72 protein-coding genes, 3 tRNA genes, 2 rRNA genes and 15 pseudogenes (1 of these 92 running past the window's edge) are annotated in these 96,571 nt (G+C 57.8%); 46 read left to right on the top strand and 46 right to left on the bottom strand.

Annotation, left to right across the window (positions count from 1 at the left end):
• Nucleotides 1-121: 121 nt before the first annotated feature.
• The 6 genes and pseudogenes from AC0L7L_RS14660 (at nucleotide 122) to istB (ending at nucleotide 6,861) form a co-directional block, all read left to right on the top strand.
• Nucleotides 122-2,920: ribosomal RNA gene (locus AC0L7L_RS14660) — 23S ribosomal RNA — on the top strand.
• 375 nt (nucleotides 2,921-3,295) lie between these two features.
• A 5S ribosomal RNA gene (gene rrf / locus AC0L7L_RS14655) occupies nucleotides 3,296-3,411 on the top strand.
• 230 nt (nucleotides 3,412-3,641) lie between these two features.
• Nucleotides 3,642-3,718: transfer RNA gene (locus tag AC0L7L_RS14650), tRNA-Met, on the top strand.
• A 398-nt stretch (nucleotides 3,719-4,116) separates the two neighbouring features.
• Nucleotides 4,117-4,395 (top strand): annotated as a pseudogene (locus AC0L7L_RS14645) (DDE-type integrase/transposase/recombinase); the annotation flags it as partial.
• Nucleotides 4,396-4,509: 114 nt separating this feature from the next.
• Nucleotides 4,510-6,104, top strand: a pseudogene (gene istA, locus AC0L7L_RS14640) (IS21 family transposase).
• Nucleotides 6,101-6,861 (top strand): annotated as a pseudogene (gene istB, locus AC0L7L_RS14635) (IS21-like element helper ATPase IstB). Before istA ends, istB begins: the two co-directional pseudogenes overlap by 4 nt.
• Before the next feature lie 313 nt (nucleotides 6,862-7,174).
• On the opposite strand, the gene AC0L7L_RS14630 reads toward istB, so the two are convergent.
• The 8 genes and pseudogenes from AC0L7L_RS14630 to AC0L7L_RS14595 all read right to left on the bottom strand — a co-directional run bounded on the left by AC0L7L_RS14630 (nucleotide 7,175) and on the right by AC0L7L_RS14595 (nucleotide 14,161).
• Entirely contained in the window at nucleotides 7,175-7,879 is a 705-nt protein-coding gene (locus AC0L7L_RS14630; protein WP_272212752.1) for a ThuA domain-containing protein, read from the bottom strand.
• Nucleotides 7,876-8,745 carry an NAD(P)-dependent oxidoreductase gene (locus AC0L7L_RS14625; RefSeq protein WP_272212751.1) on the bottom strand — a complete coding sequence of 290 codons (870 nt, stop codon included), beginning with the start codon at nucleotides 8,743-8,745 and terminating at the stop codon, nucleotides 7,876-7,878. Before AC0L7L_RS14625 ends, AC0L7L_RS14630 begins: the two co-directional genes overlap by 4 nt.
• Nucleotides 8,745-9,428 (bottom strand): annotated as a pseudogene (locus tag AC0L7L_RS14620) (ATP-binding cassette domain-containing protein); the annotation flags it as partial. The gene AC0L7L_RS14625 and the pseudogene AC0L7L_RS14620, both read right to left, overlap by 1 nt.
• Before the next feature lie 321 nt (nucleotides 9,429-9,749).
• Nucleotides 9,750-10,178, bottom strand: a pseudogene (locus AC0L7L_RS14615) (ATP-binding cassette domain-containing protein); the annotation flags it as partial.
• Nucleotides 10,179-10,252: 74 nt separating this feature from the next.
• Nucleotides 10,253-11,257, bottom strand: coding sequence for an ABC transporter permease (locus AC0L7L_RS14610; protein ID WP_272212748.1), 1,005 nt, complete (start codon nucleotides 11,255-11,257; stop codon nucleotides 10,253-10,255).
• Between the two features lie 10 nt (nucleotides 11,258-11,267).
• Complete coding sequence (locus tag AC0L7L_RS14605) at nucleotides 11,268-12,242, bottom strand: ABC transporter permease (protein WP_272212747.1); 975 nt, start codon at nucleotides 12,240-12,242, stop codon at nucleotides 11,268-11,270.
• A gap of 70 nt (nucleotides 12,243-12,312) precedes the next feature.
• The gene (locus AC0L7L_RS14600; protein ID WP_473509754.1) at nucleotides 12,313-13,110 is read right to left on the bottom strand and encodes an SDR family oxidoreductase; all 798 of its coding nucleotides are present in this window, start codon (nucleotides 13,108-13,110) and stop codon (nucleotides 12,313-12,315) included.
• An 88-nt stretch (nucleotides 13,111-13,198) separates the two neighbouring features.
• Entirely contained in the window at nucleotides 13,199-14,161 is a 963-nt protein-coding gene (locus tag AC0L7L_RS14595; protein ID WP_473509752.1) for a sugar ABC transporter substrate-binding protein, read from the bottom strand.
• A 210-nt stretch (nucleotides 14,162-14,371) separates the two neighbouring features.
• Between AC0L7L_RS14595 and AC0L7L_RS14590 the strand changes: the two genes are divergently transcribed.
• The 8 genes from AC0L7L_RS14590 (at nucleotide 14,372) to AC0L7L_RS14555 (ending at nucleotide 24,141) form a co-directional block, all read left to right on the top strand.
• Nucleotides 14,372-16,198, top strand: a complete 1,827-nt coding sequence (locus AC0L7L_RS14590) for an ABC transporter substrate-binding protein (protein ID WP_473509749.1) — start codon at nucleotides 14,372-14,374, stop codon at nucleotides 16,196-16,198.
• A gap of 45 nt (nucleotides 16,199-16,243) precedes the next feature.
• Nucleotides 16,244-17,050: an SDR family NAD(P)-dependent oxidoreductase gene (locus AC0L7L_RS14585; protein WP_272212745.1), complete on the top strand. Its 807-nt coding sequence runs from the start codon at nucleotides 16,244-16,246 to the stop codon at nucleotides 17,048-17,050.
• Nucleotides 17,051-17,129: 79 nt separating this feature from the next.
• Nucleotides 17,130-18,428 (top strand): M24 family metallopeptidase, encoded by a 1,299-nt coding sequence (locus AC0L7L_RS14580; protein WP_272212744.1) that lies wholly within the window; start codon nucleotides 17,130-17,132, stop codon nucleotides 18,426-18,428.
• Between the two features lie 13 nt (nucleotides 18,429-18,441).
• Nucleotides 18,442-19,425 (top strand): thiamine pyrophosphate-dependent dehydrogenase E1 component subunit alpha, encoded by a 984-nt coding sequence (locus AC0L7L_RS14575; RefSeq protein ID WP_272212743.1) that lies wholly within the window; start codon nucleotides 18,442-18,444, stop codon nucleotides 19,423-19,425.
• Nucleotides 19,426-19,437: 12 nt separating this feature from the next.
• Nucleotides 19,438-20,433 (top strand): alpha-ketoacid dehydrogenase subunit beta, encoded by a 996-nt coding sequence (locus tag AC0L7L_RS14570; RefSeq protein ID WP_272212742.1) that lies wholly within the window; start codon nucleotides 19,438-19,440, stop codon nucleotides 20,431-20,433.
• Nucleotides 20,423-21,784 (top strand): biotin/lipoyl-containing protein, encoded by a 1,362-nt coding sequence (locus AC0L7L_RS14565; RefSeq protein WP_473509748.1) that lies wholly within the window; start codon nucleotides 20,423-20,425, stop codon nucleotides 21,782-21,784. The genes AC0L7L_RS14570 and AC0L7L_RS14565 overlap by 11 nt, the downstream gene beginning before the upstream one ends.
• Nucleotides 21,785-21,800: 16 nt before the next feature.
• Nucleotides 21,801-23,231: an NAD-dependent succinate-semialdehyde dehydrogenase gene (locus AC0L7L_RS14560; protein ID WP_272212739.1), complete on the top strand. Its 1,431-nt coding sequence runs from the start codon at nucleotides 21,801-21,803 to the stop codon at nucleotides 23,229-23,231.
• Nucleotide 23,232: 1 nt separating this feature from the next.
• A complete protein-coding gene (locus AC0L7L_RS14555) occupies nucleotides 23,233-24,141 on the top strand; it encodes a 2-oxo acid dehydrogenase subunit E2 (protein WP_272212738.1) in 909 nt (302 codons plus the stop codon).
• A gap of 322 nt (nucleotides 24,142-24,463) precedes the next feature.
• Here the strand turns inward: AC0L7L_RS14555 and AC0L7L_RS14550 are convergent.
• Together AC0L7L_RS14550 and AC0L7L_RS14545 are read right to left on the bottom strand one after the other, a co-directional pair.
• A pseudogene (locus tag AC0L7L_RS14550) lies at nucleotides 24,464-24,706 on the bottom strand (integrase core domain-containing protein); the annotation flags it as partial.
• Nucleotides 24,707-24,732: 26 nt separating this feature from the next.
• Nucleotides 24,733-24,978: pseudogene (locus AC0L7L_RS14545) on the bottom strand (transposase); the annotation flags it as partial.
• A gap of 86 nt (nucleotides 24,979-25,064) precedes the next feature.
• Between AC0L7L_RS14545 and AC0L7L_RS14540 the strand changes: the two are divergent.
• Together AC0L7L_RS14540 and AC0L7L_RS14535 are read left to right on the top strand one after the other, a co-directional pair.
• Nucleotides 25,065-25,379, top strand: a pseudogene (locus AC0L7L_RS14540) (transposase); the annotation flags it as partial.
• A 139-nt stretch (nucleotides 25,380-25,518) separates the two neighbouring features.
• The gene (locus AC0L7L_RS14535; RefSeq protein ID WP_473509746.1) at nucleotides 25,519-26,076 is read left to right on the top strand and encodes a hypothetical protein; all 558 of its coding nucleotides are present in this window, start codon (nucleotides 25,519-25,521) and stop codon (nucleotides 26,074-26,076) included.
• 57 nt (nucleotides 26,077-26,133) lie between these two features.
• Here AC0L7L_RS14535 and AC0L7L_RS14530 read toward each other — a convergent pair.
• A tRNA-Val gene (locus AC0L7L_RS14530) sits at nucleotides 26,134-26,208 on the bottom strand.
• Between the two features lie 91 nt (nucleotides 26,209-26,299).
• Nucleotides 26,300-26,662, bottom strand: a complete 363-nt coding sequence (gene cpdR / locus AC0L7L_RS14525; protein ID WP_473509744.1) for a cell cycle two-component system response regulator CpdR — start codon at nucleotides 26,660-26,662, stop codon at nucleotides 26,300-26,302.
• 163 nt (nucleotides 26,663-26,825) lie between these two features.
• Between cpdR and AC0L7L_RS14520 the strand changes: the two are divergent.
• Together AC0L7L_RS14520 and hisN are read left to right on the top strand one after the other, a co-directional pair.
• Nucleotides 26,826-27,730: pseudogene (locus AC0L7L_RS14520) on the top strand (N-formylglutamate amidohydrolase).
• 303 nt (nucleotides 27,731-28,033) lie between these two features.
• Nucleotides 28,034-28,810: a histidinol-phosphatase gene (gene hisN / locus AC0L7L_RS14515; RefSeq protein ID WP_473509742.1), complete on the top strand. Its 777-nt coding sequence runs from the start codon at nucleotides 28,034-28,036 to the stop codon at nucleotides 28,808-28,810.
• A gap of 6 nt (nucleotides 28,811-28,816) precedes the next feature.
• On the opposite strand, the gene AC0L7L_RS14510 is transcribed toward hisN, so the two are convergent.
• Together AC0L7L_RS14510 and AC0L7L_RS14505 are read right to left on the bottom strand one after the other, a co-directional pair.
• On the bottom strand, nucleotides 28,817-29,137 hold the full coding sequence (locus AC0L7L_RS14510) for an alpha/beta hydrolase (RefSeq protein WP_272212733.1): 321 nt from the start codon (nucleotides 29,135-29,137) through the stop codon (nucleotides 28,817-28,819).
• The gene (locus AC0L7L_RS14505; RefSeq protein ID WP_473509740.1) at nucleotides 29,056-29,736 is read right to left on the bottom strand and encodes an alpha/beta hydrolase; all 681 of its coding nucleotides are present in this window, start codon (nucleotides 29,734-29,736) and stop codon (nucleotides 29,056-29,058) included. The genes AC0L7L_RS14510 and AC0L7L_RS14505 overlap by 82 nt, the downstream gene beginning before the upstream one ends.
• Nucleotides 29,737-30,244: 508 nt before the next feature.
• Between AC0L7L_RS14505 and AC0L7L_RS14500 the strand changes: the two genes are divergently transcribed.
• Nucleotides 30,245-30,727 (top strand): Hsp20 family protein, encoded by a 483-nt coding sequence (locus tag AC0L7L_RS14500; protein WP_272212731.1) that lies wholly within the window; start codon nucleotides 30,245-30,247, stop codon nucleotides 30,725-30,727.
• Between the two features lie 636 nt (nucleotides 30,728-31,363).
• On the opposite strand, the gene AC0L7L_RS14495 is transcribed toward AC0L7L_RS14500, so the two are convergent.
• The 4 genes from AC0L7L_RS14495 to AC0L7L_RS14480 form a co-directional block, all read right to left on the bottom strand.
• A complete protein-coding gene (locus AC0L7L_RS14495; RefSeq protein WP_473509738.1) occupies nucleotides 31,364-32,149 on the bottom strand; it encodes an HvfC/BufC family peptide modification chaperone in 786 nt (261 codons plus the stop codon).
• Nucleotides 32,142-33,035, bottom strand: coding sequence for an MNIO family bufferin maturase (gene bufB, locus AC0L7L_RS14490; RefSeq protein ID WP_272212730.1), 894 nt, complete (start codon nucleotides 33,033-33,035; stop codon nucleotides 32,142-32,144). Before bufB ends, AC0L7L_RS14495 begins: the two co-directional genes overlap by 8 nt.
• A 70-nt stretch (nucleotides 33,036-33,105) precedes the next feature.
• Nucleotides 33,106-33,405, bottom strand: coding sequence for a BufA1 family periplasmic bufferin-type metallophore (locus tag AC0L7L_RS14485; RefSeq protein WP_272212729.1), 300 nt, complete (start codon nucleotides 33,403-33,405; stop codon nucleotides 33,106-33,108).
• A gap of 146 nt (nucleotides 33,406-33,551) precedes the next feature.
• Nucleotides 33,552-34,622 carry a threonine aldolase family protein gene (locus AC0L7L_RS14480; RefSeq protein WP_473509735.1) on the bottom strand — a complete coding sequence of 357 codons (1,071 nt, stop codon included), beginning with the start codon at nucleotides 34,620-34,622 and terminating at the stop codon, nucleotides 33,552-33,554.
• Nucleotides 34,623-35,271: 649 nt separating this feature from the next.
• Here AC0L7L_RS14480 and gltB point away from each other — a divergent pair.
• From gltB to AC0L7L_RS14455, 5 genes and pseudogenes are all read left to right on the top strand, one after another.
• Nucleotides 35,272-39,949 (top strand): annotated as a pseudogene (gltB, locus tag AC0L7L_RS14475) (glutamate synthase large subunit).
• 102 nt (nucleotides 39,950-40,051) lie between these two features.
• Nucleotides 40,052-41,506, top strand: a complete 1,455-nt coding sequence (locus tag AC0L7L_RS14470) for a glutamate synthase subunit beta (RefSeq protein ID WP_473509733.1) — start codon at nucleotides 40,052-40,054, stop codon at nucleotides 41,504-41,506.
• Between the two features lie 165 nt (nucleotides 41,507-41,671).
• Nucleotides 41,672-42,559: a UTP--glucose-1-phosphate uridylyltransferase GalU gene (galU, locus tag AC0L7L_RS14465; protein WP_272212727.1), complete on the top strand. Its 888-nt coding sequence runs from the start codon at nucleotides 41,672-41,674 to the stop codon at nucleotides 42,557-42,559.
• A gap of 94 nt (nucleotides 42,560-42,653) precedes the next feature.
• Nucleotides 42,654-43,481 carry an alpha/beta hydrolase gene (locus AC0L7L_RS14460; RefSeq protein ID WP_272212726.1) on the top strand — a complete coding sequence of 276 codons (828 nt, stop codon included), beginning with the start codon at nucleotides 42,654-42,656 and terminating at the stop codon, nucleotides 43,479-43,481.
• Nucleotides 43,482-43,555: 74 nt separating this feature from the next.
• The gene (locus AC0L7L_RS14455) at nucleotides 43,556-44,551 is read left to right on the top strand and encodes a KpsF/GutQ family sugar-phosphate isomerase (RefSeq protein WP_473509730.1); all 996 of its coding nucleotides are present in this window, start codon (nucleotides 43,556-43,558) and stop codon (nucleotides 44,549-44,551) included.
• 11 nt (nucleotides 44,552-44,562) lie between these two features.
• Here AC0L7L_RS14455 and AC0L7L_RS14450 read toward each other — a convergent pair whose 3' ends face one another.
• From AC0L7L_RS14450 to omp10, 5 genes and pseudogenes are all read right to left on the bottom strand, one after another.
• The gene (locus tag AC0L7L_RS14450) at nucleotides 44,563-45,027 is read right to left on the bottom strand and encodes an NfeD family protein (RefSeq protein ID WP_473509728.1); all 465 of its coding nucleotides are present in this window, start codon (nucleotides 45,025-45,027) and stop codon (nucleotides 44,563-44,565) included.
• Nucleotides 44,931-46,043 (bottom strand): SPFH domain-containing protein, encoded by a 1,113-nt coding sequence (locus AC0L7L_RS14445; protein ID WP_473509726.1) that lies wholly within the window; start codon nucleotides 46,041-46,043, stop codon nucleotides 44,931-44,933. Before AC0L7L_RS14445 ends, AC0L7L_RS14450 begins: the two co-directional genes overlap by 97 nt.
• A 106-nt stretch (nucleotides 46,044-46,149) precedes the next feature.
• Nucleotides 46,150-47,187, bottom strand: a complete 1,038-nt coding sequence (gene hemH / locus AC0L7L_RS14440) for a ferrochelatase (protein WP_473509724.1) — start codon at nucleotides 47,185-47,187, stop codon at nucleotides 46,150-46,152.
• A gap of 185 nt (nucleotides 47,188-47,372) precedes the next feature.
• Nucleotides 47,373-48,983, bottom strand: a pseudogene (locus AC0L7L_RS14435) (bifunctional metallophosphatase/5'-nucleotidase); the annotation flags it as partial.
• A 131-nt stretch (nucleotides 48,984-49,114) separates the two neighbouring features.
• The gene (gene omp10, locus AC0L7L_RS14430) at nucleotides 49,115-49,741 is read right to left on the bottom strand and encodes an outer membrane lipoprotein Omp10 (RefSeq protein WP_272212722.1); all 627 of its coding nucleotides are present in this window, start codon (nucleotides 49,739-49,741) and stop codon (nucleotides 49,115-49,117) included.
• Nucleotides 49,742-50,024: 283 nt separating this feature from the next.
• Between omp10 and AC0L7L_RS14425 the strand changes: the two genes are divergently transcribed.
• The 5 genes from AC0L7L_RS14425 to AC0L7L_RS14405 all read left to right on the top strand — a co-directional run bounded on the left by AC0L7L_RS14425 (nucleotide 50,025) and on the right by AC0L7L_RS14405 (nucleotide 58,898).
• Nucleotides 50,025-50,327, top strand: coding sequence for an Rdx family protein (locus AC0L7L_RS14425; protein ID WP_272212721.1), 303 nt, complete (start codon nucleotides 50,025-50,027; stop codon nucleotides 50,325-50,327).
• A 99-nt stretch (nucleotides 50,328-50,426) separates the two neighbouring features.
• Nucleotides 50,427-50,513, top strand: a tRNA-Leu gene (locus AC0L7L_RS14420).
• A 184-nt stretch (nucleotides 50,514-50,697) separates the two neighbouring features.
• The gene (locus AC0L7L_RS14415; RefSeq protein ID WP_473509721.1) at nucleotides 50,698-51,894 is read left to right on the top strand and encodes a tyrosine-type recombinase/integrase; all 1,197 of its coding nucleotides are present in this window, start codon (nucleotides 50,698-50,700) and stop codon (nucleotides 51,892-51,894) included.
• A 441-nt stretch (nucleotides 51,895-52,335) separates the two neighbouring features.
• On the top strand, nucleotides 52,336-55,254 hold the full coding sequence (locus AC0L7L_RS14410; protein WP_473509719.1) for a helicase-related protein: 2,919 nt from the start codon (nucleotides 52,336-52,338) through the stop codon (nucleotides 55,252-55,254).
• Nucleotides 55,255-55,268: 14 nt separating this feature from the next.
• Nucleotides 55,269-58,898, top strand: coding sequence for a type ISP restriction/modification enzyme (locus AC0L7L_RS14405; RefSeq protein WP_473509717.1), 3,630 nt, complete (start codon nucleotides 55,269-55,271; stop codon nucleotides 58,896-58,898).
• A 240-nt stretch (nucleotides 58,899-59,138) separates the two neighbouring features.
• Here the strand turns inward: AC0L7L_RS14405 and AC0L7L_RS14400 are convergent, their stop codons facing one another.
• Complete coding sequence (locus AC0L7L_RS14400; RefSeq protein WP_272210312.1) at nucleotides 59,139-59,975, bottom strand: IS5 family transposase; 837 nt, start codon at nucleotides 59,973-59,975, stop codon at nucleotides 59,139-59,141.
• Between the two features lie 104 nt (nucleotides 59,976-60,079).
• On the opposite strand from AC0L7L_RS14400, the gene AC0L7L_RS14395 reads away from it, so the two are divergent.
• Genes AC0L7L_RS14395 through AC0L7L_RS14385 form a run of 3 tightly spaced genes read left to right on the top strand, consistent with a single transcriptional unit; the run spans nucleotide 60,080 to nucleotide 62,815 of the window.
• On the top strand, nucleotides 60,080-61,045 hold the full coding sequence (locus AC0L7L_RS14395; RefSeq protein WP_272212715.1) for an MBL fold metallo-hydrolase: 966 nt from the start codon (nucleotides 60,080-60,082) through the stop codon (nucleotides 61,043-61,045).
• Nucleotides 61,042-61,554, top strand: coding sequence for a hypothetical protein (locus tag AC0L7L_RS14390; RefSeq protein ID WP_272212714.1), 513 nt, complete (start codon nucleotides 61,042-61,044; stop codon nucleotides 61,552-61,554). Before AC0L7L_RS14395 ends, AC0L7L_RS14390 begins: the two co-directional genes overlap by 4 nt.
• Before the next feature lies 1 nt (nucleotide 61,555).
• Entirely contained in the window at nucleotides 61,556-62,815 is a 1,260-nt protein-coding gene (locus AC0L7L_RS14385; RefSeq protein WP_473509714.1) for a hypothetical protein, read from the top strand.
• Nucleotides 62,816-62,865: 50 nt separating this feature from the next.
• Here AC0L7L_RS14385 and AC0L7L_RS14380 read toward each other — a convergent pair whose 3' ends face one another.
• The 4 genes from AC0L7L_RS14380 to AC0L7L_RS14365 all read right to left on the bottom strand — a co-directional run bounded on the left by AC0L7L_RS14380 (nucleotide 62,866) and on the right by AC0L7L_RS14365 (nucleotide 66,109).
• Nucleotides 62,866-64,443, bottom strand: a complete 1,578-nt coding sequence (locus AC0L7L_RS14380; RefSeq protein ID WP_473509712.1) for a tyrosine-type recombinase/integrase — start codon at nucleotides 64,441-64,443, stop codon at nucleotides 62,866-62,868.
• A 65-nt stretch (nucleotides 64,444-64,508) separates the two neighbouring features.
• Nucleotides 64,509-65,078: a helix-turn-helix transcriptional regulator gene (locus AC0L7L_RS14375; protein ID WP_473509710.1), complete on the bottom strand. Its 570-nt coding sequence runs from the start codon at nucleotides 65,076-65,078 to the stop codon at nucleotides 64,509-64,511.
• A gap of 17 nt (nucleotides 65,079-65,095) precedes the next feature.
• On the bottom strand, nucleotides 65,096-65,287 hold the full coding sequence (locus AC0L7L_RS14370; RefSeq protein WP_272212710.1) for a helix-turn-helix domain-containing protein: 192 nt from the start codon (nucleotides 65,285-65,287) through the stop codon (nucleotides 65,096-65,098).
• A gap of 72 nt (nucleotides 65,288-65,359) precedes the next feature.
• Nucleotides 65,360-66,109 (bottom strand): hypothetical protein, encoded by a 750-nt coding sequence (locus AC0L7L_RS14365; protein ID WP_272212709.1) that lies wholly within the window; start codon nucleotides 66,107-66,109, stop codon nucleotides 65,360-65,362.
• A gap of 298 nt (nucleotides 66,110-66,407) precedes the next feature.
• On the opposite strand from AC0L7L_RS14365, the pseudogene AC0L7L_RS14360 reads away from it, so the two are divergent.
• Nucleotides 66,408-66,539: pseudogene (locus tag AC0L7L_RS14360) on the top strand (integrase core domain-containing protein); the annotation flags it as partial.
• 32 nt (nucleotides 66,540-66,571) lie between these two features.
• Here AC0L7L_RS14360 and AC0L7L_RS14355 read toward each other — a convergent pair.
• Nucleotides 66,572-66,778 (bottom strand): integrase core domain-containing protein, encoded by a 207-nt coding sequence (locus tag AC0L7L_RS14355; protein ID WP_473509708.1) that lies wholly within the window; start codon nucleotides 66,776-66,778, stop codon nucleotides 66,572-66,574.
• Nucleotides 66,779-66,812: 34 nt separating this feature from the next.
• Complete coding sequence (locus AC0L7L_RS14350) at nucleotides 66,813-67,649, bottom strand: IS5 family transposase (protein WP_473509706.1); 837 nt, start codon at nucleotides 67,647-67,649, stop codon at nucleotides 66,813-66,815.
• Nucleotides 67,650-67,845: 196 nt separating this feature from the next.
• Between AC0L7L_RS14350 and AC0L7L_RS14345 the strand changes: the two genes are divergently transcribed.
• A protein-coding gene (locus AC0L7L_RS14345; RefSeq protein WP_272211146.1) for an IS3 family transposase occupies nucleotides 67,846-68,932 on the top strand; the annotation gives its coding sequence in 2 pieces (ribosomal slippage) (nucleotides 67,846-68,102 and nucleotides 68,101-68,932; 1,089 coding nt in all).
• Nucleotides 68,933-68,961: 29 nt separating this feature from the next.
• On the opposite strand, the pseudogene AC0L7L_RS14340 reads toward AC0L7L_RS14345, so the two are convergent.
• From AC0L7L_RS14340 to AC0L7L_RS14315, 6 genes and pseudogenes are all read right to left on the bottom strand, one after another.
• Nucleotides 68,962-69,203 (bottom strand): annotated as a pseudogene (locus AC0L7L_RS14340) (transposase); the annotation flags it as partial.
• Nucleotides 69,204-69,277: 74 nt separating this feature from the next.
• A complete protein-coding gene (ptsP, locus tag AC0L7L_RS14335; RefSeq protein ID WP_473513946.1) occupies nucleotides 69,278-70,858 on the bottom strand; it encodes a phosphoenolpyruvate--protein phosphotransferase in 1,581 nt (526 codons plus the stop codon).
• Between the two features lie 35 nt (nucleotides 70,859-70,893).
• Nucleotides 70,894-71,292, bottom strand: a complete 399-nt coding sequence (locus AC0L7L_RS14330) for an HPr family phosphocarrier protein (protein WP_272212705.1) — start codon at nucleotides 71,290-71,292, stop codon at nucleotides 70,894-70,896.
• 3 nt (nucleotides 71,293-71,295) lie between these two features.
• Nucleotides 71,296-71,601 (bottom strand): PTS sugar transporter subunit IIB, encoded by a 306-nt coding sequence (locus tag AC0L7L_RS14325; RefSeq protein WP_272212704.1) that lies wholly within the window; start codon nucleotides 71,599-71,601, stop codon nucleotides 71,296-71,298.
• Nucleotides 71,602-71,616: 15 nt separating this feature from the next.
• Nucleotides 71,617-72,087: a PTS sugar transporter subunit IIA gene (locus tag AC0L7L_RS14320; RefSeq protein WP_272212703.1), complete on the bottom strand. Its 471-nt coding sequence runs from the start codon at nucleotides 72,085-72,087 to the stop codon at nucleotides 71,617-71,619.
• A 16-nt stretch (nucleotides 72,088-72,103) separates the two neighbouring features.
• Nucleotides 72,104-73,501: a PTS galactitol transporter subunit IIC gene (locus AC0L7L_RS14315; protein WP_272212702.1), complete on the bottom strand. Its 1,398-nt coding sequence runs from the start codon at nucleotides 73,499-73,501 to the stop codon at nucleotides 72,104-72,106.
• Nucleotides 73,502-73,735: 234 nt separating this feature from the next.
• On the opposite strand from AC0L7L_RS14315, the gene AC0L7L_RS14310 reads away from it, so the two are divergent.
• The 3 genes from AC0L7L_RS14310 to AC0L7L_RS14300 are packed head-to-tail and all read left to right on the top strand — an operon-like array spanning nucleotide 73,736 to nucleotide 76,092.
• Complete coding sequence (locus tag AC0L7L_RS14310) at nucleotides 73,736-74,707, top strand: sugar-binding transcriptional regulator (RefSeq protein ID WP_473509702.1); 972 nt, start codon at nucleotides 73,736-73,738, stop codon at nucleotides 74,705-74,707.
• 19 nt (nucleotides 74,708-74,726) lie between these two features.
• Entirely contained in the window at nucleotides 74,727-75,473 is a 747-nt protein-coding gene (locus AC0L7L_RS14305; protein ID WP_473509700.1) for a hypothetical protein, read from the top strand.
• Nucleotides 75,421-76,092: a hypothetical protein gene (locus AC0L7L_RS14300; protein WP_473509698.1), complete on the top strand. Its 672-nt coding sequence runs from the start codon at nucleotides 75,421-75,423 to the stop codon at nucleotides 76,090-76,092. Before AC0L7L_RS14305 ends, AC0L7L_RS14300 begins: the two co-directional genes overlap by 53 nt.
• Here AC0L7L_RS14300 and AC0L7L_RS14295 read toward each other — a convergent pair.
• From AC0L7L_RS14295 to AC0L7L_RS14275, 5 genes are read right to left on the bottom strand one after another with little or no spacing between them, the layout of a single operon-like run.
• On the bottom strand, nucleotides 76,078-77,055 hold the full coding sequence (locus AC0L7L_RS14295) for a carbohydrate kinase family protein (protein WP_272212698.1): 978 nt from the start codon (nucleotides 77,053-77,055) through the stop codon (nucleotides 76,078-76,080). The two genes, AC0L7L_RS14300 and AC0L7L_RS14295, sit on opposite strands and share 15 nt — an antisense overlap.
• Nucleotides 77,056-77,064: 9 nt before the next feature.
• Nucleotides 77,065-78,114: an ABC transporter ATP-binding protein gene (locus tag AC0L7L_RS14290; RefSeq protein WP_473509696.1), complete on the bottom strand. Its 1,050-nt coding sequence runs from the start codon at nucleotides 78,112-78,114 to the stop codon at nucleotides 77,065-77,067.
• Nucleotides 78,115-78,119: 5 nt separating this feature from the next.
• Entirely contained in the window at nucleotides 78,120-78,962 is an 843-nt protein-coding gene (locus AC0L7L_RS14285; RefSeq protein ID WP_272212695.1) for a carbohydrate ABC transporter permease, read from the bottom strand.
• 3 nt (nucleotides 78,963-78,965) lie between these two features.
• Complete coding sequence (locus tag AC0L7L_RS14280) at nucleotides 78,966-79,907, bottom strand: carbohydrate ABC transporter permease (RefSeq protein ID WP_272212694.1); 942 nt, start codon at nucleotides 79,905-79,907, stop codon at nucleotides 78,966-78,968.
• 9 nt (nucleotides 79,908-79,916) lie between these two features.
• Nucleotides 79,917-81,473, bottom strand: coding sequence for an ABC transporter substrate-binding protein (locus tag AC0L7L_RS14275; RefSeq protein WP_473509693.1), 1,557 nt, complete (start codon nucleotides 81,471-81,473; stop codon nucleotides 79,917-79,919).
• 315 nt (nucleotides 81,474-81,788) lie between these two features.
• Here AC0L7L_RS14275 and AC0L7L_RS14270 point away from each other — a divergent pair, with 315 nt between their 5' ends.
• The 5 genes from AC0L7L_RS14270 to AC0L7L_RS14250 are packed head-to-tail and all read left to right on the top strand — an operon-like array spanning nucleotide 81,789 to nucleotide 87,451.
• A complete protein-coding gene (locus AC0L7L_RS14270; protein ID WP_272212691.1) occupies nucleotides 81,789-83,123 on the top strand; it encodes an NAD(P)H-dependent oxidoreductase in 1,335 nt (444 codons plus the stop codon).
• Entirely contained in the window at nucleotides 83,116-84,120 is a 1,005-nt protein-coding gene (locus AC0L7L_RS14265) for a thiamine pyrophosphate-dependent dehydrogenase E1 component subunit alpha (protein ID WP_473509691.1), read from the top strand. Before AC0L7L_RS14270 ends, AC0L7L_RS14265 begins: the two co-directional genes overlap by 8 nt.
• A complete protein-coding gene (locus tag AC0L7L_RS14260; protein WP_473509689.1) occupies nucleotides 84,117-85,127 on the top strand; it encodes an alpha-ketoacid dehydrogenase subunit beta in 1,011 nt (336 codons plus the stop codon). The genes AC0L7L_RS14265 and AC0L7L_RS14260 overlap by 4 nt, the downstream gene beginning before the upstream one ends.
• On the top strand, nucleotides 85,127-86,437 hold the full coding sequence (locus AC0L7L_RS14255; RefSeq protein WP_272212687.1) for an acetoin dehydrogenase dihydrolipoyllysine-residue acetyltransferase subunit: 1,311 nt from the start codon (nucleotides 85,127-85,129) through the stop codon (nucleotides 86,435-86,437). Before AC0L7L_RS14260 ends, AC0L7L_RS14255 begins: the two co-directional genes overlap by 1 nt.
• A gap of 24 nt (nucleotides 86,438-86,461) precedes the next feature.
• Nucleotides 86,462-87,451, top strand: coding sequence for a sugar-binding transcriptional regulator (locus AC0L7L_RS14250; RefSeq protein WP_473509687.1), 990 nt, complete (start codon nucleotides 86,462-86,464; stop codon nucleotides 87,449-87,451).
• 311 nt (nucleotides 87,452-87,762) lie between these two features.
• On the opposite strand, the pseudogene AC0L7L_RS14245 reads toward AC0L7L_RS14250, so the two are convergent.
• Nucleotides 87,763-88,413: pseudogene (locus AC0L7L_RS14245) on the bottom strand (FadR/GntR family transcriptional regulator); the annotation flags it as partial.
• Nucleotides 88,414-88,523: 110 nt separating this feature from the next.
• On the opposite strand from AC0L7L_RS14245, the gene AC0L7L_RS14240 reads away from it, so the two are divergent.
• The 4 genes from AC0L7L_RS14240 to dgoD are packed head-to-tail and all read left to right on the top strand — an operon-like array spanning nucleotide 88,524 to nucleotide 92,575.
• The gene (locus AC0L7L_RS14240) at nucleotides 88,524-89,546 is read left to right on the top strand and encodes a TRAP transporter substrate-binding protein (protein WP_473509685.1); all 1,023 of its coding nucleotides are present in this window, start codon (nucleotides 88,524-88,526) and stop codon (nucleotides 89,544-89,546) included.
• A gap of 55 nt (nucleotides 89,547-89,601) precedes the next feature.
• Nucleotides 89,602-90,111 (top strand): TRAP transporter small permease, encoded by a 510-nt coding sequence (locus AC0L7L_RS14235; RefSeq protein WP_473509683.1) that lies wholly within the window; start codon nucleotides 89,602-89,604, stop codon nucleotides 90,109-90,111.
• Complete coding sequence (locus AC0L7L_RS14230) at nucleotides 90,108-91,382, top strand: TRAP transporter large permease (RefSeq protein WP_473509681.1); 1,275 nt, start codon at nucleotides 90,108-90,110, stop codon at nucleotides 91,380-91,382. Before AC0L7L_RS14235 ends, AC0L7L_RS14230 begins: the two co-directional genes overlap by 4 nt.
• Nucleotides 91,383-91,399: 17 nt before the next feature.
• Nucleotides 91,400-92,575 (top strand): galactonate dehydratase, encoded by a 1,176-nt coding sequence (gene dgoD / locus AC0L7L_RS14225; protein WP_334312965.1) that lies wholly within the window; start codon nucleotides 91,400-91,402, stop codon nucleotides 92,573-92,575.
• Nucleotides 92,576-92,687: 112 nt separating this feature from the next.
• On the opposite strand, the gene AC0L7L_RS14220 is transcribed toward dgoD, so the two are convergent.
• The 4 genes and pseudogenes from AC0L7L_RS14220 to AC0L7L_RS14205 all read right to left on the bottom strand — a co-directional run.
• Complete coding sequence (locus tag AC0L7L_RS14220) at nucleotides 92,688-93,527, bottom strand: alpha/beta hydrolase (RefSeq protein ID WP_272212674.1); 840 nt, start codon at nucleotides 93,525-93,527, stop codon at nucleotides 92,688-92,690.
• A gap of 17 nt (nucleotides 93,528-93,544) precedes the next feature.
• Nucleotides 93,545-95,011, bottom strand: a complete 1,467-nt coding sequence (locus AC0L7L_RS14215; RefSeq protein WP_473513944.1) for an NAD-dependent succinate-semialdehyde dehydrogenase — start codon at nucleotides 95,009-95,011, stop codon at nucleotides 93,545-93,547.
• Nucleotides 95,012-95,047: 36 nt separating this feature from the next.
• Nucleotides 95,048-96,229: pseudogene (locus AC0L7L_RS14210) on the bottom strand (iron-containing alcohol dehydrogenase); the annotation flags it as partial.
• A 21-nt stretch (nucleotides 96,230-96,250) separates the two neighbouring features.
• On the bottom strand, nucleotides 96,251-96,571 hold the final stretch of the coding sequence (locus tag AC0L7L_RS14205; RefSeq protein ID WP_473509679.1) for an Ldh family oxidoreductase. 684 nt of this gene lie beyond the right edge of the window; the window shows 321 of its 1,005 coding nt (coding positions 685-1,005); its start codon lies beyond the right edge, outside the window; the stop codon is at nucleotides 96,251-96,253.

Here is a 96,571-nt window from a genome sequence, read left to right as displayed (position 1 = left end):
GAGGAACTTCCCGTAGGGCGCAAGCCCGTCGGCGACCGTTCGCCGCCCCGTCCGGAGCGAAGCAAACCGCAAGGTTTGTGGCAGCGTGAGGACATAAAAGATGGACATCAGCAATGAGAACGATCAAGTGAATTAAGGGCATTTGGTGGATGCCTTGGCATGCACAGGCGATGAAGGACGTGATACGCTGCGAAAAGCCGTGGGGAGCTGCGAATAAGCTTTGATCCATGGATATCCGAATGGGGAAACCCACCTTAGATATCTAGAAAATTTAAGGTGTTCTTTGGAACATCTTATCTTTCTAGATATCGTTACAAGGTATCTTACCCTGAATACATAGGGGTAAGAAGCGAACGCGGGGAACTGAAACATCTAAGTACCCGTAGGAAAGGACATCAATTGAGACTCCGCAAGTAGTGGCGAGCGAACGCGGATGAGGCCAGTGGCAATGATGAATAAAGCAGAACAGGTTGGGAAGCCTGGCATTATGGGTGATAGCCCCGTATGCGTATAACAATCATTGTCCTTGAGTAGGGCGGGACACGTGAAATCCTGTTTGAACATGGGGCGACCACGCTCCAAGCCTAAGTACTCGTGCATGACCGATAGCGAACAAGTACCGTGAGGGAAAGGTGAAAAGCACCCCGACAAGGGGAGTGAAACAGATCCTGAAACCGGATGCCTACAAGCAGTCGAAGCCCGCAAGGGTGACGGCGTACCTTTTGTATAATGGGTCAACGACTTAGTGTAACTAGCAAGCTTAAGCCGATAGGTGTAGGCGCAGCGAAAGCGAGTCTTAATAGGGCGTTTTAGTTAGTTGCATTAGACCCGAAACCGAGTGATCTAGCCATGAGCAGGTTGAAGGTTGGGTAACACCAACTGGAGGACCGAACCCATATCTGTTGCAATAGATCGGGATGACTTGTGGCTAGGGGTGAAAGGCCAATCAAACTCGGAGATAGCTGGTTCTCTGCGAAAACTATTTAGGTAGTGCGTTGAATTTATACCTTCGGGGGTAGAGCACTGGATGGGCTATGGGGACTCACCGTCTTACTGATCCTAACCAAACTGCGAATACCGAAGAGTACTGTTCAGCAGACACACGGCGGGTGCTAACGTCCGTCGTGGAAAGGGCAACAACCCTGACCTCCAGCTAAGGTCCCCAAGTCATGGCTAAGTGGGAAAGGATGTGAGGATCCCAAAACAACCAGGATGTTGGCTTAGAAGCAGCCATCATTTAAAGAAAGCGTAACAGCTCACTGGTCTAAATAAGGGTCTTTGCGCCGAAAATGTACCGGGGCTCAAGCCATGCACCGAAGCTGAGGATGTACACGCAAGTGTACGTGGTAGCAGAGCGTTCCGTAGGCTGATGAAGGGAGACCCGTGAGGGCTCCTGGAGGTATCGGAAGTGCGAATGTTGACATGAGTAACGATAAAGGGAGTGAGAGACTCCCTCGCCGAAAGACCAAGGGTTCCTGCTTAAAGTTAATCTGAGCAGGGTTAGCCGGCCCCTAAGACGAGGCGGAAACGCGTAGTCGATGGGAACCACGTTAATATTCGTGGGCCAGGTGGTAGTGACGGATTGCACAAATTGTAAGGTCTTATTGGATTGATCTTGCAGTGGAGCGGTTCCAGGAAATAGCTCCACCATGAGACCGTACCCGAAACCGACACAGGTGGTCAGGTAGAGTATACCAAGGCGCTTGAGAGAACTGCGTTGAAGGAACTCGGCAAATTGCACGCGTAACTTCGGAAGAAGCGTGACCTCTTGGTACGCAAGTATTAAGAGGTGGCACAGACCAGGGGGTAGCGACTGTTTATCAAAAACACAGGGCTCTGCGAAGTCTTTAAGACGACGTATAGGGTCTGACGCCTGCCCGGTGCTGGAAGGTTAAAAGGAGATGTGCAAGCATTGAATTGAAGCCCCAGTAAACGGCGGCCGTAACTATAACGGTCCTAAGGTAGCGAAATTCCTTGTCGGGTAAGTTCCGACCTGCACGAATGGCGTAACGACTTCCCCGCTGTCTCCAACGCAGACTCAGTGAAATTGAATTCCCCGTGAAGATGCGGGGTTCCTGCGGTCAGACGGAAAGACCCCGTGCACCTTTACTATAGCTTTACACTGGCATTTACCAAGACATGTGTAGGATAGGTGGTAGGCTTTGAAGCAGGGACGCCAGTTCTTGTGGAGCCATCCTTGAAATACCACCCTTATCTTCGTGGATGTCTAACCGCGGTCCGTTATCCGGACCCGGGACAGTGTATGGTGGGTAGTTTGACTGGGGCGGTCGCCTCCTAAAGAGTAACGGAGGCGCGCGATGGTGGGCTCAGACCGGTCGGAAATCGGTCGTCGAGTGCAATGGCATAAGCCCGCCTGACTGCGAGACTGACAAGTCGAGCAGAGACGAAAGTCGGTCATAGTGATCCGGTGGTCCCGCGTGGAAGGGCCATCGCTCAACGGATAAAAGGTACGCCGGGGATAACAGGCTGATGACCCCCAAGAGTCCATATCGACGGGGTTGTTTGGCACCTCGATGTCGGCTCATCGCATCCTGGGGCTGGAGCAGGTCCCAAGGGTTTGGCTGTTCGCCAATTAAAGCGGTACGTGAGCTGGGTTCAGAACGTCGTGAGACAGTTCGGTCCCTATCTGCCGTGGGTGTAGGAATATTGACAGGATCTGTCCCTAGTACGAGAGGACCGGGATGGACGTATCTCTGGTGGACCTGTTGTGGCGCCAGCCGCATAGCAGGGTAGCTATATACGGAATGGATAACCGCTGAAGGCATCTAAGCGGGAAACCAACCTGAAAACGAGTGTTCCCTATCAGAGCCGTTGTAGACGACAACGTTGATAGGCCGGGTGTGGAAGTGCGGCAACGCATGAAGCTTACCGGTACTAATCGCTCGATCGACTTGATCGTTCTCATTGTTCATGTTCATCGACAACGTCGATGAACACGATCTTTATCGCTCGCGGGTCGCACCGCGCATCTGACGATGCGCTGACCCTGCGCGGGCGCGCTGAGCGACGCACTAGCGTGCTACGGGGAAGTCCCTCGATAGTCACTGCTACGCTGCTGTCCTGAAGCGCAACACAATAACAGACCTCACGACCTTGTACCCCAACCTCTGCTTCGCGGCGGATGGGACACGAAGCCCAAAAGGCTTCGCAAGGCCGACCGGCCGCCGGCGCTGATGCGCCGCCCCGTCCGGAGCGAAGCGATCAAAGATCGCGACAGCGTGAGGGCACATATAAAAAGCCCAGCTTCTCGACACAATATGCTGCACTTCGCTGACCTGGTGGTTATGGCGGGGCCCTTAACACCCGTTCCCATTCCGAACACGGCCGTGAAATGCCCCTGCGCTGATGGTACTTTGTCTTAAGGCACGGGAGAGTAAGTCGCTGCCAGGTCTGCAAAATGCACCATATTGATCTTCTCAAAACAGCAAACGGCGACTGCCGATATCAAGCCGCCGTAAAGGGCGGCTTTTTTTGTGGCCGCTGAAAACATGAAATAACGAAAGGGCAGAGCAGCCCCGTCGAACCGCAGAAGGCACAAGCCTTCGAGCACCGACAAAAAATAATCCCGGTAGGGAAAGACCGCAAAGTCTTCCACCATAAAACCGGTAGCTCAGAGATAACGCGGGGTGGAGCAGCCCGGTAGCTCGTCAGGCTCATAACCTGAAGGCCGCAGGTTCAAATCCTGCCCCCGCAACCAAATCCGTTTTATAAATTATATCAAAGGCCTCGCCGGGTAACAGCGAGGCCTTTTGGCCGTTTTATCCGAAACACCCGTCGCAAGATGCAGCAACCCCACAATCGCACCATAGAGATCAATATCCAGCCCCGTTCGTCTGCCGATGGCCTCACAACAATCCTCTCGATCAGACCACGCAGCGCTTCCTTCGTCCCCAGCATCGCTCAGCCTCGCTCAAGCCAGCGATGAGTTCCGGGGAGCGTGTCGCATAATTTCTCTGTTGATGCGGATGTGAGATTTAGATGATGAAACAGCGCTCCGATTTGTTGGAGCGCCGGATGACGACCCTCAATACCATCGCCGAAAAGCTGAAACGCCAGCCCAAGGATGATTTCAAGGGACGGCAGTTTGAAGCTTGCCTGCTCACTGCAAAGCGCGATCTCGACGCCGGGAAGCGTTTCTTTCGCAAGATTCTGATGCATGAGTCTTTGCTTTCGCCCGGCAAGATTGGCACAGATGGTATCGATACCTTTCCTTGCCCGATCAAAACATGGGTTGATGAGAGGCTACTTCATCCCGATCCTGTCCATTATGTCACCAAGCATCTCCAGCAAGGCATCGAAAACCACCATTTCTGGGTCAAGAAGAACATGCCCGAGACCGGAGGGTTTCGGTCATTCAGCGCCGCCGTGAGAACGGCGGTGCAAAAGTCGGCCACGAAAGCGGCGGAATAATTCGTCCGCGGGCGGAGTAAAATCCGGCCACCTATCTTCCTTCTGCAATGAGCGCAGGAGGGACAGAGGATTTACACCGTGGATCTTTATCTGAAGGTTCGTCTGGCCGTCTCGGAAGGGATGAGCCGGCGTCAGGCAGCCAAACACTTCAACATATCCCGCGACAGCGTAGCGAAGATGCTGTCGTATTCGACGCCACCTGGCTATCAGCGACAATCACCAGTCCGGCGGCCGAAGCTGGACGCGTTCGTTTCGACGATCGACCACTGGTTGGATGAAGACAGACACGTGCCGCGCAAACAGCGCCATACGGCCAAGCGTGTTTTCGACCGGCTTTGTGATGAGTGCGGGTTCACCGGCGGCTATACGATTATCAAGGACTATATCCGGGAGCGGGAACAGCGCCGTCAGGAAGTGTTCGTGCCGCTTTCTCATCCGCCCGGCCATGCGCAGGCGGATTTCGGTGAGGCGACGGTGGTGATCGGCGGTGTCGAGCAGAAAGCCCGGTTTTTCGTGCTCGACCTTCCGCATAGCGACGGCTGCTACGTGCGGGCTTATCCGGCGGCGGTGGCCGAGGCCTGGATTGATGGCCACGTCCATGCGTTCGCCTTCTTCGGGGCCGTGCCGCAATCGATCGTCTATGACAATGATCGCTGCCTTGTGGCGAGGATCCTGCCTGACGGCACGCGTAAGCGGGCAACACTGTTCAGCGGGTTCCTGTCCCACTACCTGATCCGGGATCGCTATGGCCGGCCCGGAAAGGGCAATGACAAGGGTAACGTCGAGGGCCTTGTCGGTTATGCCCGGCGTAACTTCATGGTCCCCATCCCGCAGTTTGCGACCTGGGATGCGTTCAATGCCTTTCTGGAAGAACAGTGCCGGAAGCGCCAATGTGACAGGCTGCGCGGTGAGAGCGAGACGATCGGTGAACGGCTGCAGCGCGATCTGGCTGCCATGCAGTCCTTGCCAGCGTCGCCATTTGACGCCTGCGACCAAGCCAGCGCCAGGGTGACGGCCCAGTCTCTCGTTCGCTACAAAACCCGCGCATCGGCCAGGAGATCGGGAACGATTTCCGTTCGGAACGATGCGCATATTCAAAGTGCCGGATCGTCGCGTGCGCAAAGAGCGCACGGCGATCCGGTGACTATTCCGTGCCTGTCGCCTACGGTCATCAGGACGTTTGGGTTCGAGGCTATGTCGACAAGGTGGTGATTGGTTGCCGCGGCGAGATCATCGCCCGCCATCCCAGGAGCTGGGATCGGGAAGATGTCATCTTCGACCCTGTTCATTACCTGCCGCTGATCGAACAGAAGATCAATGCGCTGGATCAGGCGGCCCCTCTGCAGGGCTGGGCTCTGCCGGAGGAGTTTGCGACACTGTGCCGGCTGATGGAAGGCCGCATGGCAAAGCATGGCCGGCGAGAATACGTGCAGGTTCTTCGTCTGCTGGAAAGCTTCGATATGGCTGACCTGCATGCGGCGATCAAGCAAGCCCTGCAACTCGGCGCGATTGGCTTCGACGCCGTCAAACATCTGATTCTTTGCCGGGTGGAGCGCCGGCCGCCGCGACTGGATCTGTCGATCTATCCCTACCTGCCGAGAGCAACCGTCGAGACGACATCGGCGAAGGCGTACATGGGCCTCTTGTCATCGGGGAAGGGAGAAGCGGCATGAGCACCGAAGCACCCGAGATTCTGCTTGCCCACGACCTCAAGACCCTGAAGCTGCCGACCTTCCAGCGGGAGTATCAGAAACTGGCCCGGCTTTGCGCCACCGAGGGCGTCGACCACATCGGGTACCTCAGCCGGCTTGCCGAGCGGGAAATGGTCGAACGGGATCGTCGTAAGGTCGAGCGGCGTATCAAGGCAGCCAAATTCCCGGTCGTCAAAAGCCTCGACAGTTTCGACTTTGCCGCCATCCCGAAGCTCAACAAGATGCAGGTGCTGGAGCTGGCCCGCTGCGAATGGATCGAGCGTCGCGAGAACGTCATCGCTCTCGGCCCCAGCGGAACCGGGAAGACGCACATAGCGCTCGCCCTCGGCCTTTCAGCCTGCCAGAAGGGCCTGTCCGTTGGCTTCACCACAGCCGCAGCCATGGTCTCAGCGAGATGATGGAAGCCCGTGACGAGCGGCGCCTCTTGCGTTTCCAGAAGCAGATGGCAGGGTACAAGTTGCTGATCATCGACGAACTCGGCTTCGTGCCGCTCTCCAAGACTGGCGCGGAACTGCTGTTCGAGTTGATCTCGCAACGTTATGAGCGGGGCGCCACCCTGATCACCAGCAATTTGCCCTTTGATGAATGGACCGAAATCATGGGATCCGAGCGCCTGACCGGCGCTCTGCTCGACCGCGTCACGCACCATGTCAACATTCTCGAAATGAATGGCGACAGCTATCGTCTCGCCCAAAGCCGTGCCCGAAAGGCCAGCTGAAACCCTTCAGAAAATCGCAACGCAGGTATGAGGCCCCCGCTCGGGCTACGCCCTCCCGCGGGCCTCATACCTGCGCCCGAGGTGGCCGACTTTTGCTCCGCCCCGTGGCCGGTTTTTACACCGCCGTTGACAGTCCAGACGGGACGTTGTTCACAAGCTGCGTATTTTCAAATATGCTGAGGAAATTGGCAGTATGTTATTTCGGGGCTGGCAGGGCTGGTTTTTTATCGCTGGAAAGCGGCTTATGAAAAATCAGGGGAAGCCGGTCTCGTGGATCGACCTTCTTCTCCACTATGACCAAGGTGCCTGCTGTCTAAGAGGCGTTTGCAGCCCATAGTGCGCCGCGGCGGATGATTTCGGTGACCTGTGGCACCTTGAGGTCCGCCAGTTCGTGGCCGATCGAGCAGTAGAAGACGCGGCCCTTGTCCCAGCGGCGCTTCCACACGACAGGGATCACGGTGCCTTCGATCCACCATAGATGGTCACCGGAAAAGGTGGTGGTCGCCAGAACCTCGTTCGAAGGGTCGGTCAGCATGTAATATTGCTCCGAGCGCAGCCGGAAGCTCTTGATGCCTTCAACAATCGGGTCGGATGGACGGCAGATCGTAACGTCGTAATCGATATAATCCTCGCGCGGCTGCAGGTTGTCTGGCCAGCCGGGCGGGTGGGCGACGAACTGGCCGCCGATGAGAAAATGATAGGTCGGGCGGTCGCGGAAGGCATCCCCCATATGGCCGTGCCATCCCGCTATGCCGCAGCCATCGCCGATCAGTCTCAGAAGTCCGTCCTCCTGCGGCTTGGTCATCGTGCCGAATTCTTCGCGGTGGCCAGAGCGCGCCGACGACCAGATCGGGGTGATGAGATCGACGCCGGTGAGGTCGTTCGGCCGTTCGAGCGGCTCCATCGTGTCATAGACATCGACGCTGAAGCCGTTATCCTTCAAAAGGTCGGCATACCAGTCCGCAAAATCGCTTGGCGCATGGCCCTCCCAGCCGCCGACAAACAGAACAGCCTTCATGTCTTCTCCTCTCGCATGAAATTCAGGATCGAGGCCATGTCGCGCGCGCCGTAACCGACGCTTTCGGCCTCTTTCAGTTTCTCCAGTGTCACCAACCCCTGCGGCATGGCGGTTCCAAGCGTTTGCGCCAGCGCAGCCGTGACCTCCATATCCTTGCGGGCAAGGGCGACCGTAAACGTCACGGCATGGGCGGCTTCGTCGAGATAGAGAGGCCGGCGATATTTCAGCATCGGGGCCGCTGCCGCAGAGGCCTCGATCACATCGAAGGCCGTTTCCGCTTCAATGCCGGCGGCTTCCGCCAGCGTCATGGCTTCGGCAAGCGTCTGGTTGATGCCGTGGATGAGTGCGTTGATCGCAAGCTTCATCACAGCGCCGCGCCCGGTTTGCCCGAGAAAAATGGTCTTTCGACCAAGCGTATCGAAGACCGGGACAAGCTCAGCACCGGTCGCCTCGTCACACCCGGCCATGATCAGCAGTGCGGCATTTTCGGCTGCCTGGGTTGCGCCTGAGACGGGTGCATCGATCACCCTTGCGCCGTCGGGTGCGACCTTGGCCAGACTGACGATATGGTTGGGGCTCATCGTACCCATTTCGATGAACCAGCGCGCCGCGCTGCCCGCAAAAAGCCCGTCATCGCCGAGATGCACCGCTTCGGATGCGGCATCATCCGCCAGCATGGTGATGATGATGTCGGTGGCGTCCGCCAGTTCCCGCGGCGTTGCTGCTGCGCTTGCTCCGGTCTCAGCCGCAAAGCGCGTTGCCTTGCCAGGGGACCGGTTCCATACCGTGACGTCATACCCGGCGCGCACCAGATTGCGCGCCATGGCGACGCCCATGCGGCCAAGTCCTGCAAATCCGATCCGCATCAGCCCGCCTTTTCGACTTCAATGCCGGATATCGCCTGGATCAGCTTGTCTTCGGAAACCTCCTCGGCGGTGAATACTTCCGTGATGCGGCCGCTATACATGGCGATGATCCGGTCGGAGACATGCAGCACTTCCGGCATTTCCGAACTGATCACGATTACCGCATAGCCCTGGCGGGCCAGTGCCCGGATCAGATTGTGGATTTCTGATTTTGAGCCGACATCAATGCCGCGCGTCGGTTCATCGACGATCAGGATATCGGGGTGCATGGAAAGCCACTTGCCGATAACGATCTTCTGCTGATTGCCGCCGGAAAGATTGCCCGCCAACTGGCGCCAGCCGGGGGTGCGGATATCAAGCTTGTCGCGATACTGGTCGAAGATGGCGACCTCAGCGCCGTCCGAAACAAAAGGGCCTGCCGTGAGGTCGCCCACTTGCGGCAGTGTCATGTTGTCCCGGCAGTTCATACCCAGCACCAGACCCTGGCCCTTGCGGTCCTCGGGCACCAGTGAGATGCCGTTCCTGATCGCATCAATCGGCGAATGCAGCTTTACGGGCTTGCCCTGCAGCAGAATGCGTCCGCCGCTCGGTTCTCTCAGACCAAAAAGTGTTTCGGCGATCTCTGTGCGACCCGCGCCGACAAGGCCGTAAAAGCCGACGACTTCGCCCCTTCGGACATCGAAACTGATGTCTCGGAAAAGCCCGTTACAGGACAGGTTTTCGACAGCAAGTGCGACTTCTCCAAGTTTCGCATGCTCATGATTGCGGGTCAGATCGAGCGAGCGGCCGATCATCAACTGGGTGATCTCGTCCTCGTTCGTCTCCGTCGTTACCAGCGTGCCCCGGCATTCGCCGTCGCGCAGGACGGTAATGCGATCGGTAATGTTGAAAATCTCCTCCATGCGGTGGGAGATATAGATGATGCCGGCGCCCTCGGCTTTCAGATCGGCGATCACATCAAACAGCACAACCTTTTCCGCATCCGTCAGCGATGCTGTCGGCTCGTCGAAGATCACGGCCTTTGCGTCGACCGTGAGCGCGCGGGCGATTTCAACCATTTGCTGGTTTGCAATAGAAAGCTCGCCGACCTTTGTGTCGGGCGTGAAGCCGGTCTTGAGCCTGTCGAGAATACGCTGTGTATTGTCGTTGAGCATCTTCCAATCGACCAGACCGAAGCGCTTCAGCGGCAATTCGCCCAGGAAGATGTTTTCTGCCACCGTGAGCTCTGTTGCGAGACTGAGCTCCTGGTGGATGAAGACGACGCCCTTTGATTTTGCCTGCAGCGGCGAGGTCATCACCGCCGGTGTCTCGTCGATCAGGATGCGGCCACTATCGGGCTGGTGAATGCCGCCGAGCACTTTCATCAGCGTTGATTTGCCCGCGCCGTTCTCGCCGACAAGCGCGTGAACTTCGCCCGGGCGGATATCGAGCGAGACGCCGTCAAGCGCGCGCACGCCGGGAAAGGTCTTGACGATATTGTCGAGCCTCAGCGCCGGTTTGATATCACTCATATCCTGAGCTCCCCTCTGCCCTTGCGGTTCAATTGACGATCCAGAAACAGGACGGCGATGAGAATGAGGCCGATAACCAGATTGACGGTTTCTGTGTCCGCGCCGATATAGCCGAGGCCCTTGCGCAGAAGCTGGATGGCAATGACGCCGCCGAAGGTGGACAGGATCGAACCCGAGCCGCCCGCAAGCTTTGTTCCGCCGAGAACCACCGCCGTGATCGCCCACAATTCGTAAAGCTCGCCATCATTGGGATTGACCGAGCCGCTCTCGGAATAAAACACCACGGCGCTCAGCGCTGCGAGAAAACCGATCAGGATGAAATTGCGCAGGAAATGCGGGCCGACGCGGATGCCGGCATTGATCGCCGCCTCGCGGTTGTCGCCGATTGCATAGGCGTTGCGGCCGTGCACGGTTCTGGTCATCACCAGCCAGATGATGGCGGTGACGGCGAGGAAGAACCAGCTTGCGGTGTGGATGCCGAGAAACTGGGCTTCGGCGAAATCAACCAGCGTCCAGTTAAGATGCGATGTCGGGTTCTCGCCATTATACATGAAGACGAGGCCGCGATAGCCAAGCATGGCGCCAAGCGTGACGATGAAGGCATCGACGCCGGTTTTCCAGACGATCAGCCCGTTTAGCCCGCCGAGGATGGCGCCGGTTAAAAGCGCCAGGAGCCAGGAAACCGGGATCACCCAGTTCCCGAGCCCGGCAAAGATCGGCCAGGTCATCGAATCCAGCATCACGATACCGGCGAGTGCGAAGGTCGCGCCGACGGAGAGGTCGATATTGCCGTTGATCATGATCACCGTCATACCGATGGCGATGATGCCGATCGGGGCGGACTGCTTCAAAAGCAGAAGCATGTTGTCGAAATCCATAAAGGCGGTATCCGACAGAGACAGGAAGTGGCCCGCGACGGAGAAGAAGATCAGTTCGACGAGGATGAAGCCCCAGATCGCGCCCTGCTTGATATATTTGGTGTAGTTCTTCTGGCTGGTCATGATCATCCCCTCACGCTATCGGCGACCAGAGGCGGCCGCGCTTGGCGGCAATGTCGAGCCAGACCGCAAGGATGATGATGATCCAGGTGACGACATACTGGACGTAGAACTGAAGCCCGGCGAGCAGTAGTCCATTCTGGATGAAGCCGAGGATCAGGACGCCAATAACGGTCTTGAACACGGTGCCCGAACCGCCGAGAAGCGATGCGCCGCCAAGGATCACGGCCGCAAGAACCTCAAGCTCCATACCCTGGCCGACCGTGTTCTGGCTGCCGAGCGAGCGGCTGGCCTGGATGAGGCCGGCGGTCGCCACGCAGAAGGAGGAAATCAGATAGGTCAGGAAAACGATGCGGGCGCGCGGAATGCCCGAGAAGGTTGCCGCAACGCCGTTACCACCGACGGCGTAGACCTTGCGCCCGAAAGGGGTTTTGGCAAGCAGCACTGCAAGAGCAATGGCTAAACCCGCGAAGATGACGATTGGTGAGGGGACGCCGAGAATGTGCCCTTGTCCAAAAACGGAAAACCAGGTGTGTTCCTTATCGGCAATATCCATGTTCTTGCCGCCCGAATAGGTGAGCGTCAGGCCATAGATTGCAGACAGCATGCCGAGTGTGACGATCAGTGAGTTCAGGCGGAGGTAACCGATCAGGAGCCCGTTGAACGCACCGAGCGCCAGTGTCATGGCATACATTGCCGGAATACCGAGCACGGGGCCGATCTTGTCATGCAGGTCGAGCACAACGATGGTGGAAAACGACATCATAGAGCCGACCGACAGGTCGAGATTGCCGCCGATGACGACGAAGGTGACGCCGAGTGCGATGACGCCCAGAATGGCCGAAGAGCGGATCACGCCCAAAATATTGTCCGGCGCGACAAAGCGCTGGTTGACCAGGGCAAAGCCGATCATGAACACCACGAAGGCGATCAGGATCCCCTGACGAGCCAGCAATACGCCGATGTCTTTTCGCGTAAAATTCGCCACAAGCTCCTCCCAAAGCTCCAGTTTTCAGACAGTGGCGGGGCGATCTTAGCCTCGCCTTGCTGAGCCTGTCTCAGACAAGCGTCATGCCGCCGTCAATCATGACCACCTGTCCGGTCATGTAGTCGCTCTCGCTTGAGGCGAGAAACGTGGTTGTGCCGGTGATATCGGCCGGTCGCGCGACTTTCCCGCGCAGGATTTCTGAGGAAAACTCGGCCATGGCCTGGCCGGGGCGCTCGGCAGCGCCGATCTCCATCAGGTCGCGGTCGACCTGTTCCCACATTTCCGTTGCCACCACGCCGGGTGCAAAACCGGTCACCGTGATGTTGTGTTTGGCAAGATCGCGCGCCCCGGACTGGATCAGCGATATCACACCAGCCTTCGATGCGCAGTAGGGGGCTACATTATCGAAGCCTTGCCTGCCGGCAATCGAGGTGGTGTTGATGATCTTGCCGCCGGTCTTCTGGCTGATCATCTGCTTTGCCGCCTCCTGCATGCCGATCAGGCAACCGAGACCGTTGACCGACATGATGAAGTTCCAGTTTTCCTCGGTGACATCGAGAAAATTCATCGGCCGGTTGACGCCGGCATTGTTGAACTTGACGTCAAGTTTTCCGAAGACAGAGACGGTATGGGCGATCATGGTGCGCACCTGGTCGCGTTTCGTCACATCGACCACGGCATGTGTCACCCGACCGCCGTTTCGGTCGGCGCGGTCCCGGTTGTGTTCCTCGACAGCCATGAGGCTCTCGCCATTGATGTCGGCAAAGCAGACATCGGCGCCTTCATCCAGCAATGCTTCGCCAATCGCGCGGCCGATACCGCGCGCCGCACCCGTCACGATACAGGAACGTCCAGAGACACGACCCACTGAGCCTCTCCCATCATTTCAATTGTGATTTCAGGAATAGGGCGGGGCGCCGGCTTGCGCCTGGCCCCGCCTATCAAGACGAAGGGGATCAAAACACCGGCTTGGTGAACTGGTCCATGTTGTCCTGGGTGATCTTCGGCGTGTCGAAATAGTTGAGGAACGGCACGTCCTTGCCGTCAAGCACGTCGATTGCGGTCTGAAGCGCAGCCTCGGCGTCATCGACAGGCGACTGATAGATCGAGCCCCAGTAGTCGCCGTTTTCCATGGCTTCGTAGCCAACAGCGAAGTTGGTTGCCCCAACAAAGATGATACCGTCGCGCCCGGCGGCCTTGGCGGCATTGAGCGCGCCGACGCCCATATTGTCGTCACCGGCATAGACGCCGTCGATATCGTCATATTTGACCAGGAAGGCTTCCATCACCTTCTGAGACTTTTCACGGTTCCAGTCGCCGGGTTGCGTTTCCACCAACGTCACGTCAGGGCAAACCTCCGGCAGGCGGTCCTCAAAGCCCTTCGCGCGTTCAATCGCGGTCGTATAACCCGGCTGGCCGGAAATCTGCACGATTTTCGCTGTGTCGGCGATCCCCATATCCTTGAACTTGTCGCACATGATCTCCGCCGAGCGCGAGCCTTGCGTGATGTTGTCCGGGCCGGAGAATGAGGCGACGAAATCGAAGCCCGGTTCGGCGATGTTGGAATTGGTGACGATCACCGGAATACCGGCCTTTTGGGCCTTGCGCACGGCCGGAATGACGGCCTCGCCATTGGTCGGCCAGATGATGATGGCATCGACCTGCTGCTGGATCAGGTCTTCCACCTGGGCGATCTGGCGGGCGACATCGCCGCCAGCGTCGAGCACGACGGCTTCGACGTTATCGTCAGCATCGGCTGCGTTGATGAAGGCCTGCTCATAGGTCGTCTGATAGCTGTCGACGCCGACATTGTTCTGCGTGATGCCGATTTTGTAGGTCTCGGCCGATGCGGCGCCGGCAAGCGCAAGCCCTGCAAGCGCTGTCGTTGCGGCCAAGGTGAGCCTAGCTGAAAATCTCATGATCCGTTCCTCCCAAACGATAGATTTGATCGATTGCCACAGCTCTCCGTGACCGGATGAGCCTCTCCCGGGCAACCGGTTCTCATACACCATTAATCCAGCGAAAATGGACCTGCCTAAAATATCCAAAATGGACTTTATGATATTCAGAATGGATTTTTAAGCGATATTTCGTTGTCGTTGTTTTGGACAAATAGGGAGGAGACAAACATGGCATTTCCAAAAGGACGCAGATTTGAAAATGATCTGCTGGGGCGAATGAACCAGAATACCGCACAAAATATTCAAAATGGATATGGCGCTGCCGTTGCCGGTGTGGCGGATGGGACACCATCGGTTTCTGCCGAGTTGGAAGCCGTCGTGCGGTTTATGGAAGATGTTCTGGTCGAAGTTGATGACGCGACCACGCCCAATGCCCCTAACCCTTATCTGAACATGAGCCTCCATCTTCTGCGCCGTCATCTGGAAGGGCGGATGGTGATCCCCTCATCCATCATTGCGGCCTCTGGCGTGCCTTATGCAACAGCGACCCGCAAGCTTTCGGAGCTGCTTGAAAGCGGAGCCATTGAGCAGCGCGCGCGATCGAAATCGGGAAAGAGCGTTTCGCTGCATCCAAGTCCGGAAATGCTGGACAATTGGTGCCAGCTAGCGCGGCGCATTCATCGACTGGCGGCGGTTCGCTTCGGCGCTGACGGCTTTACCCAGGAAAGCTCAGACTATTATTTCGGTGGCTCCTACCAGCCGGGCAAGATGCTGATCGGTCCGCCGCAGGCGCTGCCGACCCCGATGAAACTGTCCGGCGGTCTGCGCATTCTCGTTCATGGCGATCCGACCTTTATGGTGATGAGCAATCTGAAGCGTCAGTTCGAGCATCTGGTTGGCTGCAATATCCACCAGCGCGCCTTTTCGATTGATCGTCTGCGCGGAGAGGCGCTGCGCAATGCCGAACGCGCCGTCAGCCGATATGACGTGATCGCCGTCGATCTGCCCTGGCTCGGAGAGTTCGTCAAGAAAGGGGTTCTGCGCCCGCTGTCGTCGATCATGGATATTGACCGGCTCGATCCCGGCGATTTTCACACCGCCGGCTGGCGCGCGGCCCACTGGAACGGCGAGGCCTACGGTGTGCCGAGCCAGACAACTCCGGAACTGTTTTTCTACCGTCGCGACCTCTTTGCTGATGCAGCACTCGAACCACCGGAAACGACGGAAGCCGTGCTTGAGGCTGCTGCCCGTCTGCATGACCCGCGCATGGGCGTTTACGGCATTGCCTGGAATGCGGCCCGTGGTACCGCTCTGGGTCACACCTTCATGATGGCCTGTGCAGATTTTGGTCAGCCTATCATCAACCTCGACGAGATCGCAGGCGGCTTTGATGCCGATCATCTGGAGCGCGGCGATCTTCACCCGACGATCGACACCCCGAAAGCGCTCGAAGCCGCGGAATATCTGCTGGCGCTGATGGAGTTCTCGCCGCCTGATATCCTTTCCATGTCCTGGTATGAGCGCGTCCGGCCCTATGCGGAAGGCAAGGTGGCGATGGCTTACGGATATACGCTGCTTGCGCCCTATTTTGAGCTCGATCCGCAATCGCCCGCCTTCGCCAATACCGGTTACCTGCCGCATCCGCACGGACCGGGCGGCACGCCGATCGCGCCGGTTGGCGGCTATGTTTTCGGTGTTCCAGCCAACCTGCCTGAGGAGCGGATTGATGAGGCGGTCGAGGCGCTTGTCGCCTTCACCTCGCCGGAAGCACAGAAGCTTTTTATCCAGAATGGCAGCCGCACCGCACCGCGTTATTCCGTCGGTTCCGATCCAGAAGTGCGCCGACTGTCCCCGATCTTCGAAAGCGTCGACCAGATGTCCTGGCGCGACGAGCTACAGTTCTGGCCGCGCCCGCCGATCCCGGAAATTTCCGACATCATCCAGATCTGCGGTTATGAGCTGCACGACATGCTGCGCGGCATTGTCAGTCCGAAACAGGCTCTTTCGCGGGCTCAGTCACGCGCGGAAGAGGTCATGCGAAAACACGTCACATAGGCTCTTTGCAAAGACAAAGGGCCGGTCAATACGGGAGGAGAGACCATGGACACCAATCGCCTCAAAGGCAAAAACATTCTGATCACCGGCGGCGCCCAAGGCATGGGCGCGACCAATGCCGAACATTTCGCCGAGCAGGGCGCCAATGTCTGCATCGGCGACCTTGATCTGGAAATGGGCAAGGCGCTCGCCGACAAGATCAACGCTGCCGGAAACGGGCGGGCGATAGCGGTGAAGATGGATGTCACCAGCCGTGATGACAATGACGCCGCAGTTCAAGCCACCGTCGAGGCGTTCGGCATGATCAATATCGGTCTGTTCAACGCCGGGGTCAACAAGCCGAAATTCTTCATGGACATCGATGAGGACAATTGGGACTTCATCATGAACGTGAATACCAAGGGCATGTGGCTCGGGATGCAGGCCGTCGCCCGGCAGATGATCAAGCAGGGCAAGCAGGAACACGTCTACAAGCTGATCAATGTCGGCTCGGTCGCATCGCGCAAGCCGCTCTATGATGTGACGGTCTACTGCACCTCGAAATATGGTTGCCTTGCGCTCACCCATTGCGGTGCGGTCACGCTCGCCGAGCACAATATCACCGTTAACGGCTATGCGCCTGGTGTGGTCAAGACGCCGCTTTGGGCGCAGCTCGACAAGGATCTGGTCGAGATGGGCTTCAAGCAGAAGGCAGGCCAGGCCTTCGATGATCTGGCTGAGAACGATCTGGCGCTGAAGAAAGTCTCTTATCCCGACGATGTAAAGGGCACGGCCGCATTCCTTGCGAGCCACGACAGCGACTACATGACCGGCCAGATGATCCATATTGATGGCGGCTGGGTGATCCAGTAGCGGGCTTCGAAAGCCAGAATTTCTGACCATTCATTTTAAACGTTCAGGCAGGCTTGAGCCCTGCCTCAGGGAGGATTTCATGAACCGTGCACTGACACCCAATGTTTTGACCCCGCAGGACCTTCTGCCCCAGTGGAACTGGGAAGGACGGCTGCCGGCCTTGGGCCATACGTCCGTCGATTTTGAACGCCGCGTCGATCACGACCGGCTGCGCCGCTACCGTCTTTCGCGAACCCGTCAGGCGCTGAAGAACAGTGATGCAGGCTCGCTGCTGCTCTTCGACGTCAACAACATCCGCTACGTTTCCGCCACCAAGATTGGTGAGTGGGAACGCGACAAGATGTGCCGTTTCTGCCTGCTGACGGGGGACGACGCGCCCTATGTCTGGGATTTCGGTTCAGCGGCCGTCCATCATCGTAAGTTTTCCGACTGGCTGATCCCGGATCATTGCCGGGCAGGCGTCGTCGGCATGCGTGGCACCATTCCGCCATCCTTCGGGCTGATGAAAAAATATGCCGAGGAGATTGCAGGCCTGATCCGCGATGCCGGCATGGCCGACATGCCGGTTGGTGTCGATTATGCCGAAACTGCCATGTTCCATGCGCTGAAGGCAGCGGGCCTCAATGTCGTCGACGGCCAGCAGATCATGCTGTCTGCCCGCGAGATCAAGAACTGGGACGAGATCCAGCTTCTGACCCAGGCTGCCAGCATGGTCGATGGCGTCTATCACATGATCTACGAGGAGCTGAAACCGGGCGTGCGCGAGAACGAGATCGTCGCGCTGTCCAACAAGATGCTCTACGAAATGGGCTCCGATGATGTCGAGGCGATCAACGCCATCTCCGGCGAGCGCTGTAATCCGCACCCGCATAATTTCACCGACAGGCTGTTTAGGCCCGGCGATCAGGCCTTCTTCGATATCCTGCAGAGCTATCAGGGCTACCGCACCTGCTACTACCGGACCTTCAATATCGGCCGATCAACGCCCGCACAGGTCGACGCCTATGTGAAGGCGCGCGAATGGATCGATGCCTCGATCGCGCTGATCAAGCCGGGTGTGACCACCGACGTGGTGGCCAAGGCATGGCCAAAGGCCGAGGAATTCGGCTTTCCTGATGAACTTTCCGCCTTCGGCCTGCAGTTCGGCCACGGTCTGGGCCTGGCGTTGCACGAGCGTCCGATCATTTCGCGGGCGGTCTCGCTCGACAATCCGATGGAAATCCAGACCGGTATGGTGTTCGCGCTGGAAACCTACTGCCCGGCTGCCGACGGCTACTCTGCCGCCCGCATCGAGGAGGAGGTCGTCGTCACTGACAAGGGGTGTGAGGTCATTTCGCTGTTTCCGGCAGAAGAACTGCCGATTGCCAACAGATATTGAGGCGGAAAACGTCATGAGCGCTTCAGACAACAAACATAATCGCGAGGACTATTTGCGCATGTACCGGCAGATGGTTCGCATTCGCACCTTCGAGGATAATGCCAACCAGCTCTATCTCTCGGCCAAGATGCCGGGGCTGACGCATATGTATTCCGGCGAGGAGGCGGTCGCGGTCGGCATTTGCGAGGCATTGACCGACAGTGACCGGATCACTTCGACCCATCGCGGCCACGGCCATTGCGTGGCCAAGGGCGCCGATTTCCAGGCAATGTTCTGCGAGCTTCTTGGCAAGGAGGAGGGCTATTGCCGGGGCAAGGGCGGGTCGATGCATATCGCCGACCAGAGCCACGGTAATCTCGGCGCAAATGCCATTGTCGGCGGTTCCATGGGTATTGCCACCGGTTCCGCACTGCGTGCGAAATTGCAGAAATCCGATGATGTGACCGTCTGCTTCTTCGGCGACGGGGCGACCGCGCAGGGGCTGTTGTACGAGGTCATGAATATGGCAGCCCTCTGGAACCTGCCGGTCATCTATGCCTGCGAGAACAATGGCTATTCGGAATATACGGCGACGGCTGAAATCGCCGCCGGCTCGATCACCGACCGGGCACGGGCCTTCGGCATCGAGGCTTTCGAGGTTGACGGGCAGGATGTTCTGGCCGTCAACGAGCTGACGCGCGAGTTGACAGGACGCTGCCGTCGCGGCGAGGGACCGTTCTTCATCGAGCTTCAAACCTACCGCTATCACGGCCACCATGTTGGCGACATCAACCGCGAATATTACCGCCCCAAGGCCGAGGAAAAGGACTGGAAGGAAAGTCGCGATCCGATCGAGAAATTCACCCAGTGGCTGACCGGTGAGGGGATTGCCTCGACGGATGAGCTTGAGGCCATGAAGGCCGAGATCAGCGACGATGCGGCTTCCGCCGTGGACTATGCGTTGAAGGCCAAATATCCGGAAACGCATGAAGTCGACATGCACGTTTTTGCGGACTGAGGAGAACATTCCATGCGAAAGATTACGCTATCCCAGGCCGTGAACGAGGCGTTGGCCGAAGAGCTGCGCCGTGACCCCACGACCTTCATTATCGGCGAGGACGTCGCCGAGGCCGGCACGCCGTTCAAGGTGCTGTCGGGTCTCGTCGAGGAGTTCGGAACCGAGCGGGTCATCGATACGCCGATTGCCGAGCCGGGCTTCATGGGCATTGCCGTTGGCGCGGCGATGACCGGTTCGCGGCCGATCGTTGACCTGATGTTCGGCGACTTCCTGTTCCTGATCATGGACCAGCTCTGCAATCAGGCGGCCAAGATCCATTACATGTCCGGCGGCAAGCTCAATGTGCCGCTGGTGGTGCGCACCAATCTGGGTGCGACACGGCGGTCTGCCGCGCAGCATTCCCAGTCGCTGCATGCGCTTGTCGCCCATATTCCGGGTCTGAAGGTGGCGTTGCCATCGTCTGCCTATGAGGCCAAGGGGCTGATGAAGACGGCGATCCGCGACAATAATCCGGTCGTCATCTTTGAAGACAAGCTGATGTATAACGACAAGGCCGAGGTCCCGGAGGAGGAATATCTGATCCCCTTCGGCGAGGCCGCGATCCTGCGCGAGGGCCGGGATATCACGCTGGTTGCCACCTCCTCCATGGTGCAGGTAGCGCTGGCCGCCGCCGACCTTCTGGCAAAGGACGGCATTTCCGCTGAGGTTATCGATCCGCGTACCATTGTGCCGCTGGATGAGGAAACCATCCTCAAATCGGTCCAGAAGACATCGCGCGCCATGGTGATCGATGAGGGCCATCAAAGCTACGGCATCACCGGCGAGATCGCCAGCCGCATCTCGGAAAAAGCTTTCTACCATCTCGATGCGCCGGTGCTGCGCATGGGCGCGATGGATGTGCCGGTGCCGTTCTCGCCGGCGCTTGAGGATATCACCGTGCCGACGCCGGAACGCGTGGCTGAAAAGGCGCGGCTTTCGGTGCGCGGGGAGCTTTTCAATGCCGCATGATGTGATAATGCCCGCACTCGGCATGGCGCAGGACACCGGCAAGATCGTTCGGTGGCTGAAGACGAGCGGGGAGCCTGTCTCCTCCGGCGAGGCGATCATGGAAGTCGAGACCGACAAGGCGGTGATGGAGGTCGAGGCTGCTGCCGATGGTTTCCTAAGCGCCGTTTCGGCGGGTGACGGCGACGACGTGCCGGTCGGCTCGGTCGTGGCCGTGATCGTCGATAGTGAGAACGATGTTGAAAGCGCAAAGCCCGATGAAGACGCGGGCGGCGAGCGTGTCCCAAGCGCAAGTGAAGCAGATGAAGAGTCCCTGCCGGATGGCGCGGAGATCATTATGCCCGCGCTTGGTATGGCGCAGGATACCGGTCTGATCGTCAACTGGTGCAAGGAGCCGGGCGACAAGGTTTCCGCAAGTGATATTCTGCTGGAGGTCGAGACCGACAAATCAGTAATGGAGGTCGAGGCCGGGCATGACGGTTACATTGCCGCCATTCTGGCCGACGCCGATGAGGCGGTTCCCGTCGGCTCGGTGATCGCCGTGATTTCGGCCGAAAAACCGGAAAAACCCGTGCGGCGCAGCGCCAAAACGGCCAAAGCGGCGCCCGAACTGCAGTCTGCCTCTGATGACGAGGTCAAAAAAGCGGTTTCGGAACCGGACAGCGCTCCGTCGAAACCCAAAACCCCGGCACGGCCCGTCGCGCCGGTCGAAGGTCGCATCCTTGCCTCGCCAAAGGCGCGACGGCTTGCCCATGAACAAGGCCTTGATCTGGCACGGCTTGCCGAAGAGGGCGTGGCCCAGCCCTATCATGTGTCCGACCTCGAAACCTTGCGCACATTGGGTGAGCGTGCGGATGCTTCACCGGTGGCGGCCCCGGCAAGTGTGCCGTTGCGTATCGAGGCGCAGGTTCCGGCTTCCGGCTTTTCGTCCCTGCTCGATTGGCTGCAAGCAGAAACGGGCGATGCGCCTTCGCCTTCCCGGATCTGGCTTAACTTTGCCACAGCGTCCTTGCGTGGTACGTTGACGGGTGCAAACGCCATCATCGGCTGCATCGAGGAGCCGGGCGCCAGACTTTCGCACTTTGCCGATGCCGACCGCAATCGCCTTGGCGCGACGAAAGAGGAAGCCGAGGACTGCGTCCCGGATATCATCCTGCGCGATCTGACGCGCTTTTCGGTTATCCGAGCGACGGCACTCACCGAAACCGCACCGGTTCTGGCCATCGCTCGTGACCGGGACAATTTTGTGATCGGGTTCGATTACCAGGTGAGCCAGTTGAGCGAGGCGGCGGCGCTCGACTTCATGACTGCGTTTGCCGGTCGTCTCGAACAGCCACTGCGTCATCTTCTTTGAAATTCGGAGCCATGTGATGGATCATACCAATCTCTATATCGATGGAAACTGGCGTGAGGCCGCAAGCGGCGAGCGCTTTGACGTCATTAACCCGGCGACCGAAGAGGTTCTCGCCTCCGTCGCCTCCGCCGATACCCCGGATGCCGACGCGGCCCTTGATGCCGCCGAAAATGCGATGGCAGAATGGCAGGCGAAGACGCCGCGCGAACGCTCCGAAATTCTGCGCAGGGCGTGGGAGTTGATGACCGCGCGGCTGGAGGAATTCGCCCGCCTCATCACGCTGGAAAACGGCAAGGCGCGGGGCGATGCCATGGGCGAGGCGACTTACGCGGCCGAATTTTTCCGCTGGTTTGCCGAGGAGGCCGTCAGGGCCGATGGGTTGATCACCCATGCCCCGGCCTCGGGTGCGCGCATTGTCGTGCAGCACAAGCCGGCCGGCATTTCGGTTCTGGTCACGCCGTGGAACTATCCGGCTGCCATGGGCACGCGCAAGATTGCGCCCGCCCTTGCTGCCGGTTGCGCGGTGATCATCAAGCCTGCGACGGAAACGCCGCTCACCATGCTGGCGCTGATGCCGCTTCTGGAAGAGGCCGGTGTGCCGAAAGGGCTCGTCAACGTCCTGCCGTCGAAACATTCCGGCCGTCTGGTCGATCATATGCTGCATGATCCGCGTGTGCGTGTGGTCTCCTTTACCGGCTCCACCGGGGTCGGGCGCAAACTGTTGAAATCGGCTGCCGACCAGGTGATCAAGCCGGCGATGGAGCTTGGCGGAAACGCGCCGCTGATCGTGTTCGAGGATGCCGATCTCGACAAGGCGGTGGCGGGGGCCATGCTGGCGAAAATGCGCAATCTCGGCGAGGCCTGCACGGCGGCCAACCGATTTTACATCCATGAGAAAGTCAGCGCCGAATTTACGGAAAAGTTCACCGCCGCCATGGCCGCACTCAAGGTTGGCAACGGTCTGGAGGATGGCATCGATGTCGGGCCACTGGTCAACGCGGCCACGCGTGACAAGGTCGCGGGCTTTGTCGAAGATGCCGTGTCGAAGGGTGCGAAGATCGAACTCGGCGGTACGCAGCCAAACGGCAAGGGCTTCTTCTATCCACCGACCGTCATGTCAAATGTGCCGGAGACCGCCGAATGTGTGCATGATGAGATTTTCGGCCCCGTGGCGGCACTGCAGACCTTCAGCGACGAGGAAGACGTGATCCGTCGCGCCAATGACACCGAATACGGCCTGGTCGCTTATGTGTTCTCCGAGGACATGAAGCGCGCCATGCGGGTCTGCGAGCGGCTGGAATACGGCATGGTCGGCCTCAACCGGGGCCTCGTCTCCGATCCTGCAGCGCCCTTCGGTGGGGTCAAGCAATCCGGTCTTGGTCGCGAAGGCGGGCATGAAGGCATGCTCGAATTCATGGAAACCCAGTATATTTCGGCGGAGTGGTGACATGAGCGCGCAGGATTTCATCGCAAGCCCCGCCGTGGTGGCCTATGCCGGGCGCAAGGGCGTCGACCTTTCCGACGTTGCGCGGAAATCAGGTCGCACCAATCTGGCGCGCGAGGATGTCGACCAGCATATGGACGGATCCACGCCGGTGATCGGGGAAACCGTCAGCGCAGATGACCAAAGGTACTGGGATATCGATCACGCAGCCTACGGGCCTGTCTCGGAAGAACCGGTGACGCGGATCTCAAGCCTTGCCGCCGACAATCTTTCGGCCGCCAACCGGATGATCCCGCAGGTCACCCATCACGACCGCGCCGATATGCGCGCCGTCGAGAGTTTTCGCAAAAGCCTGAAGGCGGAGGCGGCAGCAAAGGGCCTGCGGCTGACCGCGCTCGCCTTTCACATCAAGGCATTGACGTGCACGCTGGCGGCCTTTCCGCTGTTCAACGCATCGCTTTCGGCGGATGGAGAGACTTTGATCCGAAAGAACTATTTCCATATCGGTATCGCCGTCGACACCCCTCACGGACTGATGGTACCGGTGATCCGCGATGCGGACAGCAAGGGTCTGTGGCAGATGTCCGCCGAGATCGCGGACCTCGCAAAACGGGCAGGCGAGCGCAAGCTCCGGCCTGATGAAATGGGCGGCGCCTCCATGTCGATCTCCAATCTCGGCGGCATTGGCGGCACGGCATTTACGCCGCTCGTCAATCCGCCCGAAGTGGCCATTCTCGGCATCACGCGGGCAGAGACCGTTCCGGTCTGGGAGAGTGAGGCCTGGCAACCGGTGCTGATGGCGCCGCTTGATCTCTCCTATGATCACCGGGTTATCAATGGCGCCGAGGCCGCACGCTTTCTCGCCCACTATGCCAGCCTTCTCGCCGAGCCTCGTCGAATGCTGATTTCGTAAGCGCGCCCGTTCGATGATGCGGCGAAAGCACAAAACGACAACGCGATCTCACCCGACTTTTCCGCCGTGTCCGGTTTTCAATGCAAAACTCTGTCCAAATTCTGCCCCCGCAACCAAATCCGTTTTATCAAATATATCAAAGGCCTCGCTGGGTAACAGCGAAGCCTTTTGGCCGTTTTTACCCGAAACACTCGTCGCGAGGTGTGACCTGCTCCCCTGAGACGTCCGCGATTTGGGGCTAGTCTGTGCCTATCGAACAACTGAAGTGGCCCGGTTTGTCTGAACAGTTTCGGGCGTTTCGTTAAGTGGATCTCCGCCTCGATTATGCGGCCACCATCATTGGTTCCAGCGCGTTGAAATAAGCTCGATCCGGCGTCTGCCGGTCAAGGGATGAATGTGGGCGTCGACTGTTGTAGAAATTCAGATATCTGCCGATGCCAGCGCGGGCCTCGGACACGGTCTTGTAGGCGTGGAGGTAGACTTCCTCGTATTTGATCGACCGCCAGAGCCGTTCGACGAAGACATTGTCCCGCCACGCCCCCTTGCCATCCATCGAGATGCGGATCTCGCCTTGCCGAGCGCTCCGGCTAAAAAATCACTCTCCAGTGTCAGCTCCCCGATCTTGGCGTGCGGTGTTTTGACATCTTCCGTCTTCGCTTCATCGCCGAAAACGCCTGTCGCCCCCTCAAGAAGCTGGTCTTTCCACTTTTTGATCTGGTTGGCGTGCACGTCAAATTGCTGGGATAATTCCGCCAGCGTCTGCTCTCCCCGGTTGGCGACAAGCACCGCTTTCGCCTTGAAAGCCGGGCTATGGTTCCGGCGCGGTCGTCTCGTCATGGTATCTCCTGCTCCCGGCATCTAAGCCGAAATCAGGCAGAAATTCCACTGATCCCCGATGTGCAGATTTCCCCGGCCAGCTCTCCAGCCAGGCGGTGGGGCCGCATCTGGGGCTGACGCCGGCGAGCTACCAGTCAGGCGAGACCGATATTCAGGGCAAGATCAGCCGATGCGGCGACGAACTCGCCCGCACCGCGCTCTACGATGCGGCGTATTCGCCGCTCATGCGCTCAAAGAAATGGTCGAGCCTCAGGGCGTGAGGCATGAACATCGCCAAACGCCGCGGCATGGCGCGGGCCCGCGTGGCGGTGGCCCGCAAACTGGCGGTCATCCTGCATCGCATGTGGGTTGATGCAACCGACTTCCGCTTTGGAAAGCAGCCTGCCGCACTGGCGGCGTGACCCGAGGCAGATCAAAGGAGCAAGTAACACGAACAAAGCTTTCGCTCGAAAGGGCGAGGCCCGGATCGTTCCGTGGGGACGATCGGCGAGGCGATCTCGTTGAGAGTCCCGAACCTGCCGAACCAAGGTTTGCAAGGTCGTGAAACAGATTGAGACGCCTCGCTCTCCTGACCCCATCATGCGGCGGCCCCGAGCAAATCACCGATGCGCCGACCGCGAAGAGAAGCGAGTAGCCTGCGGAACGGTCCCAGAAAAAGTGCAGGAGAACCTTGACCACCGCGCCCCCAATCAGAGAGGGCTCTCAGGCTTTGAATTGAAGCTTTCGCCAACCGGTCATTCAGCCTCTTGCATCAGCTTTTTGGCGGCATCCTCACGCGAGTTACATTCGCCGCCTGTTTCTATCCACGACAATCTTGTCGCCCATGTCAGCCGCTGGAAAGGAAACACCATTCACCGTCAATTGATCGCGAAAGAGAAGCAGGCTTTGGCTTTGCTCGAACTGGCAGATATTGACGGCAGTGTAACTTCACACATGCGGCCCCAGCCTCTCCAAAGCGGCGCTCCAGCATGGGAAGTCGCAGGTTTTCTCGGTGTGTCCGGGAAGCTCATTCGCGAAACTTACGGTCACCACTCGCCCAAACGTCTGAAGACCGCAAAAATGAGGTTCTACGGGCAAAAATATGCAGCAATAAAATGAAGGAGAAAACGCAATGAGCGATGAAGCCCTAAGTCCTTGCGATAAAAGGAGAACGGATGGTGGGCGTGACAGGGATTGAACCTGTGACCCCTACGATGTCAACGTAGTGCTCTCCCGCTGAGCTACACGCCCATCCGTGGCGCGGTGTATTCCAAACTTTGGCGACGGCGTCAACTGATTTTTGATGCTTTTTGTCGCTTTCCGCTTTGCCTTGTGGCGTCGTTCAGGCGCCGATAACTTTTTCCACCTCGTCGACGAGATCACGAAGGTGAAACGGCTTGGAGAGAACCTTCGCATCCTTCGGCGCGGCCGAATCGGCGGTCAGGGCCACAGCTGCGAATCCGGTTATGAAAATGACCTTGAGATCCGGGTCGAGCTCGGTAGCACGCCGGGCAAGTTCGATCCCGTCCATTTCGGGCATGACGATGTCTGTCAGAAGCAGCGAGAATGGCTCCTCGCGCAGTCGGTCATATGCGCTTGCACCATTGTCAAATGCCGCAACCTGGTAGCCGGCCTTTTCCAGGGCCTTCACCAGAAAACGGCGCATATCGTCGTCGTCTTCCGCCAGGAGAATTTTCAATACCATCGGTTCAACCATCTCGGCGTAACAGGCTTTTCTTCTTAACCGGTCTGATAGCCCCTATGATCTAAACAAGCAATGAAGACGCTTTCAAAGTTTCGTTTGCATAGCAAAACGATCTTGGCAGCACCGCCCCGAGCGCGTAAATCTCGGTGGGAAAGGAGTTCTGGTGACTGGCATCGGCAGACAGGAGCGACATGATTATGCGCAGGAAGCGTTGTTCGAGGTGATCCGCCCCGAGACGCAGTCTGTGCCGTTGATCTTCAATTCTCCCCATTCCGGGCGCGTTTATTCCGAGGCGTTTCTTGCTGTAACCCGGCTCAGCCACCACGATATCCGGCGCTCCGAGGATCTTTATGTCGATGAACTGTTTTCGATGGCACCGGCGTTCGGGGCTCCATTGCAGCGCGCCTTTTTCCGCGCGCCTTTCTCGATGTCAATCGTGAGCCTTTCGAGCTCGACCCGCGCATGTTTTCCGGCCCATTGCCAGCCCACGTGAACATGACCTCCATGCGCGTCGCCGGCGGCCTGGGGACGATACCGCGGATCGTCGCCGAGCACATGCCGATCTATGACGCCCAGATCGACGTCGATGAGGGGCTTGCGCGCATCGAGAGTATCTACCGCCCGTATCACCGCAGCCTCAAACAGCTGATGCAGGAGACCAGACGTCGTTTCGGTCGTGCTGTTCTGATCGATTGTCATTCAATGCCGGGCACCGTCTCGGTTGCAGGCCACAGGCGCAAACCGGATTTTGTCATTGGTGATCGCTATGGCACGAGCGCTTCAGGCGATCTGGTCTGCGCCGCGATCTCGATCCTGGAGAAAATGGGCTTCACTGCAGCTTATAACAAACCGTATGCTGGCGGGTTCATCACCGAGCATTATGGTCGTCCGGCCAACGATTGCCACACCATACAGATCGAAGTCTCGCGCAGGCTATATGCGGATGAGGCGAGCTTTGCGAAGAAGCCGGAATTTGTCGCGCTGAAACAGGCGCTGTCCCTGTTTGTCGGCGAGCTTGCGGCGTTCGTTGGCAATGAGGCGGGGGTCTCGGGACTTGCAGCCGAGTAGCGACCGGTGCCGGCCCAAAAAAACCGCGCTCTTGGCGCGGCTAAGTCTAGGGAGGAAACACCCAAGGAGGGTATTCACAGTCAAAAGACTGTGTAAATCAGACTAGATGACAACCTTGTGACTGTCAAGCGACTTTGCCTTGTATTTGCGCACTTGCGTTTTGTGCCTATTTTTTAAGCTAGATGCTTCTGGGGTGGCTATTTCTGCCTTTTGTATGAGCGCACGGAAAACGATTTCGATTTTTCGGCATTGGAATTAGAAGTGCGGCGCGTTACCGCTTTTTCTGACAACACAGGATATCTCATGCTTCCCGACCGCAATTTCTTCGATCAACTGGCCCGTGTCGCGGCCGCAGAAACCCTGCCGCGATTTCGGACCGCCGTGCACGTTGATAACAAGCTGCATGCGGGGTTCGACCCGGTGACGGAGGGCGACAGGGCGGCGGAGGTTGCCATCCGCAACCTGATCACATCGCATTTTCCGGAACACGGCATACTGGGCGAAGAACACGGCGGTACCGGCCTCGATCGGGAATATGTCTGGGTAATCGACCCGATTGATGGGACGCGAGCCTTTATCTCCGGCGTACCGGTCTGGGGTACGTTGGTCGGGCTTTATCGTGCGGGACGGGCGGTTATGGGGCTGATGGACCAGCCTTTTACCGGGGAGCGTTTTTTTGCGGGCGCCGAAAGCGCGTGTTTTACCGGACCCGGCGGGCCGAGGTCGCTGAAAACACGTGACTGTCGAAACCTCGCAGAGGCCGTACTGTTTACGACCTCGCCGCGGATCATGGCCCCTGAAGCGCAGGCCCGCTATGACCGGCTTGAGGCCCGAGTGCGCCTCGCCCGGTATGGCATTGATTGTTACGCCTATTGCCTGCTTGCTTCCGGCTTTGCTGATCTCGTCGTGGAAAGCGACCTCAAACCCTACGATATCGGTGCGCTGATTCCGATTATCGAAAGGGCGGGAGGCGTCATCACGACCTGGACGGGCGAGCGGCCTGAAAACGGAGGCGACATTGTCGCGGCGGCGACGCCGGATCTTCACCGGGCAGCACTTCAGGTCTTGAATGGCAATTGAGTGCGGTCAGGCCGGCTTGGCGTATTCATCGAAAAAGCCGATAATCGCTTCAAGGGCACGGTCGCGCACGGTGTTGACCTCTTGAAGGATTTCGTGTCCCGCTTCAGGAAGAACCAGGTGATCGGCGCCAAGGACTGCAGCCACATGACGCTGGGCGGTGAGTGGAATGAGGCTGTCCCGTCCGCCTGAAAGGACAAGCGCCGGGCAGGCCACGCGTGCGAGGCTCCCGGGTTTTGTTGCACGTGCTATTTCCCCAAGGCAGGCTGAGAGCCAACCGAGTGTTGGCGGGCCGAGCAGATACGGCGGATCGGTTTTGGCCGCTTGCATGTTGCGGTCATAGCGTATCCGGTCGGCCGTATGGGACTGTTCCTCAAAACGCGGCGGCGCGGCGCGCAAGGTGCGCTCCGGCTGCGGGTGAAGCCAGTAAGGCTGGCTGTCCTGGCTATGACGCGGATCAGCCATTCCGGGTAACGATCGTGTTTCAGGCCGACAAAAGGCGCGGTCAGCACCAGTCCGGCAAAACTGTCGGAAGCCTCCTCTGCGACGGAAAGCGCGATCAGCCCGCCAAGCGAATGGCCGAGAAGAAAGTAAGGACCCGGCAATGCGGGCCGTACGCGGCTTTCGAAAAAATCGACAATGTCACGGCGGTAATGGGAAAACCGGTCGATATGGCCGGCATGGTCGTTTTGCGGCCGCCGTTCGGAACGTCCCTGACCGCGCAGGTCTGTGATTGCGGCGGCATAGCCCGCGCGATGGAGGTCGGATATGGTCTCGGTATATTTCTCGATGAATTCTGACCGTCCGGCCGCGATTACCACCGTGCCACGCGCGTTTTCGCATGCAAACAGCGCATACCGTAAGGCGACGCCGTCAAAGGCACGCATCATGCCCGTTCTGGTTTCCTCCGCGGATGTAATCTGGTGCATTGAATGACGGCCACCTGCTGAAATCACTGCCTTTGTGATGATCGGCAAAGGCGACAATGGCAATGGTGGATGTGTCGTTTGCGCAAAAAAAGGACCGAATCCGGGCGCCTGAACAGGGGTAAAGGCGACACGGATCCGGCCAAGGATACCGCTGTCACTGGGTCAAAAGCGACTGCGGTGCCGGGACGGGTGCGCCGTATTTCCCGGCACGCGCTCAATGGCGCATTGATCATGAACGAGAGTTCAATAGCGCGTTCATCTGACATTCATGGATGTGGCGCGTGTCGAGATACAGCCCCCGTGACATCGCTGGCTTTGACCGAGCCAGTTCCCGTGCAGAATGTTGGGGCGGGCTATCGTGGGTAACTCTTGAAACCCGTGTGTTTTGATCCCAGATAGCCAACGAGGACGCCAGCTATTGGGTCCCAAACCGTTTTTCGTGATTGCCGGTGTTTCGGGGTCAACGGAAAATGTCATCGCAACGATACGTCGCTCAAAGGAGGACACAATGCGTAACGTCGATTTTTCGCCGCTCTATCGTTCCACCGTCGGTTTTGACCGACTTTTCAGCCTGCTCGACACCATGGGCCAGCCCGAACAGGCCTCTGCCTATCCGCCCTACAATATCGAGCGTACCGGAGAGAACAGCTACCGCATTTCCATGGCTGTTGCCGGATTCAGCGAAGGTGAGCTTTCTATCGAGGCTCATGCCAATGTGCTGGCCGTGAAAGGAGAAAAGGCTGAGGACGATGAAAATGCCGGCAGCGAATATCTCTATCGCGGTATCGCCAAACGTGCTTTCGAACGCCGGTTCCAGCTCGCCGACCATATGGAAGTGCGTGGTGCAACGCTGAAGAACGGCTTGCTTCATGTCGAACTGCTTCGCAATATTCCTGAAGCCATGAAGCCACGCCGGATCGAAATCGAGACCCGCAGCAGCGAGCCGAAGACGATTGCCGCGCAGAAGAGTGTGGAGATGGATGCCGCCTGACGGCAGCCCCCCACGCAAGTATTGATGGCGGTGCCTGAAAGGGCGCCGCCTTTTTTATGGATGCCAGCGTTTCGAAAGGCGTCCGGCCAGGTGATCGAGCGATATCTCGTCCCGGACCATAAATGACCAGCATGACAAGCGGAAGCGACCAGAAGAGCCGCTGGTCGAGGATCACGCTGTCGGGGAAGCGGTCGAACAGCGCGCCGATGGTTTCGCTGCCAACCTGATGCACTGTGATGTCGACGAATGTCTGCACTGCGATGAAGGCCAGCATACCAAGCGCGCTCAGTCGGGTGGCCAGACCGAAGACGATCAGCAGCGGCAACGCGAATTCGGTATAGGTGCCCAGGTGGACGATCAGCCCCCAGGGCAGAAACGGAACAGCAGAAACGTCACCGCCGGCCGCCTCCACAGCGGGCAGGGCAATCTGGTAATAGGCGGAACTGCGGACCACGAAGAAACCGGCAAGGCCCGGTTCGACCTTGGTGAGCGCGGAATTCAGGAAATAGAGCCATAGGGTTGCGGCAAAGGCCAGGCGGGCGAACATACCTGGAAACCAGGGGGCGAGAAATGCTTCGACCCTCTGAAAAACGCTGTTGTAAACGCGCACGGCAGAACAGATGAAGTGCATGTCGGTTACTCCCTTGCCATGGCGGGCCGGAAGAAGGCGCCTGTGGTTATCAGTGCTGAAAATGCGGTTCCAAGGTCAAAGTCGGGGTCGGCTGCCATGGCAGTTTCGGCTGCATCACCGATTGTGCCGTTGCCTACAAGAACATCGAAGAACCGCGCCAAACCGCGATCAAGTGAAACAACAGCGACATCGAATTGCGGCCGGGTCACAAGCACTGTCTCTGGCTGCGTGGGATCAAAGTCTTTCAAACCTGAACCGTTGCGCACCCGCGAAAATATACCTGCTGCCGCCGAACTGAAATGAAGTAGGTGCGTTGCCGGGTGCGGGGAGAGGGCAAGCGCCATCAGTTCTTCCGGCGGCAGAGCGTCCAGCATTCCCGGAGATAGCGGTGCTGCGTCGCGGGCATGATAGGCATCAAGCCACGCGCGCTCGAGCCGGGCGACATCGGGCAGGAAAAACAGTTTCGAGGCCGGTTCGAATGAAGCGATGAAATCGGCAAAACCGTGACCGTATTCGGAAAGGACCGGAGAATGGGGTGGGGCCCGGTCGATATACTCGCCAGACATGGCTGCGAAGAATCGCTCGCCGACCAGATCACGCGTGACCGGGAATATATCGGCAAGCGCCGCCTTCAAGCCCACAGCCACATTGTTGCGATAGACTCCGAAACGTTTGATCGCCGGGCCGCCGAGCGGATTTGCAACACCGTCAGGCGCTGTTTCGAGCGGGCGCGCACTCAGTGCAGCAGCAAAAAGCTCGAGTGTCGCAGCCGCGGATCTGGTCTCAGTCATGACGGCTGCCGAGCAGGAAACGCTCGTCCTCCCGGTCAATGATCCCGTCGGCAAGCCGCGCCTCTCGTTTCAGGATCGGCCAGTCCGGCACATCATTGTCCCATTCGATCAGCGTGGGCAGCGGTCCCGTCACGCGGATGACGAAGGCATAGAGCTCCCAGACCACGTCATCGACCGGCCGGTCATGGGTATCGATCAGAAGTGGTGCGCCGATATCATCTTTATCCTCGGCATGGCCGGCCAGATGGATTTCACTGACCCGTTCCAGCGGAAAGCTCTTGAGATAGGAGATGGCGTCAAAGTCGTTGTTGACCGCCGAGACATGGACATTGTTGACGTCGAGCAGCAGTCCGCAGCCGGTTTTGCGTGCGATTTCGTCGAGGAAAATCGTCTCGGGAATCGTGCTCTCGGAAAACGCCACATAGGTGGAGGGATTTTCCAGAAGGATCGTCTGCTTCAGCCTGTTCTGCACCCGGTCAATATGGTCGGCGATATGGGACAGCGTTTCTTCGGTGTAGGGCAGTGGCAGAAGGTCATTGTAATAGGCGTCATCATGGGTCGACCAGGCCAGATGTTCGGAGACGAGGCCGGGTTCATAGCGATCGACAACCGCCTTCAACCTTTCCAGGTGTTCGGGGTTAATGCCGCGCGGCGAACCAATCGACATGCCGACACCGTGGACGGAAAGCGGAAAGTTCTCGCGCATCCGCGTCAGGATACGGTGCGGGTGGCCGCCTGCGCCCATGTAGTTTTCGGCGTGCACCTCGAGGAAGGCGGTCTTGTAGGTGTCGGCCAGAATCGCGTCGGCATGCGCGGTCTTGAAACCCGCGCCGGCCCGCGACGGTATCGGTTGCGGCACAAACGATGCAGGTTGCTCGCTGGACATTCGGAACTCTCCCATTGTTCCCAATAACAGAGCGCCGCCGGTGCAGAGTGCAGCGGCGGCGGGAAGAAAATCACATTTCGGGAAGGTCGCGGTCGAGCGGCGAAAGCGAGCCGGAGCGGTCGTTCGGCAGCATCATGTCCGAGCAGGAGCCCTCGGCGACATATTTCCAGGCATTGCCCTGATAATCAACCTTGGACGTGCCCGCGCAGGTGGTGCCCGGGCCGGCAGCGCAGTCATTCTGGCCGGCCATGGCGACACCGTAGCACTTCACGTCTGCGGCCTGTGCGGGAGCGGTGGCCGCAAGGCTGCCGACAGCCACGGCGAGGGCACCGGCGAGTGTTGCTGCGCTGATCTTGTTGGTGTTAGACATGCTATTCTCCTCATTGATCGATACGGATTCGATTGTTGTGCAAGTCTTGTCCTTGCACGCAGGAGCTTTGCAAAATCGGCCTTCACTTGGAAATCAATGGAGCGTCACTCAGCCATCACGCCGCGTCACCGGCTTGTGAGGCCCTGTTACTCTTGTGTGAGAGTTTCGGCTTCGAGGAAAGAGATGAAGCGGTCGATCTCGGCCTCGGTGGTTGCAAAACTGGTGACGCAGCGTGCCAGCAACTCTCCGTCCGCCACCATGCCCGGCTGGTCAGCCGGCGTCAGCCAGTCGTAGAATTGCGCGCCGGCTTTGCGCGCGGCGTCGGCTGCTGTGCGGGGCAAGATGATGAAGACTTCGTTCGACTGGGTTTCCCATGCAAGCCGCGCTCTGGCGGATTTGCGGAAGGCGGCGCGCATGCGCTCGGCCATGGCGTTGGCGTGGCTGGCGAGGTTCAGCCAGAGATCATCGGTCAGGTATGCATCGAGCTGGGCGGAGATGAAACGGGTCTTGGAAAACAGGTGTGCGGCGCGCTTGCGGATATAGGGCATTTCGCGGGCCTGGTCCGGGTTCATGAACACGATCGCCTCCGCGCACCAGCATCCATTCTTGGTGCCGCCGAAGGACAGAATGTCGACGCCGCGTTTCCATGTCATTTCGGCGGGCGTGGTATCAAGGGCCACCAGTGCGTTGGCAAAGCGGGCACCGTCCATATGGACCGGAAGGCCGTCCTGTCTTGCAATCGCGGTCAGTGCATCGATTTCGTCGAGCGAGTAGATCGTGCCGACCTCGGTCGACTGGGTGAGCGAAACCGCCATTGGCTGACCATGGTGGATAAAGTCAGCGGGATAACGCGCTGCGATCCGCTTCAGTTCGTCAGGCGCCATCTTGCCGTTCGTCCCCGAGACGGTGGCAAGCCTGCCGCCGCCGGTGAAATACTCCGGTGCACCGCCCTCGTCATTGGCGATGTGGGCGTCGTTGTGACAGAACACCACGCCACCCGGCCGCCCGACGGACGAAAGCGCAAGCGAGTTGGCTGCGGTGCCGGTGCCGACGAAGAATACCGCCACCTCGCGTTCGAAAATCTCGTTGAAGCGGGCCTCGATCTTGCGGTCCAGCGCGCTTGTTCCGTAGGCATTCGCATAACCAGACTGTTCGCGGATCAACGCCTCTCCGATTGCGGGGTGGGCGCCGGACCAGTTGTCGGAAGCAAAAAACATGGATAAAGACCTCGAATATGTTCGCGCATTTGGTTCCCCGGATATCAGGGAAAAGGCCATCATGTGTAAAGGGTCTTTCCTGATCGTCTGATGCGACCGTGTGGCTCGTGGCCGATTTCGCAGGAGTTTGCGCATGCTTGCCGGTACGGCGTGGAATCTGCCTACAAAATGCCGTTTTCTTTCAGGTGTTTCGAAAGAATGGAGCTGGATGTAACTTTGTTGCGCGCGCGGGCTTCCCGGCGTAATAATCTCTCGTCTACGTCCGCGCAAAGTCATTATTTGCTTGCCACTTTCTTTTGTTTCTGGCATGAACTGCAGATAGGACAGTTATGCTGTCCTATTTTTATGTCCGGCTGTGTTGCGCGCCGACAGCAAGGGGCTGACGTCACGACGCTTTTTGGTCTATAATGATCAGGTAAGCGGAAGGCCTCGCTCCGGCACGCTCACGCAGGACCATCGACCGGAGCGTCCGTTGATATGGTCGTCCCGGTTTTAAATGAGAGATGATTGCAGGCAGCAGGGTGCTTCAGCGCCTTTATATGCCTGCCTGCACCACGATCCGGTTTCGCCTGCATTCCGGCAGGTTTTTAGGAGATCTTGAATGACGAAGATGACGCCCTCCGCGCTTAGTGCTGCCCCGCTCACGCAAATGAACGTGACGCCTGCCGCCAAAACAGCTGCCGACGGCCGTCGTAACAAACGTCAGGGGCTCTACGATCCGAGGAACGAGCATGACGCCTGCGGCGTTGGTTTCATCGCCCATATGAAGGGTGAGAAGTCGCACCAGATCGTCAAGGATGGCCTGTTCATCCTCGAAAATCTTACCCACCGCGGCGCGGTTGGCGCAGATCCGCTGATGGGCGACGGCGCCGGCATGCTGATGCAGATCCCGGACCGGTTCTTCCGCGAGGAGATGGCTGCCGAAGGTATCGTTCTGCCGAAGGTCGGCGAATATGCCGTCGGTTATTTCTTCATGCCGCGTGATCCCGAGCGCATTGCCCATTGCAAGGACATCATCCAGAAGGTGATTGCCGACGAGGGCCAGCGTTTCCTCGGCTTCCGCGAAGTGCCGGTCGACAATTCCTCGCTGTCGAAGGCAGAGGATATTGCCGCGACCGAGCCCTATCACCTCCAGGTTTTCATCGGTGCCGGACAGCGCGCCGATACCCAGGCCGATTTCGAACGTCGCCTGTTCATCCTGCGCAAGGTCATCTCGAACACAATCTTCTCCGAATCGGATGGTGCGACCGAGGACTTCTATATCGTGTCGATGTCGTCCTCGACGATCGTCTACAAGGGCATGTTCCTCGCTTATCAGGTCGGCGCTTACTACAAGGATCTTTCCGATCCGCGCTTCGAATCGGCTGTGGCCCTTGTGCATCAGCGGTTTTCGACCAATACCTTCCCGTCGTGGAAGCTGTCGCATCCCTATCGCATGGTTGCCCACAACGGTGAGATCAACACACTCAGGGGCAATGTCAACTGGATGGCTGCGCGCCAGGCTTCGGTCTCCTCACCGCTTTTCGGCGAAGATATCTCCAAGCTCTGGCCGATTTCCTACGAGGGCCAGTCCGATACGGCCTGTTTCGACAATGCGCTCGAATTCCTGGTGCAGGGTGGCTACTCCATGGCCCATGCCGTGATGATGCTGATCCCGGAAGCCTGGGCCGGCAATATGTCGATGGGCCCGCAGACCAAAGCGTTTTACGAGTATCACGCAGCTCTGATGGAGCCGTGGGACGGCCCGGCAGCCGTTGCCTTTACCGATGGCCGCCAGATCGGCGCGACGCTTGACCGTAACGGCCTGCGCCCGGCACGTTATATGATCACCAAGGATGACCGGATCATCATGGCGTCCGAAGCCGGAGTGCTGCCGGTCGAGGAAGAAAACATCGTCGCCAAGTGGCGCCTGCAACCGGGCCGCATGCTCCTGATCGACATGGAGAAGGGGCGGATTGTCTCCGATGACGAGATCAAGTCCGAACTAGCCGGCATGCATCCCTATCAGGAGTGGCTCGACCGGACCCAGCTCATTCTGGAAGATCTGAACCCGGTGGAACCGCGGGCGCTTCGCCGCGACGTGTCGCTGCTCGATCGCCAGCAGGCCTTTGGCTACACCCAGGAAGACACCAAGATCCTGATGTCGCCGATGGCAACCACCGGCCAGGAAGCGATAGGCTCGATGGGCACCGATACGCCGATTTCGGCGATGTCGGACAAGTCGAAGCTGCTCTACACCTATTTCAAGCAGAACTTTGCGCAGGTCACCAATCCGCCGATCGACCCGATCCGCGAAGAGCTGGTCATGAGCCTTGTCTCCTTTATCGGCCCGCGCCCGAACCTGCTCGACCACGAGGGGGCTTCGCGCGAGAAGCGTCTGGAAGTCCGCCAGCCGATCCTGACCAATGGCGACCTGGAAAAGATCTCGTTCGATCGGGCACACTGAGGATCGGTTCGACACCAAGACCCTGGATGTCACCTATAGCGCCGATCAGGGCGAAGACGGCATGCCGGAGATGATTGACCGGCTGTGTGAGCGTGCCGAAGCGGCCGTTCGAGGCGGTTACAACATCATCGTTCTCTCCGACCGCCAGATCGGCCCGGATCGGATTGCAATCCCCGCGCTTCTGGCAACGGCTGCCGTGCACCATCACCTGATCCGCAAGGGGCTGAGAACCTCGGTCGGTCTCGTGGTTGAATCGGGTGAGCCGCGCGAAGTTCATCATTTCTGCTGTCTCGCCGGCTATGGCGCGGAGGCCATCAACCCTTACCTCGCTTTCGATACGCTGGCCGACATGCATGCCAAGGGGCTGTTCCCCAAGGAGGTCGACGCCGGCGAAGTGATCTATCGCTACATCAAGGCGATCGGCAAGGGCATGCTGAAGGTGATGTCCAAGATGGGCATCTCGACCTATCAGTCCTATTGCGGCGCGCAGATTTTCGATGCGATCGGCCTGTCGTCGGAATTTGTGGAGCGTTTCTTCTTCGGTACGGCTTCGATGATCGAGGGCGTTGGCCTGACGGAAGTGGCCGAAGAGACGGCTGCGCGCCATCGCGCTGCCTTCGGCAAGGATCCGGTGCTTGATTCGACGCTCGATATCGGCGGCGAATATGCCTACCGTCTGCGTGGCGAAGCCCATGCCTGGACACCGGATGCGGTTGCCGAACTTCAGCATGCCGTGCGTGGCAATGCCCGTGACCGGTACGACGCGTTTGCGAAGTTGGAAAACACCTCCGCGCTGAGGATGAACACCATTCGTGGCCTGTTCCGCATCAAGAAAGCCGCCGAGATCGGGCGCAAGCCCGTACCGATCGAAAATGTCGAACCGGCCACCGAGATCGTCAAGCGGTTTTCGACCGGTGCGATGTCCTTCGGTTCGATCTCGCGCGAGGCGCACACCACGCTCGCCATCGCCATGAACCAGATTGGCGGCAAGTCGAACACCGGCGAGGGCGGTGAGGAATCTGACCGTTATCTGAAGCTGCCCGATGGCAAGACGCCGAAGGAGCGTTCGGCGATCAAGCAGATCGCTTCTGGCCGCTTCGGCGTGACGGCTGAATATCTGGTCAATGCCGATATGCTGCAGATCAAGGTCGCCCAGGGTGCCAAGCCAGGCGAAGGTGGTCAGCTGCCCGGCCACAAGGTGGATGCGACAATCGCCAAAACCCGCCACTCGACGCCGGGTGTGGGCCTGATTTCGCCGCCGCCGCATCACGATATCTATTCGATCGAGGATCTGGCGCAGCTGATCTACGATCTGAAGAATGTGAACCCGACGGCCGATGTCTCGGTCAAGCTGGTCTCTGAAGTCGGCGTCGGAACGGTTGCCGCTGGCGTTGCCAAGGCGCGCGCCGATCACATTACCATCTCCGGTTTTGACGGTGGCACCGGCGCCTCGCCGCTGACTTCGCTGAAGCATGCCGGCAGCCCGTGGGAAATCGGTCTTGCCGAAACGCAGCAAACTTTGGTGCTGAACGGGCTTCGCTCGCGCATTGCGCTGCAGGTGGATGGCGGTCTGAAGACCGGCCGCGACGTGCTGATCGGTGCCATGCTCGGCGCCGACGAGTTCGGTTTCTCGACCGCGCCGCTGATCGCAGCAGGCTGCATCATGATGCGCAAGTGTCATCTGAATACCTGCCCGGTCGGTGTCGCTACTCAGGATCCGGTTCTGCGCAAGCGCTTCAAGGGCCTGCCCGAACATGTGGTCAACTACTTCTTCTTCGTCGCCGAGGAACTGCGCGAGATGCTGGCCGAGCTTGGCTTTACCAGCCTCAACGATGTCATCGGCTCCGTCGAACTGCTCGACAAGGACGAAGCAATCGCACACTGGAAGTCGAAGGGGCTCGATTTCTCGAAGATCTTCCACAAGATCGACGCACCCAAGGAGGCAACCTTCTGGACCGAGCGGCAGAAACACCCGATCGACGATATTCTCGACCGCACGCTGATCGAGAAGGCGATGCCGGCACTGGAGAACAAGGAAAAGGTTGCCTTCGACGTCGATATCAAGAATGTCGACCGTTCGGCCGGTGCCATGCTTTCCGGCGAAGTTGCGAAGCGCTGGAACCAGAAGGGTCTGAAGGAAGACACGATCTCGGTCACGCTGCACGGAACGGCGGGCCAGTCTTTCGGGGCTTTTCTGGCAAGCGGCGTGACATTCGACCTGATCGGTGACGGTAACGACTATGTCGGCAAGGGGCTTTCAGGCGGCAAGATCATTATTCGTCCGCCGGAAAATTCACCGATCGTGCCGGAAGAATCGATCATTGTCGGCAATACCGTGCTTTACGGTGCGACCGCCGGTGAATGCTATTTCCACGGGGTCGCAGGCGAGCGCTTTGCGGTCAGAAATTCCGGGGCCATCGCCGTCGTCGAGGGTGTCGGCGACCACGGTTGCGAATACATGACCGGTGGCCTTGTCGTCGTGCTCGGCTCCACGGGACGCAACTTCGCGGCCGGCATGTCCGGCGGTGTGGCCTACGTTCTCGATGAGGATGGCGGCTTTGCCGACCGCTGCAACATGGCCATGGTCATGCTGGAGCCGGTTCCGGAAGAAGACGACATGTTGGAGAAGCTTCACCATCATGGCGGAGATCTCATGCACAAGGGCCGTGTCGACGTTTCCGGCGACATGACAAGGCATGACGAGGAGCGTCTGGTGCGCCTGATCAACAACCATCTGCTCTATACCGGCTCGGCGCGTGCCAAGGAGATCCTGGACGACTGGGCGCATTACCGTCCGATGTTCCGCAAGGTCATGCCGGTGGAGTATCGCCGTGCGCTCGAGGAAATGGAGCGCATGCGCATGGGTGTTGCCGCCGAATAAGAGACATAGGATAACTGTCGGCGTCCCGGCGCAATGTGCGGGGCGCTTTCTTGCGCGCGCTACGGGCGTGAAACTTCAGCTTGAAGCAGTCAGGATTACGAAATGGGCAAGGTTACTGGGTTTATGGAAATCGACCGGCAGGTGGCGAAGTATCAGCCGGCCTCCGATCGCATTCGCCACTTCCGCGAATTCACCATTCCGATGTCGGACCCGGAGGTGCAGAAACAGGCCGCCCGCTGCATGGATTGCGGTATTCCTTATTGCCATGGCCCGACGGGCTGTCCGGTCCACAACCAGATCCCCGACTGGAACGATCTGGTTTACAACGGCAACTGGAAAGAGGCGATTGCCAACCTGCATTCGACCAATAATTTCCCGGAATTCACCGGCCGGGTCTGCCCCGCGCCGTGCGAGGAAGCCTGTACACTGAATCTCGAAGACATTCCGGTCTCGATCAAGACCGTGGAGCAGGCAATTGCCGACAAGGCTTACGAGCTGGGCTTTATCGTGCCGCGTCCGGCAACGACGAAAACAGGCAAGAAAGTTGCCGTGATCGGCTCCGGCCCTTCCGGCATGGCGGCTGCCCAGCAGCTCGGCCGCGCCGGTCATGACGTCGTCGTCTTCGAGCGTGAATCCAAGCCGGGCGGGTTGCTGCGTTACGGCATTCCGGACTTCAAGATGGAGAAGAATTTCATCGATCGCCGTGCCGAGCAGATGCGCGGTGAAGGCGTGGAATTCCGTTGCGGCGTTAATGTCGGTATCGATGTGAAGGTCGATGACCTGCTGTCCGAATATGATGCGGTGCTTTATTGCGGCGGTTCGGAAACGCCACGCGCTTCCGGCATCGGCGGCGATGAATTCCATGGCGTCTATGATGCCATGCCCTTCCTGGTTCAGCAGAACCGCCGGGTCGGGCGTGAGAATATCGAAACCACCGGCTGGCCGTCGGAGCCCATTCTGGCAGGCGGCAAGCACGTCGTCGTCGTCGGCGGCGGTGATACTGCATCCGACTGCGTCGGAACGGCCTTCCGTCAGGGTGCCGTCAAGGTAACCCAGCTCGATATCCGCCCGCAGCCGCCTGAAAAGGAAGACAAGCTTGCTGTCTGGCCGTTCTGGGCCACCAAGATGCGCACATCGTCATCGCAGGCAGAAGGCGCCGTGCGCGAGTTCCAGGTGGCAACGCTGGAATTCGTCGGCGAGGACGGCGTCCTTACCGGGGTCAAGTGCTGCCATGTGGACGAGAAGCGCCAGCCGATTGCCGGTACGGAGTTTGTCATCAAGGCCGATCTCGCCTTTATAGCTATCGGTTTCCGCGGTCCGTTCAAGAGTGGTTTGCTTTCCGAACTGGAAGGCCGTCTTGAGCTCAATACAGACCGTCGCGGTTCGGTGAATGTCGTTGCAAATGAAGATGACTACAAAACCTCGGTCGACAGGTTCTGGACTGCCGGCGATGTTCGTCGTGGACAGTCGCTCGTTGTCTGGGCGATCCGTGAAGGCCGTCAGGCCGCACGCTCTATCGATCTTGCGCTGATGGGGGAGACCCTGCTTCCGCGCTAATTGTTACCGAAAATGCAGACTGCGGCCCGGTGTCGCGGTCTGCACGACGAAAAGCGGAGATGCGCGGCGTCGCATTGTTGCGCTCTATCTTGCATCTTGTTAGACCTATTCCATACTTCAGTGAAACTTTTTAAATTTTTGATTGATCAGTAAAAGGAGAGGGTCTTGGGTCAGCACAACAAGGTTCGCAAAGCGGTATTGCCCGTTGCAGGTCTGGGAACGCGGTTTTTGCCCGCAACCAAGGTCGTGCCGAAGGAAATGCTCCCGGTCGTTGATAAGCCGATCATCCAGTATGTGGTCGATGAAGCGATCGAGGCCGGTATCGAGCATTTTGTTTTCGTGACAGGCCGAAACAAGCACGTCATCGAAGACTATTTCGATATTCAGTATGAGCTGGAAAGCACGCTCAAAGCACGCAACAAGAATGCCGAGCTGAGCCTGCTCGCCAACATGTTGCCGACGGCGGGAACCGCCACTTTCACCCGTCAGCAGGAGCCGCACGGGCTCGGCCACGCAGTGTGGTGCGCACGCGAGATCGTCGGACCCGAACCTTTTGCCCTGATCCTGCCTGACATGGTGATGGAAGCGGAAAAGCCATGCCTGAAAGGCATGATGGAAGTCTATGAGGTTGCCGGCGGCAACGTCATTTCCGTTGAGGAATGCGATCCTGAACTCGCCCACAAATACGGTATCGTCGGCATTGGCGACGCCGTCGGAAACGGCTTCAAGATTACCGAAATGGTCGAGAAGCCTGAGAAGGGGACGGCACCTTCCAACTATTTCATCAACGGCCGCTACATCCTGCAGCCGGAAATCTTCCCGATCCTGGCCGAGACCCAACGTGGTGCCGGCAACGAAATTCAGCTGACCGACGGTATGCTCGAGCTTGCCCAGAAACAGGATTTCTACGGATACAAGTTCGATGGCCAAACCTTCGACTGCGGTTCCAAGGAAGGCTTCATTCTCGCCAATGTGGCGCTGGCGCTGAAGCGGGACGATATCCGTCCGAAGGTTGAGAACGAGCTGAAAGCGCTGATCGCTGCGCTGAAATAGGTCGTAAATACCATGAGGCGCGCGAATGTCGCGCCTCATGATATGTCCGGGCGGTGCAGCAGGCGCCGCCTTTTTTGTTTCCGAAAGAATGACCATGTCGCAACTTTCCGAACCCGTCATCATTCCGCTTGCTGAAGGTGAGGAAAATCACCTGGAAGGGATGAGGCCGGACCGGCAGTTCAATGTCGTGTCGCGTCCCGAGCTTCATAGCTGGCGCGTGCGTGCCCCCTGGGCGCGGGTGTTGCTCTATGTCGGTGGCGGGTACACCAAGATTGTCTACGACAAGGAGGGGTCGGAGGTCGCGCTTTGGCTGAACGCGCTTGGGCTTGATGTGCATCTGCTTGTTCACCGGCTTCCGGGCGCATCGGACGGCAGGGGAACCGCTCACCCTAAAGACATTGCACTGACGGACGGGTTGATAGCCCTTGACCATCTGGCTGAAACCGAAAGCGGGTTGCCGCTGTTTCACATCGGCTTGTCATCCGGCGGCCATCTCGCCGGGGTGATGGCCTGCCAGCAGCACAGGCTGAAGCCGACAGGCGCGTTGATTGCCTATGCCCCTATCAATGCCAACCACCGCGCCCACAGATTTCCCGAAGGCAAGCCGGACTATCCGCCCGTTGAAAAACAGGATTTTTACGATGACTGGCCGATCGGCCTTGCTGAATATCCTCATGGATTGCCCCCGGTTCCGATGTTTCTGGCCTATGCGCTCAATGACCGATCCGTGCCGCTGCAGCACGCGCTGCGTTTTGCCGAAACGGCATCGGCACTGGAACTGGATGTCGATTTGCATGTTTTCGCTGATGCACCGCATGGTTTTGCGTTGCGTTCACTTGATGGCACGCAGGCATCCTGGCCGGATCTCGCACTGGACTGGATGAAACGGAAAGCCAGCATGGCGTCTCGACCTGCCGGGTGACGCGGGCGTTTTGTCGCCTTTGTCGCGATGGATGGTCTATTGATTGCAACAGCCAAAGGCGCTAACAGCGGTGCATGGCTGATGCAACAGACAAGACACCTGAGGGTGACGCAACCCTCTCGGCGCTGAGAACCCTGGCATTTGAACGCAAGGGACTGGATGCGCTGTCCGCAGCACTTGAGAACGGGCTCGGCGAGCCTTTCGAGAAAGCTGTTGAGCTACTGCGTGAAACGCAGGGCCATGTCGTCGTTTCCGGCGTCGGCAAGAGCGGCCATATCGGCACCAAGATTGCCGCGACCTTTGCCTCAACGGGAACGCCGGCATTTTTCGTGCACCCAGCTGAGGCCAATCACGGCGATATGGGCATGATCGCCCAGAAGGATGCCGTTGTTGCCCTTTCATGGAGCGGGGAGAGTAGCGAGTTGACGGCGCTGGTTGCCTATACGCGGCGCTTTGCCATTCCGCTGATCGCCATTACTGCCGGCCGGCAGTCCTCGCTGGCGCTGGCGGCCGATGTTGTGCTTTCACTGCCCAAAGCCGAAGAAGCCTGTCCGCTTGGCCTTGCGCCGACAACGTCAACGACCATGCAGCTTGCGATCGGCGATGCGCTGGCGATCGCACTTCTCGAAGTCCGGGGCTTTTCTGCCGTCGATTTCAAGGTCTATCACCCTGGCGGCAAACTCGGTGCACTGCTCTCGCATGTGGCCGATATCATGCATGTTGGCGAGGAAATTCCGCTGGTGCGTTCGGGCACACCGTTGCCGGAAGCGATCATGGAATTGTCGAAGCGGCGTTTCGGCTGCGTTGGTGTGGTTTCAGATGATGGCCGGCTTGCTGGCATTGTCACAGACGGCGACCTTGCGCGCAATCTTGCTCGCGACATGAGCGCTCTCACAGTGGACAGCGTGATGACGGCGGGACCGAAGACCGTGAAGCAGTCTATGATGGTGTCCGGTGCGCTGGCGCTCATTCACAAGCACAACATCTCCGCGCTCATGGTCGTCGATGATGATGGCCGCCCGGTTGGCATTGTGCATTTCCACGATTTCCTGCGGATCGGCGCGGCCTGAATCTTCCCATTTCAGGCTGTTTCGAGCGGGGCCACCGTGAGCGTGCGGCCATCGCCGGTGATAATGCGCACATGCGCACCTTCCGGCAGATCCGGCCCTTCCACAACCCAAAGCGTGTCATCGAGCTTTATGCGCCCGCGCCCGTCTGTGATCGGATCAACCACGATGGCGGTGCGGCCAACGAGGCTTGCCGCGCGCTGGTTGAGAAGCGGCTCGTCGGAGGTTGTCTCCCGGCTTTTCAGGATCCGCCGCCCGACAACAATCGCGACGACGGAGAGGACGGCAAACAGCAGGATCTGCAATTGCCAGCCCCAGAAACCGAACGGCCAGAACACCAGAGACAGCGCGCCGAGAATAAGTGCGGCGATGCCAACCCACATCAGGAAAACGCCGGGCAGGATAAGCTCTGCGACAAGCAACAGCAGCCCGGCGATGAACCAGCCCCAGGGGCCGGACGTTGTGAAGAAGTCGAGCATCGCTTCCATTTTCGGTCAGCTTTCCCTGTTGCCGGAAGTGGTTCCAGAGCCGACCGAAGGTGTCGAACGGCGGGGGCGGGCTGGTCGCTGCCACCATTGCCAAAGAGTTCCTTGGCGATCTGGCCTATTCCGCCAAGCGAACCGATCAGCGATGAGGCCTCCATCGGCATCAGCACCACCTTGGAATTGTTGGACGTACCGATCGAGGCCATGGCCTCGGTGTATTTCTGCGCCACGAAGTAGTTGATTGCCGCCACATCGCCATCGGCAATGGCCAGCGAAACGGATCGTGTCGCATTGGCTTCGGCCTCGGCCAGCCTTTCGCGCGCTTCGGCTTCACGGAATGCCGCTTCACGTTCGCCCTCGGCTTCCAGAATAGCCGACTGCTTGGACCCTTCTGCACGCAAAATCTGCGCGGCCCGGTGGCCTTCGGCATCGAGAATCTGTGCGCGTTTTTCGCGTTCGGCCTTCATCTGCCGCCCCATGGCCTCAACCAGATCGGCGGGCGGACGGATATCCTTGATCTCGATACGGGTGACCTTCACGCCCCATGGCTCAACCGCCAGATCGACAACGCGCAACAGACGTTCATTGATGGCGTCACGGTTGGAAAGCAGTTCGTCGAGGTCCATCGAGCCCATGACCGAGCGGATGTTGGTCATCGTTAGGTTGAGGACAGCCATTTGCAGATTGGTAACCTGATAGGCGGCACTTGCCGGATTGAGGATCTGGTAGAAGGCGACAGCGTCGGCCTCGACACTGGCATTGTCGCGGGTGATCACTTCCTGCTCGGGAACATCGAGCACCTGCTCCATGATGTTGATGCGCTTGCCGATACGATCGATGAACGGAATGATCAGATTGAGCCCGGGTGTCAGCGTGCGGGTATAGCGCCCGAACCGCTCTATTGTGTAGCCGTAGCCCTGTGGCACGGTCTTGATTCCGGCAAAGAGTGTCAGAATGATCAGAACCGCCAATATGATAATAGTGACGGAAAATCCGGTCAGTGCTGCCATGTCGTTTCCTCCTGAGGCATCGGCCGAAGGGCCGACGCAGAGTTGTTATTATCGTGCGGAGCAGCGCATTGGCGTGCCCCTGAAATTTCACACGTGGAGCTGGTCTCTATTCGAGCCACCCCCGAAGTTCGCGTGACACGACATGTTCGATCACCCGCATGCCTGTCGGCGTGTCATTCATACAGGGGATATGGGTGAATTTCTCGCCGCCATGCTCCATAAAGCTCTCGCGCGCCTGCTCGCCGATTTCTTCAAGTGTCTCGAGACAGTCTGAAACAAAGCCGGGGTTGAGGACGGCAATGCGCTTCACGCCCTTTTTCGGTAATCCTTCAACGGTCTTGTCGGTATAGGGCTGCAACCATTCCTCCGGTCCGAAACGCGACTGGAAGGTGATCATCAGTCGTTCCTTGGAAAACCCGAGCTTCTCGCGCAGCAACCGCGCCGTTTTCTGGCACTGGCAGTGATAGGGATCACCCTTCTTGAAGTAGGACTGCGGAATGCCGTGGAAAGACGCGATGATCAGCTCCGGCTCCCAGTCAAGTGTCGCCAGATGGTCGGTGACCGATTGCGCCAGCGCATCGATATAGACCGGATCATCATGATAGGGCGGCACGGTGCGCAGTGCCGGTTGCCAGCGCATGTCGAGCAGTGTCTGGAAGGCCTTGTCGTTGACTGTCGCCGTGGTCGAGGCGGCATATTGCGGATAGAGCGGGTAAAGCAGAATGCGCTCGCAGCCGGCAGCCTTCAGCGTTTCGATCCGGGCCGGAATTGAGGGCTGGCCGTAGCGCATCGCCCAGTCGATCACAAGGTTTTCGGTGTTGGCATAATGCTCCGCCAGCTTCTCTGCCTGGCTTCTTGTATAGGTGCGCAGGAAGCTTTCATCCTGCTCCTTGTTCCAGATCAGCTCGTAGGCTTCACCGACCTTGGCAGGCCGGCGGTTCAGGACGATGCCGTAAAGGATCGGATACCACAGGGCACGCGGCCATTCGATCACGCGTTTGTCCTTCAGGAACTCTTCCAGATAACGGCGCATGGATTTCTTGTCCGTGCCATCGGGCGTTCCGAGATTGACGAGGAGGACCCCGACCTTGCCAAAGGCGACGCTTGGATGGTTATCCGGCCAGGCGGCATGCATTTCAGACATTTATCTATCCCGGTTGCGTTTCATGTGGTCCAAACTTTCAGGGCGCTGGACCCTTCGCCTTATATAGATACGAAGCGCAGGCACCGCCAGACTGCCGAATTGTCGCGTTCCCTTGGGCAAAAACAAACGGCCCGGCATAGCCGGACCGCGAATACCGCTCTCATCGGTAAGCCTTACTGGTGGGCCACATTGGTGATCCGGCCGTCGACATAGGGGATGTAGGGGCTGTTCATGCCGAGATATTCGGCGACAGCCTCTTCAAGGTTCGGCCCGAAATCATAGGCGTTCATACCGTTTTCGGCAAAAACAGCATAACCATCGCCGCCGCCGCGTACGTAATTGTTGGTGACGATGCCGTAGACGGTGTCGAGCTCGATCGGCGCAAATTCGTCTTCCCCGGTCTCGACTTCGACGGAAACAACCCTGCTCCCCGGCGCCTTGCTGGCGTCATAGGTGTATTTCAGGCCGGACACCTGCGGATAGCGGCCGCCGCCGTCTTCGATCTGGGAAAGGCCATTTTCGAGCGCTGCAACAAGATCGGAACCCTTGAGCTGGAATGTTGCGATGGTGTTCTGGAAGGGAAGCACGGTCAACACCTCGCCCATGGTCACGACACCGGGATCGATCGAAGCGCGGACACCGCCGCCGTTCTGGATGGCTATGCTGATACCCTGGTCTGCAACGCGTTCGAGCATGGCATCGGCGACGAGATTGCCCATCGGGCATTCCTCGGTGCGGCAGACGTCTCTGTCGCCGACGATCAGTGCCGACGATTCTCCGACCTCTTCCATCTTGAGCTCTTCGAGAGGCTCGGCCTTCTCGGCGATCCAGCTGGTGACGTTCTCATCCGGCGTGAAGGATGCATCGAGAAGGATCGGATCGCCCTTGGCAGACGTTACCACGCCGTCATCGTTGAAGACGACGCTGAGGTCACCAAGATACTTGCCGTACTGGTTGGCCTGAACCACGGGCACCTGATAGCCATCGGGATTGTCGACCATGGTCGGGTAGGGGCCGGCTGCGTCTTCATCGGTGTTCGACAGCAGCGTATGCGAGTGGCCGCCGACGACGACATCGACACCCGGGATCACGGCGATGGCCGCAAGATCGCGCGGATAGCCCACATGGGTGAGCGCGATGATCTTGTTGACGCCTTCACCCTGCAGTTTTTCGACCTCGGTGGTAATCGCGTCGACGTCGACCGTGATGTCGATGTTTTTGCCGGGCGAGGCGATTTCCGGTGTGTCATTGGTGACTGCGCCGATGATGCCGACCTTCTCACCGTCGATGTCGAGTACGATCGAGGGCTCGATCATGCCCTTGACGGTGGAATCGGCATTGGTCTTCACATTGGCGGTGACCACGGGGAAGGTCACGATATCCAGGAAGGTCTTGAGGCCGTCCTCGCTGTCATCGAATTCATGGTTGCCGACGGTCATCGCGTCGTAACCGAGCATGTTCATGAATTCGCCTTCCATCTCACCCTTGTAGAAGGTGTAGAACAGAGACCCTTGGAAATTGTCGCCGGCGTTCAGCAGGATGACATTCTTGCCGTCCGCTTCCAGCGCAGCACGGGTCTCATTGATGGCGGTCAGAAGCCGCGCCGCGCCACCGAAGCATTCGCCTGCTGCATCGTCTTCTGCCGGGCAACTGGAGTCATACTTGTTGATGGGGTCGAAACGTGAGTGAAAATCATTGTTGTGCAGGATCTCGATGTCGAAATCGGCAAGGGCGCTGCCGGCGGAAAGCGACAGCACGGAAGCCGCGAGCAGGGCGGCTTTGGAGAAGGATTGCATGGCAGGCTCCTGGTTCGAAAATGGGGCGCGGTGCTTACCGCCCGGTGCTGAGTATAGCAATGGAATGTGACGATGATTTTGGGTGCGCCGTCAAGCCTCCGTTTGACGGAAAACAAGCAATCCTCCACCTGTTACAGCCCTAGGGAGCCACTGCACCTGTCATCGACTTCAGTAACCGGAACTGCTCTGCAGGCCTGAGAAGTTGACGTTTGCGGGGGCGGGGTTGTGGCCGCAGGATAGGTCGTCGGGTAGCCCGTCTGTGGTGCGGAACCCATCGGTTGTCCAACTACTGCATTGCCAGACGCCATGGGCTGCTGGGTGGTGTTGGCGGCCATGGCGTTTGCGTCATCGAGCGTGAAACCGACCGGCGCTAGTGCCGGCTTGTAGAGCGAGAAACGGTCCCCCTGGCTCGGAGTGCAGTTCATCAGATAGCTGGTCGCAATCAGGCAGTTCACGCGTGAACGGGTCTGTCTGACCACCGAGGTGAGGTCGATTTCGACGACATTACCGTTTACAGTGTAGCTGCCGACGGCCAGGACCTGGTTCGAATCTGTTGTGCGGGTTTCGAATTTCCCGGCCGAGAAGCTTGAAATGATGCCGTTCTTGTCCAGCCATTGGCCATCCGCCGCTGTCCGCTGCGCCTGCGGTTGTGCGGGCGCGGGCAGGCCGCGCGGCTGCTCATAGGTGGAACAACCCGCCAGAAGCAGGGCGCAGGCGGAAAATGTTGTGGCGAGGAACGGTTTCACATTGATACTCATCTGCGGTCCTGTCTTTGCGTTACAAAGGCCTATTTTGCCTTAAAAAGCAACCATTGGGCGGGCATTTGGTTCCAGCCGGATGGAATTCTGGACAGGTTCTGTGTTCCTTGGCCCACACCGGACCTGTCGGTCCGGCGCCTTTTTGCAGTATTTGCTCCTTTGCTCTCGCCCAGACCAAATCGCGCTGAAATGACCAGAGCTGGCATAGACGCCTCCTGCCGGTGTTGCCTTGTGTTCGCCCATGCGCATAAGGATCGAAAATGACAGATTTAGGGAGCGCGAGATGAACGGCAAGCCGACAGTGACAATCCACTATTGCAGCATGTGCAATTGGCTGATGCGGTCTGCGTGGATGGCGCAGGAACTGCTCTCGACCTTCTCGCACGAACTCGGTGCGGTCACGCTGAAGCCGGGAACAGGCGGCATCTTCGAAATCATGGTTGATGGCGCACTGATCTGGGAGCGCAAGCGCGACGGCGGCTTTCCCGGGCCGAAGGAACTGAAGCAACGTGTCCGCGATATCATCGATCCCGAGCGCGATCTCGGCCATGCCGATCGCGCCGATCGCCAAAACGACGAAAACTGACCGCAAACGGGTGGCCCGGCATCGCATTGCGTTTTTTGTCGTGAAAACGTCAAATACCCGTTGACGAAACCCGCCGGGTCTCTTAAACGAGCGGTCGTTGCCCAGATGGCGGAATTGGTAGACGCGCCAGCTTCAGGTGCTGGTACTCGCAAGGGTGTGGAGGTTCGAGTCCTCTTCTGGGCACCAATTTCTTGTTCCGGAACGTCCAGGAAAATCCAAAAACCCCGCGAAAGCGGGGTTTTTTGTTGGTTTTGGCGAGTTCAACGTCCTGCACCGTCCACCGGCATGTGATGGCATCCAGAGAATTTGATGGCATAATTGCTGGCATCGCAGCACCATGCCATCACTCAATCGAGTCGGACGCCATCACATGCCACTCACTGACACCAGGATTCGCGCGCTCAAACCGGGCGAGAAGGCAACCAAGCACGGAGACAGCGGCGGCCTGTTGCTCGTCGTCAATCCGAACGGCAGCAAGCTTTGGCGAATGGTCTATCGCTACGGCGGCAAGCAGAAGCAGCTCGCGTTTGGTGCATGGCCGGATGTTTCACTCGCCCAGGCCCGTGCTCATCGGGATGCAGCAAGAAAGCTGCTCGCCGACGATGTCGATCCATCCCAGAAGAAAAAGCAGGACAAGATCGCCAAGGCCGATGCTGCAACCAACAGCTTCGAGGCTCTCGCCGAGGAGTTTCTCCAAAAGAACAGCCGTGAAGGAAAATCGGAGGCGACGATGAACAAGAAGCGCTGGCTGATCGGGCTTGCGCTCAAGGATCTGCAATCGAAGCCTATTGGCGAGATCGACGCCGCCGATATTCTGGTGCCTCTTCGTCGTGTCGAGGCGCTCGGAAACTATGAGACCGCGCGCCGGCTGCGGGCGGTGATCAGCCAGGTGTTCCGCTATGGGATTGCAACGGCCCGGGTCAGCAACGATCCCACCTTCGGACTGAGAGGCGCCATCATCGCTCCGAAGGTCACACATCGGGCCGCGTTGACTGAATGGGATCCGTTCACCAGGCTGATCAAGGCCGTCTGGACCTACACCGGCTCTATCGAAACACAGGCAGCCCTGAAGTTGATGGCTTTGCTGTATCCCCGGCCCGGCGAATTGCGGCAAGCGGAATGGACAGAATTCGATCTGGACAAGGCCACCTGGACGATACCTGAAGAGCGGGCGAAGATGCGCCGGGTTCACCGGAAGCCGCTGCCGCCCATGGCAGTAGAAATACTGCGCGAACATCGGCGGCACACTGGCAACCTTCGGCTTGTGTTTCCATCGAGCACATCACTCGAGCGGCCGATCAGTGAAAACACGCTGAACCAAGCCCTGCGGAGGATGGGCTTCGAGAAACACGAAGCGACCTCCCACGGCTTTCGCGCGACCGCCTCCACGCTATTGAACGAGAGCGGGCTGTGGAACGCCGATGCGATCGAGGCCGAGCTCGCCCATGTGAGCGGCAACGGGGTCCGCCGCGCCTACCACCGTGGAGCATATTGGGAAGAACGCGTCAGAATGGCCGCATGGTGGGCGGAGAAGATTGGGGAGGTTTCGAGAGGCAACAACAAATAGGGACATTGGGGCAGATACTTACCCGCATTGCCATGGTTTTCAGCCACTTTCTTGACGGTACGACCATCCCCTCCCCATCAGGAACCCGGTGTCTCCCATCAACCCTCCAAAAGGAACCCGATTTCCGGCATTTCCGAAGCTGCACGCAACCGAGCACATCGCTAATCTGAGATTGTAGAATCCCTCCAGCTAACCTACCGTGTATGCAAATCGCATATCCACATTTTTTCGGAGTTGATGTTGCCCACGCGTTCAAGCCACAAAGTCGGAAGTGAGTTGTTCATCGTCGATAACAGCGATGAGGATTTCAAGGCATCCAGATATTTGCGGGATTGGTGTGAGTTCTCTCGTCAATTCGATATAGCGTCAGGATTCTTTGAAATTGGGGCTCTCCTGGAGCTCGATGGGGAATGGCAGAAGCTGGACAAGATCCGCATCCTTATGGGGGATGAGGTATCGAAAAGGACAAAGAAGGCATTCGAGAATGCCGTTGGGGCAGTTTCGGAGCGGCTGAACAAGAGTATCGAGATCGCAAAAACCAAGAACCATTTCCTTGACGGTGTCGACGCGATCGTCGATGCGCTACGCACCGGCAAAATTGAATGCCGGGTGTATCGAAAGGACAAGTTTCACGCAAAGGCCTACATCACGCATGCCCGGAAGGAAGTGATAGGGTCCTTTGCGCTGGTAGGGTCTTCAAACTTCACGCTGCCGGGCCTTACCCAGAACATTGAATTGAACGTCCAGATTTCCGGCACACCGGTGGCGGTACTGCAGGAGTGGTACGAAGAGCATTGGGACCAGGCGGAGGATGTGACGCCAGAAATCCTGAAGGTGGCCGAGCGCCACACACGGCCATACTCGCCATTCGAAACCTATGCCCGTTCGCTTCAGCAATATTTCCTTGGCCATGAGGAAACAGCCGGTGAATGGGAGAAACGCAACTCGCGGATCTTTCCGGTTTTGGCCAAGTACCAGAAAGATGGGTATGGCGGGCTCCTAAAGCGCGCCGAAAAATATGGCGGAGCGTTCCTCTGCGACGGCGTCGGTCTGGGCAAGACTTTCATCGGACTGATGCTGATCGAGCGCTTTGCCGTTCATGAGAAAAAGAACGTCGCCCTTTTCGTTCCAAAGGCAGCCAAGGAGCCGGTGTGGGAGCGCGAACTGCGCAACCGTCTTCCAGATGTTTTCAAAGGCTACAGCCGTTTGAAAATCTTTAGCCACACCGACCTGATGCGTGAAAAAATCGAGGAAGAACTCGAACGTGTCGCGGAAGAAGCGGACGTGATCATCATCGATGAAGCGCATCACTTCAGGAACACAGGCATCCGGGGAGAAGAGGACGAGGCCCGAAAATCGCGCTACTGGCGACTCTACGATCTGGCGGGGGGCAAGCAGATGTTCATGCTCACCGCGACACCGATCAACAACCGCCTCACTGATTTTCAGCATATGGTGGAGCTCTTTACCCAACACCAGGCTGACCATTTCTCCGGAGGAACCCTCGGCATCCATTCGCTCCCAGGATACATCCGTCAACTTGAGAAGCGGATTGAGAATGAGATCTACGGTCGGACCGATGATCCGGAGCTGCAGCTAAACTCAGCAGACGTGTCGTCCCGCCTTCAGTCCGACCCGCTGTTTGATGCCCTGGTCGTCCAGCGCAGCCGAAGCTATGTCAAGGAAAGCATGAAGCGCGAGGGTGGCGGGGACGTCATGTTCCCGCAGCCGCGCAAGCCCACTGTCGCTGAATATTCGGTCCGGCAGACCTACGGCAAGCTGCTCGATATGGTGGCAAACGCTTTCAACAAGCGTGAACCGCTGTTTGTGCTCGGGATCTATAATCCGTACGCCTACTACAAGGGCGACACCGAAGACGTCGCAACCGCACTTGAGCGTGGCCGTTTGAAACAGGTTGTCGCGCTGATCCGGACCAGCTTCCTGAAACGCTTTGAAAGTTCTGCCGAAGCCTTCCGGCAATCCTGCTGGCGATTACTGCAAAAATTGCTGGCCTGGCTCGAAGTCCATTGCGAGACGGATCATGAGAAGGCGCAACTCGAGCGCTGGAAACGCAAACATGCCAAGTTGCTGGGCTATCAACCTCAAAAGGATTTGCTTGATCCGGAGGCAGACGAAGACCTGGTTCCCGCCGAGCTTCTGGAAGCCGTCGAAAAGCTCGAACGCGACGATTTCAAGATTGAAGAGATCATCGCTGACACCCTGGCTGACCTCGAGCAGATCGCAGACTTTTTATACGAGCTCGAGAAATTCAAACCGAGCCAGGACTTCAAGCTCAAGAGGCTGATCCAGATGTTGAAAACGGACAAGACGCTGTCCAAGCACAAGGTTCTGATCTTTAGTGAGTTCGGGGATACGGCGCGCTACCTGGCCAAGCAGTTGCGAGATGCCGGCATCGACGGTGTCGAGCAGATAGACAGCGGCACAAAGGGCGACCGATCAAAGATCATTCAACGCTTCTCGCCCTACTACAATGAAAGCTCCAGCCGAGAACAGGGCGACAAGGAAATCCGTGTGCTGGTCTCGACCGACGTCCTGTCTGAAGGTCTGAACCTTCAGGACGCAACGCGCCTGATCAATTACGATCTTCACTGGAATCCGGTTCGCCTGATGCAGCGCATCGGCCGTGTCGACCGGCGCATGAATCCACTGATTGAGGCGAAGATCCTGAAGGATCATCCGGATCAAAAGGATTTGCGGGGCACAGTCGCCTACTGGAACTTTCTGCCACCGGGAGACCTGGATGAACTCCTTCGCCTTTACGGAAAGGTTGCCCACAAAACGCTGCGCATATCCAAGACGCTTGGCATCGAGCATGGCAAGCTATTGCGCGAAGACGACGACTATGAAGATCTGAAGAACTTCGAGGCGCAGTATGAAGGCCAGAAGAGCCCTGACGAGCAGATGCACCTCGAATGGCAGGATCTGCTGAAGCAGCACCCGGAGCTGGACGAGATGCTGGATGGCTTCCCGAATGCCGTCTTTTCCGGCAAGGAAAACATCAAGCCTGGAACCCGGGCGGTCTTCTTCTGCTATGCGCGGCCGGCCCATGACAAGGCGGCCAGCGACCAATCCGGCGAGGATGTCTGGACCACGGAGGCGGGCGACGTACAGTGGTATCTCTATGATGTCGCCAGCAAGGACATCATCGAAGACGCGCCACGAATCGTCGACGCGATCCGCTCAACGCCGGAGACGCCGCGCAAGGTCGAGATGGAGCGGCTTCAACTGTCGGATGTTCGCACCGCAGTCGAAAGACACATCGTAAAATCCTTCCTGCGCAAAGTGCAGGCGCCGGTGGGTGTCGGGCCTGTATTGAAGGCCTGGATGGAACTCAGTTGAGAATGGCGAAATAAATGACCGATATCACCGCAGCAGAACTGGCCAGGGTCAACAGCTTTCCCAAGCTGATCGAAATTCTTGAGGACAAGCTCGACTGGCCGATCTACGGCTATGACTTAGAAGATCTCGTCTTTGAGTATGAGGCCAGCGAACTGGGCCTGAAACCCGAAGAAACCGCGAAAATTCGTGAGATCCACCAGTTGAGGCCGTTAGCGACAAACCAGCCCTGGGGCATCTTCTTTGTCTCCTTTGAGGAGAAGTCGATCTCCGTGACCGTACTGCGCCGCATTCTGCGGGGCCTTGTCGTCAAGAAGCGTGCAGGCGCGCAGGCAGCCGAGCGACAGGCATGGGACAAGAACGACCTGATCTTTGCCGCCAACTTCGGCAAGTCCGGCGAACGCGAACTCGCCTTTGTGCATTTCTCAGACGGTCTGGCAACAAACGACCTGCCGGTGATGAAGGTCCTCGGTTGGAACGCAAGGGACACCAAGCTTCACAATGATCACGTCGGCAAAACGCTGGCTCAGAAGCTTCATTGGCCCGACGATCCTTCGGACCAAAAGGCATGGCGAGAACAGTGGTCTTCAGCCTTCGAATTGCGGCTCAACGAGACAATCAAAACCTCGAAGGATCTAGCGATCCGACTCGCCGTTCTCGCAACGGAAATCCGTGCCCGCGCTAATCAGTTGTTGGAAGCCGAGAGCGACAAGGGGCCCATGCGCACCATGCTTGAGGCCTTTCGCAAGAACTTGATCCAGGATCTGGACGAGGATGGCTTTGCCGACATGTTCGCCCAGACCATCTGCTATGGCATGCTGGCCGCCCGGATCTCGCGGCCCGGCGCGCTGCTGGTGGCCGACAACATGGCCGACATGGTGCCGAAGACGAATCCCTTCCTGAAGGAACTATTCGAAAGTTTTTTGAAGCTCGGCGGCCGGGACAAGCGGCAGGGTATGGATTTCGACGAGCTTGGCGTGCGCGATGTAGTAGACATGCTGAACACGGCCAACATGGAGGCCGTGCTGCGAGATTTCGGCAACCGGAACCCGAAAATGGATCCGGTCATCCATTTCTACGAAAACTTCATAGATGAATATGATCGGGACCAGAAGGTTGACGCAGGCATTTTCTACACTCCGCCCGCGGTTGTCGGCTTCATCGTGCGCGGTGTGGATGAGATGCTGCGAGAGCAGTTCGGCCTGCCGCTCGGTCTCGCCGACACCACCAACTGGGGCGAACTGGCGGCACGGAATGACAAGATTGCCGTTCCTGCTCATGTAAAGCCCGATACGCCCTTTGTGCAGATCCTTGATCCCGCGACCGGCACCGGCACCTTTCTGGTCGAGGTGATCGACCTGATCTACAACCGCATGATGGAGCACTGGAAGGGTGAAGGCAAGCGCGAGGCGGAAATCGCCGAGGCGTGGAATGCCTATGTGCCGAAGCACCTCCTACCGCGGATCACAGCGTTCGAACTCAAGATGGCAGCTTATGCCATCGCCCATCTGAAGATCGGGCTGAAGCTCACCGAGACTGGATACAAGATTAAGGATGGCGACCGGGCCCACATTCTGCTCACCAACTCGCTTCAGCCATCCCGCGATCTCGATCTGGAAGAACGAATGCGACTTAAGGCTCTGGCCCATGAGGCAGAACGCGCCAATGAGGCAAAGGACACCACACCGTTCACCGTTGTGATCGGCAATCCGCCCTACAAGGGCCATTCTATGAACCCCAGCAAGGTGAAGGGAAAACTCACTTTTGCGGGCGAGATCATCCAGCGGTTCTTTCATGTGCGTGGCGAGCCTTTGAACGAGAGAAACCCGAAATGGCTCAACAACGACTATGTAAAATTTATTGCCTTTGCCATGCTCCAGATTGAGCAGTCCGGCCACGGTGTGCTTGGTTACATTACCTCCAACTCCTGGCTAGATAGCCCCACCTTTCGCGGCGTTCGCACAGAGCTGATGGACAGCTTCCCGATGCTGCGCATCGTCGATCTGCATGGCAACATCAACAAACGCGAAACCGCACCAGATGGTTCAAGAGACGAAGGCGTCTTCGACATAGAGGAAGGCACCAACATCACGATTGCAGGAAAGCTGAACACAGACCTCGGGGTCAAGCAAACCGATCTTCTCGGTGTGCTTGGTGAGGGCACCGGCGACAACGGCAAGCTGACTTGGCTGGAACGAAATGGGTTGGGTGGCGCAGTAAATCCCATCCATCCCCTGCCGCCGATTTTCAGGCTGACGCCGATGGAAACATCTGAGGGCGCGGAGAACCCATTGATGGCGGAATTTTACGCCGCACCTTCACTCCAGGATATCCAGGCGCTGAACAATGCCGGGATCGTCACTGCAAATGACGAACTGTGCGTCCAGTTTACCAAGCAGGAAATGGAACACACGGTTCAGCAATTCCTCGACACCGATCTCCAGCCTTTGTTAATCGAGCGAGACAAGCGCGGTGGGCCGAACAAGTGGAAGCTGGAGGTGTCCGCAAATCCGGTTGAAGTTGTTTTGAAAAACAAAAAGGAGCCGGACGATTGGCAGACAGCCTATGCGCAGGATGATTTAAAATCACTCAAGAATTGGAAAGATCATCTTCAACAGATCGCCTATCGGCCATTCGACTTCCGGTCCACCGTATTTACTGGAAAGTCACGCGGTTTCCAATGCAGGCCGCGGCCGGAAGTGATGCGCCACATGATCGGCGGCAGGAATGTGGGGATCTCGACTGTGCGCGGTACCGAAATCGTGGGTGGCTGGAATCATGTGTTCGCATTCTCGGAGTTAATCCAGCACCACAGCGTTTCCATAAAAGAGGTGAACTACCTTTTCCCCCTCTGGCTCGAACCTTCCGCAGGTGAATCCCATCGCCGCCCGAACATCGACCGCACGTTTGCCCAAGGTTTTGGCGCAGCAGTCGGGCTGACATACAACGACGGGATCACACGTGGGAAACAGGAGAGCCTCGGCGCAGACTACCGCTATGAAAAGCCCGAACAGCTCTCGCTCGATAAGGCAGGGTGGGATGGGCGCGGAGATCTTGCCAGGACCATCGGACCTTGCGACCTGTTCGACTGGATCTATGCCATCCTCCACGCGCCTTCCTACCGCACCCGCTATGCCGAATTCCTGAAGTCGGATTTCCCGCGTATCCCCACGCCCGGGAGCCTGAAACTGTTCCAGGCGTTGGTGCCACTCGGGCGCGAACTCGTGGCGCTGCATCTTCTAAATCCCGACGACGGGCCCGTTTTGAAGGACTCGGCGAAGTTCGACCCCGCGACCACCTTCAACGGCACTGGCGAAGCCCGCGTCGAAAAGGGCTATCCGAAGTACGAGAACGGCAAGGTGATGATCAACGCCTCGCGCTGGTTCGAGGATGTGCCCAGGGCGACCTGGGAGTTTCATGTTGGCGGCTACCAGGTCTGCGAGAAATGGCTGAAGGACCGCGCCGCCAAGGGCGGCAAGAAAGCCTCGCCCGGCCGCGTGCTGACCGACGAAGACATTCTCCACTACCGCCGCGTCGTCGTCGCCTTGACCGAAACCCGGCGGATCATGGCCGAGATCGACGAGGTGATCGAGAAGCATGGCGGCTGGCCGGGGGCCTTTCATTCAAGCAAGCAAGGAGAAGTGTAGTGAAGGTTTCAATCGCAGAATTCGGACTGGATCTGGCTGTCAAGAATTCAGGCATGGTTCTATCGGTTTATTCGCCAGATGGAAAAACATATCTAGGGCGATGCAAGGTTACGAAAACAGGTCTCGAATGGTTTAAAGGTAAGACGAAGACTGGCTCTAAAATTAAGTGGACAGATTTCATCGATATGATGGAAGCCCAACAGTAGCGCAGGCGCGTATTTAAGAGCCGGATTCAAAAGTTCATGATGGGAAACAATATCGTGCGAGGCGTCTGGTCATCACCCTGATGCTGGCGATGTTGACCCATGCTGTGGCGCTTGCGATGGACTTTTCCCAATCTTTGGCCAACCGACGGCATCGTCCGAACCAGCCGAAGGTGCGCTCCACCACCCATCGGCGGGGCAGAACCTCAAAGCCTTTCGCTATGTCGGAGCGCTTGATGATTTCAAGGTTCCATTGGCCGCATCCGCGCAGCGCTTTTCGCAACTTCTGCCCGGCATAGCCGCCATCTGCGAAGACATGGCGCAACCAGGGGAAACGGTAGCGGATGGCTTTCAGGACATCGGGCGCACCGTCGCGGTCCTGGATATCGGCAGCATGGACAAGCACGAACAGCATCAGCCCGATCGTATCGGTGATGATGTGGCGCTTGCGGCCCTTGATCTTCTTGCCGGCGTCGTAGCCCGAAACCCCGCCGCTTTCGGTGGTCTTGACACTCTGGCTGTCGATGACACCGGCTGTGGGCGAGGCCTCGCGCCCCTCCAGTTCGCGCGTAGCGCAGACGAGCAGATGATTGATGGTCTGCCAAAGGCCGATGTCGCGCCAGCCATAGAAATAGCCTCGCACCGTGGAGACCGGAGGGAAGTCCTTCGGCAGAGCCCGCCATTGACTGCCGCTGCCCGCAATATAAAGGATCGCGTTCACCACTTCCCTCATATTCGTTTTCCGTGGCCGCCCGCCGGGCTTGGCCAGCGGTATCAGTGGAGCAATTACAGCCCACTCACGGTCCGTCAAATCGGTTGGATAGCGAAGGCGATCCCGGTTATGCTGCAGGCGGGTGATATCATTCCAGGGCATGCGATCCTCCACGTTCTTGGCAGAGGTGGTTGAATCACATCCTTCTGATATCACTCAACAACTTTTAAATCGGGCTCTAAGAGCTGCAACCAAGGGAGGTTCTGATGGCGTCGCGATTTACTGCACTGCCGCTCACAAGCGGCGAAAGCTTCATTCTTGAAACCGATCATCGTGGAAAACGATGGGTCATTCTCGTCGATGGGGGACAGTCAAAGTCTGAGGGACCGAAGAAGAACGGTCTCTATAAAGCCGTCCGCGAGCATTGTCCCGAGATAACGGACACCATTGACATCGCCATTTGCACTCACCGCGATCATGATCATGCGGGCGGCTTTCCTGCCTTCATCAAGACATGGCTTGCCGAAGGCAATGACATCGGAGAGTTCTGGCTGCCAGGTGGCTGGGCAGGAGCTGTGGAATATGCCCTGACCAATCCGGACCGGCTGGTCTCCATGCTGCATGAAGGGGCGAATGCTGCAGCATACGAGATCGGGAGAAGTCAGCGAAAGATCGATAAAGAAATCCAGCCAATGGGCGTCCGTCCGGCCAGGGAGGGGCTATTCCGGTCCATCCAATCAATGCTTCATCATCAGTATATGAAAGCCGAAATTTCTCCGGATGATCAGACAAAGGTTTTCTCTGCCGGCGATGCTGACCTACGCTCCTCAGATTTGGAGGGCAGCCGGACGGCGAGAGCCGCCAATTCCTGGGGTTTCTCGGAAGATGATTGGGAGATAATCCGGTCCGATCTGGAAACCAGCGAGCTTCATGCTGAACCTCTAACAGAACGCGCAAATGTGTATGACCGGCTCGGTCAAAGTGTCGAAATATTTGGCGTGGGCGGTGGCGATGATTGGGAGTATCAGGTGGAACGTGGCTTTCGGCACTCCTCGGAAGACGCGCAGCTTGCCAGAAGCCTGTTTCGCAGTTCGATCGATACAGCAGAAGCGATCCGCGAGATCGCCAGTGCAGCGGCGATGTTTGATATACCGGTTCGATGGTTCGACTTCGCCGCATTCGAGAAGGGCGCCATTCCTTCTGGGGGGTGTCGGGTTTCCTTAGGCCAGTGAACGCCGTAGAGCTCAAGAGGATCGAGCGTGAAACCAACGCGATGCTTATGTACTTGAAGCTGACCCTGACGGAACAGAACGTCGCCTCTCTTGTGTTTCAGCGGGTACAAACCGACGACGAACCTGGTGTACTGTTCCTGGGCGATTCTCGCCTTGCCTTCGGAATTGACCGGCCAGTACGGGATTTCGACAACCATCTTGTCCAACCTGACCGTCCTCTTGTCTACACGGCGGCCCATCATGGATCGCGCAACAACGACCATGCTTACAAGATGCTTGGCAATTGGCTGCCGGCTTTGTTTGGCAAAAGCATAGCTGTCCGCAATGGCGGTGTATGGAACCAGACACTGTCAGGGTTCCTGGGGGCAAAATACCGCCGTTGCGCGCAATGCTACCAATGTCACGGCAGCGGATGGTCCCAGCTGGTTCAGATCAACACAGACGGCCCCAATTGGTCGTGGCCTGCCGATCAAGGCGGCAAGTGCGGCGTGCCGAAACGGAACAGATAGGATGAGGGATACCGCGGAAGCCATCGCCCTGTATCTAACCCAGCGTGCCGCGAAAAAGATGCGTGCAACCTATCCTATGGTGGCTGAAGCTATCGGATGGAGCCATCCCACCGGACGAGGGCTCGGGGACCATCTCTATGAAATCCTCCACTATTGTAAGGATCAAGACCTGCCTCCGCTCACCACAATCCTCGTTAAAAAGGGTACCCGGTATCCGCCTGAGGACGCCATGGTCTACATCCGCGCGGCTCTGGGTGATATCGATTTGGAAGAATCTCAGAAGGAAGTCTTCGGGTTTGACTGGTCAGCGGTGTTTGAAGAAGCAGAACCACGCGGCTTGATCGATAACGCAGTCGAAACTAGCGGAATCTGGCTCACTTCATTCTGGGGCTGGTCGCCGGCTGATTGGGGGTGCCTGAGCTTTTCGCAAGAATGGATGCGCGGCAAGTTTATCGAACGAACAGAGCCTGGCGTGATCGTCGCGATTTACGTGGCTGACAGCAATAGGTCGCCCGCTCATCTGCGAAAGCGACTGGTCGGCTTTTACGAAGTCACGCATGAAAGTGGTCATCTATTTGACTTCATTGGCGCGCCCCGAAGAGCTGAACATGAGAGTGATCCTGAGCGACGGCATAAGTTTCACTTTTCGCTGAAAGCAAGCCGCGCTTGGAAAGTTGACCTGGATCCGCCGCCGTTTGTAGATGACGTTTTATCCGGCTTTGTGACGCAGGCTACCGGAACTCTGATCGGGGCCCGCGGGTTGCCGGTGATCGATCCTGATCATGTTGCAAATCTGTTGAGGCTTCCGATTGTGGAAGTTCCATTGTTTGGCAACAGTACCGCTGGCAGAAACGACAGATTCGAGTTGAACCAGATTACCAAGGTCAGTCGCGCGGTCCATCCGCCAAAGGAGCCGTACTTCATTGCGGAGCCTAATGGACCGAAACACCTCTATGTCATGCGCCTTTCATGCGACCCAGAGGAATGGTTGACGTCGGATTGGACCGCACCGGCAGGTGCACAAATCATCAAAGTCGGTTTCTCGAAGAGCCCCGTCAGCCGTTGCAGACAGATCCAGGCAGCCTATCCTGCGGGGCGTTTCCGATGGGAAATCGTTTACCCAGAACCAATACCAAAAACCGCACCCTATCCCGACGCAGAGACCGCAATCATTGGGGAAGATGCGATGAAGCAGTTTCTGGCATCTAAGACAGAGAGGATACTCGGGGGTGAGTTTTTTTGGCTACTGATCAGGAAATAAGGACTACTTGGGAAGTGGGGTTGGCGGCAATACCATAAGGAAGTCGGCAATCATGAGATACGTAAACTGATTTGAGCCGAATTCCGCTGGTAGATTTCCTTTGCACGCTCGAAATCGGGATCCGCTTGTCTGATCTCGCCACGCTCATATGCCAGATAGAGTTCGAGCTCGCTGCGATGGGAGAGCGCACGGCGGCATAGCTCGTCCAGGATTTCCTCGCGCTCGCCGTCCAGCATGGAAGCGTAGTGCTTGCGGATTGTCTCGGCTGGCGTGTGACCTAGGTTCAGCTGCAGCGCCACTTCCTCTATGATCATCATGTTGGCCTGCCTCGAGAGAAACGGGTGCAGAACCTTTCGGAAGTCGTGTGACGAAACTCCATCCTCCGGCAGGCCCGCGGCCGCGGCCGCATCCTTGATGATCCGCTGGATTGCAGCATCCGACTTCCAGCATTCGGGCAAATCGGTCTCGGCAGAACGGTAGCCCAAGCCGATGCCGTTTGGCTGCATGTATCTGTCCGGTAGAAAGAAAGGCGCATCACCATCGAATCCGTTCGCCTCGCGCCACCTCGCCCAGTCACGGATTGCGTCAAGAAGTCCGGAGCCAAGGTTGAGCAAATAGGTGCGAATGTGTTTGCCGAATTTGGTATTCACGTCGCGCGGATCCTGATTGATCCAACGGGTTAACAGGTTGACATGCCTGCCGCGAAGCGTGATCAGCGCGGCCACTCGAATACCTGTTGTGATGAACACCGCGATACTGGCGCGGTTCCGAAGCTCGATCGGTGTCAACTTCGGCATGGCATTGAAGAGACAAAGCGCCTGATCGAAAGTCAGGCTCGTGCCTTTCACCATACTCGACTCGGTCGTCCGGTCCTTGCGGGAGAGTTTGAAGTAGCCAGGGAGATCGGGATCCATCTCGATACCCGGTCGGCGTTGGAGCCATCTGAAGAAAGCACCGCAGCGATCGAGAGTGTGGACGAGTGTCGACCAGCTTGTCCCCACGCTGCCACCCAGCTCCCGCCGCCGGCGCAGCTCATCCTTGAACTTGCATGCATCGGCAATGGAGATCTGCTCGAATGGCCCCTGTCCGAGAAAGGCACTCATCCGGGCCAAGGCGCGCAAATGCTCATCAATCGTTCTGGGATCGAATTCCTGGTGGCTTTCGAGGAAGATGCGGTAGTCGTATAGCCAGCGAAGGTTGCCTTTGTTGGTTTCAGGCTGAATCGAAGCGCCGCTTCTCCGAATTACCCGGGAGACACCATCTTCAATTGCGTCGGAGGAATGTCCGGGGATATTGATAGCAGCATCAAAGATCTCGGGCACTTCTTCGGCTGGTGTGTCAGCCTGTAGTAGGCTATGGCAATCCGTGCACATACCTGTCACGGAGAGGCATTCTGTGTCAGTCGATGAGGTGCTGATGGAACCGGTTTCCAACGGCTTGAAACCAAGACAGGCCGAGCAATAGATGCGGCCGTTTTCGGCCCGCCGGCCCTCGGGCCAACGCATCTCGGTCATGAACTGCCGCAGCCTGTATCCTGCGAAAAGCTGTGGGCGCCTTTTGTCTACGGTCTCCAGCCCGGCACGGATCCAATTCGAAACTGTGCCATCGCACACCTCATAGATGTTCATGACCTGCTGTCTGGAATAGACCCAGTGACGACGCGCTTTGGTGGGATCATATCTGCGAGACATTGTCAGCGACCCCGACGGCCACGCACCTTGCTGTCTTCGATGAAACGATCGATATCCAGCCGGTCCCACCGCGTGGTTCCATTCATCCTGATAGGGCGCGGAAAGCTTGGATTGCTTCTCAGCAATCGCCAGATCTTGGAGATGCTGACACCAAGATAGGCCGCCACCTCGGCAACCCGCATAAGCCGCGGAAGTTCGACCGGGCCATTTTGCGACCGGGACAAAGCCGAAGGCCATACCTTTCCGTTTGGCTGCTCATCGACTGTCGTTTGCATATCCGGATATCCGCTTGCGACCGACCGTCCTTTTTGGACCGGTCTCTTCTTCGGAGGGCTGAGTCTTGGACTGGGCAGAACCGATCGAGAATCATCGATGGGGCGAGGCTTCCGGCCAATTTCGAAAGCCTGGCTCGCCGCAGCGTACTCATTGATGAATTCTCCGTTTTCATCGGCATTCTCCGCCTTGGCATCGTGCTCTGTGGCGTAATGCGACGTGTTATTGGCAACGCTGCCTCGCTGTTTTGACTGGTCCATTGGCACCACTCCACCAGAAAAGAGCTGCTGGCCTGGCAAGCCCGCAGTTTAACCTGTTATCGGGATGGATGATTTGAGGCCGGCAAAGCAGCAATGAACCGGTCAAGATCCTCGCGCAGGATCAGAGTGCGCTTGCCGAGCTTGCGCACTGGCAAGCGGCCTTCCTTGATGATGCAGTAGAGTGTGGAACGACCAATGCCGAGAAGACGGGCGGTCTGGGCGATGGATAGTGCTGTGGTTTCCTGCATGGCTTTGTCTCCGTATGAACCCGACCAATCCCGGGTGGATGCGGAGAACGTGCCGTGCAGTTGGGCAGAATCCTAATTCCGCAATTCCGCGGCGATCAATTCCTCGCGGTATTTCTGAAGGCGAGATTTTCTTTGTGGGTCGCGCTTTCCTTTCGGTCCGCGTTTTGGGTTTGGGAAAAAATCTCCAAGAAGATCGCGCACCATATCTCTGGGCGCTTCCGGAATAATGCTTCGAACCAGATCTGCTATGTCGTCTTTAGATATCGGTGCTAAACTCGCCGGCGTTCTGGCAACTATGATATCAATCAAGCGCCTGACCTCCGCCCTGGAAACCGCACGCTTTCTATCCGTTTCGATTTCCAACGTGTGTTCAGGCCAGTTCTCGAGGATGAACGCACTCCTGACCTGAACCCTGCGATATCCAGCAACCTGGACTCCAAGGATCGCTCCTTCCCATTGGTCATCATCATCCGTTCCGATCAACCTGTAGGGTCGGTCAGCATCATTGACATCCGACGTTGCCGTTTGGCGCCAAATCCCGCTCGGTATTGAAACCTGCTTTCTGGTATCTTCTTCAGGCACTCCACGAACAATTGAGTCAGCAACCTTAGAAGGCAGGTCCACGAGCCTCGCAACAAAGGCTTCATCTGCCTCGTCTTCACGATCACGATACGATTCTCGAGGAATTGGTTGCCCGCGGAGCGCTATCCATTCCAGTGCAGCCCCAAGGCCGATCCAAGTCTTGTTCAGATCTTCCCGCGTAACCGATGGTTTCACATCAGCATCGTTTGCGCGCGAGCCCGCTTCAAAATTGTCATCCATAGGAACCGCCTCCAATCTCATGACGTTATGATTGGACGTTGTCGTACCTCTATGCAAACGTTCGGTGAGTTGGGGACAGTTCGACAACATCGCCTTTTCCACAAGATTTCTTCAGGTTTGCACCGGCGTGCCCACTACGACTTTGCTATTGATGGCATTTATGATGGCATCTAGATTTTTATGAGAAATTTTACTTCGTAATATCAATATGATAGATATTTTATTTGGGTCCTCTTCTGGCACCAATTTCATGTTTCAGAACGTTCACAGACGTTCGGAAACGCCGCTGTGAACATAGGTCACACTGGACTTCTCGCGGCCTGGCAAGCCGACCGACAATGGCTTGATCGAAGCCTTTAACAGCAAGCTGCGTGCGGAATGCCTGAACGCAAACTGGTTCATGAGACTTGCGGATGCGCGCGAAAAGTTGTGACCTGCCCCCCCCCCCCTTGCGTCCCTCGTTCAATTCGAGAGTCTGCTGGTTAGTGATTGGTAGTTTGGTAGTTTTTCCTGGGCAAGGGCCTGTGTGGCGTCCGCATCAAGATCTTCCATTTCTCGCCGCACTTCGATCCGCGTGTTATTACCCAGCGAGGAGTGCGGCCTGACATTGTTGTAGTCACATCGCCAGTTTTCGCCGGGCTTCCTCCAGCGTGTCGAATACCTCTTCATTCAACAGCTCGGCCTTAGAGCCGGATTCAAAAGTTCATGATGGGAAACAATATCGTGCGAGGCGTCTGGTCATCACCCTGATGCTGGCGATGTTGACCCATGCTGTGGCGCTTGCGATGGACTTTTCCCAATCTTTGGCCAACAGACGGCATCGTCCGAACCAGCCGAAGGTGCGCTCCACCACCCATCGGCGGGGCAGAACCTCAAAGCCTTTCGCTATGTCGGAGCGCTTGATGATTTCAAGGTTCCATTGGCCGCATCCGCGCAGCGCTTTTCGCAACTTCTGCCCGGCATAGCCGCCATCTGCGAAGACATGGCGCAACCAGGGGAAACGGTAGCGGATGGCTTTCAGGACATCGGGCGCACCGTCGCGGTCCTGGATATCGGCAGCATGGACAAGCACGAACAGCATCAGCCCGATCGTATCGGTGATGATGTGGCGCTTGCGGCCCTTGATCTTCTTGCCGGCGTCGTAGCCCGAAACCCCGCCGCTTTCGGTGGTCTTGACACTCTGGCTGTCGATGACACCGGCTGTGGGCGAGGCCTCGCGCCCCTCCAGTTCGCGCGTAGCGCAGACGAGCAGATGATTGATGGTCTGCCAAAGGCCGATGTCGCGCCAGCCATAGAAATAGCCTCGCACCGTGGAGACCGGAGGGAAGTCCTTCGGCAGAGCCCGCCATTGACTGCCGCTGCCCGCAATATAAAGGATCGCGTTCACCACTTCCCTCATATTCGTTTTCCGTGGCCGCCCGCCGGGCTTGGCCAGCGGTATCAGTGGAGCAATTACAGCCCACTCACGGTCCGTCAAATCGGTTGGATAGCGAAGGCGATCCCGGTTATGCTGCAGGCGGGTGATATCATTCCAGGGCATGCGATCCTCCACGTTCTTGGCAGAGGTGGTTGAATCACATCCTTCTGATATCACTCAACAACTTTTAAATCGGGCTCTTATGTAGCAAACGCACCAACAATATACACGCCTAAAGCCCCTAATTCGGTAATCCCCCCGAAAAATAATGGGCTTCAAAAGTAGAATTTTCTCGGGTTTTATGACTGAGGAGATTTTGATGAAAAAGACGAGATTTAGCGAAGCACAGATTATTGGCATTCTGCGTCAGGCAGAAGGTGGCGTTCCTGTGCCTGAACTTTGCCGGGAGCACGGGATGAGTTCAGCGAGTTTTTATAAATGGCGGGCCAAATATGGCGGCATGGATGCGTCGATGATCAGCCAGATGAAAGCGCTGGAAGACGAGAACCGCCGTCTGAAAAAGATGTATGCGGAGATGAGCATGCAAACCGAACTGCTGAAAGAGGCTTTGGGAAAAAATGACGCGGCCATCTCTACGCCGGGAGGTGGCCGCGCAAGCCGTGGCGATACGTGGGGTGAGCATAGCACTTGCCTGCCGAACGTTCGGTGTCAGCGAAACTTGCTACCGATACAAAGGCAAACGCAATGATGAGAATGAACAGATCGCCGATCTTCTGGCCGGCTTGACGCAGGCAAAGAAGAACTGGGGCTTTGGCCTTTGTTTTCTCTATCTGCGGAACGTACAGGGACGGCGCTGGAATCATAAGCGTGTTTATCGCATCTACCGCGCGCTTGAGCTGAACCTCAGGATCAAGCCACGCCGGCGGCTGAAACGGGAAAAACCGGATACACTCAATGTCCCGACAACGCCGAACGCGGTCTGGTCCATGGACTTTATGGCGGATCGGCTGGCCGATGGCCGGCAGTTTCGGCTTTTGAATGTTCTGGATGACTTTAACCGTGAGGGGCTTGGCATTGAGGTCGATTTCTCTCTACCTGCGGAGCGTGTCATCCGTAGCCTGAACCAGATCATTGAGTGGCGCGGCAAACCGCTGGCAATACGTGTTGACAATGGCCCGGAATATGTCAGTGGAAGGCTTATGGACTGGGCTGAAAATCAGGGCATTGCGCTGAATTACATCCAGCCTGGAAAGCCGCAGCAGAACGCTTATGTCGAACGCTACAACCGGACAGTACGACACGAATGGCTTGACCAATACATCATCGAGAGTATCGAAGAGGCGCAGGCGTTCGCCACACAATGGTTATGGAGCTATAACAACGAGCGACCCAATATGGGCATCGGCGGAATGACACCCGCACAGAAACTGAAAATGGCTGCGTGAATTCTACCAAAAAGCCCCGTTAAAAAGGGGAGGATTACCCTGTCGGTGGTCACCGTCTTGCTGCTGCTGCCATTGCGGCGGTTTGCGAGCCGATTATGGCCTTCGGGCACAGCCTCAGCCTGTTCCTCATCGAGGTCGACGTCCAGTTCGGTGTTCAGGGCACGTTCGGCCAGTGCATTCGTAGTTCGGACAGAAGACCATCCTTGCCGAACAGATCACCGGGCGAACGCCCTTCCATCAGGTGGCCCAAAAGGTCTTTGTCGATGCTCATACGTGGGGCTCATCAAAGAGCAGTTACCACGCAAGAGCACAAAATTCGGGATAGACCCGATTTCCCGAGCCACTTCAGAGACACTCACCTTCGAATGAGCATACTTGGCGTTTTACACGACGAATAGATGCTGCCGACACGCTGAGTTCCCGCACGCCTGCCTTCACGAATATCTCCGAGAGTGCCGGATCGGCGGCGGCCTCACCGCAAACGCCAACAGGAATATTGGCGCGGGCAGCGGCAGCGCAGACAAGACGTACAGCTTCAATAACCGCCGGATTGCTGGCCTGGGACAATGACACAACCATCGGGTTTGTGCGATCTGCAGCCATGACATACTGGGTGAGGTCGTTTGTTCCCAAGGAGAAAAAGTCCGCTTCTTTCGCAAGTGCATCAGCAGAAAATACGGCAGCGGGGGTCTCCACCATGATGCCGAGTTCAAACCGCTCGAACGCTTTGCCCTCGCTTTCCAGTTCGTGTTCGCAAACCTCGATCAGAACTCTGGTCTCCAAGATCTCGCTAACGGTTGCGATCATCGGCAGCATGACTTTCAGGCGCCCATGGCATGCGGCGCGAAGCAGAGCGCGCAGCTGGGGTCGGAATATCTCTGGCTTCGCCAGACAAAGGCGGATGCCGCGCAGTCCGAGAAACGGATTGTCTTCTTTAGGCAAGTCGATAGAGCGGCACGGTTTGTCACCGCCAATGTCGACGGTGCGAATGATGACGTCGTCGTCAGGAAACCGTTCTAAAACCGTGCGATAGATCTGATATTGCTCGTCTTCGTCCGGAAGCTCGGTCCGATCCATGAACAAAAACTCTGTCCGCATGAGGCCGATCCCCATAGCGCCAGCCTGTGTTGCAAAGTCAAGATCGTTCACGCTGCCGATATTGGCCGCAACGATGACTGGAGCACCATCGCGCGTAACCGGTTTCACGGCTTTGAAGCGTTCAAGTTCTGCACGATCTTCCTTTGCGGCTGAAATCGCTGCGCGGAGACGCATTGCAGTCTCAGCATCCGGATCAACAACGACCAGGCCGGCTGCCCCGTCAACCGCGATCATATCGGCCTTTGCAACCGAGTTGACGATCCCGGTTAGCCCGAAAACGGTTGGTACTCCAAAACTGCGTGCCAGAATCGCCGCATGTCCGTTGGAAGCGCCGCGCTCAGCCACGATCGCAGCAAGATGCGAAAGGTCTTCTCCGCCCATATGGGCCGCCGTCAGCTCTTCGGCCACAAGCACGGCACCAGCAGGAACATCTCCGACGGAAAGTGGCTTTTTGCCCTGCAAAGCCATGGCAACGAGGTGGCCCGCCGCCCGCATGTCCTCTCCACGCGCACGCGCATAATCACTTTCAAGGGACTCGATCTTCTGCGCCGCCCGCTCTGCAGTGGCTTGAATGGCGGCCAGAGCACTCTTTCCTTCCGAAATCATATTCCGGATGGCCGCGGCCCAGTTTTCATCTGCTGACAAGTCGGCGAGTGCCTCCATCACCATGGAGGATGACGGGTTTGCTCTCGAATGCGCAGCCACTCGCAAGCGTTGCGAAACGGCGTTCTGAGCATCAAGTGCGCGCTTTTGTTCAGCGCCAATTTCGTCCGGCTTTATCTGTTTTGGTTCAGGGGCGAGCTGTGGCTGCCGGAATATGAATGGCAAACCCAATGCAACGCCTTCGCATACTGGGATACCCTTCAGGGCGTCTCCATCAAGCGGAGAGGGTCGATAGACATTGCCTGAGTTGCTGTCCAATGTGTTGCCGGATGCTTGAGAGGGGGCGATACCACAGAATGATCGTCATCATTGCTCCCCTTGAGTTCAAGAAATGCCGCAATGCAATTCACGGCCATATCAGCATCCTTGCCACGAGAACGGACGATGACGGTATCACCCTCCTTGACGCCCAGCAGCAACAGCTTCAGCGACGAACGCGCGCTTGACTGCTGAACGTCAGTCGCCAGTTCGACCTCGGCATCAAAGCCTTTGGCGATCCGAATGATCTCTGAAATCGGACGAGCGTGAAGCCCACCACTGATCCGAACCGATGCTTTGCGCTCCACCCATGTCTGGGCAGCGGCTTCAATCTTGCCCATGGATTAGTTTGCTCCGGCCGCCTTGCCTGTCAAAATACCGGCAATTTTCTCGATTTCCTGATCCCGACCAATCCCGGTCAAAAAGGCCAGCGTCACAATTGCCGGCTTTGGCAGATTGGATGGAAGTGGCGTTGTGGAAACGACGAGATCAACGCCATCCACCAGGCTTGGAACTTCGGTCACCTTGCACTGGCGTGTCTCCACGTTGATGCCGCGTGCCGACATTTCTTCTTCAATACTGTTGGCAACGACTGTTGAGGTGGCGACTGCGGTGCCACAGGCGACCAGAACGATTTTCCTATCCGACATGACTGCTCCTCATCGTCAATATGTTGAATTCAAGATGGATGTGACTTCTTCTATGCTGCTGGCGCTGGAAAGCCTCCTCAGCCTTCCTTCATCCTGCAATAATTGGCCAATCGCAGTCAGCATCTCGATTTGCTCATCTTTGCTGCGTAATGCCAGTTCGAAGACCACCGATACAGGAATTTTCTTGTCCGGATCATCCATGGACCCGAACATGACTGGCTTGGAAAGCGTCGCCATTGCGACGCCTGAGGATATGACATGCTCGGGGTCCGTATGCGGGACGGCAACGGCAAAGCCATCGCCCAGCGGCAGTCCAGTCGGCATTATGGCCTCCCTGCTGATGACAGCCGCGCCATAGCTTGACTTGACGACAGCCGCCTTTTGGAGGTGATCGGCCAGCAGGCCAATCACTTCGTTTGCATCAACCGCATCACAACCAAGCACGACGCCATCGGGAACAAGGTAATCTGAAATATCGATACTCATGACACGTCATTCCCATTCACATTGATGTCGTTTTAGGCGTTTCATCAGTTGCCGCGTCATCCACTTGCGATCGCTTGAGGATGACAATGCCGATCGCTGTCAGGATCGCGAGAATGGCAACGCCAAGATATCCGAGCGCCTTTGTCAGGAAAACGGAAACCCATGTGATCCAGACAAACCCGTCGCCGATGGCCGTGATCTGCGTGGCATTGGATGGGATATCGAACCCTGAGGAAACGGCCGCCTGGGTAAACAATGCGGCAAGTGACGTGGCGCAATAGAAGCCAAGCGTCAGTGTGATTGTCCCGATAATCACCATCCGCAGCACATTGCCGTTCACGATGGGTGCGGCCAATGCGATGAAGAATGGAATGACAGCCAGATCTGCAAACAGGATCACCCGATTGCCCGGCAGGATAATTTCAAGAACAATGGCAATCGGAACCAAAAGGAGTGATGCGGAGATCGCAGCAGGATGACCAATCAGGATTGCTGAATCGAGCCCGATATGAATCTCCCGCGTTCCCGCACGTTTTTGCACGAAGGTTCGCGCTGCATCCGAGATCGGGATCAGGCCTTCCATCAGGATTTTCACCATGCGAGGGAGAAGGACCATGACTGCAGCAAGGTTGATGCCGGTCTTCAGGACTTTTGTGGTCATTTCCGGCAGGTTTGATGGGTCCCAGAAGCCAATAAGACCCAGAATGATCCCGATCACCAGTCCGAGGATCATCGGTTCTCCCAAAACGCCAAACCGTTTCTGGATGGTGTCGGTGGACAGGTCGATGTCGCGCAGGCCGGGGATCCGCTCAATGACCCAGTTGACGCCCATAGCGATTGGCAGGATCTGAACCGAGAGAATATGCGGAACGGAAACGCCCGGAAGGCCATAGAATTTCTGAACACGTTTGGCGCTCCAGTCAGCAAAGAACAGTGCAACGGCCGCCATAACAGCCGAGGTGGCAATCCCCATCGGCAGCGATCCCGTTGCCGCAACAACCAGCGAGCCGACAAAGGCCATATGCCAGAAATTCCAGACGTCGACATTCAAAGTTCGGGTCATTCCGGTCATAAGCAGCACGACATTGACGATGATGGCCACCGGAATGATCCAGAGCCCCACCGATGAACCGAACGCAATTGCCGCCGAAGACGGCCAGCCAACATCAACCACATCCCGGGTAACGCCGGTATTGGTCGCAATTGCCTGCGCCACATCACTCAGATTGGTAAACATCAGTCCAATCACGAGGTTGATGCCGATGAATGCAACACCGATGGTCACACCGGCCCGAATTGCCTTACCGGTTTTTGCACCCAGAACGAGCGCGATAATGATAATGATAACGGGCAGCAATACCGTCGCACCCAAGGCGTCGATGACCTGCTTCAGCCCCACTAGGAAACCGTCCATTTTTTCCTCCCTGAATGCCACTTGCCGAAAGGCTCCTCCCTTTCGTCCGCATTGCAAGTTTTCAGACACCCCGATGATCATTTGTGCGAATGATGAACATTATTTCGTTTTTTTGAGGCATTGTCAATCGTGCAACTCGTGAACATTTGACCATTTTTCACTGGAAAGACGATTTTGTCTTTGCAATAATCGAATTTGAAATACGCGAAATGCAGAATCGGAAAAGGGCGGAACATGGTGTCATCGCGTTCCAGCGATCAGGATCTGATGGTCCGGGCTGCGTGGCTGTATTATGTTCATGGTCAGGGGCAGGAGCAGGTTGCCAAAGCACTGAACCTTTCCCGCACCAAGGTGACGCGGCTGCTGTCGCAGGCCCGTGAGAGCGGGATTGTCAAAATCTCCATCGAACACGAAACCGTCGAAACGCTGGCTCTGGCGGATTGGATTGCATCCCGGTATGGCGTTGAAACGTGCATTCTGACGCCTCCCTTGCCCGAAGATCCTGCGCCATCAGCAACAGTCGAGGCCATCAACCGTCAATCGGTGGGCATGGCTGCTGCTAACGTTTTAATGCGGCGCTGTCTCACCAACAAACCTATGGCCATCGGGGTGGGGGCGGGGCGCACAGTCGCGCGGGTTATCGATTCAATTGTCAATCTGACTAAATCGGATTTGACAGCTTTATCTCTTATCGGGACCACTCATCGCGATGAGGGGATCTCCTCATACTCTCTGGCTCTTCTTCTTTCAGATGTGGTGAACGGTCAGGCACGCACACTTCCTACTCCCATTTATATGGGAACCTCGGATTCACGGCAGGCGCTCGAACTGGATCCGATTATCGCTGAGCTTTTGCAGGCGACAGCACACACCGATATCAATATATTGAGCTGTGGACCTGCGAAGGTGGACAGCTCATTTTCCATGCGGGCCGGGCTGACCGAAAAGGATGGTGTAATACTGGCTGAAGCGGATGCTTCGTGCGAGCTTGCCGGATTGTTTTTAAAGGCCGATGGTACGCTGGCGGGAACGCCGTTGAATGATCGCAGGATCGGTGTTTCCTTTGATGCATTGAAAACGGCAGACAATATTGTTGTTGCTTCTGGCGCCGGCAAGGCCGAGCCGCTGAAAGCGGTGATGGCCGCCGGAATAGCGAAGACTATCGTCATCGACAACGCGCTTGCCGGGCAACTCGCCCGACGATAAGGCGAATAGGATACGTGCCATGGTGGAGAACGGGCACATCCAAAAAGTATGGAATGGAGGAACATTCATGCTGGAACATTTCAGGCCCGACAGGCTGGCCCTGCGCGAAGCATTGCGCGGATTGCGGTATACCGTCCACACCGGTGGACGAATGGTTCTTGACCACCTGCCTACGGCGTCCAGCGGGCATGCTCCCGCTCTTCCTGGAACGCGCTTGTTAAACGACGTGGAGAATACGGCGATACGGCTTGAAGCTCTCGGATCCGATACCATGCGCTTTTTGCTGTGCGAACATACGCCCTCCTCCCGGTCAATGCGGGCGTTGTACGAACTCAAGTTTGAGAGAACGCAGTTTGCGCGTGCTGTCTATGACAATTTGCGCCTTTTTTTGCTGCAACTTGGTATTCGGCACGCCATCGTCAGCGAACTGGCAGCACGGCAGGCACATGAGCGGCTTCCGGCAAACCTGATCAAGCTGCCAGAACATGAGGCCGCCGCCGTGATCGCTCTTTCTCTTGTCGAGGCCGGTGTCATCAGAGAGGGGCCGGCCGGATTGAAGCCGCTGTGGAGCAGAGAGGCAGATCTGGCGATTATTGCATTGCTGTTCTGGTTGATGAGCGATCGTTCGCCAGAGGAAGATGATCAGGCGCGACTGGCCGCCGCCGATCTGGCTGTGGCCGTTCAGGATGAAATTGCTGCGGCTCTGAAACAAAATGACAGATCCGCTCTGGCGGCCTTGTTCAGGGAGCTGGCTCCGCATGTCTGAAATATCAACTTCACGCAGGATCTGGCCCAGCACCAACGAGCCTTTGCGACGCGCAGTGCGGCGTCTGCACTGGTTTCGCGCCGCATTCACTGACTACTCGCGGGAAATGGAAAAACGGATCGGCGTTGAATTTGAAGTTGACGAGAAGAAACTGGCCGCGATTTTCATCGCCTGGCTGCGCGCGGTAAACGCCCAGAAGCCGAGTTCGCCGAAAGACCGCAGCGCCTATTTCGATTTCGCGGCCAGTCTGATGTTGCGCGAGCTGGTCGGAAATATGCCACTCAAGGCCAAAACGACACCGCAGCTGGTTGACGAAAACGCGGCGGCGGCATTCTGGCCTGAAGGGTATGTCTGCACATTGTTCTGCCTTGCCGTTCACGATGCCGTGGTCAAACAGGAGTTTAACGAGCCTCTGCCGCAACGCCCCCCATCGATAATATACGCAGCTGGTGGTCTTTTCGCGAAAATGCCCGGGAAGACAGCAGTTTTGCAGCAGGCTTTCTGCAACGGCTTATGGGCCATGAACCCAACTGGGCCATGCCCGATATTTTCATCATTTCAGATGATGATGGCTGAAGACGTGCCTCCGGCGGTTTTTGCCGTTTTATGGCTCATGTAAAAGCCCATGTGCTGGATTGTTCGGGCGCGTCGGTGTGGTTTCCATAAAGCGCAACGTTGCGTTCAGGTCTTTCACGACGGCCTGAGATCCCAGACCCATAGCATTTTGCGCGGAACTTGCCTGTCCAATTCGCATGCAATCGTCACTGGTCATTCCCATGTGCAGACCGGTTGCAAACCCTGCATTAAAGCAATCGCCGCATCCGCAGGTGCACACCACGTCGATCAGATATGCCGGAATATCGAAGCACTGTCCCTTGTTATCGCGATACATCGCGCCCTTTGCACCCAGCGTCAAAATGACAGTTCCTGTGCCCTGATCCAGCAAAAAACTGGCAATGTCTTCAAGATCAGACAGACCGGAGAGTGCTATGGCCTCTTCTTCCGAAGGCATGAAATAGTCGGTCTGTGCCAGCAATGGCTGGATTGCGGCAAAGTCGCTGCGTGTTGATGCAAAAACATCCAGTGTCGTGACGCAGCCGCGTTTTCTGGCTTCGGTCATGACCTCGGCATTGCGGCCCTGGTCCATGCGGTCCATCAGGCCAACGCCACCAACATGCAGGATTTTTGTGTCGAGCACCTGATCGATCATGTCGTCTGAAACATAAAAGCCGGCTGTGGCCCCGCGCTTGTGAAGTGCCGGACGGGTTCCGTCCGGTTGGGTCGGGACGATTGAAGATGACGTTGAGAAGCCATCACAGCGCTGCATGTTGGTGGTGTCAACGCCATATTGCGCCAGTTTCATCAGCACCCAGTCGCCCATGTCGTCGTGCCCGACACCGCCGACAGCCTGCACTTTGAGCCCGTGTTTCGCTGCAACAATCGAAGCGCTGCCTGCTGCACCCGACACGGCCAGAGTGAATTCTTCAACAAAACTGGTGCCGCCATTTGCAGGCAGGTCGATGACGGGGCGGCACAGCGCGTCAAATGTGTAAAACCCCATTGAAGTGTAGTCGAATTTCATCTTGTCCTCCTACCTCAGCCTTTGACTGGACTGGGTTTCAAACAGATAGATCCTTTTGGGGTCGAAGCTAACGATCTCGGTGGTGTCAAGTGCTGCACGATAGTCCCGGTCAGCCTTCACCTCGATAAGCTTTTCACCGGCTTTGATGGTGAGGTAAGTGAGATCTCCTGTCGGCTCAACACCATAGACGGTACCGTTCAGTTGCGCACCAGCGCCGCCGACCGTGCAGTCTTCCGGCCTGATGCCGAGCGTCACGACGCCGGAATGCTGTTGTGGCAAACCGTCCACCCGAATGCCGTCGGCAACGAAGGTGCCGGATGAAATCGTGCCATCAATCAGGTTCATCGGCGGAGAGCCGATAAAGCCGGCAACAAAGGTATTGGCCGGGTCATTGTAGATCTCGTCCGGTGTTCCCGTTTGCTGGATCATGCCCGACTGCATGATCACGATCCGGTCTGCGAGCGTCATCGCCTCGATCTGGTCGTGGGTGACGTAAACCGTGGTGATTTTCAACTGGCGCTGGATGTGCTTGATCTGAACCCGCATCGCCTGGCGTAGCTTTGCATCCAGATTGGAAAGCGGTTCATCCATCAAAAACACTTGCGGGCGGCGCACGATCGCCCGTGCCAGGGCAGCTCTTTGTCGCTGACCGCCGGACAGAGCTGCGGGTTTACGATCGAGATAATCCCCCATTTCAACCAGATCTGCGGCACGACGCACCAGCGTGTCATGCTCGGCCTTTGGAACCTTGCGCATACGAAGCGGAAAACGAATATTCTCGTAAATGCTCATATTGGGATAAAGCGCATATCCCTGAAACACCATGGCCGCATCGCGATCACGGGCGTCAATATCGTTCATCCGCTCGCCGCCAACGCGGATTTCGCCTTCGGAAGGATCTTCCAGCCCGGCGATCATGCGCATTGTCGTGGTTTTTCCGCAGCCGGACGGGCCAAGGAAAACGATGAACTCTTCATCCGAGATGTCGATATTCACATCACGGACACCCCAGACAGCACCCCATTTCTTCTGAATGCCGACAAGTTCGATCTGTGCCATGTTCTTTATCCTTTGACCGCGCCCATCGTCAGACCACGCGACAGATGCTTCTGGATGGCAACGACCACCAGAAAGACCGGCACGAAGGCGATGAAGGCAACGAGTGCAATAGCGTTGTAAATGACGCCATCAGAGCCACCGGTGAAGTTCGCCAGCGCAACAGACATTGTGTAGGCGCTCTTGGTGGAGGCGATGAGAAGCGTGAAGAGAAATTCGTTGATTGCAAAAATGGCGCCGATTACACCCGCTGTGATGATGCCGGGAAGGATCACTGGAATGATGATTTCCCAAAGAATCCTCAGATCGGAGGCGCCGTCGGTGCGCGCGGCGTCTTCCAGCTCCTTCGGGATATCAAGCATGTATGAGCGAATGATCCAGGTAATGAGCGACAAATTGATCGCGGCATAAATGATCATCAAGGCCCAGACGGTATCGAGAAGGTCCATGTTCTTGAACAGAAAGAAAATCGGGATCGCGACAATTGCCGGCGCCATCATCCGCGTGGACAGAATGTAAAAGCCGATGTCTTCACGCCCACGATATGTGTAGCGCGCCAAAGAATAGGCGGCCGGTATCGCCAGCACGAGGTCGATCACAACGGAGCCGATGATCGAGACCACCGAGTTGCGCAGATAATACCCCATTGGCCAGTCGGTCCAGACCATATGCCAGGCATCCAGACTGAAATGCGGCCAGTAGATTGGCTGCTGAGTGATAATTTCCGTCCGCGGACGCAGCCCGATGGACAAAAACCAAAGAACAGGAACCAGACAGAACAAAGCCCATGCGCCGAGAATAATATAGCGGAAGAGGTGACTTTCGTTCTTTTTGCGACGTTGGGAGGCCATGAGCTATTCCTTCCCGGATTTAAACGCGCGTTTGACGATCAGTTGCGCAATGATAAGTGTCATGATCAGCATCACAACGGACGCTGCCGAGGCGTAACCGAAGTTGAAGCTCTTGAAGCCGATGCGATAGATAAAGTAACTGATTGTTTCAGTGGTGCCGCCGGGCGTGCCCTGCGTCATGATGTAGACGTTGGTGAACATGGTCATGATGTCGATACCACGCAGAACGACGGCCACGGCGATCACCGGACGCATCATCGGCAGGCTGATATTCCAGAAAATCTGTGCCCAACCGGCACCGTCCAGGCGTGCTGCTTCTTCGACCTCCTCATCCTGTCCCTGAAGTGCCGCGACAAAGATGATGAACAGGAACGGTGTCCATTGCCAGACGTCTGCAACGATCAGGGTGAGGCGTGAAAGCCAGATCGACGATGTCCATCCGATATTGTTGTCAATGAACCCGAGCCGGATCAGCAGATCCGAAATAACCCTGCCATCCATAAAGGCGAGCTTCCAGATGAAGGCGACAGCCGAGGGCATGAAAAGCATCGGGACAAGGAAAATAATCCTCCATCCTTTGATCCAGGGATCGCGATAAGCATAAAACGAGATCAGCAGTGCCAACACGCATTCCAGCGTCAGCGCCACACCACCGATCACAAATGTATTCCAAAGGGCTGTCCAGAATTCTCGATCACCAAAAAGGTCACGATAGTTTTCAGTGCCGACGAACTGCCAGTTCGCGAATTTCACATAAAACAGCGATTGAATGATCGCGTAGGCCCCGGGATATAGGGTGATCATCAACAAGAAGGCGACCGCCGGTGTGACAAGCAAATACGGGAACATGACCCGAAGCCGCTTGCTGCGGCGTTTAAAGTGTCGGTCGGGCATGCCCGGGGAGGCTGAAGCCACCCCGGTTCCCGACATTGAAGTGTCGGTCATTTGTCTTCCTTAGAACGGGAGAGCCTTGTCTTTCCCGACCCAAAGGCCAGGGGCAACAGACGCATAGTCGACCGGTGGCTTTGCTCCGTAGAAGCCGTTCTGTTTCATGATTTTCCGGACGGCTGCTGCGGCGTTGTCGAGGGCTTCCTTGCCTGATATCTGGTTGACCAGGGCGCGGTTGACCTCGTTGCCGATCACCTGTTCCATCTCGAACATGCCGGGCAGGCGAGGCGCACACCATGCATATTCAAGCGAAGCTGCCATCACTTCTGCCGGTTGAGAAACGGCTTGAAGGTTCGGGTTTGTCAGCACCGAACGATAGCCGGGGCCGACGCCGTTCGCATTGGCTTCATTCATGGCCATAATTGATGATGTCGTCAGGAAGGCCAGCATCAGAAACGCCCCTTCGGGGTTCTGGCTTGATGCTGCGACACAGGATGTCGAGCCGGCAATATTCGGCGGCGCAAAACGACCACCGGAGATCCGTGGCTCATATATGGTGACAAAATCGCCGACGATCTGGGACTGGTCCGGCCGCATGGCCTGCGTGCCGGAATCCTGCCAGCTGATATTGGTCGCGACCTGACCACCGAGCCACGCTGCCCGGTTTTCACCCCAGCCCGCGCCTGCGTATCCTTCAATCGCGTTTTTAGACAGGGCAAGGATGGTGTCCATGCCCTTGTTGCCTGCGTCTCCGTTGAAGATTGGCTCCCAGTTTTCATCAAACAGCATCATGCCAGCCTGGGCGGCCACATGTTCCCATGTGTATGTCGACCACATGCCACGTGCGCCCATAAGGCCAACGCCAGCAACGCCGGGGACCTTGCCGTTCAGTTCAGAAGAAATCCGGATCAGTTCGTCGTAGGTTGGGACCGATGACCATCTGTCGATTGGCCCGCCCAGAACCTCTTCAACCATCGACTTGCGCAGATGAACCATCTGGAAATCGCAGTCGAACGGGATGCCATACATGGTGCCGTTGAAGAAACCGTAATTCAGGCGGTACGTGTCGTAGAAGTCGCCGAGTGGCAGACCCCATTTTTCAGCATAATCATCGAGTGGGGCCAGAAAGCCCGGGGCTGCAAAGTCGCCAAGCCATGGCGAGAAGAACTGCAGTGCGTCAAAAGAGGCGTTGCCGGAGATGAATTCAGCAATGGCCTTGTCGTAAAAGCTGTCATCGGGGATCGGAACCAGCTCAACCTTGATTCCGGACAGAGCCTCAAACGGTGCCAGACCTGCGGCGGCTGAATCACGGTCGGCAGCACCGATCGCGAAACGAACGGTCGTTCCGGCCAACTGTCTGCGGATTTCCTCCCAGTCCGCCGTGCGGATCCAGTCGGTATTCTTGTCCCAAAGTGGTTTGGAATCAGACATCCCATAGAGGGCCTGATAGTCGGGTTTTACATATTGCGAGATCGAAATCTGATCGAGAATCGTCTGTGGATCAGGCAGACCTGATTGCGCAAACGGCGATTTGCTACCCAGCGTAGCTCCCATGACTGTAACGCCAGCAGCAGAGCTGGTTTTCAGAAATGAGCGTCGCGAAAAATTTCCTTTGATAGGCATTTAGTTCCTCCTCGGGTCCAACGCTATCGCTGCATTGTTCGACAACCCGGTCGCCGGCAATCACGATGCAATTGCGGGACAAGCGAGCCTGCTCCTCCGAACAGCAGGATGGCTTCGTGAACTTTTGTTCAAAAAATTGGTTATGTCAAGCGAACGTATTCGAAAGCGCATGAATGTCGCGCTATGCAGCCTCTTCACAAAGATCGTTTTTGAAGCTTCAATCGATTTCTCTAAACATGAGGCGAACAAAAATATTGACTTATGAACAAATTTTCTAAATGTTTTGCCAATTCCTATCGAAAGAGGCACTAGAGAATGGCATCAAATATTGCGCTCACAGGACTGGCCAAGGATTTGGCGAAGCGTGCGGAGACAGGGCGTCCCGTCAGGGTTGGCCTGATCGGTTCGGGCGAGATGGGAACCGATATCGTTACGCGCACCGCAATGATGGATGGAATTGAGGTTTCTGCGATCGCGGATATCAATCCGGCCGCTGCCCACAAGGCCGTTGAAATTGCCCGGCAGAGCCAGGGGCACAGCCGCGACGCCGGGTCCGTCGATTCGCTGAACAGGACAATCGAAAATGGTGACACCGCGATTGCCGAGGACGCAGACATCATCCTCAATTCAGGTCTGATTGACGTTGTCATCGATGCGACCGGCATTCCCTCGGTTGGTGCAGAAATCGGCCTGAAGGCGATGGAAAATGGCAAGCACCTTGTGATGATGAACGTCGAAGCTGATGTGACAATCGGTGCATATCTGAGACGGGAGGCTGAGCGTCTCGGCGTGGTTTACAGCCTTGGTGCCGGAGATGAACCATCGGCTTGTATGGAGCTGATCGAATTTGTTTCGGCTATGGGGCACAGGATTGTCTGTGCCGGCAAAGGTAAGAACAACCCGCTCAACATCGACGCAACGCCCGATGGTTACGCGGCTGAAGCGCACGAACGCCATATGAACGCGCGCATGCTTGTTGAGTTTGTCGACGGCTCGAAAACCATGGTTGAGATGGCCGCGATCGCGAACGCCACCGGTCTTCTGCCGGATTGCGATGGCATGCACGGCCCGGCTGCGGGTCCGAAAGAGCTTGCAAAGACGCTCATTCCAACAAAAGACGGTGGTATTCTGTCAGGTATCGGCAAGGTCGATTACTCGGTTGGCAAGAACCTTGCGCCCGGTGTTTTCGTCGTTGCCGAGGCGGAGCACCCGCGCATCTGGGAGCGTATGACCGACCTGAAAATGGGCGATGGACCGTATTTCGGCTTCATCCGCCCCTATCATCTGACATCGCTGGAAGTGCCGCTGACCTGCGCGCGCGCCGTGCTCTACAACAAGGCGGACATGGTTCCGCTTGATCGTCCTGTCGCCGAGGTTTGTGCTGTTGCCAAACGCGATTTGAAGCCCGGCGAAAAGCTGGACCAGATTGGTGAATACACCTACCGGGCCTGGGTTATGGAAGCCTCGAAAGCCCGCGTGGCGAAAGGAAGGCCCGCCGGCCTGCTGGCAGGCTCGTTGGTCACGGCCCCGATCAGGAAGGGCGAACTGATCACCAGCGACAATACAAAATTGCCGGAAGATTCACGCATCGCCGCGTTGCGCGACCTGCAAGATCAAATCCTTTTTGGAAAAGAGGTGGCCCATGCCTGAGGAAAACCGTCCTTACGCTATCCGAACCTATGCCCCTGAGGTGCTGAAGGAAGCCCTTCGGAAAATGTATCTGATCCGCAAGTTCGAGGAAGGCGCCGAACAAAGCTATATGCGTGGCCTGATCCACGGAACAATGCATCTTTCCATCGGTCAGGAGGCATCTGCCGTCGGATCCTGCATCTCTCTCAGCGACAATGACAAGATCACCTCCACACACCGCGGCCATGGACATTGCGTTGCCAAAGGCGCTGATCTTGGTCGGATGTTTGCTGAGTTTTTTGGCAAGGAAACGGGCTATTGTCGTGGCCGCGGCGGCTCGATGCACATTGCCGATGTTGATAAAGGCAATCTGGGTGCCAATGGCATTGTCGGCGGTGGTTTGCCAATTGCGGTGGGCGCGGCTCTATCGGCCAAACGGCTTGGCACCGGTGCCGTTACCATTTGTTTTTTTGGCGATGGAGCAAACAATGAAGGGGCGTTTCACGAGGCGCTGAATATGGCTTCGGTCTGGAAGCTGCCTGCCGTCTTCGTTTGCGAAAACAACAAGTACGGCATGTCAACATCAGTTGAGAGATCAACCGCAGTCAAGCACATTTCAGACCGGGCCGTTGCCTACAACATGCCCGGTGCAACCGTCGACGGGAATGACTTTTCTGCCGTGGCGGAAGCCGTTGACACAGCTGTCGCGCGCGCGCGTTCCGGCGAAGGCCCGAGCCTTGTCGAGAACCTGACCTATCGCTGGCGGGGTCATTCGAAATCAGACCGGAACCGCTACCGAACCAAAGAAGAAATCAATGAATGGATGGGGCGGGATCCGATTCCGCGTATGGCCGCTTTGCTCGTAGAACACAAGATTCTGACCGAAAGCGAAGTTGCCGCGCTTGAGAGCGAAGCAGAGCAGACGATCAAGGATGCAATCGCCTTTGCAAGTGAAGGAGAGGATCCAAAGATCGAAGAAGCAACCCGTTACGTCTATACAGAAGGCCCGGTGGCATGAGCGCTGAAAAATCTCCTGAACTTCGTGAGCTTTCCTATGCTGAGGCCATTCGTGAGGCGATGGATATCGCACTCGGCTCTGATCCACGCGTTATACTGATGGGCGAAGACATTGGTGTCTATGGTGGTGCCTTTCAGGTGACCGGCGACCTCGTTCATAAATATGGGACTGATCGGGTCATGGATACGCCCATTTCCGAGCTTGGTGGTGCCGGCGTCGCCGTTGGTGCTGCCCTGACCGGCCTCAGGCCGATCTTCGAGTTCCAGTTCTCTGATTTTGCCGCACTGGCGATGGAGCAGATTGTCAATCAGGCTGCAAAGGTGCGTTTTATGCTGGGCGGCGCCGTTTCGGTGCCGCTGGTCATGCGCTTTCCTGCAGGTTCCGGTACAGGTGCGGCGGCGCAGCATTCGCAGAGCATTGAAGCCTGGCTCGGCCATGTGCCGGGGCTGAAGGTGGTGCAACCTTCAACGCCTGAAGATGCAAAGGGTATGCTTTTGGCGGCGCTGGACGATCCCGATCCCGTCATGATTTTCGAGCACAAAATTCTCTACAAGATGAAGGGACATGTTCCTGAAGGGCGCTACACAACGCCGATCGGGAAGGCCGCTGTGCGTCGTGAGGGCAAAGACGTCAGCATCGTTGCGACGTCGCTGATGGTGCACAAGGCCTTGTCTGCCGCTGACCAGCTGGCATCGGAAGGTATCGATTGCGACGTCATCGATCTGCGGACGGTGCGACCGATGGACCGGGAGACGGTTTTGGCCTCGGTGCGCAAAACCGGGCGTCTGATTTGCGTTTACGAAGGCGTCAAGACGCTCGGCGTGGGGGCCGAGGTCAGCGCTATGGTTGCTGAAAGCGATGCGTTCGATTTTCTTGACGCGCCGATTGTGCGGCTTGGTGGCAGTGAGTCTCCGATCCCCTATAATCCGGAACTTGAAAAGGCGGTTGTGCCGCAGGTGCCCGATATTCTTGAGGCCGCGCGTAATATCGCTAAAGGACGAATCTGATGCCGGTTGAAGTCATTATGCCGAAAGTCGACATGGATATGGCCAGCGGCAAAGTCGCAACGTGGCATGTTTTGCCCGGTGAATATGTCGAAAAAGGCACACCTTTGTTCGATATTGAGACCGACAAGGCTGCAATGGAGGTTGAGGCAGAAGCGTCTGGCTTCCTGCATCATCCGGCTGCGGAAGGAGTTGATATTCCCATAGGCCAGCCCGTCGCCTGGTTGTATCAGGAGGGAGAGGAGCTCGGGGAACCGCCAGTCAGAACAGCCCTTGCAGATGCGGATGATAAACCTTCCCCGCAACCTGTGAGCGAAACCGGGAGCGAGCCGGTTTGCGCTGACGAGACCGATGAAATTCTGCCGCAGCAATTTGGTGCATCTGATAAAGTCCGGGCAACGCCGCTGGCGCGTAGTATCGCTCAAGACGCTGCCCTGGAACTGACAGAAATCGCGGGAACCGGCCCTCGTGGACGGATTCAGGCTATCGACGTTCGCGGACAGGTCGAAGCGCGCCTGCGACATACGTCAGCCGTTCAATTTCAGCCTGAAAGCGGTCCTCTCAACATCTCACGGTCGCGTGATGGCGCGGGAATGCCCGTTGTTCTGATACATGGCTTTGGTAGCGATGCGTCTTCCTGGAAGCCTTTGGAGGCCTACCTGCAGGGGCGACCGGTCATTCGGATTGAGTTGCCGGGACACGGTAAATCACCAAAGCTGCGCATTGACAGTTTTACGGAACTCTCCTCCGCTATCCGTCGCGCCTTTGATATGCTGGATATCGAACGGGCGCATCTGGTCGGGCACAGTCTTGGCGGTGCGCTGGCACTGTCGCTGGCAGATACACGTTCCAAATCCATTGCCTCTTTGACACTGATTGCGCCGGGCGGCCTTGGGCCGGAGGTGAACGGTCCTGCCCTTGAGGGGATATCGAAATCAACGCGTGCGGAAAGCCTGGGTCCATGGCTCAAGGTCTTGGTCTCAGACGAAAAGCTTATTACGGATGGGTATGTGAAGGCTGCCATGGCACCGCGGAAAGATCCTGCGCTGAGAGCTGCGCAGGCCAGATTGTGTGATACTCTGTTCCCTGACGGCGTTCAGCCGTTTGATTTGAAAGCGGCTCTGGATCGGATTGATGTCCCCGCACGCATTATTTGGGGCAAGCAGGATGCCATCATTCCCTGGCGTCATGCGTTGCGCGCACCGGGAAATATTGCGCTTCATCTTTTCGACGGAGTTGGGCATATGCCACAGTTTGAAGTTCCGTCCGAGGTTGGCAAGATATTGCGCCAAGTTTATGATGGCGCTTCATAAAATCTTGCCAACGGGACAGAAAAGATGCTGGACAACCAGAGTAATGAAGCCGCCGGATTGCGCGGGCGCAGTTTTGGAACCGCGGGCGACGAGCTGCGGATTCGCGCTGCCTGGTTGTATTATATTGAAGGTCTGACACAGGCTGAGGTTTCAAAAAAACTCGGCGTCAACCGGATCATGATCACACGATTGCTGTCGGATGCCCGCAGCCGGGGTGAAGTCATTATTCGAATAAAGTCCGATCTGGCCCCGTTAATGAAAATCCAGAGAAAATTGGAAGAACGTTTTGGTCTGCAAGAGGCAGTTGTTGCGCCATTATCCGACACGGAGAGTGATCCAACGCGTGCTGTTGCTGCCGTTGCGGGTGGTTTTGTTTCGGAATTGATGGCCAATAACCTGACGGTCGGTGTCGGCTGGGGGCGGACTTTGCATGCGATGTTGCCTTTTGTCGAAGGCAAAAAGCTTGATGGCGTGCGCATCGTCTCACTGCTTGGCGGCATCGCGCAGGCGCGACGGTTCAATCCGGCAGAGTTTGCCTGGCAATTTGCCGAGCTTTTCGATGCGGAGGGCTTTCTGGTTCCCGCTCCGGCCCTTGTCGATAGCGCGCAGACCAAGCATGCGTTGCTTGAGCATTGTGGTCTGGATCAGGTTCTGCAGATGGCTGAAACATGCGATGTCGCTCTTGTCTCCTGCGGCGGAATATCTACCCTGACCACCTCGTTCCGGCTCGGGCATGTTTCGGAGGCTGAACGCCAGTCGCTGATCGAGGCAGGGGCTGTGGGCGACATCCTCTACAATTTCCTGGACAAGGATGGCCATTCGATTGACCACCCTGTGAATGCGCGCGCCATGTCACCGTCGATCGAACGGCTCACACGGATCAAAAGGAAAGTTCTCATCTCCGGCGGTACGGAAAAGACCGAGATGATTCTAGCCACATTGAAGGCACTGAGGCCCAGTACCTTGATTACCGATGAATTGACGGCATCGCGTCTTCTGAAAATCCCTTTCTGAAGGCCATTCATAGCCGGACAGCGACCTGACGCAGGAGAACGATGCTTCGTAGAGCCACTTGTCTCCGTTCTGATCGCAGCTGCGCTCGACAAGGCCGGATTGCCCCGCGAAAAGCGTTGATCAACCGGATCTGCGCCCTATCCATTTCCCGTTACTAAAAGAAAACAAATATTCCCAAGTCATGAAGTCCTGTTCGCTGTCTCCGCGGTCGCACGGGTCCAGTATTCGACAGCGGTCCGGCGATTGAACTTCAGCATCGTTTGCATTGCCTGTTCGGCGGCTGTGGCATTGCGGTCGCGGATCGCTTCTGCGACATGGATATGCCCCTCGCGCGAAACTGGTTCGCCATCGACCATCAGGACACCAAACTCGTAGGAAATGCGCAGCATGGTCAGGATGATGTTCTGCATCTGCCGCATCATCATGTTGCCAGTGGCATCGAGCACGGTAGCGTGGAACAGGCAGTCGGCGGCAAACATCGCCTGCAAGTCATCCTCGCCCGGATGCATCGCATGGGCGCTGGTCAGAATCTGTGCGATCTGGGCTTCGGTCGCGCGCTCAGCAGCAAGTGCTGCCGCTGCCGGCTCGATGATGCAGCGCAGCTCCGTCGTCTCGGCGAACATCCGCCCGATGCGCGGATGGTTTGGTTCGTGCCAAGAGACGACGTCGGAATCGAGGAGATTCCACTCATCGAGCGGGCGCACCCGCGTGCCGTAGCGCCGGGCCGTGCGCACCAGCCCCTTGCCCGAAAGCACCTTGATCGCGTCCCGGATCGTCGCCCGGCTGACATTCAGCGATTCCGCCAGTTCAGGCTCGGTCGGCATGATCTCACCCGGACCGTAGACATCATTGGTGATCCGCCGGCCGAGCACCGTGACTGCCTCCTTGGCCGCCCCGGTCGGAAGAGACGAACTGAGGTCGATCGGAAAGGCGAGGGCGTGCCGGCGATTGTTTTTTGTCATTTTAAGTCTTTACGTATGATGTAGAAAAGGGCACAGTCTTGTTGCTGACAATGAATCGGACTGTGTCCGGCATCGTCAAGTCCCAAGAGGACTTTGTGAGGGAGGAAATCATGAATATCAGGCAATGGCTTGCGACGGCATGCGTCGCGGCAACGGGCGTTTTCGCCGCACTTCCGGCTTCGGCCGAAACCATCAAGTTCGGCATCGGCATCGCCGAGGGCGATTTTCCGGAATACAACGCCCTCGTGCGCTTCAAGGAATATGTCGAGTTCAAGACCAACGGCGAAATCGAGGTTCGCCTGTTTCCGAACAACCAGCTCGGCGGCGAACGCGAGATGCTGGAACAGGTGCAGCAGGGCAGCCTCGAGCTGACTTTTGCCGCCGATGGCGCCATGGCGGGCTTCTATCCGCCGATGCAGGTGTGGTCGATCCCCTATTTGTTCGAGAGCGCGCCGATCGCCTGGCAGGTGATGAACAGCGACTTCGCCGACAATATGCGCGACGACATCCTCGACAAGACCGGCATGCGCGCGCTCGCCTTTTCGCAGAACGGGTTCCGCTCTTTCACCAACAATGTGCGCCCGATCATCAACCCGGAAGACCTGTCCGGCCTGAAGATCCGCACCATGGAAAGCCCGGTGTTCATGGAGCTGGTGAACTCGCTCGGCGCTACCGCAACGCCGATCTCGGGTGCGGAAGTGCTGATGTCGCTGCGTCAGGGCGTGGTTGACGGCCAGGAAAACCCGCCGGCGGTTGTCTATGGCGGCGGACTTGGCGAGGTCCAGAAATACTACACCCTCGACGAGCATGTCTTCGGCCTGCATGTGATCATCGCGGATGAAAAATGGTTCTCCGGCCTGACGCCATCCAACCAGCAGATCATCACTGATGCGGCCAATCTTATGGCCTGGACTGAAAACCTGCAGAAGACCGAGGGCGACTGGCGCTTCTCCGAAAAGCTGCAGGACGAGCTGGGTATGGAGATCCATGTCTCGACGCCGGAAGAAAAGGCCGCCTTCAAGGAAATCACCCAAGCTCCTGTTGAGGCCTTTATCCGCACCAAGGTGGGTGACGCTCCCGTTGACGAGCTGCTCGCCACGGTCGAAGAGGCCAAGGTAAAGCTCTACGACTGATCCATCCGGACAGCGCCACCCCTTGCTGCAAGGGGTGGCGCCATGGAGTTTTCCAATGCGCGTAACTGCCCTTCTGATTGCCCGGGCGCTCGCCCGAACCACTGAAATCCTCGCGACGCTGATCATGATTGTCGTGACTGCGCTGAACCTGACCCAGGTCGGCGGGCGCTATCTCTTCAACACCGGTTTCAGCTGGACCGAGGAATACATGCGCTACCTGATGATCTGGCTGATGATGCTGGGCTCGGTGGCCTGCATCTTCCGCGCCGAACATATGGGCATCGAGGCGCTGGAGCATCTCGCGGGCCCCCGCCGCGCGCCGCTGGTCAAGTCCGCACTCTATTCGATCGCCGCAATCTTCTGCGTGGTACTCTTGGTCTACAGCTGGCCGCAGGCGCTCAGAAACGCGAGCCAGGTGGCGCCAGCCTCCGGCATTCCGATGATCTATCCCTATCTCGCGCTGCCGGTCGGCGCGGCGCTGATGCTGGTGCAGATCGCACTGTCATGGTTTTCCGGCTTCGAGCCCGAACATGACGACCTTTCCGATACCGGAGGCTCGGTATGATCTGGGTCGCGCTCACCGGCCTTGGCCTGCTGTTCATCGGCGTTCCGGTCGCCTTCGCGATCGGCCTTGCCGGCCTTGTCGGCATTCTGGTCGCCGATGTGCCGCTTTCGATCGCGGCAACCCGGATGTTCACCGGTGTCGACAGCTTCGTCTTTCTCGCCGTGCCATTTTACATCCTCGCCGCCGAAATCATGAACCAGGGCGGCATCACGACGCGGCTGATCTCGATCGCCCAGCAGGCGACCAAATGGCTGCGCGGCGGCACGGCCTATGCCAATATCGGTGCCTCCGTGCTGTTTGCCGGCATTTCCGGCTCTGCGGTCGCGGATGCAGCGGCACTCGGCCGTGTGTTCATCTCGGAAATGCCGAAGGAAGGCTATACCAAGCCCTATGCGGCGGCCGTCACCGTCGCCTCATCGATCATCGGCCCGATCATACCGCCTTCCGGCCTTGCGATCCTTGTTGCCGCCGTGTCCGGCCAGTCGGTCATCAACCTGTTTCTCGGCGGTGTGATCCCCGGTCTGCTGATCGGCGCTGCCTGTGTCGGGATTGTCTTTATCGATGCGCTGCGCAAGCGGGTGCCGATGCCGAAGCCAGCCCACACCGGCGAAGGCGCAATCCGGATGATCATCGAAGGCGTGGCGGTCGCGACCCTGCCGCTGATCATCGTCGGCGGCATGGTGATCGGCGCTTACACGGCGACCGAAGGCGGCGGCATCGCTGTGGCTTATGCGCTGATCCTGTCGCTGTTCATATTCCGCGGCCTCGATATGGCCGGGCTGTGGCGCGCCATCATGAAGGCGGCGCGTATTTCCGCCTCCGTCTATCTGCTGGTCGCTGCCTCGACCATTCTTTCCTATGCGTTGAACCTGCTCGGCATCGCCTCCTGGATCAGTAACGCGGCGGAGACGTTCTCCGACAGCCCTGTGCTGTTCCTGTTCGCGGTTGCCTTTCTGATGCTGATCCTCGGGACCTTCCTCGATATCGGCGCAGCGATCCTGATCTTCGTTCCCCTTCTGATGCCGGCGGTGCGCGAGCTTGGCATTGATCCGGTTCAGGCCAGCATGGTGGTGATGATCACGCTCGCGATCGGCCTCGTGACGCCCCCGGTCGGCGTCGTCCTGTTCGTGGTCATGCGGGTCGGCCGCATTGGCATGTATCCGTTGATGCGGGCACTGATGCCGTTCCTGCTGGCCGAACTCGCCGCGGTCGCGCTTTTATGTCTGGTGCCGGAATTCTCGACCTGGCTCCCCCAAACTCTCAATCCCTGATACCGAAGGCCACCCCCGTGAAAATCACCGCAATCGAAACAGTTGTCGTCAATGCGATCCACCGGAACTGGATCTTCGTGAAAGTGGTCACCGACCAGCCGGGGCTTCATGGCTGGGGCGAGGCGACGCTCGAATGGAAGACCCGCGCCGTCACCGCCACCGTCGACGACCTTGCGCCCTTCCTGATCGGCGAGGATCCGGCCCGGATCGAGCATCTGGTGCGCCGCATGACCCATTTCAGCTTCTGGCCGCTTGGCGCCATCGGACTTTCCGCCGTCTCCGGAATCGAGCAGGCCCTCTGGGATATCAAGGGCAAGGTGCTTGGCGTTCCGGTATGTGAGCTGCTCGGTGGTCGGATGCGCGACAAGGTCCGCGTCTACACCCATCTGCACCGCGCAAAGATCGGCGCGCAGGTTGGAACCGACGACATTTCCGCCTTCTGCGACGCCGTGCAGGAAACCGTGGAGATGGGCTACGAGGCAGTCAAGCTCGGCTTCGTCCCCTATAGCGGCTACGATGCGCCGCTGCCGGCGGTTCGCCATGTCGAAAAGCTCGCCGCTGCCGTGCGCGAGCGGGTCGGCGATGGCGTCGACATCATGACCGACTTCCACGGCCGGCCGCAATCAATCGACGCAGCCAAGGCCTATATCGACGCGATTGCGCCAATCCGGCCGATGTTTGTGGAAGAGGCGATCCAGCCCGGCAATACGCCGGCCATGGCCGATCTCGCCCGCCGCGTCGACTGCCCGCTTGCCACCGGCGAGCGGCTGTTCACGCCGCGCGAATTCGCCGAGGTCGCCGAGACGCGCGCTGTGGCCTATATCCAGCCGGACCTTGCCCACTGCGTCGGCTTTTCCGGCGGCCGCCGGATTGCCGCAATCGCAGAGGCCGCCGGCATCGGCGTTTGCCCGCACAATCCGATGGGCCCGGTCGCAGGTGCGGTCGCCCTGCAGTTCGACGTCGCCACCCCGAATTTCGTCATCCAGGAGGAGGCCGTCGGTCTGGTGCCGTGGTTCACGGATATCTGCAACGCCTATCCGCTCGATCTCGTTGACGGCTTTTGGCACGCGCCGGAAGCACCCGGCCTCGGTATCGAGATCAATGAAGAGGAAGCAGCACGGCATCCCTTCGAACAGGAGGTCATCCCGGCAATGGAAGCCTGCCTGACCGACGGGACGGTTGCGCACTGGTAATTCTCATGGTCGTTCTCGAGAAGGTCTGCAGATTTCTCCGTCTCGCTTTCCAGCGTCAAATAGCAAGGCCATTCACATGATCGCGGAAGATGCGAGGGGCAGTCGGAGCCCTTCAGGATGCCGTCACCAATCCGGAGAGCCTTTGGCCAAGCGCTGCCTGCGGATCGGAAAGTTCAAAGACGATCGAAAGATGATTGGCACCAGGCTCTGTCCGCAGTTCCGCTTGCTGCGCGTCACGGGTGAGGAGTGAATGCAGGGCAATGGCCTGGTCCTGGAAAGGCGCCGTTTCATCCTGCCCCCGTGTGATGATCCGCAGCGGGCCCTGTGTGTGCCGGGAGGATAGCGGTGACCATGCCTGCGCTTCGTCTGGTCGCATCCCGGCCTCGTCTTTCAGGAAGGAATCGGGAATGTCGGAAAGATCATAGATGCCGCTTACCAGAAGCATACCGCGCAGGTTCGGTAGATCGGGCGGCCGGTCGTCGCCGGGCGCATTGGAAGCAAGCAGCGTGGCCAGATGAGCGCCAGCGGAGTGGCCACTGACGGTGAAGCGTTCCGGGTTGGCGCCGATATCCGGCGCAAGCTCCACGAGGCGACGCGCAGCAGCGCGCAGCTGTGCGACGATTTCGGCCAGCCGGGTGTCCGGCATCAGATCATAACCGACCAGAGCTGCGATCCCGCCTGCCGCAATCACCGGCGCGGCTACGAGCGTATGCGTCTCCTTGCTGCCCGCGCGCCAGTAGCCGCCGTGGATGAACATGTGAAGCGGCGCGTTGGGAACCGGATCCGTGGGAAAAACAAGGTCGAAGCTCTGCCTGGGGGTAGGCCCGTAACGCACACTCCGCTCGACGCTTGACCGGTCGGCGAAGGCGCGGCTGCGCGCCTCCGTCTCGGCCATGATCGCATCAAAGTCGGGAATGAAGTCCCGGTTTCGGTATAGATCGCGCTTCGCCATCGTCTTTTCATCCCCCTTCAAAACTCGACAGCGAAGTATTTAGGCTCCATGAACTCGAGGATGCCCGTAACGCCGCCCTCGCGCCCGAGGCCGCTCTGCTTGGTGCCGCCAAAAGGCGCTGCAGGATCAGACATCAAGCCGCGATTGATACCCACCATCCCGGTATCGATCCCGCGCCCGACACGCATCGCCCTCATAACATCCTGCGAATAGATATAGGCAGCAAGCCCGTATTCGGTATCATTTGCGAGACGCACCGCCTCCTCCTCGGCCTCGAAACGGTAAACAGCCGCAACGGGGCCGAATATTTCCTCGTGCGCGAGGGCGGCGTCGGTCGGAACGTCCACGAGCACAGTCGGGGGATAGTAATATCCGCTTCCCGCCATTTTCTCCCCACCGGTTGTCGCCCTGGCGCCCAGCGCTTTGGCCTCCGAAACCAGCCGGTCGATCTTCTCCACCGCTTTGGTTGTGATCATAGGGCCGCACTGGACCTCGGGATCGTAACCCGGCCCCAGTTTCAGCGCCGCCATCCTCTTCGTCAACCCTTCCACGAAAGCGTCGTGAATACCGGATTGCACATAGAACCTATTGGCTGCGGTGCAGGCTTCGCCGCCATTGCGCATCTTGGCAACCATCGCGCCATCGAGCGCAGCATCGATATCGGCGTCATCAAAAACCACAAACGGAGCGTTGCCGCCCAGTTCCATTGAGCAGCTCACCACCGATTTCGCCGCCTCGGCAAGAAGAGTGCGCCCGACACCGGTCGAGCCGGTGAACGAAAGCTTGCGAACCCGCGGATCCGCGAGCATGGCCGCAGTCACTGGGCCGGGGTTCGAGGTCGTCAGGACGTTCACCACGCCGGGCGGAACGCCCGCCTCTTCGCCGAGCCGGGCCATCGCATAGGCGGTCAGCGGCGTTTCGGAAGCGGGTTTCAGGATCACTGTGCAACCGGCGGCCAATGCCGGGCCGATCTTGCGCGTCGCCATCGCGGCCGGGAAATTCCATGGCGTGATGAGAACGGCAATACCGATCGGCTCATGATCGACGAGGATATTGTGCGCGCCGGAGGGCGTGTGACGGAATTCACCGCTAATACGCGTGGCCTCCTCGGCATACCAGCGGAAGAACTCGGCGGCATAGGCCACTTCGCCACGCGCATCTGCCAGAGCCTTGCCATTTTCGAGCGAAATCAGAAGGGCCAGTTCTTCAGAATGCTTGCGCATCAGATTGAACCAGCAGTTCAGGATCTCCGACCGCTGGCGCGAAGGCGTATTGCGCCAGCTTTCCGCGGCAGAAGCGGCGGCATCCACGGCCCGCAACGCATTGTCGATCCCTGCGTCGGGGACGTGGGCAATTATATTTCCCGTTGAGGGATCATGCACCGGGATACCTCCGGTACCAGGCTCCCACTCCCCGCCTATGAACAAGCCTTTGGCGTGAAGTTCGGGATCGGAATAGCCGGAGAAGGCGGTATCGAGCGTCATTGGAATTCTCTCTAAGTTCGTTTCAATTACAGTCAGTTCGCCGTGATAGGCCGCGCCAATCAGTCGCCGCATGTCCGCGAGCGGCAGCGGGCGCGGGTTATTCTGGATCAGCCGGGCGATGCCGCAGGATTGCTCGGCCACCCAGTCGAGCCGGTCTTCGGCAAGCCCGAGATCGCGCAGCGTCCTGGGAATGCCGATACGATCGAAAAGTGCGGCGATGGCCGGGATGACCTCCGTCCCGCTTTGCAGGTCGATAATCCCGGCGATCTGGTCAAGTTCAGGCCCAATCGCGGGGGCGTTCCAGGCCATGACGTAGGGCATCAGACAGGCCACGCCCGCTCCATGCGCTGTGTGGGTGAGGGCGCCGACCGGATACTGGATTGCATGCGCTGCAGCGGTTCCGGCAACGCCGAAAGCGAGGCCGGCGGTCGTTGCGCCCAGCATCACCTCGGCGCGCGCCTCGACTGAACTCCCATCGGTGAACGCCTTTTCGAGGCCGTTCCAGAGCAACCCGATGGCCGTCAGTGCAAAATGGTCAGAGGTTGCGTTCTTGCCAACGAAGACCCGTTCCTGCGCAAGGCCCGGAACAGGATCGCGGCGAAGCGCCGTGAAGGCCTCGATGGCATGGGTCAATGCGTCGGCGCCGGCGATCGCGGTCAGCGCGGGCGGGCAGGTCAGTGTCAGATCCGGATCGCAGATCGAGACCGTCGGGATGATGTAGGGCGAGGAAATTCCGACCTTGAGCTGTCGCTCGGAATCCGAGAGCACCGCGACCGGTGTCGCCTCGGAGCCGGTGCCCGCCGTGGTCGGTACGGCGATCAGGGGCATCACCGGACCGGGCACCTTGAACTCACCATAATAGTCCTGCGGTCGCCCTCCATGGGTTAACAGCACGGCCATGCATTTCGCCATGTCGAGGCAGGACCCTCCGCCCACGCCGATCACAAGATCGGGCGCGAAATCAAGGGCCTTGACGGCGCTTGAAGCTGCGGCCTCAACGGGGACGTCCGGAAGAGCTGAACCATCGACCTGTACAGACAGGCCCGCCGCCTCCAGTTGCGCCGCCATGCGTTTGAAGTCGCCATCGCCGGCCAGACGCTCGTCTGTCACCACCAGGGCACGCTGCCCGAGTTTTGAAGCGACCGCCCCGAGGGCTTGTCGCTGGCCCGAGCCGAAGATCAATTCTCTCGGGGCTCTGATCGTGCCGAATAGGGTCATCCTGTCTCCTTTGATTTTTCCTCAGCCTTCCGAGAGGGCCCGGATTTCTTCATGCAGCGGATCGGGCAGGTCGATGCCCTCGGCAAGCGCCTTCATCCTCCGGCCGCGCATTCCGTCGCCGGGAACAGCCACTGGCCTCGAAGGATCCGCCGCTCGCGAGGCGCGCAGGCGATCGAGGTAAGCGGCCAGTCCGGATGGACCGTGCTCGCCTGCCGCGGGGTCGATCAGAATGATGATGTCGCCCTTGTTCACTTGTCTGGTCGCGTCCAGCGTGCCGCCCACCTCGGGTGCGAAGGCCGATCCCGCCAGTGATGCGACCAGCAACTCCACGGCGAGACCGAG

This window comes from Martelella sp. K41-7 (assembly GCF_055808365.1).
Note: the sequence above shows the minus strand (reverse complement) of the source record. Positions and strands in the feature narration are given on the sequence as shown.

What these genes read in the sequence shown, in the direction of transcription:
- AC0L7L_RS14630 (WP_272212752.1), bottom strand. Translation starts at nt 7,879, where the DNA reads ATGAAGGCTGTTCTGTTTGTCGGCGGCTGGGAGGGCCATGCGCCAAGC.
- AC0L7L_RS14625 (WP_272212751.1), bottom strand. Translation starts at nt 8,745, where the DNA reads ATGCGGATCGGATTTGCAGGACTTGGCCGCATGGGCGTCGCCATGGCG.
- AC0L7L_RS14610 (WP_272212748.1), bottom strand. Translation starts at nt 11,257, where the DNA reads ATGACCAGCCAGAAGAACTACACCAAATATATCAAGCAGGGCGCGATC.
- AC0L7L_RS14595 (WP_473509752.1), bottom strand. Translation starts at nt 14,161, where the DNA reads ATGAGATTTTCAGCTAGGCTCACCTTGGCCGCAACGACAGCGCTTGCA.
- AC0L7L_RS14590 (WP_473509749.1), top strand. Translation starts at nt 14,372, where the DNA reads ATGGCATTTCCAAAAGGACGCAGATTTGAAAATGATCTGCTGGGGCGA.
- AC0L7L_RS14585 (WP_272212745.1), top strand. Translation starts at nt 16,244, where the DNA reads ATGGACACCAATCGCCTCAAAGGCAAAAACATTCTGATCACCGGCGGC.
- AC0L7L_RS14580 (WP_272212744.1), top strand. Translation starts at nt 17,130, where the DNA reads ATGAACCGTGCACTGACACCCAATGTTTTGACCCCGCAGGACCTTCTG.
- AC0L7L_RS14575 (WP_272212743.1), top strand. Translation starts at nt 18,442, where the DNA reads ATGAGCGCTTCAGACAACAAACATAATCGCGAGGACTATTTGCGCATG.
- AC0L7L_RS14570 (WP_272212742.1), top strand. Translation starts at nt 19,438, where the DNA reads ATGCGAAAGATTACGCTATCCCAGGCCGTGAACGAGGCGTTGGCCGAA.
- AC0L7L_RS14565 (WP_473509748.1), top strand. Translation starts at nt 20,423, where the DNA reads ATGCCGCATGATGTGATAATGCCCGCACTCGGCATGGCGCAGGACACC.
- AC0L7L_RS14560 (WP_272212739.1), top strand. Translation starts at nt 21,801, where the DNA reads ATGGATCATACCAATCTCTATATCGATGGAAACTGGCGTGAGGCCGCA.
- AC0L7L_RS14555 (WP_272212738.1), top strand. Translation starts at nt 23,233, where the DNA reads ATGAGCGCGCAGGATTTCATCGCAAGCCCCGCCGTGGTGGCCTATGCC.
- cpdR (WP_473509744.1), bottom strand. Translation starts at nt 26,662, where the DNA reads ATGGTATTGAAAATTCTCCTGGCGGAAGACGACGACGATATGCGCCGT.
- hisN (WP_473509742.1), top strand. Translation starts at nt 28,034, where the DNA reads ATGCTTCCCGACCGCAATTTCTTCGATCAACTGGCCCGTGTCGCGGCC.
- AC0L7L_RS14510 (WP_272212733.1), bottom strand. Translation starts at nt 29,137, where the DNA reads ATGCAAGCGGCCAAAACCGATCCGCCGTATCTGCTCGGCCCGCCAACA.
- AC0L7L_RS14505 (WP_473509740.1), bottom strand. Translation starts at nt 29,736, where the DNA reads ATGCACCAGATTACATCCGCGGAGGAAACCAGAACGGGCATGATGCGT.
- AC0L7L_RS14500 (WP_272212731.1), top strand. Translation starts at nt 30,245, where the DNA reads ATGCGTAACGTCGATTTTTCGCCGCTCTATCGTTCCACCGTCGGTTTT.
- AC0L7L_RS14495 (WP_473509738.1), bottom strand. Translation starts at nt 32,149, where the DNA reads ATGACTGAGACCAGATCCGCGGCTGCGACACTCGAGCTTTTTGCTGCT.
- bufB (WP_272212730.1), bottom strand. Translation starts at nt 33,035, where the DNA reads ATGTCCAGCGAGCAACCTGCATCGTTTGTGCCGCAACCGATACCGTCG.
- AC0L7L_RS14485 (WP_272212729.1), bottom strand. Translation starts at nt 33,405, where the DNA reads ATGTCTAACACCAACAAGATCAGCGCAGCAACACTCGCCGGTGCCCTC.
- AC0L7L_RS14480 (WP_473509735.1), bottom strand. Translation starts at nt 34,622, where the DNA reads ATGTTTTTTGCTTCCGACAACTGGTCCGGCGCCCACCCCGCAATCGGA.
- AC0L7L_RS14470 (WP_473509733.1), top strand. Translation starts at nt 40,052, where the DNA reads ATGGGCAAGGTTACTGGGTTTATGGAAATCGACCGGCAGGTGGCGAAG.
- AC0L7L_RS14460 (WP_272212726.1), top strand. Translation starts at nt 42,654, where the DNA reads ATGTCGCAACTTTCCGAACCCGTCATCATTCCGCTTGCTGAAGGTGAG.
- AC0L7L_RS14455 (WP_473509730.1), top strand. Translation starts at nt 43,556, where the DNA reads ATGGCTGATGCAACAGACAAGACACCTGAGGGTGACGCAACCCTCTCG.
- AC0L7L_RS14450 (WP_473509728.1), bottom strand. Translation starts at nt 45,027, where the DNA reads ATGCTCGACTTCTTCACAACGTCCGGCCCCTGGGGCTGGTTCATCGCC.
- AC0L7L_RS14445 (WP_473509726.1), bottom strand. Translation starts at nt 46,043, where the DNA reads ATGGCAGCACTGACCGGATTTTCCGTCACTATTATCATATTGGCGGTT.
- hemH (WP_473509724.1), bottom strand. Translation starts at nt 47,187, where the DNA reads ATGTCTGAAATGCATGCCGCCTGGCCGGATAACCATCCAAGCGTCGCC.
- omp10 (WP_272212722.1), bottom strand. Translation starts at nt 49,741, where the DNA reads ATGAGTATCAATGTGAAACCGTTCCTCGCCACAACATTTTCCGCCTGC.
- AC0L7L_RS14425 (WP_272212721.1), top strand. Translation starts at nt 50,025, where the DNA reads ATGAACGGCAAGCCGACAGTGACAATCCACTATTGCAGCATGTGCAAT.
- AC0L7L_RS14415 (WP_473509721.1), top strand. Translation starts at nt 50,698, where the DNA reads ATGCCACTCACTGACACCAGGATTCGCGCGCTCAAACCGGGCGAGAAG.
- AC0L7L_RS14410 (WP_473509719.1), top strand. Translation starts at nt 52,336, where the DNA reads ATGGGGGATGAGGTATCGAAAAGGACAAAGAAGGCATTCGAGAATGCC.
- AC0L7L_RS14405 (WP_473509717.1), top strand. Translation starts at nt 55,269, where the DNA reads ATGACCGATATCACCGCAGCAGAACTGGCCAGGGTCAACAGCTTTCCC.
- AC0L7L_RS14400 (WP_272210312.1), bottom strand. Translation starts at nt 59,975, where the DNA reads ATGCCCTGGAATGATATCACCCGCCTGCAGCATAACCGGGATCGCCTT.
- AC0L7L_RS14395 (WP_272212715.1), top strand. Translation starts at nt 60,080, where the DNA reads ATGGCGTCGCGATTTACTGCACTGCCGCTCACAAGCGGCGAAAGCTTC.
- AC0L7L_RS14385 (WP_473509714.1), top strand. Translation starts at nt 61,556, where the DNA reads ATGAGGGATACCGCGGAAGCCATCGCCCTGTATCTAACCCAGCGTGCC.
- AC0L7L_RS14380 (WP_473509712.1), bottom strand. Translation starts at nt 64,443, where the DNA reads ATGAACATCTATGAGGTGTGCGATGGCACAGTTTCGAATTGGATCCGT.
- AC0L7L_RS14370 (WP_272212710.1), bottom strand. Translation starts at nt 65,287, where the DNA reads ATGCAGGAAACCACAGCACTATCCATCGCCCAGACCGCCCGTCTTCTC.
- AC0L7L_RS14365 (WP_272212709.1), bottom strand. Translation starts at nt 66,109, where the DNA reads ATGGATGACAATTTTGAAGCGGGCTCGCGCGCAAACGATGCTGATGTG.
- AC0L7L_RS14355 (WP_473509708.1), bottom strand. Translation starts at nt 66,778, where the DNA reads ATGAAGAGGTATTCGACACGCTGGAGGAAGCCCGGCGAAAACTGGCGA.
- AC0L7L_RS14350 (WP_473509706.1), bottom strand. Translation starts at nt 67,649, where the DNA reads ATGCCCTGGAATGATATCACCCGCCTGCAGCATAACCGGGATCGCCTT.
- AC0L7L_RS14330 (WP_272212705.1), bottom strand. Translation starts at nt 71,292, where the DNA reads ATGGGCAAGATTGAAGCCGCTGCCCAGACATGGGTGGAGCGCAAAGCA.
- AC0L7L_RS14325 (WP_272212704.1), bottom strand. Translation starts at nt 71,601, where the DNA reads ATGTCGGATAGGAAAATCGTTCTGGTCGCCTGTGGCACCGCAGTCGCC.
- AC0L7L_RS14320 (WP_272212703.1), bottom strand. Translation starts at nt 72,087, where the DNA reads ATGAGTATCGATATTTCAGATTACCTTGTTCCCGATGGCGTCGTGCTT.
- AC0L7L_RS14315 (WP_272212702.1), bottom strand. Translation starts at nt 73,501, where the DNA reads ATGGACGGTTTCCTAGTGGGGCTGAAGCAGGTCATCGACGCCTTGGGT.
- AC0L7L_RS14310 (WP_473509702.1), top strand. Translation starts at nt 73,736, where the DNA reads ATGGTGTCATCGCGTTCCAGCGATCAGGATCTGATGGTCCGGGCTGCG.
- AC0L7L_RS14305 (WP_473509700.1), top strand. Translation starts at nt 74,727, where the DNA reads ATGGTGGAGAACGGGCACATCCAAAAAGTATGGAATGGAGGAACATTC.
- AC0L7L_RS14300 (WP_473509698.1), top strand. Translation starts at nt 75,421, where the DNA reads ATGACAGATCCGCTCTGGCGGCCTTGTTCAGGGAGCTGGCTCCGCATG.
- AC0L7L_RS14295 (WP_272212698.1), bottom strand. Translation starts at nt 77,055, where the DNA reads ATGAAATTCGACTACACTTCAATGGGGTTTTACACATTTGACGCGCTG.
- AC0L7L_RS14290 (WP_473509696.1), bottom strand. Translation starts at nt 78,114, where the DNA reads ATGGCACAGATCGAACTTGTCGGCATTCAGAAGAAATGGGGTGCTGTC.
- AC0L7L_RS14285 (WP_272212695.1), bottom strand. Translation starts at nt 78,962, where the DNA reads ATGGCCTCCCAACGTCGCAAAAAGAACGAAAGTCACCTCTTCCGCTAT.
- AC0L7L_RS14280 (WP_272212694.1), bottom strand. Translation starts at nt 79,907, where the DNA reads ATGACCGACACTTCAATGTCGGGAACCGGGGTGGCTTCAGCCTCCCCG.
- AC0L7L_RS14275 (WP_473509693.1), bottom strand. Translation starts at nt 81,473, where the DNA reads ATGCCTATCAAAGGAAATTTTTCGCGACGCTCATTTCTGAAAACCAGC.
- AC0L7L_RS14270 (WP_272212691.1), top strand. Translation starts at nt 81,789, where the DNA reads ATGGCATCAAATATTGCGCTCACAGGACTGGCCAAGGATTTGGCGAAG.
- AC0L7L_RS14265 (WP_473509691.1), top strand. Translation starts at nt 83,116, where the DNA reads ATGCCTGAGGAAAACCGTCCTTACGCTATCCGAACCTATGCCCCTGAG.
- AC0L7L_RS14260 (WP_473509689.1), top strand. Translation starts at nt 84,117, where the DNA reads ATGAGCGCTGAAAAATCTCCTGAACTTCGTGAGCTTTCCTATGCTGAG.
- AC0L7L_RS14255 (WP_272212687.1), top strand. Translation starts at nt 85,127, where the DNA reads ATGCCGGTTGAAGTCATTATGCCGAAAGTCGACATGGATATGGCCAGC.
- AC0L7L_RS14250 (WP_473509687.1), top strand. Translation starts at nt 86,462, where the DNA reads ATGCTGGACAACCAGAGTAATGAAGCCGCCGGATTGCGCGGGCGCAGT.
- AC0L7L_RS14240 (WP_473509685.1), top strand. Translation starts at nt 88,524, where the DNA reads ATGAATATCAGGCAATGGCTTGCGACGGCATGCGTCGCGGCAACGGGC.
- AC0L7L_RS14235 (WP_473509683.1), top strand. Translation starts at nt 89,602, where the DNA reads ATGCGCGTAACTGCCCTTCTGATTGCCCGGGCGCTCGCCCGAACCACT.
- AC0L7L_RS14230 (WP_473509681.1), top strand. Translation starts at nt 90,108, where the DNA reads ATGATCTGGGTCGCGCTCACCGGCCTTGGCCTGCTGTTCATCGGCGTT.
- AC0L7L_RS14220 (WP_272212674.1), bottom strand. Translation starts at nt 93,527, where the DNA reads ATGGCGAAGCGCGATCTATACCGAAACCGGGACTTCATTCCCGACTTT.
- AC0L7L_RS14215 (WP_473513944.1), bottom strand. Translation starts at nt 95,011, where the DNA reads ATGACGCTCGATACCGCCTTCTCCGGCTATTCCGATCCCGAACTTCAC.